Annotated in this window: 111 protein-coding genes, 2 tRNA genes, 6 pseudogenes and 1 other annotated feature (2 of these 120 only partly in view); of the genes and pseudogenes, 18 read left to right on the top strand and 101 right to left on the bottom strand. The window is 40.7% G+C overall.

What is annotated here, in order from left to right:
- A protein-coding gene (locus GOM48_RS04015) for a YitT family protein (RefSeq protein ID WP_038805389.1) crosses the window boundary here: on the top strand, positions 1 to 312 show its final stretch. It extends 537 nt beyond the left edge of the window; only the last 312 of its 849 coding nucleotides appear in the window; its start codon lies off the left edge, out of view; the stop codon is at positions 310 to 312.
- 22 nt (positions 313 to 334) lie between these two features.
- Here GOM48_RS04015 and GOM48_RS04010 read toward each other — a convergent pair whose 3' ends face one another.
- The 15 genes from GOM48_RS04010 to parC form a co-directional block, all read right to left on the bottom strand.
- A complete protein-coding gene (locus tag GOM48_RS04010) occupies positions 335 to 1,732 on the bottom strand; it encodes an APC family permease (protein ID WP_038805392.1) in 1,398 nt (465 codons plus the stop codon).
- 125 nt (positions 1,733 to 1,857) lie between these two features.
- Positions 1,858 to 3,270, bottom strand: coding sequence for a Fe-S cluster assembly protein SufB (sufB, locus tag GOM48_RS04005; RefSeq protein WP_000797062.1), 1,413 nt, complete (start codon positions 3,268 to 3,270; stop codon positions 1,858 to 1,860).
- 35 nt (positions 3,271 to 3,305) lie between these two features.
- A complete protein-coding gene (sufU, locus tag GOM48_RS04000; protein WP_143989688.1) occupies positions 3,306 to 3,746 on the bottom strand; it encodes a Fe-S cluster assembly sulfur transfer protein SufU in 441 nt (146 codons plus the stop codon).
- A complete protein-coding gene (locus GOM48_RS03995; RefSeq protein ID WP_235098504.1) occupies positions 3,733 to 4,959 on the bottom strand; it encodes a cysteine desulfurase in 1,227 nt (408 codons plus the stop codon). Before GOM48_RS03995 ends, sufU begins: the two co-directional genes overlap by 14 nt.
- Positions 4,960 to 4,969: 10 nt before the next feature.
- Positions 4,970 to 6,232, bottom strand: a complete 1,263-nt coding sequence (gene sufD / locus GOM48_RS03990) for a Fe-S cluster assembly protein SufD (RefSeq protein WP_125416834.1) — start codon at positions 6,230 to 6,232, stop codon at positions 4,970 to 4,972.
- A gap of 27 nt (positions 6,233 to 6,259) precedes the next feature.
- Positions 6,260 to 7,030 carry a Fe-S cluster assembly ATPase SufC gene (sufC, locus tag GOM48_RS03985; protein ID WP_000114489.1) on the bottom strand — a complete coding sequence of 257 codons (771 nt, stop codon included), beginning with the start codon at positions 7,028 to 7,030 and terminating at the stop codon, positions 6,260 to 6,262.
- Positions 7,031 to 7,180: 150 nt separating this feature from the next.
- Positions 7,181 to 7,375: a DUF3272 family protein gene (locus GOM48_RS03980; protein ID WP_049536602.1), complete on the bottom strand. Its 195-nt coding sequence runs from the start codon at positions 7,373 to 7,375 to the stop codon at positions 7,181 to 7,183.
- A gap of 27 nt (positions 7,376 to 7,402) precedes the next feature.
- The gene (gene dnaX / locus GOM48_RS03975) at positions 7,403 to 9,061 is read right to left on the bottom strand and encodes a DNA polymerase III subunit gamma/tau (RefSeq protein ID WP_235098502.1); all 1,659 of its coding nucleotides are present in this window, start codon (positions 9,059 to 9,061) and stop codon (positions 7,403 to 7,405) included.
- A complete protein-coding gene (locus GOM48_RS03970; protein WP_125416830.1) occupies positions 9,061 to 9,558 on the bottom strand; it encodes a GAF domain-containing protein in 498 nt (165 codons plus the stop codon). Before GOM48_RS03970 ends, dnaX begins: the two co-directional genes overlap by 1 nt.
- Positions 9,559 to 9,640: 82 nt before the next feature.
- On the bottom strand, positions 9,641 to 10,843 hold the full coding sequence (rpsA, locus tag GOM48_RS03965) for a 30S ribosomal protein S1 (RefSeq protein ID WP_001001617.1): 1,203 nt from the start codon (positions 10,841 to 10,843) through the stop codon (positions 9,641 to 9,643).
- Between the two features lie 163 nt (positions 10,844 to 11,006).
- A tRNA-Gln gene (locus GOM48_RS03960) sits at positions 11,007 to 11,078 on the bottom strand.
- A 9-nt stretch (positions 11,079 to 11,087) separates the two neighbouring features.
- A tRNA-Tyr gene (locus tag GOM48_RS03955) sits at positions 11,088 to 11,168 on the bottom strand.
- Positions 11,169 to 11,217: 49 nt separating this feature from the next.
- Positions 11,218 to 11,448 carry a DUF2969 domain-containing protein gene (locus tag GOM48_RS03950; RefSeq protein WP_000037107.1) on the bottom strand — a complete coding sequence of 77 codons (231 nt, stop codon included), beginning with the start codon at positions 11,446 to 11,448 and terminating at the stop codon, positions 11,218 to 11,220.
- Positions 11,449 to 11,559: 111 nt separating this feature from the next.
- Complete coding sequence (locus tag GOM48_RS03945; protein WP_195594303.1) at positions 11,560 to 12,582, bottom strand: branched-chain amino acid aminotransferase; 1,023 nt, start codon at positions 12,580 to 12,582, stop codon at positions 11,560 to 11,562.
- 129 nt (positions 12,583 to 12,711) lie between these two features.
- A complete protein-coding gene (gene parC, locus GOM48_RS03940; RefSeq protein ID WP_235098500.1) occupies positions 12,712 to 15,192 on the bottom strand; it encodes a DNA topoisomerase IV subunit A in 2,481 nt (826 codons plus the stop codon).
- 465 nt (positions 15,193 to 15,657) lie between these two features.
- Between parC and GOM48_RS03935 the strand changes: the two genes are divergently transcribed.
- Positions 15,658 to 15,903, top strand: a complete 246-nt coding sequence (locus GOM48_RS03935; protein ID WP_158085827.1) for a hypothetical protein — start codon at positions 15,658 to 15,660, stop codon at positions 15,901 to 15,903.
- A gap of 9 nt (positions 15,904 to 15,912) precedes the next feature.
- On the opposite strand, the gene GOM48_RS03930 is transcribed toward GOM48_RS03935, so the two are convergent.
- From GOM48_RS03930 to parE, 6 genes and pseudogenes are all read right to left on the bottom strand, one after another.
- On the bottom strand, positions 15,913 to 16,725 hold the full coding sequence (locus tag GOM48_RS03930; RefSeq protein WP_235098498.1) for an aminoglycoside 6-adenylyltransferase: 813 nt from the start codon (positions 16,723 to 16,725) through the stop codon (positions 15,913 to 15,915).
- A 16-nt stretch (positions 16,726 to 16,741) separates the two neighbouring features.
- Complete coding sequence (locus GOM48_RS03925) at positions 16,742 to 17,278, bottom strand: GNAT family N-acetyltransferase (protein WP_235098496.1); 537 nt, start codon at positions 17,276 to 17,278, stop codon at positions 16,742 to 16,744.
- Positions 17,279 to 17,367: 89 nt separating this feature from the next.
- Positions 17,368 to 17,880, bottom strand: coding sequence for a hypothetical protein (locus GOM48_RS03920; RefSeq protein WP_235098734.1), 513 nt, complete (start codon positions 17,878 to 17,880; stop codon positions 17,368 to 17,370).
- Positions 17,881 to 17,962: 82 nt separating this feature from the next.
- Positions 17,963 to 18,563, bottom strand: a pseudogene (fic, locus tag GOM48_RS03915) (protein adenylyltransferase Fic).
- Positions 18,564 to 18,782: 219 nt separating this feature from the next.
- Positions 18,783 to 20,000, bottom strand: a complete 1,218-nt coding sequence (locus tag GOM48_RS03910; RefSeq protein WP_235098494.1) for an AbiH family protein — start codon at positions 19,998 to 20,000, stop codon at positions 18,783 to 18,785.
- A gap of 18 nt (positions 20,001 to 20,018) precedes the next feature.
- Positions 20,019 to 21,968, bottom strand: coding sequence for a DNA topoisomerase IV subunit B (gene parE, locus GOM48_RS03905; RefSeq protein WP_235098493.1), 1,950 nt, complete (start codon positions 21,966 to 21,968; stop codon positions 20,019 to 20,021).
- A 135-nt stretch (positions 21,969 to 22,103) separates the two neighbouring features.
- On the opposite strand from parE, the gene plsY reads away from it, so the two are divergent.
- Positions 22,104 to 22,745: a glycerol-3-phosphate 1-O-acyltransferase PlsY gene (plsY, locus tag GOM48_RS03900; RefSeq protein WP_235098491.1), complete on the top strand. Its 642-nt coding sequence runs from the start codon at positions 22,104 to 22,106 to the stop codon at positions 22,743 to 22,745.
- Between the two features lie 34 nt (positions 22,746 to 22,779).
- Here the strand turns inward: plsY and GOM48_RS03895 are convergent, their stop codons facing one another.
- From GOM48_RS03895 to GOM48_RS03855, 9 genes are all read right to left on the bottom strand, one after another.
- Positions 22,780 to 23,736 (bottom strand): ABC transporter permease, encoded by a 957-nt coding sequence (locus GOM48_RS03895; protein WP_223328066.1) that lies wholly within the window; start codon positions 23,734 to 23,736, stop codon positions 22,780 to 22,782.
- A 2-nt stretch (positions 23,737 to 23,738) separates the two neighbouring features.
- A complete protein-coding gene (locus GOM48_RS03890) occupies positions 23,739 to 24,797 on the bottom strand; it encodes an ABC transporter permease (protein ID WP_000038684.1) in 1,059 nt (352 codons plus the stop codon).
- The gene (locus GOM48_RS03885; RefSeq protein ID WP_000929834.1) at positions 24,790 to 26,325 is read right to left on the bottom strand and encodes an ABC transporter ATP-binding protein; all 1,536 of its coding nucleotides are present in this window, start codon (positions 26,323 to 26,325) and stop codon (positions 24,790 to 24,792) included. Before GOM48_RS03885 ends, GOM48_RS03890 begins: the two co-directional genes overlap by 8 nt.
- 136 nt (positions 26,326 to 26,461) lie before the next feature.
- Complete coding sequence (locus GOM48_RS03880; RefSeq protein WP_001036150.1) at positions 26,462 to 27,517, bottom strand: BMP family lipoprotein; 1,056 nt, start codon at positions 27,515 to 27,517, stop codon at positions 26,462 to 26,464.
- A gap of 89 nt (positions 27,518 to 27,606) precedes the next feature.
- Positions 27,607 to 27,996, bottom strand: a complete 390-nt coding sequence (locus GOM48_RS03875) for a cytidine deaminase (protein WP_000246111.1) — start codon at positions 27,994 to 27,996, stop codon at positions 27,607 to 27,609.
- Entirely contained in the window at positions 27,983 to 28,645 is a 663-nt protein-coding gene (deoC, locus tag GOM48_RS03870) for a deoxyribose-phosphate aldolase (protein WP_125388939.1), read from the bottom strand. The genes GOM48_RS03875 and deoC overlap by 14 nt, the downstream gene beginning before the upstream one ends.
- A gap of 19 nt (positions 28,646 to 28,664) precedes the next feature.
- On the bottom strand, positions 28,665 to 29,942 hold the full coding sequence (locus GOM48_RS03865; RefSeq protein ID WP_125388940.1) for a pyrimidine-nucleoside phosphorylase: 1,278 nt from the start codon (positions 29,940 to 29,942) through the stop codon (positions 28,665 to 28,667).
- On the bottom strand, positions 29,939 to 30,529 hold the full coding sequence (locus GOM48_RS03860; protein ID WP_125388941.1) for a class I SAM-dependent methyltransferase: 591 nt from the start codon (positions 30,527 to 30,529) through the stop codon (positions 29,939 to 29,941). The genes GOM48_RS03865 and GOM48_RS03860 overlap by 4 nt, the downstream gene beginning before the upstream one ends.
- 202 nt (positions 30,530 to 30,731) lie before the next feature.
- Positions 30,732 to 31,136: a hypothetical protein gene (locus tag GOM48_RS03855; RefSeq protein ID WP_235098489.1), complete on the bottom strand. Its 405-nt coding sequence runs from the start codon at positions 31,134 to 31,136 to the stop codon at positions 30,732 to 30,734.
- Between the two features lie 201 nt (positions 31,137 to 31,337).
- On the opposite strand from GOM48_RS03855, the gene coaA reads away from it, so the two are divergent.
- From coaA to GOM48_RS03840, 3 genes are all read left to right on the top strand, one after another.
- Positions 31,338 to 32,258 (top strand): type I pantothenate kinase, encoded by a 921-nt coding sequence (gene coaA, locus GOM48_RS03850; protein WP_061427578.1) that lies wholly within the window; start codon positions 31,338 to 31,340, stop codon positions 32,256 to 32,258.
- A gap of 67 nt (positions 32,259 to 32,325) precedes the next feature.
- A complete protein-coding gene (rpsT, locus tag GOM48_RS03845) occupies positions 32,326 to 32,562 on the top strand; it encodes a 30S ribosomal protein S20 (RefSeq protein WP_001274000.1) in 237 nt (78 codons plus the stop codon).
- A 52-nt stretch (positions 32,563 to 32,614) separates the two neighbouring features.
- Positions 32,615 to 33,148 (top strand): DNA topology modulation protein, encoded by a 534-nt coding sequence (locus GOM48_RS03840; RefSeq protein WP_125388942.1) that lies wholly within the window; start codon positions 32,615 to 32,617, stop codon positions 33,146 to 33,148.
- Positions 33,149 to 33,164: 16 nt separating this feature from the next.
- Here GOM48_RS03840 and metG read toward each other — a convergent pair whose 3' ends face one another.
- From metG to GOM48_RS03820, 4 genes are all read right to left on the bottom strand, one after another.
- Complete coding sequence (metG, locus tag GOM48_RS03835) at positions 33,165 to 35,162, bottom strand: methionine--tRNA ligase (protein WP_235098487.1); 1,998 nt, start codon at positions 35,160 to 35,162, stop codon at positions 33,165 to 33,167.
- A 123-nt stretch (positions 35,163 to 35,285) separates the two neighbouring features.
- Complete coding sequence (locus GOM48_RS03830; RefSeq protein WP_235098485.1) at positions 35,286 to 36,542, bottom strand: ABC transporter permease; 1,257 nt, start codon at positions 36,540 to 36,542, stop codon at positions 35,286 to 35,288.
- Position 36,543: 1 nt separating this feature from the next.
- A complete protein-coding gene (locus GOM48_RS03825) occupies positions 36,544 to 37,245 on the bottom strand; it encodes an ABC transporter ATP-binding protein (protein ID WP_000811477.1) in 702 nt (233 codons plus the stop codon).
- Positions 37,229 to 38,383 carry an efflux RND transporter periplasmic adaptor subunit gene (locus GOM48_RS03820; RefSeq protein ID WP_235098483.1) on the bottom strand — a complete coding sequence of 385 codons (1,155 nt, stop codon included), beginning with the start codon at positions 38,381 to 38,383 and terminating at the stop codon, positions 37,229 to 37,231. Before GOM48_RS03820 ends, GOM48_RS03825 begins: the two co-directional genes overlap by 17 nt.
- 267 nt (positions 38,384 to 38,650) lie before the next feature.
- On the opposite strand from GOM48_RS03820, the gene gor reads away from it, so the two are divergent.
- Together gor and GOM48_RS03810 are read left to right on the top strand one after the other, a co-directional pair.
- Entirely contained in the window at positions 38,651 to 39,997 is a 1,347-nt protein-coding gene (gene gor, locus GOM48_RS03815; RefSeq protein ID WP_235098481.1) for a glutathione-disulfide reductase, read from the top strand.
- Between the two features lie 143 nt (positions 39,998 to 40,140).
- Positions 40,141 to 40,677, top strand: a complete 537-nt coding sequence (locus GOM48_RS03810) for a biotin transporter BioY (protein ID WP_235098479.1) — start codon at positions 40,141 to 40,143, stop codon at positions 40,675 to 40,677.
- Between the two features lie 86 nt (positions 40,678 to 40,763).
- On the opposite strand, the gene GOM48_RS03805 is transcribed toward GOM48_RS03810, so the two are convergent.
- Positions 40,764 to 45,167, bottom strand: coding sequence for a Cna B-type domain-containing protein (locus GOM48_RS03805; protein WP_235098477.1), 4,404 nt, complete (start codon positions 45,165 to 45,167; stop codon positions 40,764 to 40,766).
- A gap of 397 nt (positions 45,168 to 45,564) precedes the next feature.
- Positions 45,565 to 45,783 (bottom strand): YdbC family protein, encoded by a 219-nt coding sequence (locus GOM48_RS03800; protein ID WP_000807436.1) that lies wholly within the window; start codon positions 45,781 to 45,783, stop codon positions 45,565 to 45,567.
- A gap of 103 nt (positions 45,784 to 45,886) precedes the next feature.
- On the opposite strand from GOM48_RS03800, the gene GOM48_RS03795 reads away from it, so the two are divergent.
- Complete coding sequence (locus GOM48_RS03795) at positions 45,887 to 46,207, top strand: hypothetical protein (protein ID WP_235098476.1); 321 nt, start codon at positions 45,887 to 45,889, stop codon at positions 46,205 to 46,207.
- A gap of 25 nt (positions 46,208 to 46,232) precedes the next feature.
- On the opposite strand, the gene GOM48_RS03790 is transcribed toward GOM48_RS03795, so the two are convergent.
- The 8 genes and pseudogenes from GOM48_RS03790 to rpsP all read right to left on the bottom strand — a co-directional run bounded on the left by GOM48_RS03790 (position 46,233) and on the right by rpsP (position 49,586).
- The gene (locus GOM48_RS03790; RefSeq protein ID WP_001196053.1) at positions 46,233 to 46,571 is read right to left on the bottom strand and encodes an ATP cone domain-containing protein; all 339 of its coding nucleotides are present in this window, start codon (positions 46,569 to 46,571) and stop codon (positions 46,233 to 46,235) included.
- Positions 46,572 to 46,582: 11 nt separating this feature from the next.
- Positions 46,583 to 47,302 (bottom strand): tRNA (guanosine(37)-N1)-methyltransferase TrmD, encoded by a 720-nt coding sequence (gene trmD / locus GOM48_RS03785; RefSeq protein ID WP_235098732.1) that lies wholly within the window; start codon positions 47,300 to 47,302, stop codon positions 46,583 to 46,585.
- Positions 47,292 to 47,810, bottom strand: a complete 519-nt coding sequence (gene rimM, locus GOM48_RS03780; RefSeq protein WP_235098474.1) for a ribosome maturation factor RimM — start codon at positions 47,808 to 47,810, stop codon at positions 47,292 to 47,294. The genes trmD and rimM overlap by 11 nt, the downstream gene beginning before the upstream one ends.
- 75 nt (positions 47,811 to 47,885) lie before the next feature.
- Positions 47,886 to 48,065, bottom strand: a pseudogene (locus GOM48_RS09800) (alpha/beta fold hydrolase); the annotation flags it as partial.
- A complete protein-coding gene (locus tag GOM48_RS03775; RefSeq protein ID WP_235098472.1) occupies positions 48,062 to 48,601 on the bottom strand; it encodes a putative immunity protein in 540 nt (179 codons plus the stop codon). The gene GOM48_RS03775 and the pseudogene GOM48_RS09800, both read right to left, overlap by 4 nt.
- A gap of 74 nt (positions 48,602 to 48,675) precedes the next feature.
- Positions 48,676 to 49,011, bottom strand: coding sequence for a MazG nucleotide pyrophosphohydrolase domain-containing protein (locus tag GOM48_RS03770; protein WP_235098471.1), 336 nt, complete (start codon positions 49,009 to 49,011; stop codon positions 48,676 to 48,678).
- Positions 49,012 to 49,054: 43 nt separating this feature from the next.
- Positions 49,055 to 49,294: an RNA-binding protein KphA gene (gene kphA, locus GOM48_RS03765; RefSeq protein ID WP_000379617.1), complete on the bottom strand. Its 240-nt coding sequence runs from the start codon at positions 49,292 to 49,294 to the stop codon at positions 49,055 to 49,057.
- A gap of 19 nt (positions 49,295 to 49,313) precedes the next feature.
- Positions 49,314 to 49,586, bottom strand: a complete 273-nt coding sequence (rpsP, locus tag GOM48_RS03760; protein WP_000268760.1) for a 30S ribosomal protein S16 — start codon at positions 49,584 to 49,586, stop codon at positions 49,314 to 49,316.
- 176 nt (positions 49,587 to 49,762) lie between these two features.
- On the opposite strand from rpsP, the pseudogene GOM48_RS03755 reads away from it, so the two are divergent.
- A pseudogene (locus GOM48_RS03755) lies at positions 49,763 to 49,951 on the top strand (hypothetical protein).
- A gap of 406 nt (positions 49,952 to 50,357) precedes the next feature.
- Here the strand turns inward: GOM48_RS03755 and GOM48_RS03750 are convergent.
- The 3 genes from GOM48_RS03750 to GOM48_RS03740 form a co-directional block, all read right to left on the bottom strand.
- Positions 50,358 to 50,939 carry a TMEM175 family protein gene (locus GOM48_RS03750; RefSeq protein WP_000711074.1) on the bottom strand — a complete coding sequence of 194 codons (582 nt, stop codon included), beginning with the start codon at positions 50,937 to 50,939 and terminating at the stop codon, positions 50,358 to 50,360.
- Between the two features lie 396 nt (positions 50,940 to 51,335).
- Positions 51,336 to 51,674 carry a Cd(II)/Zn(II)-sensing metalloregulatory transcriptional regulator CadX gene (gene cadX / locus GOM48_RS03745; protein WP_000711085.1) on the bottom strand — a complete coding sequence of 113 codons (339 nt, stop codon included), beginning with the start codon at positions 51,672 to 51,674 and terminating at the stop codon, positions 51,336 to 51,338.
- A gap of 11 nt (positions 51,675 to 51,685) precedes the next feature.
- Positions 51,686 to 52,300, bottom strand: a complete 615-nt coding sequence (locus GOM48_RS03740; RefSeq protein WP_000615745.1) for a CadD family cadmium resistance transporter — start codon at positions 52,298 to 52,300, stop codon at positions 51,686 to 51,688.
- A gap of 459 nt (positions 52,301 to 52,759) precedes the next feature.
- Here GOM48_RS03740 and GOM48_RS03735 point away from each other — a divergent pair, with 459 nt between their 5' ends.
- From GOM48_RS03735 to GOM48_RS03725, 3 genes are all read left to right on the top strand, one after another.
- Entirely contained in the window at positions 52,760 to 52,921 is a 162-nt protein-coding gene (locus GOM48_RS03735; protein ID WP_235098469.1) for a hypothetical protein, read from the top strand.
- Between the two features lie 108 nt (positions 52,922 to 53,029).
- Entirely contained in the window at positions 53,030 to 53,836 is an 807-nt protein-coding gene (locus GOM48_RS03730) for a peptidylprolyl isomerase (RefSeq protein ID WP_235098467.1), read from the top strand.
- A gap of 27 nt (positions 53,837 to 53,863) precedes the next feature.
- Complete coding sequence (locus GOM48_RS03725; RefSeq protein ID WP_235098466.1) at positions 53,864 to 54,103, top strand: zinc-ribbon domain-containing protein; 240 nt, start codon at positions 53,864 to 53,866, stop codon at positions 54,101 to 54,103.
- Between the two features lie 41 nt (positions 54,104 to 54,144).
- Here GOM48_RS03725 and GOM48_RS03720 read toward each other — a convergent pair whose 3' ends face one another.
- From GOM48_RS03720 to GOM48_RS03690, 7 genes are all read right to left on the bottom strand, one after another.
- Complete coding sequence (locus GOM48_RS03720) at positions 54,145 to 55,686, bottom strand: ABC-F family ATP-binding cassette domain-containing protein (protein ID WP_235098464.1); 1,542 nt, start codon at positions 55,684 to 55,686, stop codon at positions 54,145 to 54,147.
- Entirely contained in the window at positions 55,683 to 56,171 is a 489-nt protein-coding gene (locus GOM48_RS03715; protein ID WP_235098461.1) for a VanZ family protein, read from the bottom strand. Before GOM48_RS03715 ends, GOM48_RS03720 begins: the two co-directional genes overlap by 4 nt.
- Before the next feature lies 1 nt (position 56,172).
- A complete protein-coding gene (gene rlmN / locus GOM48_RS03710; protein WP_235098459.1) occupies positions 56,173 to 57,258 on the bottom strand; it encodes a 23S rRNA (adenine(2503)-C(2))-methyltransferase RlmN in 1,086 nt (361 codons plus the stop codon).
- Between the two features lie 20 nt (positions 57,259 to 57,278).
- The gene (locus GOM48_RS03705; protein WP_061406909.1) at positions 57,279 to 57,809 is read right to left on the bottom strand and encodes a YutD family protein; all 531 of its coding nucleotides are present in this window, start codon (positions 57,807 to 57,809) and stop codon (positions 57,279 to 57,281) included.
- A 155-nt stretch (positions 57,810 to 57,964) separates the two neighbouring features.
- Positions 57,965 to 58,570 (bottom strand): superoxide dismutase SodA, encoded by a 606-nt coding sequence (gene sodA / locus GOM48_RS03700; RefSeq protein WP_000974728.1) that lies wholly within the window; start codon positions 58,568 to 58,570, stop codon positions 57,965 to 57,967.
- Positions 58,571 to 58,639: 69 nt separating this feature from the next.
- Entirely contained in the window at positions 58,640 to 59,677 is a 1,038-nt protein-coding gene (gene holA / locus GOM48_RS03695) for a DNA polymerase III subunit delta (protein ID WP_235098457.1), read from the bottom strand.
- A gap of 32 nt (positions 59,678 to 59,709) precedes the next feature.
- A complete protein-coding gene (locus GOM48_RS03690) occupies positions 59,710 to 60,645 on the bottom strand; it encodes a dihydroorotate oxidase (RefSeq protein ID WP_235098454.1) in 936 nt (311 codons plus the stop codon).
- 205 nt (positions 60,646 to 60,850) lie between these two features.
- On the opposite strand from GOM48_RS03690, the gene gdhA reads away from it, so the two are divergent.
- The gene (gene gdhA, locus GOM48_RS03685) at positions 60,851 to 62,197 is read left to right on the top strand and encodes an NADP-specific glutamate dehydrogenase (RefSeq protein WP_235098452.1); all 1,347 of its coding nucleotides are present in this window, start codon (positions 60,851 to 60,853) and stop codon (positions 62,195 to 62,197) included.
- A 96-nt stretch (positions 62,198 to 62,293) separates the two neighbouring features.
- Here the strand turns inward: gdhA and GOM48_RS03680 are convergent, their stop codons facing one another.
- The 4 genes and pseudogenes from GOM48_RS03680 to GOM48_RS03665 form a co-directional block, all read right to left on the bottom strand.
- Complete coding sequence (locus GOM48_RS03680) at positions 62,294 to 62,938, bottom strand: TetR/AcrR family transcriptional regulator (RefSeq protein ID WP_235098450.1); 645 nt, start codon at positions 62,936 to 62,938, stop codon at positions 62,294 to 62,296.
- A 16-nt stretch (positions 62,939 to 62,954) separates the two neighbouring features.
- Positions 62,955 to 63,959 carry an NADP-dependent oxidoreductase gene (locus GOM48_RS03675; RefSeq protein WP_235098448.1) on the bottom strand — a complete coding sequence of 335 codons (1,005 nt, stop codon included), beginning with the start codon at positions 63,957 to 63,959 and terminating at the stop codon, positions 62,955 to 62,957.
- 210 nt (positions 63,960 to 64,169) lie between these two features.
- On the bottom strand, positions 64,170 to 64,538 hold the full coding sequence (locus tag GOM48_RS03670) for an EXLDI protein (protein ID WP_235098445.1): 369 nt from the start codon (positions 64,536 to 64,538) through the stop codon (positions 64,170 to 64,172).
- A gap of 62 nt (positions 64,539 to 64,600) precedes the next feature.
- Positions 64,601 to 65,413: pseudogene (locus tag GOM48_RS03665) on the bottom strand (DUF2268 domain-containing protein); the annotation flags it as partial.
- Here GOM48_RS03665 and GOM48_RS03660 point away from each other — a divergent pair.
- A pseudogene (locus GOM48_RS03660) lies at positions 65,394 to 65,714 on the top strand (NADP-specific glutamate dehydrogenase); the annotation flags it as partial. The pseudogenes GOM48_RS03665 and GOM48_RS03660 sit on opposite strands and share 20 nt — an antisense overlap.
- Before the next feature lie 21 nt (positions 65,715 to 65,735).
- On the opposite strand, the gene GOM48_RS03655 reads toward GOM48_RS03660, so the two are convergent.
- From GOM48_RS03655 to mecA, 10 genes are all read right to left on the bottom strand, one after another.
- Entirely contained in the window at positions 65,736 to 66,302 is a 567-nt protein-coding gene (locus GOM48_RS03655; RefSeq protein ID WP_235098443.1) for a hypothetical protein, read from the bottom strand.
- Positions 66,303 to 66,673: 371 nt separating this feature from the next.
- On the bottom strand, positions 66,674 to 67,039 hold the full coding sequence (gene rplL, locus GOM48_RS03650) for a 50S ribosomal protein L7/L12 (protein ID WP_001196968.1): 366 nt from the start codon (positions 67,037 to 67,039) through the stop codon (positions 66,674 to 66,676).
- Positions 67,040 to 67,114: 75 nt separating this feature from the next.
- Positions 67,115 to 67,615, bottom strand: a complete 501-nt coding sequence (gene rplJ / locus GOM48_RS03645) for a 50S ribosomal protein L10 (protein ID WP_049530475.1) — start codon at positions 67,613 to 67,615, stop codon at positions 67,115 to 67,117.
- A 38-nt stretch (positions 67,616 to 67,653) separates the two neighbouring features.
- Positions 67,654 to 67,789, bottom strand: a sequence feature (ribosomal protein L10 leader region).
- A gap of 62 nt (positions 67,790 to 67,851) precedes the next feature.
- Positions 67,852 to 69,111, bottom strand: coding sequence for a TRZ/ATZ family protein (locus GOM48_RS03640; protein ID WP_235098441.1), 1,260 nt, complete (start codon positions 69,109 to 69,111; stop codon positions 67,852 to 67,854).
- A 99-nt stretch (positions 69,112 to 69,210) separates the two neighbouring features.
- Entirely contained in the window at positions 69,211 to 70,959 is a 1,749-nt protein-coding gene (locus GOM48_RS03635) for an ABC transporter ATP-binding protein (protein WP_235098440.1), read from the bottom strand.
- A gap of 1 nt (position 70,960) precedes the next feature.
- On the bottom strand, positions 70,961 to 72,685 hold the full coding sequence (locus GOM48_RS03630) for an ABC transporter ATP-binding protein (protein ID WP_235098438.1): 1,725 nt from the start codon (positions 72,683 to 72,685) through the stop codon (positions 70,961 to 70,963).
- Between the two features lie 57 nt (positions 72,686 to 72,742).
- On the bottom strand, positions 72,743 to 73,681 hold the full coding sequence (gene msrB, locus GOM48_RS03625) for a peptide-methionine (R)-S-oxide reductase MsrB (protein ID WP_235098436.1): 939 nt from the start codon (positions 73,679 to 73,681) through the stop codon (positions 72,743 to 72,745).
- A gap of 99 nt (positions 73,682 to 73,780) precedes the next feature.
- A complete protein-coding gene (thrB, locus tag GOM48_RS03620) occupies positions 73,781 to 74,650 on the bottom strand; it encodes a homoserine kinase (protein ID WP_235098434.1) in 870 nt (289 codons plus the stop codon).
- Between the two features lies 1 nt (position 74,651).
- Positions 74,652 to 75,938, bottom strand: a complete 1,287-nt coding sequence (locus GOM48_RS03615) for a homoserine dehydrogenase (RefSeq protein ID WP_235098432.1) — start codon at positions 75,936 to 75,938, stop codon at positions 74,652 to 74,654.
- Between the two features lie 147 nt (positions 75,939 to 76,085).
- Entirely contained in the window at positions 76,086 to 76,826 is a 741-nt protein-coding gene (gene mecA, locus GOM48_RS03610) for an adaptor protein MecA (RefSeq protein WP_235098430.1), read from the bottom strand.
- A 122-nt stretch (positions 76,827 to 76,948) separates the two neighbouring features.
- On the opposite strand from mecA, the gene GOM48_RS03605 reads away from it, so the two are divergent.
- A complete protein-coding gene (locus GOM48_RS03605; RefSeq protein ID WP_235098427.1) occupies positions 76,949 to 78,427 on the top strand; it encodes an oligosaccharide flippase family protein in 1,479 nt (492 codons plus the stop codon).
- 45 nt (positions 78,428 to 78,472) lie between these two features.
- Here the strand turns inward: GOM48_RS03605 and GOM48_RS03600 are convergent, their stop codons facing one another.
- The 16 genes from GOM48_RS03600 to GOM48_RS03525 form a co-directional block, all read right to left on the bottom strand.
- The gene (locus tag GOM48_RS03600) at positions 78,473 to 80,998 is read right to left on the bottom strand and encodes an MBL fold metallo-hydrolase (protein WP_235098426.1); all 2,526 of its coding nucleotides are present in this window, start codon (positions 80,996 to 80,998) and stop codon (positions 78,473 to 78,475) included.
- Between the two features lie 36 nt (positions 80,999 to 81,034).
- Entirely contained in the window at positions 81,035 to 81,847 is an 813-nt protein-coding gene (locus GOM48_RS03595) for a LicD family protein (protein WP_235098424.1), read from the bottom strand.
- A 57-nt stretch (positions 81,848 to 81,904) separates the two neighbouring features.
- Positions 81,905 to 84,064: a LicD family protein gene (locus GOM48_RS03590; protein WP_235098422.1), complete on the bottom strand. Its 2,160-nt coding sequence runs from the start codon at positions 84,062 to 84,064 to the stop codon at positions 81,905 to 81,907.
- Positions 84,065 to 84,085: 21 nt separating this feature from the next.
- On the bottom strand, positions 84,086 to 85,054 hold the full coding sequence (locus GOM48_RS03585) for a glycosyltransferase family 2 protein (RefSeq protein ID WP_235098420.1): 969 nt from the start codon (positions 85,052 to 85,054) through the stop codon (positions 84,086 to 84,088).
- Complete coding sequence (locus tag GOM48_RS03580) at positions 85,051 to 85,887, bottom strand: LicD family protein (protein ID WP_235098418.1); 837 nt, start codon at positions 85,885 to 85,887, stop codon at positions 85,051 to 85,053. The genes GOM48_RS03585 and GOM48_RS03580 overlap by 4 nt, the downstream gene beginning before the upstream one ends.
- Before the next feature lie 146 nt (positions 85,888 to 86,033).
- A complete protein-coding gene (locus GOM48_RS03575; RefSeq protein ID WP_235098416.1) occupies positions 86,034 to 87,314 on the bottom strand; it encodes an LCP family protein in 1,281 nt (426 codons plus the stop codon).
- Positions 87,311 to 88,159 (bottom strand): prephenate dehydratase, encoded by an 849-nt coding sequence (pheA, locus tag GOM48_RS03570; RefSeq protein WP_235098414.1) that lies wholly within the window; start codon positions 88,157 to 88,159, stop codon positions 87,311 to 87,313. Before pheA ends, GOM48_RS03575 begins: the two co-directional genes overlap by 4 nt.
- Positions 88,156 to 88,632, bottom strand: coding sequence for a shikimate kinase (locus GOM48_RS03565; protein WP_235098412.1), 477 nt, complete (start codon positions 88,630 to 88,632; stop codon positions 88,156 to 88,158). Before GOM48_RS03565 ends, pheA begins: the two co-directional genes overlap by 4 nt.
- The gene (aroA, locus tag GOM48_RS03560) at positions 88,625 to 89,908 is read right to left on the bottom strand and encodes a 3-phosphoshikimate 1-carboxyvinyltransferase (protein WP_235098410.1); all 1,284 of its coding nucleotides are present in this window, start codon (positions 89,906 to 89,908) and stop codon (positions 88,625 to 88,627) included. Before aroA ends, GOM48_RS03565 begins: the two co-directional genes overlap by 8 nt.
- A gap of 90 nt (positions 89,909 to 89,998) precedes the next feature.
- On the bottom strand, positions 89,999 to 90,337 hold the full coding sequence (locus tag GOM48_RS03555) for a YlbF/YmcA family competence regulator (RefSeq protein ID WP_000065972.1): 339 nt from the start codon (positions 90,335 to 90,337) through the stop codon (positions 89,999 to 90,001).
- A gap of 10 nt (positions 90,338 to 90,347) precedes the next feature.
- The gene (locus GOM48_RS03550; protein ID WP_235098409.1) at positions 90,348 to 91,451 is read right to left on the bottom strand and encodes a prephenate dehydrogenase; all 1,104 of its coding nucleotides are present in this window, start codon (positions 91,449 to 91,451) and stop codon (positions 90,348 to 90,350) included.
- A 9-nt stretch (positions 91,452 to 91,460) separates the two neighbouring features.
- Positions 91,461 to 92,627, bottom strand: a complete 1,167-nt coding sequence (gene aroC / locus GOM48_RS03545; RefSeq protein ID WP_235098407.1) for a chorismate synthase — start codon at positions 92,625 to 92,627, stop codon at positions 91,461 to 91,463.
- A 9-nt stretch (positions 92,628 to 92,636) separates the two neighbouring features.
- Positions 92,637 to 93,704 (bottom strand): 3-dehydroquinate synthase, encoded by a 1,068-nt coding sequence (aroB, locus tag GOM48_RS03540; protein WP_235098405.1) that lies wholly within the window; start codon positions 93,702 to 93,704, stop codon positions 92,637 to 92,639.
- Between the two features lie 18 nt (positions 93,705 to 93,722).
- Positions 93,723 to 94,577, bottom strand: coding sequence for a shikimate dehydrogenase (locus GOM48_RS03535; protein WP_235098403.1), 855 nt, complete (start codon positions 94,575 to 94,577; stop codon positions 93,723 to 93,725).
- On the bottom strand, positions 94,567 to 95,244 hold the full coding sequence (gene aroD, locus GOM48_RS03530; RefSeq protein ID WP_007518326.1) for a type I 3-dehydroquinate dehydratase: 678 nt from the start codon (positions 95,242 to 95,244) through the stop codon (positions 94,567 to 94,569). The genes GOM48_RS03535 and aroD overlap by 11 nt, the downstream gene beginning before the upstream one ends.
- On the bottom strand, positions 95,241 to 96,404 hold the full coding sequence (locus GOM48_RS03525) for a class I SAM-dependent rRNA methyltransferase (RefSeq protein ID WP_235098401.1): 1,164 nt from the start codon (positions 96,402 to 96,404) through the stop codon (positions 95,241 to 95,243). Before GOM48_RS03525 ends, aroD begins: the two co-directional genes overlap by 4 nt.
- Before the next feature lie 272 nt (positions 96,405 to 96,676).
- Between GOM48_RS03525 and GOM48_RS03520 the strand changes: the two genes are divergently transcribed.
- Positions 96,677 to 98,125: an alpha-amylase gene (locus tag GOM48_RS03520; RefSeq protein WP_235098399.1), complete on the top strand. Its 1,449-nt coding sequence runs from the start codon at positions 96,677 to 96,679 to the stop codon at positions 98,123 to 98,125.
- Between the two features lie 87 nt (positions 98,126 to 98,212).
- Here GOM48_RS03520 and alaS read toward each other — a convergent pair whose 3' ends face one another.
- From alaS to budA, 9 genes are all read right to left on the bottom strand, one after another.
- Positions 98,213 to 100,831: an alanine--tRNA ligase gene (gene alaS / locus GOM48_RS03515; protein ID WP_235098397.1), complete on the bottom strand. Its 2,619-nt coding sequence runs from the start codon at positions 100,829 to 100,831 to the stop codon at positions 98,213 to 98,215.
- Positions 100,832 to 100,851: 20 nt separating this feature from the next.
- The gene (locus tag GOM48_RS03510; RefSeq protein WP_235098394.1) at positions 100,852 to 101,337 is read right to left on the bottom strand and encodes an LURP-one-related/scramblase family protein; all 486 of its coding nucleotides are present in this window, start codon (positions 101,335 to 101,337) and stop codon (positions 100,852 to 100,854) included.
- Positions 101,338 to 101,594: 257 nt separating this feature from the next.
- Complete coding sequence (locus GOM48_RS03505; RefSeq protein ID WP_235098392.1) at positions 101,595 to 102,665, bottom strand: ABC transporter substrate-binding protein; 1,071 nt, start codon at positions 102,663 to 102,665, stop codon at positions 101,595 to 101,597.
- Entirely contained in the window at positions 102,662 to 103,435 is a 774-nt protein-coding gene (locus GOM48_RS03500; protein ID WP_235098390.1) for an ABC transporter permease, read from the bottom strand. The genes GOM48_RS03505 and GOM48_RS03500 overlap by 4 nt, the downstream gene beginning before the upstream one ends.
- The gene (locus GOM48_RS03495) at positions 103,432 to 104,238 is read right to left on the bottom strand and encodes an ABC transporter permease (protein ID WP_125424653.1); all 807 of its coding nucleotides are present in this window, start codon (positions 104,236 to 104,238) and stop codon (positions 103,432 to 103,434) included. The genes GOM48_RS03500 and GOM48_RS03495 overlap by 4 nt, the downstream gene beginning before the upstream one ends.
- Positions 104,219 to 105,376, bottom strand: a complete 1,158-nt coding sequence (locus GOM48_RS03490; protein WP_000742901.1) for an ABC transporter ATP-binding protein — start codon at positions 105,374 to 105,376, stop codon at positions 104,219 to 104,221. Before GOM48_RS03490 ends, GOM48_RS03495 begins: the two co-directional genes overlap by 20 nt.
- Positions 105,377 to 105,534: 158 nt before the next feature.
- Entirely contained in the window at positions 105,535 to 106,440 is a 906-nt protein-coding gene (gene murB / locus GOM48_RS03485; RefSeq protein ID WP_235098387.1) for a UDP-N-acetylmuramate dehydrogenase, read from the bottom strand.
- 111 nt (positions 106,441 to 106,551) lie between these two features.
- Positions 106,552 to 107,304, bottom strand: a complete 753-nt coding sequence (locus GOM48_RS03480) for a YhfC family glutamic-type intramembrane protease (protein WP_038806002.1) — start codon at positions 107,302 to 107,304, stop codon at positions 106,552 to 106,554.
- A gap of 9 nt (positions 107,305 to 107,313) precedes the next feature.
- Positions 107,314 to 108,045 carry an acetolactate decarboxylase gene (budA, locus tag GOM48_RS03475; protein WP_038806001.1) on the bottom strand — a complete coding sequence of 244 codons (732 nt, stop codon included), beginning with the start codon at positions 108,043 to 108,045 and terminating at the stop codon, positions 107,314 to 107,316.
- 145 nt (positions 108,046 to 108,190) lie between these two features.
- On the opposite strand from budA, the gene GOM48_RS03470 reads away from it, so the two are divergent.
- A complete protein-coding gene (locus GOM48_RS03470; RefSeq protein WP_235098385.1) occupies positions 108,191 to 109,462 on the top strand; it encodes a PLP-dependent aminotransferase family protein in 1,272 nt (423 codons plus the stop codon).
- 21 nt (positions 109,463 to 109,483) lie between these two features.
- Here the strand turns inward: GOM48_RS03470 and GOM48_RS03465 are convergent.
- From GOM48_RS03465 to pstB, 8 genes and pseudogenes are all read right to left on the bottom strand, one after another.
- Positions 109,484 to 110,249, bottom strand: a pseudogene (locus tag GOM48_RS03465) (ABC transporter substrate-binding protein).
- Positions 110,250 to 110,393: 144 nt separating this feature from the next.
- Complete coding sequence (locus tag GOM48_RS03460) at positions 110,394 to 110,798, bottom strand: NUDIX domain-containing protein (RefSeq protein WP_169446278.1); 405 nt, start codon at positions 110,796 to 110,798, stop codon at positions 110,394 to 110,396.
- Between the two features lie 85 nt (positions 110,799 to 110,883).
- Positions 110,884 to 111,282 carry a hypothetical protein gene (locus GOM48_RS03455; protein WP_169446279.1) on the bottom strand — a complete coding sequence of 133 codons (399 nt, stop codon included), beginning with the start codon at positions 111,280 to 111,282 and terminating at the stop codon, positions 110,884 to 110,886.
- On the bottom strand, positions 111,263 to 113,176 hold the full coding sequence (locus GOM48_RS03450; RefSeq protein WP_169446280.1) for an ATP-binding protein: 1,914 nt from the start codon (positions 113,174 to 113,176) through the stop codon (positions 111,263 to 111,265). The genes GOM48_RS03455 and GOM48_RS03450 overlap by 20 nt, the downstream gene beginning before the upstream one ends.
- Positions 113,176 to 114,225, bottom strand: coding sequence for a DNA cytosine methyltransferase (locus GOM48_RS03445; RefSeq protein ID WP_169446281.1), 1,050 nt, complete (start codon positions 114,223 to 114,225; stop codon positions 113,176 to 113,178). Before GOM48_RS03445 ends, GOM48_RS03450 begins: the two co-directional genes overlap by 1 nt.
- A gap of 108 nt (positions 114,226 to 114,333) precedes the next feature.
- Complete coding sequence (locus GOM48_RS03440; protein WP_169446282.1) at positions 114,334 to 114,486, bottom strand: DNA mismatch repair protein MutT; 153 nt, start codon at positions 114,484 to 114,486, stop codon at positions 114,334 to 114,336.
- 91 nt (positions 114,487 to 114,577) lie between these two features.
- Positions 114,578 to 115,231, bottom strand: a complete 654-nt coding sequence (gene phoU / locus GOM48_RS03435; RefSeq protein ID WP_000946469.1) for a phosphate signaling complex protein PhoU — start codon at positions 115,229 to 115,231, stop codon at positions 114,578 to 114,580.
- An 11-nt stretch (positions 115,232 to 115,242) separates the two neighbouring features.
- On the bottom strand, positions 115,243 to 115,343 hold the 3' end of the coding sequence (gene pstB / locus GOM48_RS03430; RefSeq protein WP_000138670.1) for a phosphate ABC transporter ATP-binding protein PstB. Its footprint extends 658 nt past the window's final position; 101 of the gene's 759 nt are visible here — the last part of the coding sequence; the start codon falls outside the window, past its right edge; its stop codon occupies positions 115,243 to 115,245.

The raw sequence follows: 115,343 nt of genomic DNA, 5'->3' as shown, positions 1-115,343 counted from the left end.
GACTTTATCATCGCTCGTGTTATCGACCTGATCGGTGAAGGAGGTTATGCTGGTAAAGGATTTATGATTATAACTCAATTTCCAGATCGGTTAGCCGAAAAAATTAACGATGAACTCGGACGCGGCGTAACCTTTATATCTGGTCAAGGTTACTACAGCAAAAAGGATTTAAAAATTATCTACTGTATCGTCGGTCGAAATGAAATCGTTAAAATGAAGGATTTGATTCACCAAGTCGATCCTCAAGCCTTTATCACCATCACAGAGGCTCATGAAATTCTGGGGGAAGGATTTACTTATGTAAAAGATTAAAAAAGCTGGGAATTCCCAGCTTTTATTCTTCTTCAGAAAGTGTAGAGTGACGATAGCCATAAGTAAAGTAAATCACTAGTCCAACCAACAAAGCAAGTCCAAAGGCAATCCATGTTTCCTTGGTATACTGAAGCATAAAGGAAAGACAGATAAGAATGGAAAGGACTGGCAAAAGCGGCACTAAAGGAGTTTTGAATTCTCCTTCTTTTGGCATGCCCTTATCCTTTCTGAGCTTGATAATACCGTAGGCAAGCAAAATGAGATAAGCTAGCGTACAGATATTTAAAAAGGCAGCGATACTGGCTAGCGGAAAGACTCCTGCTGCAATGGCTGAAGCAACTCCTGTTAAGATGGTCGCATTCTTTGGAACTCGGCTAGTTTTACTTAGCTGTTTAAAACTTCGAGGTAAAAGACCATCACGTGCTAAGCTGTAAATCATTCGAGACAGAGCGTAGGTCATGGAAATACATACGGTTATCAGGGTTAGAATGGCCACCAATGAAACGTAGTTGGCTGCCCAGCCAATTCCGATACTACGCAATGAAAAGGCCACTGCATCATCCACATTGAGTTGGCTATAGTGAACAATCCCAGTCAATACTATTGTTACCAAGGCATAGAGAATAGTGACAATTGTCAGAGAAAGCACAATTCCGCGAGGAATATTTTTTTGCGGACTTTGAATTTCATCAACTGCCATGGAAATTGACTCAAAACCGAGAAAACCGAAGAACATCAAAGAGGCTCCTGCCATAATCCCAGTACTTCCTCCATAAAACTGACCAAAACCAAAAGGAGCAAAATTCGACCAATTTTCAGGTTTGATATACCAAATACCAACTAGGATAAATAAGGCGAGAGCTGAGAATTTCAAGACCACTAAAAGCGAATTAAAGCGTAAGGCTGCCTTGGAATTTAATAAAACCAATCCTGTTACCAAAGCAAGCACCAAAATAGGTAAAAGGTCGATATAGGTGCCTTGTTCAGGGTTAAAAGTACCATTTAAGGCTTGGGGCATGGAAATACCATAATTACTGAGTAAGCCCTTAAAGTAAGCTGCCCAGCCAGACGCCACACCTGAAACAGCTGTCATAAATTCCATGATGGTCAACCAGCCAGCAATCCAGGCTGGCAATTCTCCTAAAATCGCATAGAGATAACTATAAGCGCCACCAGTAGCAGGCACACGAGAAGCAAATTCTGCAAAAAAGAGGGCTGATAGAGAAACACATAGGGCAGAAATCACGATGGAAACCACTAGTGATGGACCAGCTAGTGTAGCTGCCGCTGTTCCTGTAATGGTGAAAATCCCCGTCCCTACCATAGCACCGATTCCTAATAGAATCAAATCCCACAATTTCAAATGGCGATGCATCTCTGTCTGTCTCAGACTAACATCCTTGGTTCTAAAAATATTCATACTTCATCTCCACTAAATGTAATTGTTTTATTTTACCATATAAAAGCACTTTTGTGAATATTTATTAGGTTCTTTTTTGAAAAAAATCTGAACAGGAAGGATTCCTGTTCAGATTTTGCATATTCTTACCCAACAGACCCTTCCATTTCATAGCTAATCAAGCGGTTCAGCTCAACTGCGTATTCCATTGGAAGTTCTTTTGTGAAGGGTTCGACAAATCCCATGACAATCATCTCGGTTGCTTCAGATTCTGACAAACCACGACTCATGAGGTAGTAGAGTTGTTCCTCTGAAATCTTAGATACCTTGGCTTCGTGTTCCAAAGCAACTTGCGAGTTGTGAATTTCATTAAATGGAATAGTATCTGACGCTGATAAGTCATCCATGATAATGGTATCACACTCAATGTGAGAAACAGATTTCTTAGAGTTCTTGTTGAAGGTTACTTGTCCACGGTAGTCCACCTTTCCTCCGCCTTTAGCGATGGATTTAGACACGATAGACGAGCTTGTATGTGGAGCGTTGTGGATCATCTTAGCACCCGTATCTTGGTGTTGTCCTGCATTGGCAAAGGCGATAGAGAGCATGGTTCCACGCGCTCCTTCTCCATCTAGATAAACAGATGGGTATTTCATGGTTGTTTTGGCACCCAAGTTTCCATCAATCCACTCAACAGTAGCATCTTTCAAGGCTTTGGCACGTTTCGTTACCAAGTTATAGACATTATCAGACCAGTTCTGAATAGTCGTATAGCGCATATAAGCTCCGTCCAAGGCAAAGATTTCTACAATAGCAGCATGCAAGCTGTTGCTTGAATATGTTGGCGCAGTACATCCTTCTACGTAGTGGACACTTGCTCCCTCGTCAACAATAATCAAGGTACGTTCAAACTGACCAGTATTTTCGTTGTTGATACGGAAGTAAGTTTGAAGTGGAATATCTACTTTTACACCTTTTGGTACGTAGATAAAGGTTCCACCAGACCATACTGCCGAGTTGAGGGCTGCCAACTTGTTATCAGTCGGTGGTACCAACTTCGCAAAGTATTGTTTAAACAAATCTGGGTATTCCTTGAGGGCAGAATCTGTATCTGTAAAGATAATGCCTAACTTCTCAAATTCTTCTTTCATGTTATGATAAACCACTTCTGACTCGTACTGGGCAGAAGCTCCAGCTAGATAAGCACGTTCAGCTTCTGGAATCCCGATACGTTCAAAGGTTTCTTTGATCTTTTCAGGTACATCATCCCAAGAACGGGCTGGTTTATCAGATGGTTTTTGGTAATAGATCAAGTCATCAAAGTCAATCTCTGACAAGTCCGCTCCCCAAGTTTGCATAGGCATTTTCTTGAAGGTTTCATAAGATTTCAAACGGAATTCCAACATCCACTCTGGCTCACCCTTGGCAGCAGATAATTCACGAATAACACCTTCGTTGAGTCCTTTTCCTGTCGATAGGACAGGCTCTACATCATCATGGAAACCAAATTTATATTCACCAAGATCAATTGGTTTTGGTTCTACTCTTTCTTCAGCCATAATATCCTTTCTTTCATTATATATTTCTATGTTTCTTATTTATCTTCTTGATTTTCAATTGTCTTCTTAAGAGCGTTCCAAGCTAGGGTTGCACACTTTATCCGTTGCGGGAATTTGGCAACACCTGACAAGAAGGCACCATCCCCGAGTTGGTCTTGGCGGTCATCCTTTTGCCCCTGAACCATTTCAGAAAAGATGGTTGCAAGTTCTAGAATTTCTTGCTTGGTCTTCCCTAAAACTGCATCTGTCATCATGCTAGCAGAGGCAGTTGAGATGGTACAACCCGAGTTTAGAAAAGCAATATCCTCTAAACGATCCTCTGCATCAAACTTGACAGAGAGGTTGATGACATCCCCACAGGTTGGATTATTGAGGCTGATTTGCTCAGCATCTTCCAGCTTCCCTTGGTGATGTGGATTTTTCGAATGGTCTGCCACCACTGCCATATAAAGGCTATCTAGTTTAGAAAGTGCCATTGAAAAACTCCTTTGTCTTTTGTAAGGCATCGACTAGTTTGTCACAATCCGCCTTAGTATTGTAGATATAAAAACTTGCACGAGCTGTTGCAGGGACTTCCAAATACTGAAGCAAGGGTTGCGCACAGTGGTGACCTGCACGAACTGCTACTCCTTCATAATCCAGAGCCGTCGCAAGATCGTGAGGATGAAGATCTCCTAAGTTAAAGGCAATAACACCTGAACGTTGAGCCAAGTCCTGAGAACCATAAATAGTCAATCCTTCAATGGCCTGCAGTTTTGGAAATACGTATGAGATTAATTCCTGTTCATGAGCTTCAATCGCATCCATCCCAAGATTTTCAAGATAATCCACTGCGGCAGCAAGTCCAATAGCGCCTGCCATATTAGGCGTTCCAGCCTCAAATTTCCAAGGCAATTCCTTCCAACTAGCAGATTGCTCATAGACGAAATCAATCATCTCACCACCAAATTCAACTGGTGGCATTTGCTCCAGATACTCCTCTTTGCCGTAAAGCACACCGATGCCTGTAGGACCAGCCATCTTGTGACCTGAAAAGGCAAAGAAGTCCACATCCAAGTCCTGAACATCAATCTTCATATGAGGCGTAGATTGAGCACCATCCACTACCATGATAGCTCCAACTTGGTGGGCTAATTGAGTGATTTCCTTGATCGGATTGACCACACCAAGAACATTGGAGGCGTGAGCTAGGGAGACAAATTTGACTTTATCAGTCAATTTAGCGCGCAAGTCATCCATATCCAGAGCTCCGTCCTTGAGATAGACATAGACAAGCTCTGCCCCAGTCTTTCGACAAGCCTCCTGCCATGGAATGATATTGGAATGATGTTCCATTACTGAAATCAAGACCTGATCTCCTTCAGTGAGAATTTCCTCAGCAAAGCGTGCCACCCAGTTAAGACTGGTTGTCGTTCCTCTGGTAAAGAGAACTTCCTTTGTAGAGCCTGCATTGATAAACTTACGAATGGTTTCACGAGCAGCTTCATAAGAAGCTGTTGCTCGCTCCGCCAAGGTATGAACACCACGGTGAACATTGGCATTGTCCTGCTCATAGTAGCGGTTAATCGTTTCAAGAACTGCTAGTGGTTTTTGTGTCGTCGCAGCATTGTCCAGATAGACCAGAGGTTCATCGTTGACAATCTGGTCCAAAATTGGAAAATCCTTGCGAATCGCTTCTACATCTAACATAGGCTTCCCCTTAGCGTTTTGACAATTTTTCTTCGATAGTTGCAATCATTTCATCTCGAACTTCCTTGACCGGAATCTCAACGATAACGGATCCAAGGAAACCACGAACAACCAAGCGTTCTGCAGTTGCCTTATCCAAGCCACGGCTCATAAGGTAGTACATGTCTTCTGGATCTACCTGACCGATAGAGGCCGCGTGACCTGCAGTTACGTCATTTTCATCAATCAAAAGAATTGGGTTGGCATCTGAACGTGCTTGGTCTGAAAGCATGAGAACACGGCTCTCTTGTTGCGCATCTGCTCCCTTAGCACCCTTGATAATGTGGCCAATACCGTTGAAAGTCAAAGTTGCTTTTTCAAGAATAACCCCATGTTGGAGGATATTTCCGATAGAGTTGCAACCATAGTTGGTTACACGGGTATCAATCCCTTGCACCTGACGACCACTTGAAAGAGCTACGACTTTAAGGTCAGCATGGCTACCGTTACCAATCAAATCGCTATCAAAGTCCGCAACGACGTTTCCTTCATTCATAACACCGATTGCCCAGTCAATGCTTGCATCGTTGCCTAGTTTACCACGACGGCTAATGTAGGCAGTGACATTTTCACCTAGACGGTCAATAGCCGCAAACTTCACTTGCGCACCAGAACGAGCAATCACTTCAACTGTGATATTGGCAGTTGCTTTTGCACTACCTCCACCTCTTGACTCTAGACGTTCAAGATAACTAATCTTGCTGTTTTTACCAGCAATGATAAGGATATGCTTGTTAAATGGCACATCGCTATCGCTGTCTTGGTAGAAAATACCTTCAATTGGTTCTGTAATCTCAACATTATCAGGAATGTAGAGAACAGCACCACTGTTAAAGTAAGCTGTATGGTAGGCTGCTAACTTGTCATCATCATACTTAACAGATGACATAAAGAATTCCTCGATAAGCTCTGGAATTTCTTCTAAAGCTGAGTGGAAGTCTGTAAAGACAACCCCCTGTTCAGCTAACTCAACTGGAGTTTGCTCAAAAACAGTTTGCGTTCCTACTTGCACCAACTTCAAGTGGTTATCTAAAGCCGTGAAGTCAGGAACATTTGCTGAAGGTTCACTTTCCGTAATCGTTCCATCACCTAGATTCCAACGGTGAAATTTCACACGCTCAATAACTGGCAATTCCAAACTCTCAATCTTATCAAAAGCTTTTTGACGGAGGTCAGCCAACCAGCTTGGTTCAGCATGCATTTCTGAAAAAAGTTTAATAGTTTCTTTAGTCATTTACTTCTCCTAAAAGATACGAGGGAATTACAATTCTTCCTTGTAGTCGTAGCCAAGTTCTTCAGCTAGTTTTGCGTATCCTTCACGTTCCAAACGAGCAGCCAATTCTGGACCACCAGAAAGGACAACACGACCTTCCATCATCACGTGTACCACGTCTGGTGTGATGTAGTTCAAAAGACGTTGGTAGTGAGTGATAATCATAGCACCAAAACCTTCGCCACGCATAGCATTCACACCTTTCGATACGACTTTAAGAGCATCAATATCAAGACCTGAGTCAATCTCGTCCAAAAGGGCAAAAGTTGGTTCCAACATCAAGAGTTGAAGAATTTCATTCCGTTTTTTCTCACCACCAGAGAAACCTTCGTTGAGGTAGCGCTCAGCCATTTCTTCTTTCATGTTGAGCAATTCCATCTTCTCGTCTAGTTTAGTGATGAATTCACGAACTGAAATCTTTTCATCATCTTCTTTACCAGCATTCATGGCTGCACGAAGAAACTCAGCGTTGGTAATTCCAGGAATTTCAGATGGGTATTGCATAGCAAGGAAAAGTCCCATACGCGCACGCTCGTCCACTTCCAATTCAAGAATATTTACACCATCAAACAATACTTCACCTTTGGTAACTTCATAGTTAGGGTTCCCCATAATAGCTGCAGAAAGAGTCGATTTCCCAGTACCATTTGGTCCCATGATAGCTGCAATCTCTCCTGTTTTTAGAGTCAGATTGACTCCTTTCAAAATTTCTTTTCCTTCAATCTCAACGTGAAGATCTTTGATCTCTAATACTGACATGATAGTTCCTTTCTTTTTCAAACATTTTGCTCAATACTTTAGGAAATTGCTTACAATCCCTAAAAAATAGGACAAAAGGTCAATAAATATACTCTACTAGTATAACAAAAAAAAGCCCAAAAGGCTTTGATTTTGTCTAGAAGCTGGGGGCTAATCCTTGCGGTTTAGGTGCTGATCAATGGCGTCTACTATTTTTCCCATTACATAACTTAACCTAAAATTTCGAAAGAGTAAAATCGCCCAAAAAGCTGCCATAACGTAGCGACCAGTCATCAAAGATTCATTGAAAAAATAAGTCTCAGCAGCCGTGAATAATGCTATTATGATAAATTGTTGTCTAGTCATAGGGTTATTGTACCATGAAATCCACTTTTAGTCTTCTTCGACCATAACTTTATCAGCCAGAAATTCGAATCCTTCTGGAATCAAGCTCTCTTCTTCTACCTCTTGCTCAGCTTGAGAAGACTTGTTTTTAGCTGAAAATGCTGCTCGAACCTCTTTCCATTCCTCTAGGGAAATAGCCAGAATTTCAGGTGAAAATCCAGCTGCTTGGCTGAGAATATTGCCAAACATGGTATTTAGGTTATCCCGTTTCATGGTTTGCCCAGCATTGAAATTAGATTCAAAGGCTAAAATAGCATGGTGTTCGTTGGCCGCAACTGGCTGAGAACCAACGAGCAGAGCCTTATCCGGACCAGCTAAGCTTTCAATCACTTCTCCCCATGCATTCTGAAGGCGAATCAAGTTTTGCCGTGCCAAATCAGGATTTTCGACAGCTTCTTGCAGGATAGACTGAACTTTATTACGATCTACTCGATAGACTGTCTTGGAAGGGGCTGGACGACTAGGAACTGGCGCAACTTGTTTAGGAGCTGTGCCCACATTGGCAAGTTCTTGTTTGAGACTGGCGACTTCCTGTCTCAGTGCAGAAATTTCACTTTCAACAGCTCCTGAAAGCGCTGGCTCACGCTTAATCTCAGCTAAACGAATGGTCATCATCTCAGCATAAATCTTAGGTTGCAGGCTAGCTTTCATATCTTCCAAGCTTACTGTCGCTAGACGAATCATTTCAAAGAGACTTTCCTGAGATAAAGCTAGATTGTCCATAAAAACTGGACTATGATGAGTATTTTCACCACCTGTCTGAACAACCAGTAGATCACGCAAATACTGCAAGAGATCCGTCACAAAACGAGTCATGCTCTTGCCATTTTCAAACAAAAGATTCAAAGAATAAAGAGCTTTTGGAACATCCTGTTGAGACAAGGCAGCTACATAGTCATCAAGTGCTGATAGACTAATGGTACCTGTAATCTCCTCAGAGATGGCTGTGGTCAAAGCATTCCCTTGTGTCAAACTCAAGGCTTGATCCAGAATGGACAAGGCATCCCGCATCCCACCTTCAGCCCGTCTAGCGATAATTTCCACAGCCTCTGGTTCAGAACTGATATTCTCTTTTTGCAAAATTGTTTGGATATGCTCTTTAATATCTTGCGTTCTGATCGATTTAAACTCAAAACGTTGGACACGCGATAAAATAGTTGCAGGAATCTTGTGCAATTCAGTGGTCGCCAAGATAAAGACAACATTTTGAGTTGGTTCTTCTAAAGTCTTCAAAAGCGCATTAAAAGCTCCTGTAGACAACATATGAACCTCGTCAATAATGTAGACCTTATAGCGAGCCAAGCTAGGAGCATAGGTAGATTTATCGCGAATTTCTCGGATTTCATCAACTCCGTTATTCGAAGCGGCATCCATTTCGATAACATCTTCTAGGCTACCTTCTGTCACTGCCTGACAGATATAACAGTTATTGCATGGTTCACCGTCCACTTGATTGGGACAGTTCATGGCCTTGGCAAAAATCTTAGCTACACTGGTTTTCCCAGTTCCACGAGGACCTGAGAAAAGATAAGCATGACTAATCTTTTCCTGCTCGACTGCTTGTTTTAGGGTTTTAGCCACAACCTCTTGACCTACCAGTTGTGAAAAAGTTTGGCTTCTATATTTTCGATAAAGTGCTTGATACATTAGGCTTTCTCCTCAAACATCGTAAAGTCCCATTCTGTCTTCTCAAGCAAAATAGCGACAAATTGTTCCAAGTAATCGCGGTCAATGGCATTATAATCCTCAATAAGAGAAGAGTCCAAGTCTAAGACACCTAGCAATCGACCATTCTTGAGCATGGGAACTACGATTTCACTCTTGGCCTTACTATCGCAAGAAATGTAGTTTGGATAGGTGCTCACGTCCCCTACTAAAACAGTCTCTTGAAACTCAGCAGCTTCTCCACACACACCTTTTCCAAGTGGGATGCGAATGCAAGAAACACCACCCTGAAAAGGCCCTAAAACCAACTCGCTACCATCAAACAGATAAAAACCTGCAAATACAGTATTCGGAAAGCGAGATTTTAGGAGGGCACTAGCATTCGAAAGATTGGCAAGAACGTTGCTCTCACCCTCTAGTAAATAAGAGAGTTCCTCGTTTAACAATTGATATTGTGATTGTTTTTCTGAATCTAACATAGAACTATTATATCAAAAATGAGAAAGAGACAAAAGAAAAATCCCTTGTTTTAAACAAAGGATTTTGTGATTATCAATTTGATTAAAGTTCGATATCACCGAACAAGTCAGCCATTGAGAATCCTGTTTGTGTTTCTGGAAGTTCGAAATCACGTTTTTCTTGACGTTTTGGACGACGTGGACGAGCAGCGCGTTTTTCTTCTTTTTGTCCTTCTTCTTGAGCTGGACGTTCTTCAAGAGCTTTGATAGAAAGTGATACGCGTTCTGCGTCAGCGTTAACATCAAGGACTTTAACAGTAACTTCTTGACCAACAGTAAGAGCTTCTTTTGGATTTTCGATACGTTTGTGTGAAATTTGTGATACGTGAACAAGTCCATCGATACCTGGCAACACTTCAACAAATGCACCGAAGTCAGTCAAACGTTTAACTGTTCCTTCTACTACATCACCTTTAGCCAATTTTTGCTCAACGCCATCCCATGGTCCAGGTGTTGTTGCTTTAAGTGAAAGTGACACACGTCCTTCTTCTTCGTTAAGATCAAGGATCTTCACTTCGATTTCTTCACCAACAGTTACAACTGATTTAGGTGATACGTTACGTTCATGTGACAATTCAGTCAAGTGAACCAATCCATCAACACCACCAAGGTCGATGAAAGCACCAAAGCTAGTGATACGAGCAACTTTACCAGTTACGACATCACCAACAGCCAATTTACCGAATACTTCAGCACGAGCTGCTGCAGTTGCTGCTTCAACAACTTCACGACGTGAAAGGATGAAGCGGTTTTCTTTAGGATCAACTTCTTTGATTTTAGCATCAAATTCTTGACCTACGAAACGCTCAGTGTTACGTACGAAACGAGTATCCAACATTGAAGCTGGGATGAATCCACGAACACCTTCAAATTCTACTGAAAGTCCACCTTTAACGGCACGAGTTCCTTTAACAGTAACAACTTCTTCTTCGCGTCCTACAAGTTTGTCCCATGCTTTGCGAGCTTCAAGGCGTTTTTTAGATACAAGGTATGTAACTGTATCAGTATCTTTACCAACTACTTGACGAAGTACAAGAACATCCAATACTTCTCCTACTTTCACAAAGTCATTGATATCTGCATCGCGATCGTTTGTCAATTCGCGAAGAGTCAAGACACCTTCAACACCAGTTCCAGAGATTGCAACGTTAGCTTGAGTCGCATCAACTGTCAATACTTCAGCACTAACAACATCACCAGGCTCAACTTGGCTAACGCTATTTAGCAAATCTTCAAATTCATTCATCTAAAAAATCCTCCAACAATCAAGTCTTTTCCAAAACTTGACATACTTATAATTTTTTTCCTAAGCACCCGCAAGAACATGTTCGTATTGTTCACGTCTTTCAATATAAAAATAAAATACCCTAAGATATTTTTCTTTTTATCTTGAATTTATTACCTAAGAACTGGGGTAGCTGGATTCGAACCAACGCATGAGGGAGTCAAAGTCCCTTGCCTTACCGCTTGGCTATACCCCAATGATGAGATGGAGAGAGAGGGATTCGAACCCCCGAACCCGAAGGAGCGGATTTACAGTCCGCCGCGTTTAGCCTCTTCGCTATCTCTCCAATGCTTAACGAAAACTATTATATCATGAAATTTTCAAAAAAACAAGCATTATTTTGTTAAATTATAGTTTTCAATCAAAATTTCCACAGCTTTTTCAAGTTTTTTATAAAAACTATCGACATTTCCATTCTTTATGATGGCAAATTGACTATCTAATTCGGCAATTTCACCAATGACCTTTTTCCCGATTGTCAAAACGTAACCTTCATAACTGTCTTTTCCAACAGTCACTTTTGCATCAGTTAATTGGATTTCAATTTTCTTATCTTTTTTACTCATACTTTACCTCTCTTCACTTTTTCTATTGTACAAGAAAATGCTCAAACTAGCAAGAAAAAACTCCATTTCAGCGTTACAACTGCTATGGAGTTCTTCTTTACTTCATGTCTTTTAGTCCACTTTGACAATCCATCCCTCTGGTGCTTCTACATCACCAAATTGGATACCCGTCAATTCATCATAGAGTTTACGTGTAACAGGACCTACTTCTGTTTCACTATAGAAAACATGGAAATCATCGCCATGTTGGATACCTCCAATTGGCGAAATAACCGCTGCCGTACCACAAGCACCTGCCTCTACAAAACGATCTAAATTATCAATTGGGACATCGCCTTCGATCGGTGTCAAGCCCAAGCGATGCTCTGCCAGGTAAAGCAAAGAGTACTTGGTAATGGATGGCAAGATGGACGGACTCAATGGCGTAACAAATTCATTGTCTGCCGTGATTCCAAAGAAGTTGGCTGATCCGACTTCTTCAATCTTTGTATGTGTAGATGGGTCTAGGTAGATAACGTCTGAAAAGTTGCGAGACTTGGCCATTTTACCTGGAAGGAGACTAGCAGCATAGTTCCCACCTACCTTGGCCGCACCCGTACCATTTGGAGCTGCACGATCGTATTCATCCTGAATCAAGAAATTCGTTGGAACCAATCCACCTTTAAAGTAGTTACCAACTGGCATAGCAAAGATAGTAAAAATATACTCTTCTGCTGGTTTAACCCCGATGATATCTCCAACACCAATCAAAAGTGGACGAAGATAAAGGGTTCCACCTGTTCCGTATGGTGGTACGTACTCTTCATTTGCACGCACAACTGCTTTACAAGCTTCCACAAACATTTCTGTAGGTACTTGAGGCATCAAAAGACGGTCGCAGGTACGTTGCAAACGCTTGGCGTTTTCATCAGGACGGAAAAGTTGAATACTGCCATCCTTCGTACGATAGGCTTTCAATCCTTCAAATGCTTGCTGTCCATAGTGGAGACTTGGAGAAGACTCTGAAATATGCAAGGTTGCATCCTCTGTCAATTCTCCTTGATCCCATTGACCATTTTTATAATGAGCGATATAACGATAAGGTAATTTCATATAAGAAAATCCAAGATTTTCCCAATCAATTGCAACTGTCATGTGTTTCTCCTTTATACTATTCAAACTATGTGTTCTATTCTACACTTTTCTAGTAAAATTTCAAGTATTATTTGTAATTTTCTGAAAATTTTTTCAACATAAAGAAATCAGTCACTTGGACTGATTTCTTTATGAACTCGCTTTATCCTCTTTAAAGACTTCTTTGAGGTAAGCATCAAAAACTTCTTCATCTGAAATAGTGTCTGAGATAAAGCTTCCGTTGCTAGTACGTTCTGACAAGTTCAAATCTTGCAATCGGCTTTCATAGATTGTTCCCTTATTAGATAAGACAAGCAGCGTTTGGTCGTTTTCTTCCATTTCTGTACTAAAGAGATCACCAACGAAACCTTGCTCTGCAACTGCTCCTGCTAAGAAGACACGGTGCGGTTTGTTTTTCAACTCACGCAAGACTTGTAGACCTCGTTTGGCACGGCTGGTTGCTGGAATTTCCTCACAAGAAACACGTTTCAAGCTTCCACGTTGGGTCAAGAGGTAGAAGGATGAGGTGTTACAGATAAAGGCAGCCTGAAGTACATCATCTGCTTTCAGGTTCATAGCCTTGACACCCGCAGCCTTGGCACCAACAACCGGAACCTCTTCGATATTGAAACGAAGGGCGTAACCGTTTTGGCTAATCAAGAGTACATCATCTAGTTTAATCGGAGCCACTGCTACAATCTGGTCTGTCTCGTCTTTGAGCTTAGCATACTTGACAGACTTCGACTTGTAGGTCCGCCATGGAGTGAATTCTTTTCGTTCTACGCGCTTGATTTGACCAAGACGAGTTGCAGCAAAGTAGGTTGTAGCATCATCAAACTGATCCACGACTTCGACATAGAGAACTTCTTCATTGGTTTCAAAGTTTGTAATGGTCTGGCTCAAGTGCTCTCCGATGTCCTTCCAGCGAATATCTGCTAACTCATGGATTGGTCGATAAATGACATTTCCAAGAGTTGTAAACATCAAGAGGTGTTGGGTTGTCTTGGCAGATTGAACAAAGATTAAACGGTCATCATCACGCTTGCCAATTTCTTCCAGAGTGGATGCTGCAAAGGAACGTGGGCTGGTACGCTTGATATAACCTGCCTTAGTCACGCTGACATAGGTATCTTCCTCGGCAATCAAACTAGCTGTGTCAATCTCGATTACTTTTGCAGTATCTTCCAAAGTACTCAAACGTGGTGTCGCGAATTTCTTCTTGACCTCACGGAGTTCTTTCTTCATGAGATTGTACATAGTTCGTTCATCACCGATGATAGCAGCAAGCATGGCAATCTTTTCACGAAGTTCTGCTTCTTCTTCCTGCAAGACAACCACGTCTGTATTGGTCAAACGGTAAAGTTGCAAGGTAACGATGGCCTCAGCCTGTTCCTCAGTAAACTCATAGCTGACCTTGAGATTTTCTTTAGCGTCAGCCTTGTTCTCAGAAGCACGAATAAGAGCAATGACTTCGTCCAAAATCGAAATCACGCGAATCAAACCTTCAACGATATGGAGGCGTTTTTCAGCCTTTTCCTTGTCAAAGCGGGAACGAGCCAAAATCACTTCACGACGGTGGGCTATATAGCTAGATAAGATTGGGACGATCCCAACCTGACGAGGCGTAAAATTGTCAATCGCCACCATGTTAAAGTTGTAATTGATTTGTAGGTCAGTATATTTGAAGAGATAGTTAAGAACGAGATCGGTATTAGCATCTTTCTTGAGTTCGATAGCGATACGAAGACCTTCACGGTCAGACTCATCACGAACCTCAGCAATACCAGCCACCTTGTTATTGACACGAACATCATCGATTTTCTTGACCAGATTGGCCTTATTGATTTCATAAGGAATCTCAGTGATAACGATTTGCTCCTTACCGCCTTTTAGCTTTTCAATCTCCGTCTTAGAACGAACAACCACGCGCCCTTTCCCAGTTTCATAAGCCTTCTTGATTTCATCACGCCCTTGGATGATAGCTCCTGTAGGGAAGTCTGGTCCAGGCAAGAATTCCATGAGTTTATCAACCTTGGCAGTCGGATGGTCAATCATGTAAACTGTCGCATCGATAACCTCAGCCAAATTATGCGGTGGAATATCCGTAGCATATCCAGCCGAAATCCCAGTCGAACCATTGACTAAGAGGTTGGGAAAGGCTGCTGGCAAAACCGTCGGCTCTTTCTCGGTATCGTCAAAGTTCCAAGCAAAAGGAACTGTCTTTTTCTCGATATCCTGAAGAAGATAACCAGCAATCTCAGACAAGCGCGCCTCAGTATAACGCATCGCCGCAGGCGGATCACCATCCATGGAACCGTTATTACCATGCATTTCAACTAGAATCTCACGATTTTTCCAGTCCTGAGACATACGAACCATGGCATCATAGATAGAACTGTCGCCGTGGGGGTGGAAATTCCCCATGATGTTACCGACAGACTTAGCTGACTTACGGTAGCTCTTATCAAAGGTATTGCCATCTTTATTCATCGAATAAAGAATACGACGCTGAACCGGCTTCAAGCCATCACGAATGTCTGGCAAAGCCCGGTCTTGAATGATGTACTTGGAGTAGCGACCAAAGCGCTCTCCCATGATGTCCTCAAGGGACATGTTTTGAATGTTACTCATATAGGATACAAAGCCCGTAAAATGCAAAGTGAAAATAGGAAACTATTGCAGTGAGCGATGCTCACAAGAGAATTTATCTTTTTCACACAGCATTTAGGGCGTGTTCAACTCCTTTCAAAGAATGTAGAGTGGTTTTTATATTAAAATTGGTATTAAGAAAAATATTTTTAGATACTATTTAAGTCATTCACAAACACTTATTTAGATTAAGCAAAAGCATCTATTTCCTATGGATTATTCTTTCTTCTTTGAAGTGTGTACAAATATTGACAAGATAAATAAGAAACTATAGCAGTTGATATCAGCAAGATATTAAACATAAACTTTTGCCCTCGAAATAGCTCCTCCCAATGCATTGTATTAAGATAATGAAAAATTAAACCGAATAAATAACAGAAACTTACAGGGAAGACTCTCCACTTGATTGATTTGTATAAATAATATAAGCGTATGGAGTGATAGAGCATGGAAGAAATAAGCATAGGTAAACAAAAAGAAATTAGAAAGAAAGAAAATCTTAAAGCATCATCAAAAAGCTCTGTTCGATCTATTGAAATAAGCCAAATATTACACATCGTTATAATAATCGGGAAAAATAATCCATACACCCTTTTATGTAACTTATTTCTTTTGATAGCTAGAAATATAGAGGACACCAATACTAAAATTTGTACTCCTGGGAATCCCATAAAAAATGTAGCAAATACATAATCTAACATACTAGTTCAACCTCTCCCCAGCATACTTAATCATCTTCTCAGATACTTTCATATCATAGTCAAATCCCATCTTGTGAGCAAGGAATTGAGCCTCTTGATGGAAAAGTTCCATGGTAGCAAACAATGACTGAGTAAGTTTCTCTACACTTGAAAAATCAAGTAGAGCTGAGAATTCCTTCTCTTTCTCTGTAGGTAAATACTGGAAAAGATATTTGTAGTTCTTGCCGATATCGACCTTTCCCATCTCACTTGCGACCTGCCAAGCTAAGACCTTCAAGAGTTCTTGTTGACAAACACCGTAAAGATGGTCAGTTGCATAGAGAAGTTGCTTGCGACAGATTCCCTTCACTACATATGCGGAAACCCACCAAAATTCATTGCAGGCTGTTTCAAAAGCTATCTGACTAGCTGGACTTGTCCAGTAACGTTGAGGATTTGTAGTATAGTACTCAAACAATCCCTTAGGGTCTTCTAGCACCGTGAAATCCGCTTCGCTTTCTACCCACTCCTTGATATACTCTTTAGGACATAAAGTCAAATCTATACGGTTACCATCTTCAAAGAGCATGAGGAAGAGACGACGGTTTCCTAAGATATTATGCTGCTCAATGATACGTTTGCCAAACTGGTCCAGCCAAGAAAGGTCACTCGTCAGATTATCTAAGTCGTCCACGACAAAAACAACATCATAATCTTGAAACTCGTCTTTTGGAGCCTTTGGATTTGTCCGTGAACCGGACATGGCGACAGCCTCGACTTGGAGCACTTTTGCGATTTGTAAAATTAAATCAAGCATTTGGGGTTGAGTTCTCATGGGAATACCTGCCTTTTTAGTGGAGATTCTTGATTCTGTAGAGGACATGTCTATAAAGGGGACTGGCTGCTGGAACTTTTTCATTATCGAATTCTTTGACAAATTCCATGCCTAGCTTTTGCATGATTTTTTGCGAAGGGAGATTGAGTAAGGATGTAAAAGAGTAAACTTCTGATAAGCCAGCTTGCTGGAAAGCGAAGTCTAGACAGGCTTGGGCAGCCTCCGTCGCATAACCACGATTCCAAAACTCTTTTCGCAGACGCCAGCCGATTTCTACAACTTCTTTTCCAGCAAAAATCCGTAAATCCGAATGGTGCAGACCTACCAAGCCGACAAACTCCTGACTATCCTTTTCTTCAACAGCCCAAAGACTGTATCCATAAGCCTTAACTTCATCTTGAATGCCCTGATAAAGCCGCAAGGACTCCGCTTGACTATACGGCTTTGGGAAATACTGCATGACCTCCGGATCCTGATTCATAGCGATCAAAGTCGGCAAATCAGATTCTTGCAAGTCCCGTATAATGAGACGGTCTGTTTCAAGAATAGTCATCTAAACACTCCTCTGCAAACTTTCTTACCTCACAACTCCTCTGCATTTGCGCTTCACTTCTATGTTGTCTACACATATCTTTTATAGAGTTATTTTTCATAACTATCTAGCTCCTCTTGTTTTTGGATGTCTCGTATTCTTTTCTTCTCAAGTTCGCCTACTATCAATTGGATAGTTGAACAAATCCCCAAAACGATTAAAATAAAATATAACAAATTCATATCGTTTCTATGATATATTTTAAAGCTTCTCCATAATACAAAAGTATTTACTAATGAAAGAAGGAAAAGCAAAATAGCATTGAATAAAAGTGTTATAGCAAACTTACTCTTAAAATACCTATAATGTTTTCCAATTCTATAGAGGGTATATAGTGAGAAAACAATCATCAAAGGAGTGAAAGCAAGTGCATAAAATAAGATAAACCCTATTCCTGAGTATGGTTTACTTTCCATTGGTAGATCTAATAGACAGATAGCAATAGTGAGGATGTTCAATATAAACAAGGATACTGTGCGAGCACACTCTTTTCTACCTTTATTAGTAATTAAATCATATATAATTCCAAAAATGGCTAGGAGAACAAGGAAAAAAGGCAACATTAATAACGTAATCAATACCGCACCTCCAATAGTTTTAGCGATTGTTTACATACAAAAGATGATCGTCACCTTTACTTGAACTTCATAACTCCCTTGTCTGGTAAAGTCTGTGTCCTTCGTAATAATATGAAGCATCCACACCCTTAAAGAAACAGGCCTGAGTGAGGTCTTCAGTTTGATTATTCAAGAGGAGATACTTGAGTTCTCCAGTCGACACTGCACTACGCTTCATGGCATTCAGGTATTCATCCTTATCAATGGCGTTCCAATCTACCACTTTACCCAGCTTCTCACGAAGCATACAATCTAGCCAAATCCGCATGGCGCGCCCATTCCCCTTACGGAAAGGATGGGCAATATTCATATCCGCACACTTATCAACCACTTGATCAAAATTGTCATGAGGAAGTTTATCAATATACTGTAAGGATTGTTCTAAAAAAATACGGGGGCAAATTGAAAGTTATCCTTTGCACTATTGACATCACGGATCTTTCCAGCGAAATCATAGATGCTGGAAAAGAGATAACGGTGAATAGCAGACAGCCCTGCAAAAGTACCAACTTCCATCTTAAACAAAGCTCCTGTCTGAAAAAGAAGGGCGGCTTATTTTTTGTCAGTTTTTCTTCTGCATCTGCCAACTGGGCTGAGTTTGTAATGCCTAGTTTATTTTCCAATACCATGTTTGTTCCCATCTCTATTCTTTTTAGAACTTCAAAACTTCGCCTTATGTTGCAAAAACTCGTCTATCTGTGAGAGACTTCTTCAGAAGAAAGCTACTTTTCCTCACCTACTGCTTCTTGCTTGCTTTTCTTTGGTGTTAATTTTTTACAGCGACTACGGATAGCGTTGAGATGATCACGGAGATCAGCATACTGCTTCTTATCTGGAAAAGCATAGATTCAATCCAAATAATCCAATTTGAACGCATTTAGCTTTGTTTCAGAATTATACTGAACTATAGCAATTTTCTTATAAAGCTTATCTAGTTTCTCATCATCCAGTTTCTCGTTGGTTGCCACATTAATAAATCTATTAATTGTGTCACTATCAGATTCATTATTGCTATTGTAATTATAAATAATCAATTCAGAATCTGTCTCCAAAAGTGAGTTAAGAATATTATTCCACCACCAAAAGTCACTATCACCGAGTGATAAACCGTATAGTATAAACAAATCAGTATTATTGAAATATGATTTATATTTTCTATCATTCTGAGCCCAATAGGGCTTTAAAAAATTCTTTGCTAAAGATCTTTTATTTTCATTTGTTATTTGTTCCTTATTGTCAAATCCAAATAACATTGATTTCGGAACATTCTGATAACCATGAGGATGGGTGATATTGATCATTAAATAACTGGAGTATTTAGTGTCTTTATTTAGATGTGGATTAGGAACATAACCTTCTATCAATTCTCCATTTTTACAATCAATAAACTCTTCTAACTTATTTGCTCTATCTTTAGGATTTGGATAAAATAGAATCTGCCTATCTGCAAACTTATGGGGATGCGGATCAAATTGTCCTTTATCTAGCAATAAGATATTATCCAACATCGAAGTATAGTTGAAATTTAAAATTTCCCAGTTAAATAAAGAATAAAGTTTGCTTTTACGAGGAAAAGACAATTTATTGAAATTTATAAAATCTAAATCACCTAAAAAACGGGTAAAAGAATTAAGAGCAATTCCTTTTTCTGTGCTATCATTCCCTAACCTAGCAAGCATATTAGGAGTAATTATTTCATTTAAAAAATTTGAGAACTCGATTTGAAATTGAGTGAAATCTTTAGTCAATTTCTCTATTTTCAGCCAGCCAGGTTGATTAAAAATCTCAATTAAGCTATTCTCAAAGTCACTCCAATTTTGCTTGATATTGGGATCTCTTTCATTATCTTTCTTATCCTCAGTCATTTTTTGAAAGATCATATTATCTTTGTCAAAATTCTTATAGCAAAGATAATTATAGAAATTTTGATAAGAAGTCCGATATGGAGATTCAAGATATTCCATTAACTGAATATCTACACCATTTCCAAAGAAAGCCATGATATTAATTTGTCCATCATTAGCCAATTTTTTAAATTCTTGATTTGTATAAATATTATAGCCCATATTTTCTTTATCATCCTTTCAAAACACCATCTCCCCACTCTCTTCCAGCGTAAATTTAACATTATCCTCAATCCATTTACGGCGTGGTTCGACCTTGTCTCCCATGAGGACATTGACACGACGTTCTGCGCGTGCTAAGTCTTCGATGGTGACACGAATGAGGGTTCGAGTTTCTGGATTCATGGTTGTTTCCCAGAGTTGGTCCGCGTTCATCTCACCAAGACCTTTATATCGTTGGAGTGTTGCGCCTTTACCAAACTGCTTGCGGAGTTCTTCTAGCTCTCCGTCCGTCCAAGCATAGGCCACTTCTTCTTTCTTGCCTTTGCCTTTGGACATCTTGTAAAGAGGCGGAAGGGCAATATAGACATGGCCTGCCTCAACTAGCGGACGCATGTAGCGGTAGAAAAATGTCAAGAGCAAGGTTTGAATATGAGCACCATCGGTATCCGCATCGGTCATGATAATAATCTTGTCATAGTTAGCATCTTCAATAGAGAAGTCTGCTCCCACGCCCGCACCAATGGTATAAATCATAGTATTGATTTCTTCATTTTTGAGAATATCCGCCATCTTGGCCTTGGCTGTATTAATCACCTTACCACGAAGGGGCAAGATAGCCTGGAACTTACGGTCACGACCTTGCTTGGCAGAACCACCGGCAGAATCCCCCTCGACCAGATAGAGTTCATTCTTAGCAGGATTCTTAGACTGGGCTGGAGTCAATTTCCCAGAAAGCAAGCCCTTGTCTTTCTTATTTTTCTTACCATTTCGGCTCTCATCACGCGCCTTGCGAGCTGCCTCTCGCGCATCACGTGCCTTAATAGCCTTGCGAATAAGGTTAGAAGCCAGTTCACCATTTTCCATGAGGAAGAAAGTTAATTTTTCTGCGACAATGCTATCAACAATAGGGCGAGCTAGTGGGCTTCCTAGCTTGTCCTTTGTCTGTCCTTCAAACTGCAAGTGTTCTTCAGGAACCAGAATAGAAAGGACGGCTGCTAGTCCCTCGCGGTAGTCTGACCCTTCAAGGTTTTTATCTTTTTCCTTGAGAAGTCCTGTCTTACGCGCGTAGTCATTCATGACCTTAGTAATGGCTGACTTGAGTCCTGTCTCATGTGTTCCACCATCTTTAGTACGAACGTTATTGACAAAGGATAGAATGTTATCTGAAAATCCATCATTGTACTGGAGGGCAACCTCCACTTGGAAACCATTGTCTTCGCCTTCAAAGTATAGGACTGGCGTCAAGATTTCCTTGTCTTCATTGAGGTAAGAAACAAAGTCTTGTACCCCGTTCTCATAATGGAATTCGATTGCTTCATCTGTTCGCTTATCTGTCAGAGACAAGGTGACATTTTTTAAGAGAAAGGCTGACTCATTGAGTCGTTCTGAAATGGTATTGTACTTGAAGTCAGTCGTAGAAAAGATAGTCGCGTCAGGCATGAAAGTGACTTTGGTACCTGTCTTAGACTTGGGTGCCGTACCAATTTTCTTCAGGGTTGTGACGGGTTTCCCGCCATTTTCAAAACGTTGCTTGTAGACTGTACCGTCACGAGTAATTTCAACTTCTAACCAGCTTGATAGGGCATTAACGACTGAAGATCCCACCCCGTGGAGACCACCAGATGTCTTATAGCCACCTTGACCGAATTTTCCTCCAGCGTGGAGAATGGTAAAGATAACCTCAACAGTTGGAATTCCCATAGCATGCATCCCAGTCGGCATCCCTCGACCATGGTCTTGAACCGTTAGACTGCCGTCTTTATTGATGGTCACATCAATGCGGTCACCAAATCCAGACAAGGCTTCATCGACCGCATTATCCACGATTTCCCAGACTAGGTGATGGAGACCAGCACCGTCAGTCGATCCAATATACATCCCCGGACGTTTACGGACCGCATCCAACCCTTCCAGCACCTGAATGGCGTCATCATTGTAGTTATTAATATTGATTTCCTTTTTTGACACAAGGAACCTCCTATTTGTTCATCTTTTCTATTTTACAGGTTTTCTAGGGATTTTGCAAAGTTTTTCCCTTTCAGCTGTCACAATTTCACAGGATATTCTCTGACTTTCTATAGCATTTCATGGTATAATAGTTCTATGATGACATTTGTATTATTAATTTTAGCTTATCTGCTAGGTTCGATTCCGTCTGGTCTCTGGATTGGACAAATTTTCTTTCAAACAAATCTGCGTGAACATGGTTCTGGAAACACCGGAACAACTAATACTTTCCGAATTTTAGGTAAGAAAGCGGGTATGGCAACCTTTGTAATTGATTTCTTTAAAGGGACCTTAGCCACTCTCCTTCCTATTCTATTCCACCAACAAGGTGTATCACCTCTCGTCTTTGGTCTTTTGGCCGTAATTGGACATACCTTTCCTATCTTTGCAAGATTTAAGGGGGGCAAGGCTGTCGCAACCAGTGCTGGAGTGATTTTCGGATTTGCGCCTGTTTTCTGTCTCTACCTGGCAATCGTATTCTTTGGAACCCTCTATCTAGGTAGTATGATTTCACTGTCTAGCGTTACTGCTTCTATCGCAGCCGTAATTGGAGTTCTGATTTTCCCACTATTTGGGTTTATCTTAAGTAGCTATGACCTTCTTTTTATCGTAATTATCTTAGCTCTTGCTAGCTTAATTATCATTCGTCACAAGGATAATATCACACGTATCAAAAATAAAACTGAAAATCTTGTCCCTTGGGGGTTGAACCTAACCCATCAAAATCCAAAAGAATAAAACGCCAGTTTGAAACTGACGTTTTTTTGTATGCTTATTTTGACTTGATGTAGTTGATACCGTCTGCCTTAGGTGCAACTGCTTTTCCAAAGAAGGCTGCTAAGACAAGAATGGTCAAGACATAAGGCGCGATTTGAAGGTAAACCGCTGGCACTCCTTGTAGGAAAGGTAATTGAGAACCAATAACTGCCAAACTTTGTGAAAGTCCAAAGAAAAGACTAGAAAGCATAGCACCAATTGGGTTCCATTTACCAAAGATCATCGCAGCAAGAGCGATAAATCCAGGACCGACAATAGTTGTCACTGAGAAGTTGACTGAGATTGATTGGGCGTAGATAGCTCCACCAATTCCGCCAAGGAAACCAGAAATGATAACCCCTAAATATCTCATCTTGTAAACATTGATCCCCAAGGTATCCGCTGCTTGAGGATGTTCACCAACAGAGCGAAGGCGAAGACCAAAACGTGTCTTAAAGAGAATAAACCATGCAAAGAATGAGAAGGCAATCGCGATATAACCTAGCAAACTTGTTGACTTAAAGAAGATATCTCCAATCACAGGGATATCAGCCAAAACTGGGAAATCAAAACGTCCAAAAGTCTGGCTTAAGTTATCCGTTTGTCCTTTGTTATAAAGAACTTTAACCAAGAAAACTGCTAATGCAGGAGCCATCAAGTTCAATACTGTACCACTGACAACATGGTCCGCACGGAAATGAACTGTAGCGACTGCATGGATGAGGGAGAACATAGCTCCCACGATACCGGCAACTAACAAGGAAATCCAAGGAGTCGCTGCTCCAAGTTGTTCTGCAAACTCAAGGTTAAAGACAACCCCAGAAAAGGCTCCCATAACCATAATTCCTTCAAGACCGACGTTAACGACACCACCACGTTCAGAGAAAACTCCCCCGATACTCGTAAAAATAAGTGGTGCTGAGTAAATCAGCATAGAAGAGACCAAGAGGGTGAGTAATGTTGTAATAGACATCCTTACTTACCTCCTTTAACTTGTTTTTTCGGTTTGACAAAGCGTTCAATAATATAGTGAACACTGACAAAGAAGATAATAGACGCTGTTACAATGCTAACAAGCTCAGACGGAACTTGCGCTGCGTTCATACCTGGCGCACCAACTTGCAGAACACCAAATAAGAAGGCAGCAAAGAGAATTCCAATTGGTGAATTCCCAGCAAGCAAACTAACCGCCATCCCGTTAAATCCGATAGCTAATGATGATCCCTGAACGTAAACGTTTTGGAAAGTTCCAAGACCTTCGACAGCTCCACCAAGACCAGCCAGAGCACCAGAGATAATCATTGATAGAATGATTGTACGTTTTGCTGAAATACCAGCGTACTCTGAGGCATGGGGGTTAAGACCAACTGCACGAATTTCAAAACCGAGAGTCGTTTTCTTGAGCAAGAACCAAATCACGCCAACAGCAATGATTGCAAAGAAGATTCCGATATTCATACGGGAATTTCCAGTCAACTCTGATAACCATGGTGTCTGGTATGTAGCGTTGGCACTAACACGAATCGTTGAATCTGTACTTTGCATAATATCTTTAGGAAAGGCATGAATAAAGGCATTTCCCACATACAATACAATGTAGTTCATCATGATGGTCACGATAACCTCTGATGTACCGAGATAGGCTCTGAGGATACCTGGAATCGCACCAACAATTCCACCTGCGATCAAAGCAATAATCACTGTTAATGGAATCAACACGAGACGAGGCATATCTGGATTTGACAAGGCAAACCAACCACTGAGAATCCAGCCTGCAAGTGCTTGACCAGGAAGTCCAACGTTAAAGAAACCTGCTCGACTGGCAACTGCGAAACCAAGACCTATCAAGACAAGAGGACCCATGGCACGGAAAATTTCTCCAATCCCACGGAGGCTACCGAAAGCTGTATAGAATAACTCCTCATAACCCCAGATAGCATCATAGCCGAAGATCCACATGACAATGGCTCCGAGCAAGATTCCTAAGAATACGGAAATCAAGGGAACCGAAATTTGTTGTAATTTTTTAGACATCACTCTTCTCCTTTCCCAAGTTTCCACCTGCCATCAAGACACCAAGTTCTTGTTTGTTAGTTGTTTCTGGCGATACAATACCTTGAATCTTACCATCGTGAATAACAGCAATTCGGTCTGAGACATTTAAAATCTCATCCAATTCAAAGCTGACAACAAGGACAGCCTTCCCGTTATCACGTTCTTCAATCAAACGTTTGTGGATATATTCAATGGCACCGACATCCAAACCACGAGTTGGCTGGCTGACGATAAGGAGATCAGGATCACGATCAATCTCACGAGCGATAATTGCTTTTTGTTGATTTCCTCCTGAAAGAGCTGCTGCTGGAACAAATTCACTGGCAGCACGGACGTCAAACTCTTCCATCAATTTCTTAGCATGTGAAGTGATATTGGCATAGTTTAAAATACCATTCTTGCTGAGTGGTTCTTTGTAGTAGGTTTGAAGAGCGATATTTTCTGAAATCATCATCTCCAAAATCAAGCCATCACGGTGACGGTCCTCAGGAACGTGCCCCACGCTTAGTTCTGTAATTTGTCGAGGATGCATCCCCACGATTGATTTGCCTTTTAATTCAACGCTACCTGACTCAACCTTACGAAGGCCTGTAATGGCTTGAATGAGTTCAGATTGACCATTGCCATCAATACCTGCAATACCAACAATTTCACCAGCACGAACATCCAAGGATAGATTTTTCACTGCTGGTACACCGCGGTTTTCATTGACAACTAAGTCTTTGATAGACAAGACCACTTCTTTGGGTTGTGGTGCCTGTTTTTCCGTTTTAAAGGAGACTGAGCGTCCAACCATCATTTCTGCCAAGTCCGCATTTGTTGCCCCTGCGATTTCAACCGTCTGGATTGATTTCCCGCGACGGATAACCGTCACTCGATTCGATACCGCACGAATCTCATCTAACTTGTGGGTAATCAAAATAATGGACTTCCCTTCTTTGACAAGGTTTTTCATGATTGCCATCAACTCATCAATCTCTGAAGGAGTCAATACGGCTGTAGGTTCGTCAAAGATAAGGATATCAGCACCACGATAGAGTGTTTTCAAGATTTCTACACGTTGTTGGGCTCCAACGGAAATATCCGCCACCTTAGCAGCAGGATCCACTGCCAAACCATAACGTTCAGAAAGAGCCTTGATTTCTTTAGTAGCACCAGCTATATCTAGAACACCATTTTTAGTGATTTCACTCCCTAAAATGATATTCTCAGCTACTGTAAAAGCTTCAACCAACATAAAATGTTGGTGAACCATCCCAATTCCAAGACCAGCGGCTTTAGATGGTGAGTCTAGTTTTACAACCTGACCATTCACCACAATTTCACCACTTGTTGGTTCAAGAAGTCCTGCCAGCATATTCATCAGAGTGGATTTACCCGCTCCATTTTCTCCTAAAAGTGCATGAATTTCACCTTTTCGCAGTTGCAAGTTGATTTTGTCGTTTGCTACAAATTCACCAAACACCTTGGTAATATCCCGCATCTCAATGACATTTTCGTGTGCCATATGCTCTTCCTTTCAGAGGTTTATTTTATTTCAATAAAACCTGCTAATCACATTAACAAGCTCTATTGAGACAAAAATTGCCTCAATTCTTAAAGAAGCGACCGATGGCCGCTTCCTAAGAAATGACTTTTATCCATTATTTTTCTGGAACTTTTACGCTTCCGTCAAGGATCTTAGCTTTTGCATCTTCAACAGCTTTTTTACCTTCTTCTGAAAGGTTTGTTACTGCTAGCTCAACCCCTTTATCTTTCAATGAGTAAACAATCACTTGTCCACCAGGGAATTCACCTTTTTCTGTTTTGTTGGCAATATCTTTTACAGTTGTACCAACTTGTTTCAATGTAGATACAAGAACGAAGTTAGATTCTTTACCATCTTTAGAAGTGTATTTACCTTCTGCTGCTTGGTCACGGTCTACACCGATAACCCAAACTTTTTCGTTTTCATTTTTGTTTTCGTTCAATGATTTTGCTTCAGCAAAGACACCAGCACCTGTACCACCAGCTGCTTGGTAGACAACGTCTGCACCGGCAGCATATTGAGCTGCTGCAATTGTTTTACCTTTGGCAGCATCACCAAATGAACCAGCATAGTCAACTTGAACTTTGATAGATGGGTCTACTGATTCAACACCAGCTTTGAATCCAGCTGCAAAACGTGAAATAACTTCAGATTCAATACCACCTACAAAACCAACTTGTTTTGTTTTCGTAGTTTTCGCTGCTGCAACACCAGCAAGGTAAGCTGCTTCGTTATCCGCAAATCTTACGCTCGCAACATTCTTTTGACCTTCAATCACATCATCAATCAAGACATAGTTTAGGTCAGAGTGGTCTTTTGCTGCTTCCTCAACTGCATTGTGAAGGGCAAAACCAACACCGAAGATCAGGTTGTAACTTCCAGCCGCTTGTTGCAAGTTGTTAGCATAGTCTGCTTCGCTTGTTGATTGGAAGTAAGTGTAACCTTTATCTTTAGAAAGATTGTGTTCTTTACCCCAGTCTTGCAAACCTTCCCAAGCTGATTGGTTAAATGATTTATCATCAACACCACCAGTATCTGTTACGATTGCTGCTTTGGTCTTCATTTCTGATGAAGATGAAGCTGCGTTACGAGAAGAGCGGTTACCACATGCAGCAAGTCCAACTGCTGCTACTGCAACTAGACCAAGGCCTAGCCATTGTTTCTTGTTCATTACTGAACCTCCTAAATAAGATGTGCAACGATGTTGCAAGTATGGATTGGTTGGCCACAAGGACCGCGTCACTCAGAGAGTGACTCAGACTAATTTAAGTCTGTAAATGAGTATGGAAGTAACTCCCCGACCGTCATCTCGACCGTCGATTTATCTTTAGCGACTAAGGTCACTTTTAGATCTTGTTCAAAAAATTCAACCATGACCTGGCGGCAAGCACCACATGGCGAGATGGGTTTTTCAGTTTGTCCGTAGACAATTAACTCAGAAAACTCCCGTTGTCCCTCCGAAACTGCTTTGAAAATAGCAGTACGTTCTCCACAATTAGTCAAGGGATAGCTAGCATTCTCGATGTTCACACCCGTATAAATACTACCATCCTTGGCTACTAAAACAGCTCCGATAGGAAAGTGAGAATAGGGGACATAGGCTTGTTTGCTGGTTTCAATTGCTAGTTCAATTAACTCAGTAGTCGCCATCTGCCAATTCTCCTTTTAAGATTGCTACACCAGCAGATGTTCCGATACGGGTAGCGCCTGCTTCCACAAAAGCGACAGCATCCGCATATGAACGCGCTCCACCAGCTGCCTTAACTCCCATATCTGGCCCGACTGTTTCACGCATCAACTGAACATCCTCTATAGTGGCACCACCAGTTGAAAATCCAGTTGATGTTTTGACAAAGTCAGCGCCTGCTTTCTGGGATAATTGGCAAGCCATAACTTTTTCATCGTCTGTCAACAAGCAAGCTTCGATAATGACTTTCACCAACTTGTCACCACTTGCTTCTACGACAGCACGGATGTCCGATTCAACTAAATCCAGATTGCCTGATTTGAGAGCGCCGACATTGATAACCATATCAATCTCATCTGCACCGTTTTGGACAGCTTCTTTTGTTTCAAAAGCTTTCACAGCTGAAGTTGTTGCTCCCAAAGGAAAACCTACTACTGTACAAACCTTTACATCTGAGCCTTCAAGCCCTGTTTTCGCATGTTTAACCCATGTGGGATTAACACAAACGCTGGCAAAGTCATACTCACGCGCTTCAGATAGCAAACGATCAATTTGTTCTTGGCTTGCATCTTGCTTTAAAAGCGTATGATCAATATATTTATTTAACTTCATATTCGGATTCTCCCTGGTTTTATGAGATAATTTCTATAATTTCTCGTAAACTTTGCACTCCATCATTTATTTTAACATATTTTTGAAATTCTGTAACTAGTTCAGAAGAAATTTTTCCATTTGTATAAACTTTTGCAACAATTTCTCCTTTTTGAACGGAGTCTCCAACTTTCTTTTCGAAAACAATCCCTGTTTCATAGTCCAAGTCATCAGTCTTGACAGCACGACCGGCTCCTAGTCTCATGGCATAGAGCCCAAATTCCATTGCAGGAAGAGCTGAAATAACACCTGTATCTTGAGCTGGAATTTCCACCACATGGGCAACTTTGACTGGACGATAAAGATCTTCTAAATCACCGCCTTGTGCTGCTACCATTTCTTCAAACTTAGCCAGTGCTTGGCCATTTTCCAGGTGTTGACGGATTTCCTTGATCGTTTTCTCAACATCAGCCAAGCCAAGCATAATCTGAGCTAGCTCGCAGATAAAGTGACTAATATCTTCTCGGCCTTTTCCTTGGAGAATCTCGATTGCCTCAAGGATTTCAAGACGATTGCCAATGGCTCTTCCCAAAGGCTGACTCATATCGGTAATGACTGCTACTGTTTTTCGACCAACAGCCTTACCAAGATCCACCATGGTTTGAGCCAATTCGCGCGCCTCATCAACAGTCTTCATGAAGGCACCCTCACCGACCGTTACGTCTAGCAAAATGGCATCCGCTCCTGCAGCAATTTTCTTGCTCATCACCGAACTCGCAATCAAAGGAATCGTGTCGACAGTTGCTGTCACATCACGGAGGGCATAGAGAAGTTTGTCTGCTTTAACCAGCTGATCTGACTGCCCAATGACAGATACACCAATGTCCTGTACCTGACGAATGAAATCCTCTTGACTTCGTTCGACTTGATAGCCCTTAATGGACTCCAATTTATCAATTGTTCCACCAGTATGGCCGAGACCACGACCACTCATTTTAGCAACGGGCACACCGAAACTCGCAACAAGGGGAGCCAGAATCAAGGTCACCTTATCACCTACTCCACCAGTCGAATGCTTGTCAACTTTAATCCCATCAATAGCTGACAAATCAAACTCCTGACCTGTCTTGACCATATTCATCGTCAGTTCAGAAATCTCACGTGTGGTCATTCCTTTGAAATAAACAGCCATAGCAAAAGCAGACATCTGATAGTCTGGAACAGTTCCAGCCACATAGCCTTCTACCAACCATTTGATTTCAGCTGCAGTCAGTTCTTGACCATCTCGTTTCTTTTGGATTAAATCAACTGCTCTCATTCTTTCACACTTCTAAGGATATAGTATCCCTTATCTTTCTTTACGGTTTCACAATTGCCAAAAACATCTTCCATCTTATTTTTAGCACTTGGAGCTCCTTGCTTTTTCTGAATGACAATGGTTAAATCTCCTCCGTCTTTCAAGAAATCCCTGCTCTTTTCGATAATCTCATGAACAACCTGTTTGCCCGCTCGAATCGGCGGATTGGAAATAACATGGTCAAACTTCCCTTCAACTTGCTCATAGATATTGGATTGGAAAATCTCCGCTTCTACTCTATTTCGTTCGGCATTTTGTCGTGCTAAGTCCAAGGCACGATTATTGATATCGACCATGGTTGCCTGAACTCCATAAGCCTTGACCAATGACAAGCCCAATGGTCCATAACCACAACCCACATCAAGGACCGTCTCTCCTTTGTTAACCTCTAGACACTTTAATAAAAGCTGACTCCCAAAGTCAACCATTTTCTTGCTAAAAACACCCGCATCCGTCAAAAAGGTCATGTTTTCTCCCAACAACTCCACTCTCAACTCATGAATGTCGTGAGCAGCATCAGGATTTTCTGCATAATACATTTTACTCATAAAACTATTTTACCATAATTTGGCTTGAATTGTAAATCGTTTACAAAGTGATGATCAAATGAAAAAGACTGAAGAATCCTAGTCAAAAAACCTTTTCTTCAATCTCTTGCAATTATTAGAAATACATTACAATCTATCGGGAACTACAAATTATCATAGTCAGGGAAAAACAGTTCGTCTGCAATCGGGCGCATTTTTATTACTATTTCTTAACCTTAAAATACTTTATTATCAACAAGATTCCCAATATGATGTTTAGATAAAAACCCAACTGATAAGTTTGTGTCAAGATTTCCAAACTTGTCCAAAGTCGTATCAAATCTTCTAGTGACATACGGAATAGATATCCTTCTGTAGCAATCCACAAAGTCAAAAATAGATAACTACCAGCAGCAAGCCATTTCGTCCACTGCTTTTTTACTAGCCAAGCAATCAAGAGCGAACAGATAAAGACAACTGTTACAATGGCATGTTCCATCAAAAAAGTAAAACCGTAATAGATTTCCACAAAGCGTCTCCCATTATCCGCATTCGCTCCCCTTATAAAAGGTAAGGCAAAACTTAAAATAAAACAGAGTTCCAATATATAACGTTTTAAGATTTTCATGACACACCTCCAATAAGTTGTAAACCAAAAAGCCCACTTTCAATAACTGATAAGTCTTTAGAAACCATTCCCTATCTCATCATTAAATTATTCAACCTCCATCTACCTCTATTATACGATATTGACTTACTACCATCAAGTAACCGCTTTATCTTTTTAGCTTTTTATGGTATGATAAACAAAATATCTAGGGGAAAACAAATGACCAACGAATTTTTACATTTTGAAAAAATCAGTCGCCAGACTTGGCAATCATTGCATCGCAAAACAACCCCTCCCTTGACAGAGGAAGAGTTAGAATCCATCAAGAGTTTCAATGACCAGATTAGTCTACAGGACGTAACAGATGTCTATCTTCCCCTAGTTCATCTTATCCATATTTACAAGCGCACCAAGGATGATTTGGCATTTTCAAAAGGAATTTTTCTTCAACGCGAAAGCAAATCCCAACCTTTTATCATTGGGGTTTCTGGTAGTGTTGCTGTGGGCAAATCGACTACTAGTCGCTTACTTCAGATTCTTCTATCACGTACTCTACCGGATGCTACTGTAGAGCTAGTGACAACTGACGGTTTTCTCTATCCCAATCAAACCTTGATTGACCAAGATATCTTAAATCGCAAAGGTTTTCCTGAAAGTTATGATATGGAAACCTTGCTGAATTTTCTTGACCGCCTAAAAAATGGACAGGATGTCGATATTCCAGTCTATTCTCATGAAGTGTATGACATCGTCCCTGGGGAGAAACAACGCGTTAAGGCTGCGGATTTTGTCATCGTTGAAGGAATCAATGTCTTCCAAAACCCTCAAAATGAGCGCCTTTACATTACTGATTTCTTTGATTTCTCCATCTATGTGGATGCTGCTGTCGAGGACATTGAAAGCTGGTATCTGGATCGTTTCTTAAAGCTGCTCAGCTTTGCCCAAAATGATTCCAACAGCTACTACCACCGTTTTACTCAAATGCCAATTGGAGAAGTTGAAGCATTTGCTCACCAGGTTTGGACCAGCATTAATCTCACAAATCTACAAAACTATATCGAACCAACAAGGAATCGCGCCGAGGTCATTCTCCACAAGACTAAAAACCATGAAATCGATGAAATTTACCTAAAAAAATAATTTCCCCTTGTCAAAACCTAAGTTTTCATATATAATGGTATAGTTAGTAAATATGGAGGTAAGAACATTGGCAAACATTAAATCAGCTATCAAACGCGCTGAATTGAACGTTAAACAAAACGAAAAAAACTCAGCTCAAAAATCAGCTATGCGTACTGCTATCAAAGCTTTCGAAGCAAACCCTTCTGAAGAACTTTTCCGTGCTGCTAGCTCAGCTATCGACAAAGCAGAAACTAAAGGTTTGATTCATAAAAACAAAGCAAGCCGCGATAAAGCTCGTCTTTCAGCTAAACTTGCTAAATAAGAAACAGTCCATAGAGGCTGTTTTTTTGTCCTCTAATCAGAAAAGGTAGAAAATGAAAATCGCAATTATCGGTTATTCTGGAGCTGGTAAGTCAACTCTAGCAGAAACGTTATCTAACTACTACTCCATCCCCAAACTGCATATGGATACGCTCCAATTTCAACCTGGTTGGCAAGACAGTGACCGCGAATGGATGTTGGGCAAGATGAAAAACTTTCTCACAAAGCATGAAGCTTGGGTTATCGATGGCAACTACTCTTGGTGTTGCTATGAAGAAAGAATGCAAGAAGCCAACCAAATCATCTTTCTCAATTTTTCACCATGGACTTGTCTCTTTCGAGCCTTTAAACGGTATCTCACATACCGAGGCAAGGTCAGAGAAAGTATGGCTGCAGGTTGCCCTGAACGCTTTGACTGGGACTTTGTCAGATGGATTCTCTGGGATGGGCGGACAAAGAATGCTAAAGAACGCTATCAACGGGTTCAAGAAACCTACCCTGAGAAAGTAATTGTCCTCAAGTCGCAAAAGGAGATGGACTACTTCTTAGAAAATCTCGCACATAACAAGAAAAACCAACGTGTATAACGTTGGTTTTTTGCTATTAGCCAATCACACTTCCGTTTGGTACAGCTGGATCAACTGTGAGAAGGGTTAACTTGCCTTCATGTTCAGCTGAGAGAATCATGCCTTGGCTGACATATTTTTTCATCATCTTACGCGGTTTAAGGTTGGAAACGATTTGGACTTTCTTGCCGACCAATTCTTGCTCATTTGGATAGTATTTCGCAATTCCTGAGAGGATTTGACGGTCTTCGCCATCACCAGCATCGAGGCGGAATTGAAGCAACTTATCAGAACCTTCTACTTTGGAAACTTCTTTGACTTCTGCGACACGGATTTCAACCTTATCGAAGTCTTCAAATTTGATTTCATCCTTGTTTAGTTTGAGTTCGACTTCGTCTGGATTCCATTCTTTTTCAACCGCAGGTTTGTTGCCTTCCATTTGTTCCTTGATATAGGCGATTTCTTCTTCCATATCCAAACGTGGGAAGATTGGTGTTCCTTTGGCTACTACTGTTACACCCTCAGGAAAATCCCCCAAGCTCAAGTTCTCAAGACTAGTAACTTCTGCGAGACCAAGCTGAGTCAAGACTGCGCGACTGGTTTCCATCATAAATGGCTCAATCAAGTGTGCTACGACACGGAGGCTAGCTGCCAAGTGGCTCATAACACTTGCCAATTGGTCGCGAAGGGCTTCATCCTTAGCCAAGACCCATGGGGCTGTCTCATCAATGTATTTGTTAGTACGAGAGATAAGCATCCAGACTGCTTCTAAAGCACGTGGGTAGTCAACTGCATCCATGTGTGTATGGTAATCAGCGATTGATTGTTCTGCAACGTCAGCAAGAGCATGGTCATATTCTATCACACCTTCTACATAGGCAGGGATTTGCCCATCAAAGTACTTGTTAATCATAGAAACCGTACGGTTTAGGAGATTTCCAAGGTCATTGGCCAATTCATAATTGATACGGCCTACATAGTCCTCAGGAGTGAAGGTTCCGTCTGAACCAACTGGAAGGCTACGCATGAGGTAGTAACGAAGTGGATCCAGTCCATAGCGCTCTACTAACATTTCAGGATAAACAACATTCCCCTTAGATTTAGACATCTTGCCGTCTTTCATGACGAACCAACCATGGGCAATCAAACGTTCAGGCAACTTCATATCCAACATCATGAGAAGAATTGGCCAGTAGATTGAGTGGAAACGAAGAATGTCTTTTCCGACCATGTGGAAGACTGTTCCATTCCAGAATTTATCATAGTTAGCATGATCGTCTTGACCGTAACCAAGAGCAGTCGCATAGTTAAGAAGGGCATCAATCCAAACATAGACAACGTGTTTTGGATTGGATGGGACCGGAACTCCCCATGTAAAGGTTGTACGAGAAACCGCTAAGTCTTCCAAACCTGGCTCGATAAAGTTACGCAACATTTCATTGAGGCGACCATCAGGAGTGATAAAGTCTGGATGCGATTTGAAAAATTCTACCAAACGATCTTGGTATTTGCTGAGGCGAAGGAAATAAGATTCTTCTGAAACCCACTCCACTTCATGTCCTGATGGAGCGATACCGCCTGTTACATTTCCAGCTTCGTCACGGAAAACTTCTGCAAGCTGGCTTTCTGTAAAGAATTCCTCATCTGAAACTGAATACCAACCAGAGTATTCGCCCAAGTAAATATCATCTTGAGCAAGTAAGCGTTCAAAGACCTGAGCCACTACTTTTTCATGGTAATCATCAGTTGTACGGATGAATTTATCATATGAGATATCGAGTAATTTCCAGAGTTCTTTGACTCCAACCGCCATCCCATCAACATAGGCTTGTGGTGTGATGCCAGCTTCTTCCGCTTTTTGCTGGATTTTCTGACCATGCTCATCAAGACCTGTCAGATAAAAGACATCGTAGCCCATAAGGCGTTTGTAGCGAGCTAGGACATCACAAGCGATGGTTGTGTAGGCAGAACCGATATGAAGTTTACCAGATGGATAGTAAATCGGTGTTGTAATATAAAAATTCTTTTCAGACATATTTTTTCCTTTCCAGGCAAATGAAACCTGTTTTTCTAACACTTCATTATATCATATTTTTAGTGATTTTCGATAGGAAAATCCATACAAAAACAAGATAGACAAGTGTCCATCTTGTTTATCTTATTCATAGCGAAGGGCTTCAATTGGATCAAGCTTAGACGCTTTATTGGCTGGTAAGACCCCAAAGATCATACCAACGCTGGCCGAAACAGCCAAGCTAAAGAGAGCAATCGGTAGCGAGACACCAATTTCTATTCCTTCCATCATATTTTTTAGCAAGGCCCCTGCTAGTGCGGTCAAGCCTGCTGCACTAACAAGTCCGATAAGACCACCTAATAAGGTCAAAATCATGGACTCAATCAAAAACTGTACCAAGATATTAGCCCGTGTAGCTCCCAATGCTTTACGAAGACCAATCTCACGAGTACGCTCCGTTACAGAAACCAGCATAATATTCATAACTCCAGTCCCTCCCACAAAGAGAGAGATTCCTGCGATAGCACTAATAATAGCGGTCATAAAACCAAAGATTTGCTGAACCTCTGCAAAAGCGGCGGTTTCGTCTACAACCTGATATTCTCCCTGCTGTACTCCTGCAATTTCTGTCATCTTGCGTGCGAGTTCTGGCCCCAAAGTCGGAGTTAGACTCGTATCATTCACACGAAAGACAATATTAGAAATTTCCTCCACATTAAAATTAGCTGCTACAGAAGCATTGGTTGTAATCGGTAAGCCACCTACACCAAACATCTTAGCACTTTTAACAGCAGGACTAGAGTAAACACCAACCACGCGATAGCTATATCCATTGGCTGAAATGATTTGATTGAGTGCTGCCTGAGGCGAGTCAAAAAGACTTTTAGCGAGTTCTTCATCTAGCAAAATCACACTTGCAAAATCTCGGTAATCTTGTTCTCTCAGATCCCTACCTGCAATAATTTTATTTTCTACAGCAGACATATAAGTCATATTTCCACCTGTCAGACTTGCTCTCTCTACCTTTTTATCCTTATAGGTCAAAGTAACATTTGTACTATTAGTCACATAATAGCCATCTACACCTTTTAGTTTGGCAGCTTCCTTAACCCACGATTCCTGTGTTTTAGGTGGTTCTACGTGAACATCTTCTTTACCAGATAGTGTCAGTGCAGATTGCTTTTGTGTAAAGGAACCGTCCTTACTTTTAATTGGTGAGAAAAACACCTGAATATTTTTCTGAGATTTTGTCATATTTTTATTGACCTGACGAGACATAGAGTCCCCTAAAGCCATGATGACAACTACTGAAGAGACTCCGATGATAATGCCAATCATGGTCAAAAAGGAGCGCATCTTGTGTGCCATAATAGTTGAAAAGGCAAATTTCAGATTTTGCATCTTAGTTCTCCTTTCCTTCCAAACGAGCGCTATCAGACGAAATAACTCCATCACGGATTACAATTTGACGTTTTGCATAGGCTGCAATTTCGGGCTCGTGCGTTACCATAATAATAGTCTTGCCTTCTTCATTTAACTCAACCAAGAGTTCCATGATTTGACTTCCTGTTTTCGTATCCAAGGCACCTGTCGGTTCATCAGCTAGGATGATTGAGGGATCGTTAACAAGAGCACGCGCAATAGCCACCCGTTGTTTTTGACCGCCAGACAACTCCGAAGGAAGGTGATGAATACGATCAGTCAACTCTACTTTACTTAGATATTCCTCTGCCAACTTGCGACGTTGGGCAGCTGGAACTCCGGCATAAATCAAGGGTAACTCAACATTTTGAACAGCATCCATCTTTGACAAAAGAAAGAACTGTTGAAAGACAAAACCAATTTGTTGGTTACGTACCTGTGCCAACTGCTTTTCACCTAGACGGGCCACTTCTTGACCTTCTAGATAATATTCGCCGCTAGTTGGGGTGTCCAGCATTCCAATGGTATTCATCAGAGTAGATTTACCCGAGCCAGATGGTCCCATAATGGCAACAAATTCCCCTTCGCCGATCTCCAAATTAATATTTTTCAAGACCTGCAGTTCCTGTTCACCATTTCGATAACTCCGGCAGATGTTTTTTAGACTAATTAGTTGTTTCATCAGCCTTCACCTCTTTTCCTTCTTCCAAGGAAGTCGTTGGATTACTGATGACTTTGGTTCCGTCTGTCAAACCAGACATGATCTCTTGGTTTTCTGCGTCAGCATTTCCTAGGCTAACTTCAACCTTCTTAGCCTTATTCTCTTCGTCAACAACCCAAACGTAGTTTTTTCCGTCTTCAGTAATGACACTGGTTAAGGGTACGAGGATTGATTTCTTGTCACTTTTAACCTCAACACTAACGGTAAAACCTGGTCTCAAATCACCAATCTCACTCGTTACTTCAATCGTATAAGGATATTTAGAACCAGTATTCCCCCCAGTTATAGCATTCGTTCCTTCTCCACTATTTTTAGGGTAAGCTGAAATAAAGCTGATCTTCCCTGTCCAAGTTTTATCTTGGTAAACCTTGGAAGAAAAGGTCACTTCTTGGCCAACAGAAAGGTTGGCAAGATTGTACTCGGAAAGTTCTCCCTTGACTTGTAGATTGTCGTTACTTACTACATGAACCATCACTTGATTTGCAGCAGTTGTGGACTTGGATACATTGCGATTAACTTCTACAACTGTACCTTCTAGTGTACTCAAAACCTTTGTTGCGTCCAATTGGGCCTGCGCCTTTTTAAGTTGCGCCTCTGCATCAGCACGACTATCACGAGCATCACTAATCTGAGAATCTATGGAAGAGACAGAAGAACCCTGCGTTCCATCATCATATTCTTCCGAATCAGCTAGAGTGTTGTTTCGTGATTCCTTCAAGTCATTGATACGACGATCAGCCTTGGCTATGGCACGGTTAGCTGCATCATAAGCAGACTGCGCTTCTGTGCTGTTGTATTTTACGAGTGCTTGTCCTTTGTCAACCTTATCTCCAACAGAAACCAAGATTTCATCCACCTCACCCTTACTTGCATCCAAATAAACATATTGTTCATTTTTTGCGGTGACGGTACCAGATAAAAGAACAGAGGAGGCAACTGTTCCTTCCTTTGCGACTACGAGATGCGATGTGTCATCCTTACCGGCAGCCTGAGAGGGCTGTCTAAATAGCAAAATACCCACTGCACTGGTTATAATAATACTTGCAGCACCAATAGCTGTGTATAGTTGCCATTTTTTAGTTTTCTTATTCCCCTTCATCACAAAACTCCTATTTTATTTTCAATACAAAGACTATTATAGCAAATTTACCTACTCTAAACAATGATTGTTCAGAGAGAAAAGAGAACAATTCAGGAAACATGCCTTGTTTCCATTTGATTTATGCAGAATTGTACTAGTAACATCATACACCTTATTTCTATATTTAGCAAGTGATTTCTGCTATTTCTTTAGGGCGTAGCAGATTTTTGCATTCAAAAAATAAAAACGATAGAATATGACTATCAAATCTATAAGGAGTTTTCTATGAGAGAATATGATATCATAGCCATCGGTGGAGGGAGTGGCGGTATCGCCACTATGAACCGAGCTGGTGAACACGGCGCTAAAGCAGCTGTTATCGAAGAGAAAAAATTAGGTGGAACTTGTGTCAACGTTGGCTGTGTTCCTAAGAAAATCATGTGGTATGGAGCGCAAATCGCTGAAAGCTTCCACCACTACGGCCCTGACTATGGTTTTACAAGTTCAGATGTTCAATTTGATTTCGCAAAACTTCGTCAAAATCGTGAAGCCTACATCGACCGTGCTCGCTCATCTTATGATGGAAGTTTCAAGCGCAATGGGGTTGATTTGATTGAAGGTCGTGCTCATTTTGTTGATGCTCATACGGTTAGCGTTAATGGTGAATTGATTCGTGCCAAACATATCGTGATTGCGACTGGCGCTCGTCCAAGCATCCCAACTATTCCCGGAGCTGAACTCGGTGGTAGTTCAGACGATGTCTTTGCTTGGGAGCAACTTCCTGAATCCGTTGCGATTCTTGGAGCTGGTTATATCGCTGTTGAATTAGCAGGTGTTCTCCACGCACTAGGAGTAAAAACCGATTTGTTTGTCCGTCGCGATCGTCCCTTGCGTGGTTTTGACAGCTACATCGTTGAAGGTCTTGTCAATGAAATGGAAAAAACAGGTCTACCTTTGCACACGCATAAGGTACCCGTCAAGCTCGAAGAAACGGAGCAAGGTATTACCATTCATTTCGAAGACGGTTCTAGTCACACTGCCAGCCAAGTTATCTGGGCTACCGGTCGCCGTCCAAATGTAGACGGTCTGGAGTTAGAAAAGGCTGGCGTCACACTCAACCAACGTGGATTTATCCAAGTGGATGAGTATCAAAATACAGTTGTAGATGGCATCTACGCTCTTGGAGACGTTACTGGTGAGAAGGAACTAACCCCAGTAGCCATCAAGGCAGGACGTACCCTATCTGAACGCCTCTTCAACGGGAAAACAAATGCTAAGATGGACTACACGACTATCCCTACTGTTGTCTTCTCCCACCCAGCAATCGGAACCGTTGGTTTAACTGAGGATCAAGCTATCAAAGAATACGGCCAAGATAACATCAAAGTCTACAAGTCAAGCTTTGCATCTATGTACTCTGCCGTTACAAGCAATCGTCAAGAATCTCGCTTTAAACTCATCACCGCCGGTGCTGACGAAAAAGTTGTTGGACTTCACGGACTTGGTTACGGAGTGGATGAGATGATTCAAGGATTCGCTGTTGCCATCAAGATGGGAGCTACCAAGGCAGACTTTGATGCTACAGTAGCTATCCACCCAACCGCTTCAGAAGAATTTGTGACCATGCGCTAATTATCGCAAGAGACCACATGTGGTCTCTTTTTACTTGCAAAATCGGCTGTTACAAAATTGTTACCTTGATTTCAAAAATTGGTTGACTTTTCTTTCTGAATTAGTATAATAGTTATTATAATTTTGAAAAGAGGTTAACAGTTTTGAAAAAAGCTCATATCTATGCTATCCCTGCTATCGGTGCTGCTCTCATCGCCGTATTGGCACAAATCAGTCTCCCTATCGGTCCTGTACCCTTCACTTTGCAAAACTTTGCAATCGGTCTGATTGCTACTGTTTTTAGACCCAGAGAAGCTGTTCTATCTGTAGCTCTCTATCTCTTGCTGGGTGCCATTGGTTTACCTGTTTTTGCAGGGGGAGGAGCTGGATTTCACGTTTTAGTCGGCCCAAGTGCAGGCTATCTTTGGTTCGACCTTGCCTATGCGGGGCTTACATCTTATCTCATCCATCAAAATAGTGGCTATATTCGCATTTTCCTAGCCAACATCTTGGGTGATTCCCTCGTCTTTGTCGGAGGTATTCTCAGCCTCCACTTCCTAGCTGGAATGCCATTTGACAAAGCACTCGCTGTCGGTGTCCTTCCCTTTATCCTTCCTGATCTTGGTAAGATTATTGCCATTAGTTTCATTAGTCGTCCCCTACTCAAACGATTGAAAAGCGTCACTTATTTCTCAAGATAAAAAAATAGTCCAGAACAATCGTTCTGGACTATTTCCTTTCCAATTACTTCCTAAGAACTAACTGAAAATCAAGTCTCATCTAGAGATTATTTATTTTTACGGCTTACAAAGTACAATCCACCGGTCGCTGCCATCAAAGCAAGTCCTACAACTACTGCTGCGCTAGATGCTTTTTCACCAGTGTTAGGAAGTTGAGGTTTTGGACCTGGTTTTCCTGGATCATTTGGTTTACCTGGTGTTGAGGTTTCTGGAATGTATGTATTTGTGATATTGAGGCCTTCTACTTCAGATGAATAACCTGTAACCGGCACTTCTTCTACAGAGTACTTGATTTCTGTATCTTTAGTATCTTTATAACGCTCAAGACCAGTAAATTCATAAGTCCAACCACTTGCTTCTGAAGCTATTGCAGTTTTACCAGTGTCTTGACCATCGGCAAGAAGTTTCACTGTGATAGAAGATGGACGAGCGTCTTTATGCTTTTCATCACCTTTCCAGATCTTCTTACCTTTTACAGATGTTTTTACTGGTGTATATTCATTGGTAACTGTGTACTTACCATCTTTGTCCGTAGTAACTGTTGAAGTATATTCTTTCACAGCCACTTCTTTGACTTTGTACTCGATTAGTTTACCATTTTCATACTTAGGAAGTGCTTTTGATTCGAACTTCCAACCAGTTTTTTCTGATACTTCAATTTCTTGAACGACTTTATCGCCATTAAGAATTTGAACTGTCACTTTATCTGCACGTTTGCCGCTTTGGTTGTTGTTATCATTCCAAACCTTAGTTCCTGAAAGGATAACTGTATCTGGTGTATGAGTGTTTGTCACTACTTGACCAGTTACAGAGGCTTCATAGCCAGCAGGTACATCCACTTCTTCAATAGAGTAAGTGATTTCTTTACCAGCTTTGTATTGTGGAAGATTTGTGAAGGATGCTACCCAAGTGTTATCGTCGGTCTTATCCTTAGCTGTCAAGGTCAATTTCTTACTTTCAACGGCTGCTGGTTTAGATCCATCTACAGATTTGTAAAGTTGAACGGTTACTGACTCAGGACGTTTGCCGTCTTGGTTGTTAGCATCGTTCCATACTTTTGTTACCTTGTAGTCAATTGCTTTAGGAGCATATTTGTTTGTGATGGTAAAGTCTGTAATAGTTGATTCGTATTCGGCTACGGCTTCTTCTGTTACAGTGTATTTGATTTCTTTACCATCTTTATATTTTGCTAATTTCGTGAATTCGACAGTCCAAGTTCCATCTGCGGCTGCTTGAACTTCTTTCGAATCATGTTTCTGACCGTCTGCTAAAAGATTGATTGTAATCTTGGTTGGACGTTTACCGTCTTGGTTGTTTGCGTCATCCCAGTTCTTAGTTGCTTTTACATCAACTGTTTCTGGAGAATAGCTATTTGTGATGGTGAATCCTGATGCAGCGTCACCAGTAACGTCAGAAGTATAACCAGTAACAGTTACTTCTACTACAGTATACTTGATAGGTGTTCCGCCTTTATCAGCATCAAGGTTTGTGAAGCTTCCAGCCCAACCGTTTGCTTCATTCAATGTAAGTGTTTCACCAGTGTCTTGACCGTCTGCAAGCAATTTAACTGTGATAGAAGATGGACGTTTACCATCTTGGTTGTTAGCATCGTTCCATACTTTCTTCACAGGAACTGCAGTTTTGGCTGGAGTGTATTTGTTTATAAATACAAGATCTTTTGCTTCTTTTGAAGCAGTTGCTTTCAATTCAGTTGCGCTTACTTTTTCAACAGTTACTTCAACTTCTTGAACTGTCTTATCGTAAGTGATTCCTGTTTCAGTTCCAGCAACTTCAGAGATGGTGTACTTGTGAGTTCCCACCTGGCTCTCATCATATGAGATTGGTGAGAAGGCCACTGTACTGTCTGCGGCGTTTGTCACTGTTTCAACAACAGTTCCATCTTCCTTCTTCAATTCAAAGCTGTATTTACCTGCTTCAAGGTCTTTACCTTCAAGAACTTTCTTAGCTCCAAGAGTTACACTTGTAGCTCCTGCTGGAGTGTAAGTATTCTTGAATGCTTTTTCATCGTCGTAAGAAACAGTTGCTTCAAGGGCACCTTTGCTGTTATCCGCTACAGTTACTGTAGCTGTGATTGTTTTCGTATCGTAGGTGATACCTGTAGCAGTGCCAGCTTTTTCAGCAATCTTGTAAGTGAAAGTTCCAGCTTTATCGAATTCCAAGACTGAGAACTTAACGTTTCCATCTTTGTCATTCTTGACTGTTTCTTTCACATTACCGTCTTGGTCTGTCAAAGTAAACTCAAACTCATCAGCTTTCAACTCACGACCAGTAAGTGTTTTCTTAACTGCAAGAGTAGCTGGAGTTTTTGAAGCTCCGTAGCTGTTGTTGAATTCTTTGTCCGCTGGGTAAGTTACGTTAGCAGTAAGTTTTCCTTCACCATCGTCTGTAACTTCTACTGTGACTTTAACTTCAAGACTATCGTATGTTACACCGTCAATAGTTTGTCCAGCGTTAGTTTCAACGATAGTGTATTTGTAAGTACCAGCTGCAGTGTATTCGATTGGAGTGAATGCCACTTTGCCATCGGCAGTGTTCTTCACTTTTTGAACTTCTGAGCCATCTGCGTCGTTCTTCAATACAAACTCAAACTCATCAGCTTTCAAGGTACGACCTGAAAGAGCTTTTGTTACTTCAATAGGAGCTGAAGTTTTCTCAACAGCGTATGTATTTTCAAAAGTCTTATCATCGTTTTCGTAAGCGACAGCTGCAGACAATTTGCCCTCAGCATCTGCTGTTACAGTAACTGTAACGCCAACAGGATTGGCATCGTAAGTAACACCTTTTTCAATTGTGTTCGCTTTTTTCTCAACGATGTGGTAGTTGTATGTACCAGCTTTGTCAAATGTCAATTCAGCAAAGCTGATATTTCCTTCCGCATCATTTGTTACTGTTTCAACAACTTTGTTTGTCTTATCATCGAACAAGTCGAATTCAAACTCTCCAGCTTTCATAGCTCGACCAATCAATTTTTTAATTGCTTGAATTTGAGCTTTTGTGCTGTTCCGTTTGTTTGAGATTGTTTTGATAACACCTTCTTTACCGACTGTTACCTTAATTGGAGTAGAATCCAATTGGTAGCCTTTAGGAGCTTCAACCTCAGTAATGGTGAATTCACCTTTCTTAACATCCTCTTCTGAAAATACTGGCGATTGTGCAATACCATTATCGTCTGTTTCAGTGATTTTTTCGCTAACAGTAGCGCCGTCCGGAGGGGTAATTTTAAATTTTGCTCCTTTTAGACGATCTTGTGTTTTTTCATCTACCTTGTATAGAGTGATTCGATAACCTGTTTCCAGTTGGATAGTACCACCTGATGCAACTGTAGAATTTCCCACTTGCTTCGCAATCGTATCTTGTTGATCATCTCTGGTTGTTAGAACCTTGTCATTTCCCTTAACTTCAACGTTGTTTTGAACTTTGGTTCCATCCCCAGGAGCGGTCGAATCATAGTGGATTAGATAAGCCGCAGGTTTCCCATTTTTTGTAATAGACTTTGCGTTCAAAATCGTGATTGTGAAATCTGTATACGATTCGTTCCACTTGATTTGGTAATCTGTTCCAGCTTGTAGTACAGTTTTATCTTGTAAGGTGTAAGTTTTATCAAACCATCCAGCAGTAACCGTCAAGGTTTCTGGAATAAACTGCATCGGTGAAAAGTCTGAGTCTGCCCAGTCGTGGATTTCAAGTTTATCATAGGCAGCTTGTTTAGGATTCACACGGACATCCCAATTATGAAGATAATCACCTTTTTTACCAAGTAAAGGAGAATCCCATTTTTCTTTACTGATGGTTCCACTGAATTTGTTAAAGTTTGTTTTACCAATTCCGTCAGAATAATCTATGGCAGCAGCATTTTTAAAGCGAACTTTTTGGCTGATTTCATTTTTAGTTTCAGACTTGTTAAAATTGATAGTCTGTTCTTCTAGTTCTTTCTTTGAACTAAAAGCGACATAGAAGGTACCTTTAACACCTTGAACTTGAGCTCCTCCTTTTTTAGCAAGGTAGTCTTGCAAGTTCTTTAAAGTGATTGTTACCTTTCCACCCTTATTTTCTCCATCAGAAACGACCTTAACATCTCCTACAGCTGTATTCGTTTCCTTGTCTTTAAGCTCAAATGATTCGGCTTTGACTGTTAGTGGAGCTGGCACAGTTAGTGTAAATGTGTCTCCATCATTCAGATTGCCATCATATTGGCTCAAATCGAAATCAGTAGCAAACTTATAGTTTGCATAACTGTATTTTTGAGGTGATAAATTGTAAACTCCTTTTGAATCAGATTGTAAGAACTTACTATTATCAACCTCCCAGATGCTCACGTTAGTAATAACCTTCGTTAGCTCTTTTGCTTGGACTGCATTTGTCAAAGTAGCAGAACCAAACAGAACTAAAAGTGGCGTTAAAATATAGAGCCACAATTTTTTTAATTTCATAACTTTCCCTTCTAAATCATTAAAATGAACTGATCCATACACCATTTCCTGTCAATAAGTAACACCCCTTTCAGCGATATTATCTCTTACATGCTTACTACATGTAACAATTCTTTAGGTAAATGGCTAGATCATTTGCAATGTCAAAACAATGTATTCAATTCAATATTTAGCTGAAGTATTACTACTCTTAGTCAGAATGGAAATATAGCAAAATATGACCATTATCTATTATACTATGTATCCTCTCAGGGTCAAGTATTTTGCCTGTTTATTTTTATTTATCAAACAATTTATTTAATGCATAATTTTTTGGTTTCTTGATCTTAAAATAGCAAATTTTATTTATCTCTGGTGAACAATAAAAAGGATAGTGAGTCAAAAACTCAATATCCTTTTATTGATTTCCTTTAAAGGCATCCACCATTACTTGAAATTCCTCGTTTGTAAGAGTGATTCCTTTTCCCATCTTGGTATGATCAGGGCTCCAAGTTCGAATATCAAACTTTGCTGGAGCGCCATTAAAGCTGACTCGATTTAGTTCTTTTGTCCATCCTTTTTCATTTTCAGACAAGGTCAGTAAGTGTTCTTCGATTTCAAATGTAAATTCTGCCATTTTTAACTCCTTTATGTGATATGCTTTCTATAGTCTATTCGTAAAATCTTGTAGATTTTAGGAAAATTTTATATAATATGGTTATATAAGAGGGGAGAAGCCTATGAGATATACATTCAAGCATGTCTTAGATAAGATACAAGACTTTCTCAGTGGACAGGATGGACGAGATTATTCTGAAAACGACTCCCTCACTGCTATGATTGAACAGGCCATCCAGAAAAAAACAGCTGTTCATGTCATACTAGCTGAAACAAGCTTCACTGGTGATATTCTCAAACACGATGCTAATCGCCAACAAATTATCGTCAAAAATTTTACAAAAAATGTAACACGTATCATCCGAACCGCTGACATCAAAAGGCTACGCTTTGTCCCATCTACTGTCCAGAGAGCTCAGAAAAATAGATTTAAGAAAGAGTGAGATGCTTTTCATCCCACTCTTTTTCTTAACGAATTTGTTCAAAATGCAGGTGGACTGCGATATGGTCTCCGTAACCACTTCTCTCCAAATCGCGTTGCAAGCGGTAAGAAATGTAGTGTTCTGCGATGGTGATATATCCTGCCCCCAACAAACGATTTTCAACCATTGATTGGATCATGCTAATGGTCGCACGTTCTACTTTTGCTTCTTCCAAGTCCAAGACTACTTTTTTAGTAACTTGAGCGAGGTTTTGACGTAGATCATCGGTCAAAACATAAACTGTCTGAGCCGCTTTTAGGACAGCTTGGTAAATTTTATCTGGATCAAAGTCTGCAACTTCTCCATTACGTTTGATTACTTGCATAAGGTTCTCCTTTATTCTTTGTTTTCTCTGATTTCAGCCAGCATTTTTTCTTCTTCTGCTGTCAGTTGGTAGTGTTCTAGCAAATCTGGTCTGCGCTCGTAGGTTTTCTTCAGACTCTCATAAATCCGCCACTGGCGAATCTTCTCATGATGCCCACTCATCAGCACATCTGGGACCACCATGCCACGATAGTCGTAAGGACGTGTGTACTGAGGATATTCGAGAAGTCCTGATGAAAAGCTATCATCTTGGTGACTGGATTCCTTGCCAATCACTTCTGGAATCAAGCGAACTGTCGCATCGATCATAGTCATAGCCGCCAATTCACCACCAGTCAGGACATAATCTCCTAGGGAAATTTCATCGGTTACCAAGGTCTTGATGCGCTCGTCACACCCTTCATAGTGACCACAGATAAAGATCAGTTCCTCTTCCTGAGCCAAATCCTCAGCGTAAGTCTGATCGAACTGTTTCCCAGCAGGATCGAGAAGAATGACGCGGGGATTTTTCTTTTCAATGGCATCAAAGGCATCGAAAATGGGTTGAGCTCGGAGCAACATCCCCTGACCGCCTCCGTAGGGCTCATCGTCAACATGACGGGCCTTTTCAGCATATTCTCTGAAATTATGGTAGTGGATGTCCAAGAGCCCCTTTTCTCGAGCCTTTCCAACAATCGAGTGCTCCAGCGGAGAAAACATCTCAGGAAAGAGGGTTAAAATATCAATCTTCATCATCTAGTCCTTCTAAGATTTCCACTTGAACCCGCTTGTTTGGAATATCAACATGGAGAACTACTGGCGGAATGTAAGGTAAAAGCAAATCTCGCTTACCTTTTCGCTTGACCACCCAGACATCATTGGCACCTGGTTGTAGAATCTCCTTGATAGTTCCAATCAACTTGTCTCCCTCGTAAACTTCCAAACCAATAATCTCGTGATAGTAGAATTCTCCATCGTCTAAGTCATTTAGGTCTTCTTCAGCAACCTTGAGACTGTACCCTTTGTATTTTTCAATCGCATTGATATGATACATGTCTTTGAATTTGATAATGTCAAAGTTCTTCTGTTTACGGTGGCTGGCGATGGTCACTGTTTGGACAAATTGGTCTTTTTCATCAAATAAAGCCAGCTCTGCGCCTTTTTTAAACCGTTCTTCAGCAAAATCTGTCACAGACAAGACTCGCATCTCACCCTGTAGACCCTGCGTATTAACGATTTTCCCAACATTAAAGTAGTTCATCTTGTCTCCTGTATCTATTTCTATCCTTTATTTTATCACGTTCCAAGGATTTTCACAAGTTGGATAGATACTATCTTACGGGCCTACTACTTCTTCAAAAAATTCACCAACAAGCTGATTAAACTCTTCAGGATGGTCATTCATAGGTTGGTGTTTGCTATCTGAAACCGTTACTTGACGCGCATTGGGATTTAGAGCAATGATACCATCATAGATTTTCTTTAGGTATTTGGGAAATTTCTTTTCTCTCGTTACTCATTAGCTAAAAAGGATTCAGCCAGTCTGATCTGCTTTTCTCGTTCTTGTCTCACAAGTTCTAACTTGTCTGCCTCTTGGAGATTCCTTACTTTGATAGCATAATCTGCTGAAACGATGGCGTGTCCTCTCATATGGGCTGTTGAAATAGCTTGTACAAAGACTCTGGCAGCGTACTTAGCGATTTGATTTTGGGCATTTTTAGAGAGGAGATTTGCTGTGAAACCTGCTTTTCTCAACTCATGAGGTGAGATCTCATTTCTCAATCGTGCATCAAAAGCCTCATAAGCTTGCCGAATCATTTTATTTTTCTCACCTTCATCACCGATATCAATTAAAGATAAGAAATCTCGCGAGTTCTCTAATGCCCATCGAGCTAGTTCTTTCTGAGGAAGTCTTTCAAGTATTTGTTCTAGTTCCAATCTTTTCTCAGAATCATCCCAAATGGCAACTTTGTAAGGACTAGGTAGGCGATTTATTTTAGTCTTATAGGAAGTTCGTTCAAACTCATTCCATGCATAATCCTCTGGTTTCATTGCTTTCTCTTTCTCTCTTACTAGCTAGCCTAAACAAGGTGAAAAGCTCCTTTATTACTGAAAAGAGATCATTCCTAGTTTTCTTGGAGGCTTTCCAAAAATCCTTCTAAATCTCTTTCATGCTGATATTTGATAGCAGCCTTCTTATCTTTGTCAAAGATGGTTTTGGTTAGGTCAATATCGTTGATAGCCGCGATTGCGACGGTGTAATGAATGATATCAGCCAGTTCTTTGGCTAGTTCCTCATTTGAGTCCTGGACACCTTCTTTTCGACCAGAGCGCCCATTCAAGACCTCAGCTACTTCTCCGACTTCCTCCACTAGCTTGATAAAGAGGCCTTCCTCAGTTCGAGATTGCTGGTAATGTTCGAGTAAATAGGCTTGTAATTGTCTAAATGTTAAATCCTTCATCTTCTACTCCTTACAAAAAAGCGAGACATCTGTCCCGCTTTTTTTATTTTTCATCAATAACGATTCTTACTTTTTTGTCTTCAGTTGGGACAGAGTAGACAATCGTTCTTATCGCTGAGATAGTGCGACCCTTACGACCGATAACACGACCGACATCGCTTTGGTCAAGATCCAAGTGATACTCCAAAAACTCTGGTGTGTCTTCAATCTTGATAGTTAAGGCATCAGGTTGTGAAATCAAAGGTTTCACAATCGCAATAATGAGATTTTCAATCGTATCCATCTGTCAACCTACTTTAAACTTATTTTGAGAATTTAGAATCGTGGAATTTCTTCAATACGCCTTCTTTTGAAAGGATGTTACGAACTGTATCTGAAGGTTGAGCTCCATCAGCCAACCATGCAAGAACGCGGTCTTCTTTCAAAGTCACTTGGTTTTCAGCAACAAGTGGGTTGTAAGTTCCAACTGTTTCGATGAAACGTCCGTCACGTGGTGAACGTGAATCTGCTACGTTGATACGGTAGAAAGGTTTTTTCTTAGAACCCATACGAGTCAAACGAATTTTAACTGCCATTTTTAAAGTCTCTTTTCTTATTTTTTATTTCGGTGAAATAGCTGAGCTATTTAGCACATGTTCTATTATAGCAGATTTCTGACAGGTGTCAAGAAAAAAACTTGACAGAGTTAAAAATTTTTAAATTTTTTAGAAATTTATTAGACTAATAGAGATAAATTAGAAAGAAAAAATTTATGAATACTACTTTTGATAACTACCCTGTCAAGCCCTATATCTCTCTTAATCGTGATGTCGAAGCTTGGCTACTAAATCTCAAGCCCGTTCCCAAATGACACATGGACCTATTAGCAGATGATTTACTAGCAGGAGATATCATTCTCCTATGGAGAATCAACTTTGGCACTTTTACAACCGAAACATGATTTTAAAAACTCCCATTCGAATATGATTCAAAATTCGCTTAAAATCAATGTTTTCCCACTTTTTCAGAAAACAAATTTTCATCTAATTTAAATAACTTTCAATTAAATGGTGTGAATTTTGCTTAAAATCATCAAAAACACCCCATGGTGTGAACCATGAAGTGTTGTAAATGCTGTATTGTAGCTAGTTTTTAACGTTTAGAAAACTACCTAGCTTTACGAGCTTTCTTAAAATCTGGTTTGGAAAGTATGCGTTTCAGTTGGACTAAAAACAGCGAAATATCAAGGATTTTAAGAACGATATCTACTAATTAATTTATAAAATATGAATTAATAGATTCTAAATAGGGGAATAGTTTAGGTCTGTAATCATTAAAATAATACACCTAACTTTGGTCACCGTTTTTTAGTTATTCACTCTTTTTTCAGATAGTGTTTTTAAAGTTATGATGTAAAATGCCGCAATTAAAACACTATACATCATAATCGGAGGATAGAGAATTAAGGATAGAATCAATCCCACTCCTTTAATTATTAGGTCAGGTATCAATAACTTTCTATATTGTGCGGTAGCTTCAAGTAATTCTTTCTGATCTATATTGGGTTTATCAATTACTTTATGTAAAAACCAGTTTGCTACCGTTGAAACAATAACGATCAGTCCATAAAAGAGCTGTGCCGTATGGTTCATGAAATGACTACTAACGATTCCAGTAGCATAGGGCATAAATGAAACAAAAAATAAAAGAAACAAATTCCACCAAACAATTTGTGGGGAAATTTTCTCAACCTTTTCCCATAGTGTGTTTAGTGCCATCCATAACGATCCTAACCAGAAAAAGGAAAGAAAATAAGCAAAGAAATTTTGCCGTAAATCCCAAAAAGCTTGAAGACTTGGTGTCGTTGGTTTTTCTAATTCTAAGATTAGGATAGTCATTATAATTGCTAGAACCGCATCTGTCAATGCAATTAATCTATCTTTCTTCATCAGATTACATCACCTTTCATTTTGTAGCATTCTATCTCATCGTATAATATTTATTAATCTTAAATATTAGATATTCATTTCATACTTTGAGTACAAACAAGATACACTAAAAAACATGTATCTGTCATATTTTATTTAACTTTAGAAATATTCATCCATCTAATTAATAAATATATCATATTTCACAATAAATGACTACTATCAAAGATACATTTTCTTTCAAATTCCTCCCTTTTCAACTTGGCTAACTTGAGCTGCATTACCTAGGTCGATTTGCTTTAAATTATACTTTTTTCTTAAACATTTGATACGAGTAGGTATTTCTTATGGGAAATTTTCATCAAAAAATTTCATATATAATCCCCTATAATCATGGAAAAGTAGTAAAAATAGTTGTTATCCTAGTTGATTAAAAAAATCTCTGATTTCCTCATCTTTTATAAAATAATATATAATTTTCCCCTCTCTTCTAGTGTCCAAGATGTTTTGATTGGCTAGTTTACGAAGATGGTGGGAGGCAGATGCCATACTGAGATTTAGTAAACAGGCTATATCGCAGACACAGAGTTCTTCGACGGCAAGGAGATAAAAGATGATATTTATCTGTTTATTATCGGTAAATTTTGATAAAATGCGAAGTGATTTTTGGACTTTTTCCTTTTCAAGGTAGTTCGTTGCGGTTGTAACATTTTGTTGATTTATAATATTCACTTGGCAGATACTATCTTTTTTCATAATTTTTTCTCCTAGCCGAACACAGTCCTTAGCATGTCAAAGCTGTTGTTTTCAATCAGAATATACATCCCCAATCCTAAATAAACAACGGCAATAAACCATCTGCTATATTTTTCCAAAGTTTCTCCAACAGAAGGGACTTGTGCCAATTTTTGGGCAGAAAAAACCAAGAGATAAATCATGACTAGAAAGGTAAGTAAAGCCACTATCAAATTCGCTAAATTTAAGGTAATAAAATATGGGACAAAAACACCAATATTGTCAGCACCACAACTTGCAAAAGTAATCATAGCGACTAGAAAAATCAGGTTTTTATTATCTTTGCGCAAACCATCTTTTGCAATAGCTTCTCCATCAGAATCTCCTAAAAGCAAAACTTTGAGCCCTAGGAAAATTGGAATCAAACCGAGCAAACCTAAAATCTCTTTACTAGGAATATAATTTAAGACAAATGCAAAAAGTAAACTTAGCAATATTAGACTAACAGAGCCTAGAAATTGTCCTAAATAGATGTTAATGATGTCTTTTCTGCTTTTTCTTTTGGCAAAAAATAACATTAGGATAATAAGTAAGTCTACGGCTGTCCCAGAATACAGGATTATTGAAGTAACAACATTTTGAATCATAAAACACCTCATTCAAATATATTTTTGAATGAATTTTAACATTAAACTTTGTAGATGTCAACTTCAGCTCCATCAAAGTATAGATAAGAAGGTAGAGATTGGACTGAAATGTAGTGAAATGTATTAAAATTGAAAAAAGAAAAAACGCTTGAAATCAGAGTTTTTCTTATGTATTGATTCGTATTGAATGCTTACTTCACTTCTGTAAAAATTAACTTCTACACCTACAAAGCCTATTCTGACAGACTTTATAAAAGCCTAAGAAAAAAAGTAGAGATTCATACAGTGTCTAGATTTTCCAAAAATTCTTTATCATCAAATATTATTAACGAAACTATCAAACCAAATACGATGCATTGCTTCAAAGAATTCTTTAGTTGTTTGACTCGCTTGATCATCTAAATACCACTATGAAAGAGAATATCCTCAAAAGTATGGAGAGTTACAGTACTTTCTAAGATGAGGGCTCCAGATTTGGACCAATCCCTTCGTGACAACTTTTCAGAAGTAGAATTAGCAAGTTACTTTTCAATTCGTGGTTACAAATTGACTCCAAAGGGGGAGCAGATACTGGAACAGTACCAGGACATTATCGACCGTCATCCAAAGAAAAATCTCTAAGCAAGCGACTTTCTGGTCGGCTTCCTCTTAAACTACCTTGTCACAAATATTTGAAATCACCTCCCTTTTAGGGTACAATGGTAGCAATGAATTTTTGAGAGGAAAACAATGAAAAAACTAGCAACCCTTCTTTTACTATCATCTATTGCCCTTGCTGGATGTACTAGTATCCAACGTGGTCTCCGTGGTGATGACTATGTCGACTCTAGTCTCGCAGCAGAAGAAAGCTCAAAAGCAGCTGCTCAGGCTGCCAAAGATTTGAATGACGCTTTGACCAATGAAAATGCCAACTTCCCTCAACTTTCTAAGGAAGTTGCTGAAGATGAAGCCGAGGTTATTTTACACACAAACCAAGGCGATATCCGCATCAAACTCTTTCCAAAACTAGCACCTCTTGCGGTTGAAAATTTCCTTACTCACGCTAAGGAAGGCTATTATAACGGCATCACCTTCCACCGTGTCATCGATGGCTTTATGGTCCAAACTGGAGATCCTAAGGGAGATGGTACAGGGGGCCAATCTATCTGGCATGATAAGGATAAAACGAAGGACAAGGGAACTGGTTTCAAAAATGAAATCTCTCCTTACCTATACAATATCCGCGGAGCCCTTGCTATGGCTAACACAGGTCAACCAAACACCAACGGTAGCCAATTCTTCATCAACCAAAACTCAACAGATATTTCAGCTAAACTCCCTACCAGCAAGTATCCAAAGAAAATCATCGAAGCCTATAAAGAGGGCGGAAATCCTAGCCTAGATGGCAAACACCCAGTCTTTGGTCAAGTTATCGAGGGCATGGATATTGTCGACAAGATTGCCAAGGCTGAAAAAGATGAAAAAGATAAACCAACTACTGCTATCACCATTGATAGTATTGAAGTGGTGAAGGACTACGACTTCAGCAAAAAATAAGCCATCAACAGATAAGGAGACGATGATATGATTCTGTTTTGGGGTTCTAAAGGTTTTGTAAAAGAATTAGGACATACACAAAGTTCTATTGAGTGCGGACACTGCAACAATACAGACACTTGGGAAATTGTAGAAACTGGACGCAAGTTCACACTCTACTGGATTCCACTCTTCCCATATGGAAAATCTTACTATGTTTCTTGTCCTGTATGCAAATACGGACACGAAATTGAGAAATCTGAAATTGAAAGCTATTTAAATTACTAGTTAAAAAGACCAAGTCTAATGACTTGGCTTTTTTAGTGCTTTTAAGTTAGCTTATTAAAATCCCAGATTTGGTCCATCCAGCCTTCATAGAAGTCTGGCTCGTGGCAGACCATGAGGATACTTCCTCTGTACTCTTTGAGAGCCCGTTTGAGTTCATCCTTGGCATCCACATCCAAGTGGTTGGTCGGCTCGTCAAGTACTAAAACGTTGTTTTCACGATTCATCAAGAGACAGAAACGCACCTTGGCTTGTTCTCCACCTGATAAGACCTGAATCTGACTTTCGATGTGCTTAGTCGTCAAACCACAACGAGCAAGGGCTGCCCGAACTTCTGCTTGGTTTAGGGCTGGAAAGGCATTCCAAACTGCTTCTAGTGGGGTTTGACGATTGCCCCCTTCTACTTCTTGTTCAAAGTAACCAAGTTCAAGGTAGTCGCCACGTTCAACTTCTCCAGCAATTGGTGGAATAATCCCCAAGAGAGACTTCAAGAGGGTTGTTTTCCCAATACCATTTGCCCCGATAATGGCAACCTTTTGATTGCGTTCAAAGGTGAGGTTTAAGGGTTTGGTAAGTGGACGGTCATAACCAATCTGCAAATCCTTGGCTTGGAAGATAAAGCGCCCAGGTGTACGAGCTGGTTTGAAATCAAAGGATGGTTTTGGCTTCTCACTTTGAAGTTCGATGATGTCCATCTTATCCAATTTCTTCTGACGGGACATGGCCATGTTTCGTGTTGCAACACGCGCTTTATTTCGGGCAACAAAGTCCTTGAGGTCGGCAATCTCTTTCTGTTGGCGTTCGTAGGCTGCTTCCAGCTGAGATTTCTTCATAGCATAGACTTCTTGGAACTGGTAATAGTCTCCAGAGTAACGGGTCAGTTGTTGGTTTTCAACGTGATATACGATATTGATAACATCATTCAGGAAAGGAATATCATGCGAAATAAGGACAAAGGCATTCTCATAGTTTTGGAGATAGCGTTTGAGCCAGTCAATATGCTCAGCATCCAAGTAGTTAGTCGGCTCGTCCAGTAACAAGATATCTGGCTTTTCAAGGAGGAGTTTAGCTAAAAGCACCTTTGTTCTTTGTCCACCTGACAAGGCTGTTACGTCTGTATCCATACCATAGTCCATGACACCGAGGGCACGCGCTACTTCATCAATCTTGGCATCTAAAGTATAAAAATCACGACTCTCCAAACGATCTTGGAGCTCCCCGACTTCTTCCATCAGCGCGTCAATATCTGCGCCCTCTTCTGCCATCTCCATATAAAGACCATTGATACGGGCTTCTGCTTTAAAAAGCTCATCAAAGGCTGTACGCAAAACATCACGCACGGTTTGGCCTTCTTTTAGTACAGCGTGCTGGTCCAGATAGCCAGCAGTCACATACTTAGACCATTCCACCTTCCCTTCATCTGGTAGCATTTTACCAGTCACGATACTCATAAAGGTTGATTTTCCCTCGCCATTGGCACCGACAAGACCGATATGCTCTCCCTTGAGGAGACGGAAGGAGACATCTTCAAAAATTGCACGGTCACCAAAACCGTGACTCAGATTTTTAACTTCTAAAATACTCATTTTAATTCCTTTGTAAGTTTAGTTACATTTAATTTTCTGTATAGAACCCAAGCTAGGTAGCCACCCAAGGTATTGGTCCATAAATCATCAATCTCAAATACCCGATTAAAATCAAAGAAAAAGTCTAAGACTAGTTGTGTGCACTCGATTCCTAGGCTCAGTAGAAAGCTTAGAAGGATGATTTTTTTGGTTTGTCGCAAGTTTGGACAGAGATAGAGCAGTTGGAAAACCAGAGGGAAGAGCAAGAAGACATTTAAGATGTTCTGCCAAAAGATCCAAATGACTTGTCCCAAACTAGTCACTTCACCCAGATTCCAAAGGGAGTTTAAGGGAGTTAAAAGAAAAACCAGGCGTCCAAAAGTTTGAATACCTGGAGTTTCCACTCCTGTAGGAAGTTGAGGTTGGGGAGTAAAACAAAAACAAATAATGCAAAGGCTGTAAATAGCCACTCCCAACCTTAAGATTAATTCTCTTTTTCTAGTCATTTTATGGATTTACCGCTGCGACTGCCTTCTGGCGGTCACGTTTCATTGTATTGGAACGCAATTGTCCACAGGCCGCATCAATATCTGTACCATGTTCCTGACGGACGACACAGTTAATCCCTTTTTTCTTGAGGGTATCGTAGAAGGCCATCACGCGCTCTTTAGGACTACGGCTATATTGGTCATGTTCACTAACTGGGTTATAGGGAATCAAGTTGACATATGACAATTTCTTGATGTTTTTGAGCAATTCAGCCAATTCCAAGGCTTGTTCAACGCCATCGTTGACTTCATTGAGCATGATATATTCAAAGGTCACACGGCGATTGGTTGTTTCGATATAATACTCAATAGCTGCGAAAAGCTTTTCAATCGGAAAGGCACGGTTAATCTTCATGATGCTTGAACGCAATTCATTATTGGGTGCGTGAAGGGAAACAGCCAGATTGACCTGTACGCCTTCATTAGCAAAGTCACGAATTTTATGGGCCAAACCTGAGGTAGAAACAGTGATGTGACGAGCACCGATTGCCATCCCCTTGTCATCATTGATAGTACGGACGAAATTCAACACATTGTTGTAGTTATCAAATGGTTCACCAATTCCCATGACAACAATATGACTGACACGCTCATCCTGACCACGTTCATCAAAGTATTTCTGAACCAACATAATCTGCGCTACAATTTCCCCGTTATTGAGATCACGTTGCTTCTTGATCAAGCCTGATGCACAGAAGGTACAACCGATATTACAACCGACCTGAGTGGTCACACAGACTGACAGCCCGTAGTGTTGACGCATCAGTACGGTCTCAATCAACATACCATCTGGCAACTCAAAAAGATACTTAACAGTACCGTCGGCTGACTCTTGTACGATGCGTTGTTTCAATGGATTTACGACAAACTGCTCATTGAGCTTAGCAATCAAATCCTTGGAAAGGTTGGTCATTTCTTCAAAGGACTGGACACGTTTACGGTAGAGCCATTCCCAGATTTGATCTGCTCGGAATTTCTTTTCTCCTTGTTCTAATACCCATTCTTGCATGGCTTGACGTGTTAAACTATAAATAGACGGTTTCATCTCTTCTCCTTATTCTCTATCTATTTCTGACGAATGACAAAATGGCGCTGTCCCTTGTCCTCTTTCTGAGACTTTTGGTCCTTATGACGACGTCTATTTCTCTTATCCGCATTTGGCTTTCTCTTATTTTGCGAAGGTTTCTTTCCTCTTCTAGGAAGGTTTTCCTCTTCCTTTTTACGCATTTTCTTGTCAAACGACGCACGTTTAGGTGCTTGGTTTTCTAAGACAAAATAAGCACAACCATAACTACAGTACTCCAAAAGATAATCTTGTAAGCGACTGATTTTTTCAATTTTTTCCTCTGTTCGATCGTCTTTGTAAAAACCGCGAAGGCGAAGCTGTTCATTGCTCCAGTCCCCCACGACATAATCAAACTTGGTCAACACTTCTGAAAAGCGCTGATTAAAGACGGTCACATCGAAAGCCTCCTTGATATTTTCAACCAAGGTAAAAGCAATCCCTTCAGTCTCAACCTTATCCCCATTTACCTGAAATTCTGGGCCAGGAAACTTGTTATAGTTGTATAATTCAGGTGCAATTTCTTTACGCATAGTCTTCCTTTTCCACGATTACTTAACACTCTATTTTACCATATTTTCTACAAGTTGGCACGAATATCCTGAAAATGAAAAAAGTCTGACGATTCTGTCAGACTTCTGCTTTATAACCTTAAAAAGAGAAGAACAATTCTTCCCTCCATATTTTATTATTTAGCTGCTGCGTAAAGCTCGTCTACTTTGTTCCAGTTAATGACTGAGAAGAAAGCTTTGATGTAGTCAGGACGCACGTTGCGGTATTTCACGTAGTAAGCATGTTCCCAAACGTCCAAGCCCAAGATTGGTTTTTTACCTTCTGAGATTGGGGTGTCTTGGTTTGCTGTTGAAGTCACTTCAAGCTTCCCTTCTTTGTTGACAACCAACCATGCCCATCCAGAACCAAAGCGAGTTGTAGCTGCTGCTGTAAAGGCTGCTTGGAACTCTTCAAATGAACCAAATGTTGCGTCGATTGCTGCTGCAAGTTCTGCTGATGGAGCTGTTTTTTCAGGAGTCATCAATTCCCAGAAAAGAGCGTGGTTCAAGTGTCCACCACCATTGTTGATAAGTGCTTGACGGATATCAGCTGGGATAGAATCTACATCAGCAAGCAAAGCTTCAAGGTCTTCACCGATTTCAGGGTGTTTTTCAAGCGCTGCGTTTGCATTGTTGACATAAGTTTGGTGGTGTTTGTCATGGTGCAAGTGCATTGTTTCAGCATCGATGTATGGTTCCAAGGCGTCGTATGCGTATGGAAGGTCTGGTAAGATAATAGCCATCTGTAATACCTCTTTTTCTTTCTATATGAAAATGATAACGCAATCATTCTCTTTTTTCAAGTTTTTTGCTCAATTTGCTTCTGCCGCGATCTGCAAAAGTGCCTTTTCAAACAGGTACCCTTTTTCATAGACACCTGTCTTAATCTGGTAGTCTGTTTCAATCAAATAAGAAATCGCTCGCTTGAGAAAGGCCAAGGAAATTCCTCGCGAATCTCTCAATGCAAACTTGATTTGATAAGGATTTGGAGTGCGTCCTAGATAACTACCTAAACTACTTGCAATCTGTGCTTCCGTCTGACCGCTCTCTGATAAAATCTTCACTTGGGTAAAGGTTCGAAACTGTCCTAACATGACAGCTATGAGCTTGATTTCGTCTTCCCCTTGCAAGGTCAAATCTCTAACCAAGTCACGCGCCTGGTCGATCTTTTTGTCCAAGATAAACTGAGTCAAATCAAAAATATTGTCCTGCAGAGTCTTTGGAATAGCCTCGACAATATCCTTCTCCTCAATCACGCCGTCTGACTTATAAGACTGCAAAAAAAGGAGATTTTTCTGGATTTCACTAAATTGAAAACCAGACTTGATTAGTAGATTTTCAAAAGACTTTTCTGCAAACTGCAGACCTTGTGTCTGACTCCACTTTTGGAAATACTGGCGCAGTTCTTGTTCCTTGGGTTCAATAGCATCAAAAAGTTTGGCATCGCGCTTAAGCAATTTGACCAGCCGTCTTTTGCTATCCAACTTTCCTTCTGCAAAAATCAAGAGTTTAGTCGTCGGCGAAGGGTTATCAAGGTATTCTTCAAATGACTTGAGCTCATCATCTGTTAAAAAGCGTTTCTTGGCTGTTGTGATATCGACAAAATGGTCTAATATCACGATTTTTTCATCCGCAAAGAAAGGGAGACTGACCAACTCCAACTCCAAGTCTTTATAAGCTACTTCTTTCATATCAAAGTAAGCAAAATTGAGATCAGCTGGGTCATAGCCAATCTGCTTTAACACTTGACTCTTCATAACTTCAAACTGACCTTGGTCTGTCCCTGTGAATAGGTTTAAGCTAGATAGATTTGATAAAGTCAACTTCTGACTGTCTTCAATGGCAAGCATCTTCTCTCCTTTCTTCTGATTTTTTAGTAACTTTAACCAATATAGCGCAATTTCCCACGGAAATCTTCTAGGCTCTCATACCCTTTTTCCACCATAATAGCTTTCAATTCATTGGTAATGCGCTCAAAAGCTCCAACGCCTTCCTTGTGGAGCGTCGTTCCTACTTGCACCATACTCGCACCACAGAGGATGTGTTCAAAGGCATCACGACCCGTTAGAACACCACCCGTTCCGATGATTTGGATTTCTGGATTTAAGCGTTGGTAGAAGGCGTGCACATTAGCAAGAGCAGTCGGCTTGATATACTCTCCACCAATCCCACCAAAACCATTTTTAGGACGAATAACGACAGACTCGTCTTCTATGTAAAGGCCGTTTCCGATAGAGTTAACACAGTTAACAAACTTGAGCGGGTATTTGTTGAAAATAGCAGCCGCTTGATCAAAGTGAACAATATCAAAATATGGTGGCAATTTGATCCCGAGAGGTTTGGTAAAGTAGGCAAATACCTCTGACAAGATACGGTCTGTTGTCTCAAAATCATAGGCAATCTGAGGTTTTCCTGGAACGTTTGGACAAGAGAGATTGAGCTCTGTCAGTACTTTAAATTCACTCTCTTGAACTTTTTTCAAGATGGTATGTGTTTCTTCTGGAGACATGCCAACTAAAGATAGAAAGAAAGTTCGGTTTGGCTCTTTTTCCTGCAAGTCCAAAAGATAGTCCAGATAATAGTCTAAGCCATTATTTGGCAAGCCCATGGAGTTGATAGAACCAAGTGGAATATCCTGGTAACGTGGTTCAGGATTGCCCTGACGGAAGTCCAAGGTCGCTGTCTTCGTGACAAAGGTTCCTGCTGCTGAGTTTTTGACACCCTCCAACTCAGCTATCGTCATACAAGCCACACCTGCTGCATTCATTAAGCAATTATCAAACTCAAAGCCAGCTATTTGTGTTTTCGTTGATACCATGATTCTGATCCTCCAGATTCCTTTTATTTCTAATATTATACCATACTTTAAGATTTTCTCTTTGAGAAACTAATTTCTATATAAAATGTTCGGTTTTGTGAATTGAAAGAATTTTTAGAAAATTTCTGTTTTTTTCTTTACACTCAAAAAAAATTCTGCTATAATGGCTCATGTAATAAAATATAACAACAAAAAGGAGAACGATATGACATCTGCTAAAGAATATATCCAAAGCGTGTTTGAAACTGTAAAAGCTCGTAACGGGCATGAGGCTGAATTTCTCCAGGCGGTTGAAGAATTCTTCAGTACCTTGGAGCCTGTCTTTGAAAAACACCCTGAGTATATCGAAGAAAATATCTTGGCACGTATCACTGAGCCTGAGCGCGTGATTTCTTTCCGTGTTCCTTGGGTTGACCGTGATGGAAAAGTCCAAGTGAATCGTGGTTACCGTGTTCAATTCAACTCAGCTGTTGGACCATATAAAGGCGGACTTCGTTTCCACCCAACTGTAAACCAAGGGATCTTGAAATTTCTCGGATTTGAACAAATCTTTAAAAACGTTTTGACTGGACTTCCAATCGGTGGAGGTAAAGGGGGATCAGACTTCGATCCTAAAGGAAAGACTGATGCTGAAGTTATGCGCTTCTGCCAAAGCTTTATGACAGAATTGCAAAAATACATCGGACCATCTCTTGACGTACCTGCTGGTGATATCGGTGTTGGTGGACGTGAAATTGGTTACCTTTATGGACAATACAAACGTCTTAATCAATTTGATGCGGGTGTCTTGACTGGTAAACCTCTTGGATTCGGTGGTAGCTTGATTCGCCCAGAAGCAACTGGTTACGGTTTGGTTTACTATACTGAAGAAATGCTCAAAGCCAACGGTAACAACTTTGCTGGTAAAAAAGTAGTTATTTCAGGTTCTGGTAACGTAGCTCAATACGCTCTTCAAAAAGCAACTGAACTTGGTGCGACTGTTATCTCTGTATCTGACTCAAATGGCTATGTCATTGACGATAATGGTATCGACTTTGACCTTCTAGCAGATGTGAAAAATAATCGTCGTGCTCGTTTGACTGAGTATGCAGCTGAGAAGCCGACTGCTACTTACTACGAAGGTTCTGTATGGACTTACTCTGGAAACTATGACATTGCTCTTCCATGTGCGACTCAAAACGAAATCAATGGTGAAGCAGCTAAACGTTTGGTTGCTCAAGGTGTTATCTGTGTATCTGAAGGCGCCAACATGCCTAGTGACCTTGATGCGATTAAAGTCTACAAAGAAAACGGAATCCTTTACGGACCTGCCAAAGCTGCCAACGCTGGTGGTGTTGCTGTATCTGCTCTTGAAATGAGCCAAAACAGCCTTCGCCTCTCATGGACCCGTGAAGAAGTTGACGGCCGCCTCAAAGACATCATGACCAACATCTTCAACACAGCTAAAACAACTGCTGAAACATACGGTCTTGGTACTGACTACCTTGCAGGAGCAAATATCGCTGCCTTTGAAAATGTAGCAAACGCTATGATTGCACAAGGTATTGTTTAAGATTCATTTGCTTAATCCTCAATCGCTCTGATTGGGGATTTTTATGTCGACTTCAAAAAAGCTCACTATTTAAAATAGTAAGCTTAAAATCAAGATTTATTTTACTTCTACTAAGGAAAAAGACAGGCATTCAACAATTTCATTTACTGCTTCATCTATGTCTAGGACCTCATTATTATTCAACATCATTGGAAGAGCATAAGAAAGACTCAAAGCTAAAATATAACGAACGATTCTTTCATTTGACCAATCTCGGATAACACCATTTTCTTTAAACTGATTCAGAACTGGACTAATTGGCTTAATGATAGAGTGAACAATAACATTCCCTAACTGATCAGAAATATTTTTATCAATAAAAGAACGGCTCAAGAGAATTTTAACTTGCATTTGATTCTCCTGAATAAAGACTAGTCTATCTCGAACAATGATTCTTAAAAATAGCGGAAAAGACTCTTGGTTTGCTGTAAATTTCTTCTCAGAAAAATCAGCAATCACATCTGGAATAACTTGCTTAAGAAAAGTCGATAAAATTGCTTCTAAGATGCCTTCCTTAGTTTTAAAGTAACTAAAAACGGTCCCTTCTGAAACTCTAGCCTCCTTAGCAATAAGGCTGGCTGTTGTATTTTCAAAGCCAATTTCTGAAAATAACTTTAGACTTGATAATAATACTTGACGTTGTTTTAAACTCAAGTTGCTATTTTCTAATGTCTGAGCATACTTTTGTTCTAAACTTTCCATTGCTGGCACCTCTCTGCTACTCTCTTACTTTTACAACTTTCTTACCTCGAGTGTGTCCCGACTTCAGACTACGATATGCCTCTCTAACAGACTTTAGAGAAAAATCATAAACCTGATCAATATTCAGCCGAACTTTCCCATCTGAGACCATTTCAGCTAAAGTTCTAAAATCATCGTATGTGGAATGTCTCGGACCAGTAAACTGAGCACCTTTTATCATAACATAGGGTGAAGGTACTAATGTCCCAATAGCTGTCCCTTTCAAGCCTAAACTAAAAGCCAATCTAACATAATCAGATCCATAACAATCCAAAAATTTTGTAATAGGCGTTGTACTAGCTGATAGAAGAGCCTTCTTGATATTCTCTTCGTAACTTACTGGTATGGCACCTAAAGACTTCAGATAATCTGCATTTTTCTTACTTGCTATTCCGATCACTGTCGCCCCCTTAGCAACTGCATACTGTACTGCAATACTTCCAATACCTCCTGCTGCAGCTGAAATAACAACAGTATCTCTTGAATTTAAACCGATTCTTCTAAAAGCCCCACCCACAGTTAGAGAAGCTACTCCCATAGTAGCTGCGTGAGTCATGTCGATCGTCTCTGGTTTCAATACAATTTCCGATTCATTGACACAAATTTCTGTTGCTAAAGCTCCCCTCTTGGTTCCCAATCCAGGGTCACTGATCATTGTTCCAAAAACCTTATCACCTACTGCAAACCGACTTACTCCTTCACCAACTTCTGTGATAACTCCAGCAAAATCCCGACCAACACCTCTTGGAAAAAGAGGTGATTTTGACTCAAACCAACGACTTGGCTTCCTTAGTTTTGTCATAAAAGATAGAAATCGGAGTGGCTTTGCACCTTCAAAAGTCTTATAATCAATAGGATTTAAACCAACAGCATGAACTTCTACCCTAACTTGATTCTCTTTCAAAACATCAGATTTAATGTTCACTAAATCTAACACTTCTTCATCACCGAAACGACTATATTGTATTGCTTGAACAAGCATTGTATGAACTCCTTTACACATCTACAAAATTGAGTGAGCACTCAATCACTTTTCTTAATTATATGCTTATTTCCCATAGATGTCAACTATACTGTTTCAACAGCTTCTAACAAAAGCTGTTCATGATAAAAATAGATTTATTTTCCCTTTTGAAAGATTATCAAACTATAACTCAAAGAAATCCGACTGCTTATCAAAGCAACCGGATTTTTATATATCTAATTTTTCAAAAAATTTGCCTGCAGACTGCTTTTCTTTTAGATTCTCAAGCAGCTCATTCTCCAGAAAAGAACTTAGTTCGTCAAAATCTTGACAAACCTTAAAGATAGTTTCTCTGTCCAACTGGTCATAAGCTAGTTCGAAATAGTCCTTATGATGATGCCAGTTCTGGTCATAATTGATATCTTTCCGTTGATAGTAAACAATATTTTGCTTCGGTGTCAGGTAAAGCTTCTGCGTCAGAATGCTTTTCTGATCTTTGGACAGCTTGCTCCGACTGAAAATTTTAACTCCTTGAAAAATCTTGCGCTCATGGATACCCTGATTTGTGACTTTTAATTCAACTCTTTTATAGTGCATATAGTCACCTCCAAAAATTACTTTCATTATATCAGACTCTGGCAGATTTGCAAGCAAAAGTATCATTTCCAAAAATCTTTAGTAGCCTCTAAAATTTCTTCTGTCGGTGTTACTGTGGCCTCAATAATGCTCTTGCCAGTCTTTTTCAGATAGGCTTGTATCAGATGATAGCCATAAGCATAGCCTGCAGCATAGGGCATTCCAACCGGTATTTGACCTTGAATCTCAGCTATTTCATCACCGTAAAGATAAGGAGCCATTTCCGCCATCCCTGTTAGCTGAAGCTGACTTGAGATGATGTGCTTAATCTCTTCTAACTGCTCGGAACTAGTTGAAGTGACCCAGGATCCGATGAGCTCTTTACCATAGAGCTCAGCAGCAAAAGACTCTGCTAATCCTTCACTGACTACCCAGTCTGCTAGTGTTGTCTGCTGGTTCCATTTGATAAATTGGAAGCGAACATTGTGGTTGCACTCGTGAGCCAACGCGGCTCGCACACGTGGTAAAGTATAGTCATTCGGCAACAGACTAAGCATGAGGTATCCTGGAATTCCTCCATCTCCACTGTATCCCTTATTAAGCTGTAGCATAGGTTTTTCTGGATTGCCCAGTAAAATAGTAAAATGGTAATCCTCAACCTCTAAGTCATAGCCAGCTTGCTTAAAAAGACCGATACTCCTCTTGATAGTATCCTGACAATCTTGCCAGAGTTGATCAGAGCTCAGAGCGTCGATAGCTGGTCTATCCTTCTCTGACAGAGTTCCGGGTAGCTGATTCATAAAACCAAGTAAGAACAAAGCATCAAATCCTCCGGGATACTTGGCTTTCAGAGGAATATGTTGAGTTTGGTATTTCGTATCAGAAGGTGCCAACATGCCTAGCGACCTTGATGCGATTAAAGTCTACAAAGAAAACGGAATCCTTTACGGACCAGCCAAAGCTGCCAACGCTGGTGGTGTAGCTGTATCAGCGCTTGAAATGAGCCAAAACAGCCTTCGCCTCTCATGGACCCGTGAAGAAGTTGATGGACGTCTCAAAGACATCATGACCAACATCTTCAACACAGCTAAAACAACTGCTGAAACATATGGTCTTGGTACTGACTACCATGCAGGAGCAAACATTGCTGCCTTTGAAAATGTAGCCAATGCTATGATTGCGCAAGGTATTGTTTAAGAAATATGCTAAAAACCTCAATCAAAACGATCGAGGTTTTTTTGAAGCTTCATCTTCTATCAAAACTTCTTCTTCCATAACATTTTTTATTTTTTTGCCCAAAGATAATAACGTTTCTACATCAGAGGGTTTGCTTGTCCTGAGAGGATTCCAAGTAGAAGATGATAAATTTTCATATTCCTTAGACCGAACTCGAAATTTAATGTTATCCCCCTTGGTGTCTATGTCTACATTTAAGGCTCTCGCCCCCAGTTTAGGCTCCTTATTTTTTATCCTACAGAAAATAACTTCTCCTGATACAATCTCCTTTCCATCACACCAAATCCTAATATTTCTTCCAGATAATTCTACGACAAAATTCTTCACTAGACTACCTTGTATTTTTCTAATTAAAAGAAAACTAATACCAAAAAATACTAATACTATCGTATAAAGAAAAAGAGGTTGTGATCTAAAAAAATCATTCAGTTTTAAATAGAATATAGCCAACTGTATTCCCAATACAGGAAGCATGAGGAACATGGGAAAAAGGATACCAATTATTATATCTGATTTTGCTGTTGTCCCTGTAAATTCATATCTTTCCATCAATATCACCTTTATAACATTTCCTTTTTATAGGACATTAATCCCATACTAAGACGGATGCATCAGGGAGTTCAATCTCCCTTTCCCCTAGCAAAGATAAATTTTGAACTATTCTAAGGATATTGTACCACTATTTCTGCAAAAAATACCTTAGCAAACATAATCTCCTTCCACAGATACATCATCGCTTTATCGAGCGTTGGAGTTTGATTGACATGGTTCTCTAATCAAACTCCAGAACTTTATGACGAAAATCTTATGGAACAACTGGAGACACTTTATAAATTTTCTCTTTTCAATTATAAAGAAAACCGCTAATCCTAAGAATAGCGGTTTAATCATGTTTTTAAGCTACTAATGTAGTTTCTCTATTATTTAAGAGTAACTGAAGCTCCAGCTTCTTCCAATTTAGCTTTGATTTCTTCAGCTTCTGCTGCTGCAACGCCTTCTTTGATGACACCTGGTGCACCATCAACAAGTTCTTTAGCTTCTTTAAGACCAAGACCTGTGATTTCACGTACAACTTTGATAACGCCGACTTTCTTGTCGCCTGCAGCTGTCAATTCAACGTCAAATGAATCTTTAGCAGCTTCTTCAGCGCCACCAGCAGCAGCTACAGCTACAGGAGCAGCCGCAGTTACACCAAATTCTTCTTCGATAGCTTTTACAAGGTCGTTCAATTCAAGGATTGAAGCTTCTTTAATTTCAGCAATAATGTTTTCAATGTTCAATGCCATTGTTATTTCCTCCAAATAAGTTTTAAATTTTATAATAGTTTTTTTCGTAGCTAGGCTACGCTGCGTAGCTTAAGATTAAGCTGCGTCTTCTTTGTTGTCTGCAACCGCTTTGACTGCAAGAGCAACGTTGCGCACTGGCGCTTGAAGTACAGAAAGGAGCATAGAAAGAAGTCCTTCGCGGTTTGGAAGAGTTGCAAGAGCAACGATTTCTTCTTTAGATGCGACAGCGCCTTCGATTGCACCACCTTTGATTTCAAGTGCGTCAGCGTTTTTAGCAAAATCGTTCAAGATTTTCGCTGGTGCGATAACATCTTCGTTAGAAAATGCTACTGCAGATGGTCCAACAAATACTGATGCAAGATCTTCAAGACCAGCTTTTTCAGCTGCACGACGCAAGATTGAGTTTTTAATGACTTTATACTCAACTTCGCTTCCACGAAGCTCACGACGAAGAACTGTATCTTGCTCAACTGTCAAACCACGAGCGTCAACAACGACGATAGATGCAGCAGCTTTCATTTTTTCAGCTACTACGTCAACTAGTTCCGCTTTTTTAGCAATAATTGCTTCACTCATTAGTGTGTTCACCTCCGTAATTATTTTGCTTGGGGAATTTTCCCAAAAGAAAAACGCGCCCAAACCTAGACACGAAAGTACAATACGCTTCTTTTTACATGATACGTTTTGTCCTCGGTAGGATCTTTATGAGTCAAGCTCCCCTACTGTCTTAGGCAGTTTTTTCAAACCGTATATAAGTATAGCATAGACAAAAAAAGAATGCAAGATTTTTGCAAACTTTTTTTGAAATTTTTTTAAATCTCTACCGTCAAAATTTTGCCTTGCTTAACAACCTGCTGTCCTGCAATATAGACATCGTCAACATCACTGGATTTAACTGCATAAACGAGGTGAGAGAGCATATTTTCCTCTGGTTGAAGATGGATTTTTCCTTTAGGTTGAACAACGAGAAAATCTGCTTGCTTGCCAACTTCCAGACTTCCTATCTGATCTTCCATTCCAAGAACCTTAGCACCTTCAATGGTCAAAGCCTTAAGGGCTATCTCGATAGGGAATTGACTGGCATCTTCACCCTTCATCTTCTGAAGGAGGGCTGCAGTCCGTCCTTCCTCAAACATATCTAGGTTGTTATTAGAAGCAACCGAGTCTGTCGCAATTCCCACTGCTACTCCTGATTTTTGCAGTTGGATGATGGGAGCAATCCCTGAGGCCAATTTGAGATTACTAATGGGATTATGGGCGATAGCCACTTGAGAGGTTGCCAAGCGTTCAATTTCTCGCTCGTTTAGTTCGACCCCATGAGCAAAAATAGACGGATGATCTAAGTAACCCAGTTCTTCTAGAAAGGCGAGGGGGCGTTTGCCGTATCGTTTCAGGATAATTCCTGACTCTTCCTTGGTCTCCGCCACATGGATATGGATAGGAATATTTAGCTCTTTCGCCATTTCTAAACTCGCTTGCAACAAGTCTTTACTACAACTATAAGGAGAGTGAGGGGCTACCATAACCTTGAAATTTGGATTATCATATCCTAAGATTTCCTCTATGATGGCTCGTGTTCTAGCAATTGTCTCATCAGCTGTTTCTGCCTCTGAAGAAAAGAGGGTCGGTGAGAAATAACAACGCATCTTGGAAGCTTTCACTGCCTGATAAATTCTCTCAATATCCACACCATTGGGATTATACATATCGTTGAAGGTTGTTGTCCCTGACTGGAGCATCTCCGTCAGAGCCTCTTTGACTGCATTGGTAGTCATGTCGGGAGTAAACTCAGCTTCTGCTGGCCAGATATAGTCATTGAGCCATTCGTGGAGATTGCTGTCATCCCGAATCCCTCGCAAGCCTGTCATGGCAGAATGGGTGTGGCAATTGACCAAACCAGGCATTATCCAGGCTCCCTGATAGTCTATAATCTGCTCAGCTTGCTCTAAAATTTCTTGCTTCTCTTGACCAACATAGACGATTTGGGAATCCTTAACAGCTAAGATATCATCCAAATAAACATGGAAATCTTGGTCACAAGTCACGATATTTACATGCTGATAGACTTTCATTGTTTTCTCCTTCTAAGACCCTGATTTTTCTAGCTATTGTAACAAAAAAGTCACCCGAAGGCAACTTTTTTTGTCCATAATACTGCAAAATAGAAAGGATTATTCGGAACTAAAAGCTGCTGCTTTTTGCATTTGGTAATACTTACCCTTTCTTGCCATGAGGTTCTGATGATTGCCATGCTCCACAATATCACCATCTACCAAGACAAGAATCAAATCCGCATCCTGAATGGTTGACAAACGGTGAGCAATGATAAAGCTTGTGCGCCCCTTCATCAGTTTGGCAAAGGCATCCTGAACTAGTACCTCTGTCCGTGTATCGATGGAGGAAGTCGCCTCATCTAAGATAAGAATCTTGGGAATAGCTAGAAAGACTCGGGCGATGGTCAAGAGCTGGGCTTGACCAACAGAGAGAGATTCTCCTGCATTTTCCAACTTGGTATCGTATCCCTGTGGCAACTGTTGGATGAAAAAGTCTGCGTTAGCTGCTTTTGCAGCAGCAATCACTTGTTCCCGACTGGCATCAGGATTTCCAAAGGCAATATTATCATGAATAGTTCCTTGCTTGAGCCAGGTTTCTTGGAGCACCATTCCAAACTGCTGTCTCAATGATGCTCGGGTATAATCATAAATGGATTGCCCATCTAACAAGATATCTCCCGAGTTAATAGGATAAAAACGCATGAGGAGATTGATGAGAGTTGACTTACCAGCACCTGTCGGACCAACGATGGCTACCTTGCTACCAGCTGGGATATCGATAGACAAATCCTTAATCAAGATCCTTTCAGGATTGTAGCCAAAAGAAACATGCTTAAAGGAAATGGCTCCCTGTACTTGGTCACTGGTCAAGATTTCCTTACCTGTTTCAACAACCTCAGGACTTTCTAAGACAGCATAGACACGCTCTGCGCAGGCGAGAGCACTTTGCAACTCGGCTAGAACTGAAGAAATATCATTAAAGGGCTTGGTGTACTGTTGGACATAGTTCAAAAAAGTCACTAAACGTCCGATGGTCAAGGTGGATCCCATCATGATACGATAAGCTCCTACTCCAGCAAGAAGAGCATAGATGAGTGCATTCACAAAGCGAGTCGAAGGATTAACCGTTGAAGAATAAAAGATGGCTGACTGAGAATAACTTGCGTAGTTGGTATTCGCCTCATGCAGTCTTTGGATAAACTCTGTTTGAGCATTGAAGGACTGGATAATAGTCTGCTGGCTAAGCGATTCTTCAATCAACTGAGTCTGAATCCCCCTTGTCTCTGTTTGCTTCTGGAAGAGATGATAGGATTTCTTGGCAATAAAGCGTGAAATCACCATGGATAGGGGCGTCAACAGCAAGACCAAGAGGGTCATGAGGAGATGAATTTGGAGCATGGCTAAAATACTAACCAAAATCATCAAGACGCCAATGAAAAATTGGTTAAAAATCATAGTCAAGCCAGCTGCCAACTGTTCGATGTCCGTGGTTACACGACTGACCATCTCCCCACTGCCTTGCCGATCCACAAAAGCAATCGGTAAACGATGGAGCTTATGGATGATTCGCTCTCGCAAGTCTCTGGTATAAGAGAAGATTAGGCGATTATAGAGAAGAGGATTTACCCATTGTACCAGAGTATTTCCTATGACCACCAAAATCATCTGAATGAAAATCTGCCAAAAAACTGGTGAAGAGCCAGCCACTAGGACCTGGTCAATGACCTGCCCAATCAGAATAGGTAGGTAGATCGATAAGGCAACCTGAGCAATGGTTCCTAGAAAGGCTAGGAAAAGGAGGAAAGGATGGTTTACAAGGTCTTTAGCCAAACGCGTGAGCGTCTGGTTTGCAGTTTGTCTTCTCATGCTAGTCCTCCTTTCCATGTTGGGAGGCATTGATTTCACGATAGACTTGACTGGACTTCATCAAGTCCTCGTGATTGCCGATAGCTAGGAGCTCACCTTTTTCCAAGAGGAGAATCTGGTCCGCCATCTGTAAAGTCGAGGTTCTTTGAGAAACCAAGATTAAGCTCGTGTTTGGTAAGTTTTCGCGGATAGCTTTCAAGAGCTTAGACTCGGTAATGGTGTCAAGGGCCGAGGTTGCATCATCTAAGATGAGAAACGGAGCTCGGCGCAAGACTGCTCGAGCGATAGACAGCCTTTGTTTTTGTCCGCCTGAGAAATTTCGTCCTCCTGCCTCAACTAGGGCATCCAAAAGTCCTTCCTTTTCATTGACAAAATCCTTTGCTTGGGCAATTTCCAAGGCCTGCCAGAGTTCTTGGTCAGATAGTTCTTGATCTAAACCAAGAGTCAAGTTGGCACGAATGCTCCCCTTAAAGAGTTCTACTTTTTGAGGCACATAGGCAATCCAAGACCGCCATTCCTCCAAATTACGAGGACTAGATCCATCTCGATAAAGGGAAATGCTTCCCCTATCTGCTGGATAAAGTCCAAGTAAGACTTGTACCAAGCTTGATTTACCAGAACCCGTTCCCCCAATGATACCAAGGATTTGCCCTTGAGTCATATCAAAGGAAATGTCTCTCAAAGAAGGCTGGGCTGCATCAGGATAGGTAAAGGTCAGTTCTTGAACTTGTAAAACCTGATTACTGGAAGCTTGCTTTTCTTCTAACTCTGAATGGATGTTTTCTGGAGCTTGAGCAAAGACTTCCTCGATTCGCTTAGCTGAGATATAGGACTGATTGAGAGAATTTATCAGCATAGCTAGCTTGACCAATTCCACCAAGATCTGCAAGAGGTAGTTGATAAGGGCAATAAGAGCACCTTGGCTGAGTAAACCTCCTTGAATCGAAATATAGCCCTGCCAGATGATAACGAGGAGGGTTCCATTAACAATCAGATAGGTCAGGGGTGTTAATAAACTAGACCAGAAACCTGTTTTCTCTTGCAAACTGGCATAGACCTGGTTAAGGGTTTGAAAAATCTGTAATTCTCGTTTTTCTTGTCCAAAGGCACGAATAACCCGCATTCCTTGTAATTGCTGGCGTGTTTCTTGAACTAGTTGGTCTGTTTTCTTTCTGAGACCACTGTAGAGAGGATTGACCAGTCGTGAGAGCCCTACAATGACAATGGTCAAAATGACAACCATGACCAAGAACCAGAAAGTCAGCTCAGCTGAGATGCGATAGGCCATAAAGATGGCACCAAAAACGATAATAGGAGCTCGCAAAAAGAGACGCAGGAATTGATTGATACCAATCTGAATCTGGTAGGTATCCGAAGTCAAGCGAGTAACCAAGCTAGAAGTTGTCAAACGATCCCTGCTCTCTTTGGGCAAAGATAAAACGTGCCGATATAAGTCATCTGTTAACTCTCTGGCAAATCCTACCGCAGCCTTAGCTGAGTAAAACTGGGCTACCAGGGCCACTAAAACACCAATCACTGCAAAGATAAGGAGCAGGCCAATCTGCATCCATAGATACCCTTGATCTCTCTGAGGCAAGGAGTGGTCAACAATTCCAGCAATCACCATGGGAACCAAGAGCTCAAAAACAGCTTCTAGTAGCTTAAACAAGGGTGCCAAAATGGATTCTTTGATATAGGGTTTGAAGTAAGATAGTAAGTGTTTCATAAGTCCCTTCTATTCTTATTCTGGAAATGAAGAAAGTGGGAAGCCCCACCCTCAGTTTTATTTGTTTAAGTAAGGCAATAGATATCCATATCCTGCTTTTTCCATCTCATCCTTTGCTACAAAGCGCAAGGATGCAGAATTGATACAGTAACGGAGTCCACCTAACTCCCGAGGTCCATCTGTGAAGACATGACCCAAGTGAGCATTTCCTGACCGAGAACGAACCTCGATTCGCTCCATTCCATGACTCAGGTCCTTGTAGTAGTGAATCAATTCCTTAGAAATCGGACGGCTAAAACTTGGCCAACCACAACCTGAGGCAAACTTATCCTTGGCGAAAAAGAGTGGCTCACCCGTCGTGATGTCTACATAAATCCCTTCTTCAAAGGTTTGGTCATAGGCATTGCTAAATGGAGCCTCTGTAGCAGCTTCTTGTGTAACACGGTAAGACTCTTCAGATAAACTTTTCCTTAACACCTCTTGACTAGGCTTTTCATAGTTAGATGCGTCAATCAATGGCTTCTCAGCATCGGTCACATCGATATGACAATAACCGGAAGGATTTTTCTTGAGATAGTCTTGATGGTAGTCTTCAGCTAAAATGTAGTGGCGAAGTTTCTCCACTTCTACTGCAATCTTTCGACCCAGCATACGCTCCTGCTCCTGCACCACTGTGTAGATAGCAGGCAAGTCTGCTTCATCCTGATAATAGATCCCCGTTCGATATTGGCGACCACGGTCATTTCCTTGTTGATTGATTGATAAGGGATCAATGACACGGAAATAATAAAGTAAAATCTCTCTTAGTGATACTGTATTCTCTTCATAAATCACTTGAACAGTCTCTGCATGGTCTGTTTCCTTGAGTAGCTGGTAATTGGTCGTTTCGACTTGCCCATTAGCGTAGCCAACACTGGTCGCTAGCACTCCAGAAATTCGTGAAAAATACTCCTCTAGGCCCCAAAAACAACCACCTGCTAGATAAATTTCTGCCATCTTCGTTTCTCCTTTATCAAGTTCTTTAACTAGACTTCTTTTCAAAAAAAGGATAGGAAGCCCTCTGGTCAAGAGTTTCCCCATCCTATCTTCTGTTCTTTACTTTATTTCGACACGGACACCTTGCGTATCAACTTTCAAATCATGCAGTTTGCCTTTGAAAGGTTGGTTTTGCAATTCAGCTTTAATCTTTGGCATCTTGTCATGAGAAGCCAAGACCATAACTGTTGGTCCGGCACCAGAGAGATAGGTTGCATAGGCATCATTCTCTTTGGCTACTTGCTTAATCGTCGCAAATTCACGGACCAGACTTTGACGATAGCGCTCGTGGAAGAGATCTCCCTCAATCGCTTGACCAGCAGTCACCATGTCTCCTGCCAACAAGGCTGCAACCGCCACATTGGCAATGGAACTAGCTGCAACAGCTTCCTTGTAGGACAATTTTTTAGGTAGGACACCACGACTGTCTCGAGTGCGTAATTCATAGTTGGGAATATAAGCTAGAAAATCACACTCTGGGAAGTCAGCCACAATCGCTGAAACATTTCCTTCAACAGAACTTGCAATAACGAGATTACCGTAAATTGCTGGAGCCACATTGTCAGGATGTCCTTCAATCTTGGACGCCAGCTGCAATTTGTCGTGGTTAGATAAGTTGAGATTGCCCAGTTGGTTAGCCAGTTCAATTCCAGCAACGATAACCGAGCTAGAAGAACCCAAACCACGCGCCAAGGGAACATCACTGGTCATTTTCAAGCGTCTCGGTTGCAAGTCAGGCGCAATTTGCAAGGCAATCTTAAGCAAAAGATTACGCTCGTCATGGGGAATCCATTTGCCAATCTGGTGTTCAATCAGCCACTCATCCCGTTCTTCACAGACCTCAATTTGAAGATACTTGGTTACAGCTACACCGACCGAATCAAAACCTGGCCCGATATTGGCACTGGTTGCAGGTACAATAATCTTCATCTTATTCTCCTAACACCTTGAAGGTATTCAAGAGGTCAAATTCTGAAGCTTTGGCCAACTCTTCTGAAACATTCTCAAGTTGTGCTTTATTAATCTTATGAGTGATAATCACTACACGCGCCTTGTCACCCTCTTTACCATCTTGGAGGATTTGCTTGAAGGAAATATCTTGAGCGTTGAAAATCTCAGCTAATTTCAAGACCTGACCTTTTGAGTCTGGAGCCAAGATTGAGAAGTAGTAATTAGCTTTGACATCTTCTGGATTAGCCAAGACCAAGTCACGGCTGTATTCGTTGAAGTCTTTACCAATGGTACCATCATTCAAGCGACGAACGATACGGACAATGTCTGCTACAACACTTGTTGCAGTTGGTTTTTGACCCGCACCTGGTCCGTAATACATAGACTCACCAATACCGATAGACTCCACAAAGACTGCGTTCATTACCCCATTCACACTGGCAAGTGGGTGCGCTTTAGGTAGGAAGGTTGGAGTCACTTCTGCAGCAATACCTGAAGGAGTTTCCTCGATAGAACCAACCAATTTCACTACATAGCCAAGGTCTTGGGCTACAGCTACGTCTTCTGGTGTGATGTTACGGATTCCCTTGTGGGCTACATCGTCAAAAGCAACCTTCATCCCAAAAGCAAACTGGCTCAAAATCACCATCTTGTAGGCTGCATCAATCCCATCAACGTCATTTGTAGGGTCGCTTTCTGCAAATCCTAGTCTTTGAGCTTCAGCCAGAGCATCGTCATAAGACCAGCCTTCTTCGACCATCTTGGTCATCATGAAGTTAGAAGTTCCGTTAACGACACCAAGAACGCGCGTGATTTTATCAGAAGCCAATGAATTTGCCAAAGTACGAAGAATTGGAATCCCGCCAGCTACTGCTGCTTCGTAGTAAAGTGCTACCTTATGCTCTTTAGCGATTTCTAGCAATTCTGCACCATGGACAGCCAAAAGGTCCTTGTTAGCAGTAACAACGTGTTTCCCAGCTTCTAAGGCACGAGTGATAAAGGTTTTAGCTGGTTCGATACGCCCCATCAATTCCACTACAATAGTAATGTCCTTGTCTGATAAAATATCATCTACATTGGTTACAAAGTTAAAGTCATTTCCTGCTGCAAGCAAGCGGTTCTTTTCATCTTCATCCTTGACCAATACCTTGGCTACTTCAATCTCTGAATGAGCTGACTGAACGATTTTTTCTTCATTTTCCTTTAGGAGGAATGGCACGCCACTTGCAACGGTACCAAATCCAAGTAAAGCAATTTTAACTGTCATGTTTGTCTCCTAGAAATTTTCTGATATAGCCATTATAACAGAATTTTGTGAAAATTCCTATCCAATAGAACCACTATTTATAGATAGAAAAGAAAAAACGAATCATGTGATTCGCCTTTCTTGATAAATGAAAATTAATTTTAAAAATTATGAATGAATCTTTTGCAGACCGAGAACTGCATCGTGATTGATCAAGATTTGCCCATACTCTTGCAAGACTGAACGACTGATGTCACTGTCGTCTGCAAATTCACGCATACGAGCCAAGAGCCAAGCCGGATATGGACTTGGATGATTTTCTACATCGACTAAGATTGTTAAATAATAGTGTCCATTCATCTTATAGAGTTCAGATGTTTCCATCTCAAAAGTCACTGTTTTAGCAAAAGCCACTAGGTCTGCAAGATTCACGAAACGCAGGATATAGTAGATATAAGGTTCTTTCTTATTCTCCGACTCCTTTTCTGTCTGCTCTTGCTCTTCTTCCTTAGCTTCTACCTGTTCTAGGGATTGAATAGCCTCAATATCATCCTTGGTTTTCTCTGCGATACTCTTTTCTAGCGTTTTGAGAAATTCATCCGGAGACATTTTGGCCAATTCTTCCATGTCTGGTAAATCCGCCAAATCTTCAAAATCCAGATTCTGGTCAATCTTGGACTTGGTCACAAAGACATCAACCTTATCTGGTTTTGGCGTCACACGAAAACTCAGCATGCCACTATCCAAGAAATTGTCTGGCATTTCCAGTTCATCTAAAATAGCATAGAAAAACTCTTCGGTTTTTTCCTGAGGAACGAGAAAGTCTGCAATCTCCATTCCTCGATCCATCAAATCATCTAAAGTCATCGTGATTTTCAGTGTTGTATCACTAATTTGTTTCATCTTCATATCTAGTAACCTCTTACTTTCAGTCTATCTATTATACTAGATTTTTACGATTTTATCAAAAGAATGAAGCTGGAATGTGATATAATACTAGATATGATTTTAGATTTAAGAAAGAAAGTTCAATGAAAAATATAAAAGTTAATGCATTGGCTAGCTTGCTGGTCAATATTCTCAATATCGTTTTTCCTCTGATAACCAACCCTTATCTGACGCGAATCCTCAGCAAATCCAACTACGGTTATTTCAATACCGCCAATACCTGGGCTAGCTTTGTTATTCCACTAGCTGCCTTTGGTATTTACAACTACGGGATTCGAGCTATCAGTAAGGTCAAGGATGACAAGAATAAAATCAACTACGTTTTTTCTAAGTTGTTTTATATCTCGGTTTTCACCTCTCTCCTGACGACTGGTATCTACTTCCTCTTCATCTTCTTTGACACCAGCATTGAGAACATGAAAGTCCTCTACTACATCCTAGGGGCCCAGGCTCTCTTCCAATTCCTCAATATCGAATGGATGAACGAAGCTTATGAAAACTATGCCTTTATCCTTTACAAGACATTGATTATTCGGATTACCATGCTGGTCGCCATCTTTGCCTTTGTCAAAACTGCTGATGATATCGTTCCTTATGCTATCGTCATGACTGCGACCACTATCCTCAACTACCTCCTTAGTTTTCTTTGGATTAAGAGAGAAGTTTCTTTTGTTAAAATTGGATTCGTCGAATTAGCTAAAGCTTCTAAACCACTCTTTACTATGCTTCTCTTGGCAAATGCTAATATGCTCTACACCTTACTCGATAGAATGTTTATCACCAAGGGACCGGATGAAAACTACATTTCTTATTATACAATTGCCTATAGCATCGTTATGCTGATTGCAGGTGTCTTAAGTGGAGCTATCAGTGTCAGCATTCCACGTCTCGGCTACTACCTTGGGAAAAAGGATTACAATTCTTATAATTATCTTGTAAATCAAGCGGCATCATTATTCTATTTTCTCATGATTCCAACTAGTTTCGGAATTATGATTTTGGGAAAGTACGCAACGGTTATCTACTCTTCTGAAAAGTATCTTGAGGCAGGTATCGTGACCAGCGTCTTCGCCTTTCGAACCATTATCTGGGCTATTGAATTGATTCTTGGTAAGCAAATTATCTTTATCAATGACCACGAGAACCGCTTGACTGCTTTCTACTTTGCTGGTGGTGGAGCAAATCTCCTCTTCAACTGTATCTTGTATATCAATAATATTTTTGCCCCTGAGTATTATATTGCTACTACCATTATTGCAGAAGCCATCGTCGTTTTACTTGAAATTCATTTTATCAAGAAACATCAACTGATTAGTTTAAAAGAAATTTTTATGACCTTAACACGTTATGGTCTCATATCCCTTGGATTTATCCCGATCTTCTATATTTTCAAGATGATTTTCCAAATCAGTTCCTATACAGTGAACCTCAACATGATCCTCATGGTTCTTTCTACCATAGCTACTTGTGGAATCTACTATCTCTTGACGCTTTTTATCGCCAAAGACAAAACATTACACTATGCACTGAACCTTGTACTTGCTAAATTAAAACGAAATTAAAAAATCCCCTACTGATAAATTAATTGCCAGTAGGGGATTTCTTCTTTATTCTTTTTCTTTCTTGTCAGAAGCGTTGGCTTCTAGATTTGAATCTTGTTTAGGTTGTTCAACAATAGAGGAATTAGCTTCTTGTTTCTTTTCTGACTGATCTGCTTCGTCATTGACAGCAGCAACAGCCTGTCTCCAAATGCCTTCCTCGTTTACCTTATAACCATCCGGTGTGGTGGCATTTTTCAACAAGGAACCATCTGTTTGGAAATAGTACCAATTACCGTCAATTCGTTTCCAACCGGTCTGCATAGCTCCTGATTCATCAAAGTAATAATGATCACCATTTACTTTATGAAGGCCAACCAACATGATGCCATCTTCAGGATTGAGATAATACCAGATTCCTTTATCCTTTATCCAACCTGTTTTCATAGCTCCATTTGCTTCAAAGTAACGATAATGATTATCAAACCATTTCCAGCCTGTTTGCATAGCTCCTGATGCACTAAAGTAATACTGCTTACCATCTACTTGTTGGAAACCGACCAGCATGATACCTTCCTGATCTTCAAGATAATACCATGTTCCTTGATCCTTGACCCAACCAGTTTTCATAGCTCCTGAGTCAGCGTAGTAATGCCAGTGTTTATCAAGCCACTGCCAGCCTGTTTGCATGGCACCGCTGGTATTCAAATAGTAACGCGTACCGTTGATTTCTTGTTTCCCAGTCTGCATAATACCATCTTGATTTAGATAATACCATTTCTCATTATCCTTAATCCAGCCTGTTTTCATAGCTCCTGAGTTCGCATAGTAATACCAATTGTTCTCTAGCCATTTCCAGCCTGTTTGCATGGCACCACTAGCATTCAAGTAGTAACGAGTACCATTTATATCTTGTTTTCCAGTGAGCATGATACCATCTTTGTCCAGATAATACCAAGTATCCTGATCCTTGACCCAACCAGTTTTCATAGCTCCAGAACTTGCAAAATAGTTCCAGTGACCATCAACAAAGGCCCAGCCAGTTTGCATGACACCTTCTTGATTAAAGTAGTATGTGCTTCCATTGATATTCTTTTTACCAACGGTCTTTAGCCCATCCTCATCATAGAAATACCAATCTGAATCAATCTTTTGCCAAGTTGAAGGCTTACCTGCTGTTTGGAGTGCACCACTTTCGCTAAAGAACATCTTCTTACCATTATAGACTTGATGTCCTGTTAGCATCTTTCCATCTGCTGCAAAGAGATATTTCTTCCCTCCAATTTCAGAAAGTTCACTAAATCGTCTAGCGCCATTTGATTGGATATAATACCAAGAGCCATCCAGCTTGAACCAACCGCCTGTTTGCATTTTGCCATTTGAGTTGAGATAGTAATCATTCCCCTTAGCATTTTCTCCCCAATCATCATTAAGGTGAAGCCAGCGTCCTGCTTGCATTTGCCCTTTTCCATTAAAGAAGTAAGTGGCTCCGCCAATCTCTTTCCAACCGATAGCCATTTCTCCATCTGCTAAACGATATTTCCAGTAGCCACCTTCTTGATACCATTTTTCGTCAACTACAGGGATGTCAGGGAAGAGATTAGAAACATTAGCAAATCCGCTATCACTAATATCAAAAACAGTTGCATCCTGAGTTTGACTAGAAGCTCTGAGAACTTGAATATTTTTCTTTTGGAGATATTCTCTGGTTGAAGCAACATTAATATCACCACCAGTTGTTTGAATAATCATCTTTGGAGATAGGTTTTCAAGAAAATTAATCGTATTTGAAATTGTCGCATCATAATGATGGTTCCATTTCATCATATCAACCTTGCCGATAACAGGACCTAACTTATCTTCCGCTCCTTCGGCATTATCCAAATCTCCACCAAGATAGATTCTCTTTCCTGCCACAGTCACCACTGAAACGATAGAGTTGGAGTTATCATCTAGAACTTTTTTCAGATTCCCCTCAGCATCATATTCATTTTTATAATTATAGAGTTTGATATCCATATCACCTAATTTAAAGTGACTATCCTCGTCTGTAATATTCTGAATAAGAGTAACCCCTCGTTTTTGTGCGGCTCTCAAAGCATTATCATAATTGAAAAGATTATCCCAGAGTCCCCAGTGTGAGGTAATCCGGTCATCTGAATATTTTTTTAAATAAAACTTACCAACTTGATAACGGTTAAGTATCTCATCTGCTCCACCGATATGGTCACTATGTACATGGGTTCCAATAATAAAATCCAGTTTTTTAACACCAATCTGATCAAGATGGCGAATCAAACGGTCTTCCAAGACTTGATAATTTCTCATGGAAATTCCCCAACGACTTGGATAGCGTGGATCACTCCCATCAGGAAAGTCATAATCTTCCCCCATATCAATCAAGGCATAATGACCATTGCTTTCCAGAAGGATAGCATCACTCCCAGATTTTGCTTTAGTATTTATGAAATGGATACGATTGCCTGAACCAGCAGTAATGGTGTCTGCATTAACTTGTTGTGATAAACCAATCAACACAAAAAGGAAAGCAAATAAACTATAACTGACTGATTTAACTAATTTTTTATTCTTCATCTTGAATACTCCTTTCTCGATGAAAACAATCTCTTACTAATCAATCCAATAATTCTTATCAGTTCCTGGAATCTGTTGTTCAACAGGCGGTGGAGTCATATAATCTGCTCCAAATTCGTAGACAAGAATTTCATGGTATTTTCTCGGAGCTTTCACTACGATGTTTTCGTATGGCATATCAATCAGATCATAGAGCCATTCTTTTTTGATTCCCTCTGGAAAACTTGGATCAAATATCGTACAGGTAAGATCTGTAGCTTGATTTACACTATATTTCAAAGCAAGATTCTCTAATTTTTGATTCCAAGTTTGTGGAGAACTTAGGCGAAAAATAGCCGATCCAATATAGCGAGGCAGATTTTTTATCCCTCCATTTTCTGATTTAATTCCTTTGAAATTCAGAGAAGAAAGGCGGATGAAATGTTTGTAGAGCTTCATTTTCTTACAATCACTTTCCTCCGTCACGACACCATCGTATGGAAAAATGTCAACGCAAGTTCCCAATACGACTGTCGGGTCCAGAAGATTGGCATCTCTACGTGTTCTAATGTCATGAACACGTAGATAACTGTAAGGATAGCCTTTTGTCTCCCTAAATGAAATCAATTTGTAGTAGGGATGATTCTCATTTTTTAAAACCTTATAAAGCTTTTCAAATTCATCTCGCGCCAAAGAAATATCCGTATCATCATCCCAAGGGATAAATCCTTTATGGCGGACAGCTCCTAGTAAGGTTCCAAAATCAATAAAATATTTAATCTGATGCTTTTCACATAGTTCATGTAGATACTTTAAAATATCCAACTCCACTTGTTTTATTTCTTCAAGACTTAAAACTCTCTCAGACATACGTTTTATTCTCCTAATTTCGACTAATTCTTTAAACGATTTCTAACTGCGATTTGCTTAATTAGAACTTTTAGTGATTTTCCACAGTTTAAAATCATGGTGAGATACTCTCTGTTCAAGAGGGGGCAATTGCATGTAATGCCCATAGTCAGAGGTCAAAATTTCATGGTAGTGTTTTGGAATCATAAATTCCTTACCTTCAAATGTTCCCACAATCACTTGTTCTAACCACTCACGTTTCCAAACTGGCTTATTCATATCCTTGTAAATCAAATAGTCAACTTGCTCGTAGTCAGCAACTGCTCTAGTTTTAGCAAGCTCATCAATTTGCTCAACATACTTATTCGTACTTGTGAAATAGAAAATGACAACAGAGATATAACGGATCAAAGAATTCAGTAGACTTTTTGTATTAGTAATTCCTTTAAAAGTGTAACAACTCAATTGACGTTTCTTTATGAGTTTTGTCATTTTGTTTTTAAAATCTGCATCATCTTCATAACCATCTACAGGGAAAATATCCACATAAATTCCCATATTGGAATCAATTCGTACATCTTCTTCGAGCAAGTAGGTATGGTTATCCTGCACTTTCATAAAAGGATAGACATAGTTGAGATTATTTTTATAAGACATAACCTCGTAACGTTCATCAGGGTTAGCGATAAGGTAATCTTGCAACTTCTCATAATCTTCTCTTAGCATGCAGATATCCATATCATCATCCCAAGGGATAAAACCTTGATGGCGAACAGCACCAATTAGACTTCCATATGCTAAGAAATACTTGACCCCAATTTTCTGACAAACTTCATGAATATATTCCATGATTCCAAGTTCCATCTGTTGAATTTCACTGATATCTGTTACTTCTTGGTACCGAACTCCTTCATCCCGTTTGCAGACTACGAGTCCATAGCCAATTGCTAACCAGAAGATGATATTAATAAAGTTGGTTGAATACATAATCTGACTCTCAAATAATTGACCAAACAAGATACCAAAGAAAAGGATCATAATCAATTTATCAGTATTTTTCTTGGACACAATCAAATACGTTAAAAAGCGCTTGATGACATAACCCAATATAAGAAGGAAGGATACCAAGCCTAGAACTCCCGAACTGACAAATATGGTCACAAAAATATTATGGAAATTCCCACCAATAAGGGAGTTTTGAATCTCAAATTTACTGAAATATTCTGTATAGTAATCTGGAACATTCCGTACACCATAACCAAAAATTGGTTTGGCACTTCCCATCTTGATAGCATTTTTCCAGATATAGGTTCTACCACTTGGTGTTGTTTCAATCAGATGGAGTTCACCATTCTTCTTGGTAACAGACGAATCTGTCTCAGCGTAGGACTGTCCTTTGTTTAAGTCAAAAACAGTCGCAGTTTCAGATGCGATATAGATTGAGGTTACATAGCTCAATCCAATATTAGTTGCAGTAATAAGCAAACCAGCAACTATAAAAGTGAGGAATCGTTTAAGGATACTTCCTCTAGTAGCAAAGAAACTATAGAGTCCAATCATGAGAAGTAAAGAAAGTAAGGCTCCCCGACTTTGCATTGTAGCGAAGTAAACTAACTGAATCACATTGTTCAGTTTAAGATAAACAGAATATTTACTTCCTTTATGGATCAAATACATGGCCAAAATAATGCTAATGTATGAAAATATCGCACTAGCATTAGGATTAACAATTCCCCATAGACGTCCATTCATGACACCATAATAATAAGATTGCTCGCCAATTTTAAATAGGATAAGGACTCTACTTACTAATAAACCAAACGCAAAAATTGCGGAAGAAAAAGATACAATTTGAACCGTATAAGCAATCCAGTCAAATAATTTTTTAAGTTGCCCTGATTGTAACATGGTAAATAATAAAACATAGGTTACCATGAAGAGGATTTCAATCACATTCCCAATCAAATGTCCGGAGCGATTGAATACTGCCGATAGTAGGTGGCTCCCAGATAACAAGCCAAATAAGGCCAAAAATTTTCGATCTACTGTAATCTGTTTCCACTTAAACAACAATGTGTAGCAAATATAAAGCACTACAATCGCTGACAATCCCTTATAGAGGGGATTTGCTATCTTATAAACCAGTGAACTCATACTTAAAATCGAAATGAAAACAAACAGATATGCAATCCATAGTTTTGATTTTTCAAAGTATTCATCCATTTTTGAAAAATTCATTTTCAACTCCTTCTCATGATATTAGTTTTTTAATCCAACAATTTTCTTATATAGCCATGGAGAAATGACAAGTGAAAGGATCGCTACCTTGCGAAAAGTAGTGAAATAAGCATCCTTCCATATTTCGCGTCGGTGCTGAACAATCCAAGTCCTCAGCTCGGCTTTCTCCTTTTGATACTCTTCACGTGAAGTAAAGATAATTTTATCGTAAACTGTGATGTACGACCAACATTCTCTATTTTTTAATTCAGGTTTTAAATCAGGAAAAGCTTGTGAAACTTGAGCAATTATTTGCTGATAAACTTCTATCGTGTCAAATACATGCTGGTTAACAGATGTTGTTGCACTTCCCTCACGATGATCATAATAATAAACAGGTTTATCAATAAATACGCTACTGCATCTTGTCTTTAGTAGCAATTCAGTTAAAAATAAGGCATCTTCAGCTAGGTGATAATTTGTATTAAACTTTTCATCCGCAAGCAGGTCTCTCTTAAACAGTTTTGCAACTGGAAAAAATGATGTTCTGGTAGTCATCAGTAGTTCCTTCATGGTTTCTTCTGTTGACCAGAGTTCTGTTTTTCCAGAATGTGGAGGTAGGTCTGTTACAATGCCATTTTTAATATGGTGCAGAGGAGCAATTACAAAGCCTATATTTTCCCCCTCAACTGCACTAGCTAAAGTAGCTAGGTAATCCTGGGTAACGAAATCATCGCTATCAATAAAGGTAATCCAAGCACCAGTCGCCAGCTGAATTCCCATATTTCTAGCATTTGAAACTCCAGCATTTTCGATATGATAAACCTTGATATTCTCATACTGAGATGCTAAGTGATCACAGATCAGTCCACTGGAATCAGTAGAACCATCATTGATCAGAATTAGTTCAAAATTGGCATAAGTTTGTTGAAGAATCGACTCTACACATCGCTCCAGATAGGCTTCTACATTGTAGACTGGAACAATAACGCTAATTTTTTCTCCCATCATGCCCCATATTCTCCCTTATACTCTGTGTAACTCTTGTCCATGTCTGCTATAATGGCATCATGATGCGGTACCTGCTTGTCTGCTGGTGGTGGCGTCATATAATCCCCAAAAGCAGTGCTGAGATAGGCATCATAGCCAACTGGAATAGGCATCTCTGTTCCTTCAAATGGCAAGAAGAGATTGTCTTCAAAGGAAGCGATTGGGTACTTGTTTCGCATGTAGCCGGGACCTGAGCATAATTCCGTGATTCCATCGCTCTCAGTCAGACTATACTTAGTCATTTCTTTTTCAGCTTTTTTCCAAATGCGATAGCGTAGAGACTTAGGAGTTAAACCGAGTAAAATACGACTTCCCCATTTCATAACTGCACCATGCTTTTCTGGGACAGTTTGGGCGCAAAAGAGTGAATAGATTAAGGCCCAACGAACTTGTTTCTTGCGCTCAGATGAATTTTTAGGATAATAATCTAAAGGCAAAACATCCAAAGCCAATCCATGAGGCAAGTCCAAATCCTGTTGATAAGGCTTGATACAGGTCGTTTCCTTATCACGAATGGTAATAAAAAGGTTACGGTCTACAAAATCCTTGTGACTCTTTGACAAGAAATAACGCTCATCTGCATAACGAGGCCATAGTTCTGCTAATTTTTCATAGTCCTTGCGAGGCATGAAAAAATCTAGGTCATCATCCCAAGGAATGAAGCCCTTATTACGAAGGGCACCAATCGCTCCTCCACCACAGAGATAGCACAACAAATTATGTTCTTTACAAAATGCGACGAAATATTCAGCCATTTCCAGACTACGAGCCTGAATCGCTTTCAAATCACTCATGTCTCTCCTCTTCTGTCCAATAACGAGTTATATCGTTTTATTATACCATAAAAAAGCCTTAAAAATCCATCAGATACCGTAAAAAATCAAAGCCCAATCCACCATTTTACTGGTGAATGAAGCTTTGATTTTCATTTATTTACATCTTATCTCAAGCCCATCTGGGCGAGTTTAGTCCGGTATTTGTTCTGGTCGACAAGTAGACCTTGTCCTCCGTAGACATCATAAGCATCCACCCAATCGCCAAGTTCTGGCACTGTGAGTCTTTCGATACCATTCTGTGCGCCTTCGATAACTGACAAACCATTAGTCAGTAGGAAAGTATAAGGTAGATTGGTTGAAGTCATTCCAAAAACTTTTCCAAGTGCTTCTGATCCTGTAAAGAGTTTGGTTGGATCTTTGATTTGCTCAAGAACAGCTGACATGACTTGCTGCTGACGTTTGGTACGACCATAGTCTCCTTCATCATCGTCACGGAAACGGGCATAGTTAAGCAAGGTTGAGCCATTCATTTGTTGCTTGCCAGCACGAATCGTTTGAGTTGGTGATTCCGTTTCTGTTGCATGAAGGTCATCTCCAACTGTAGCTTCTGTTAGAGGCTGGCCATTTAACGTTGAAAACTTAGCGTCTATAGTCACTCCATCAGGAAATAGCGTATCAATAGCAGTTGCAAAGGCTTGGAAATCTACTAGGGCATAGTACTTAATGTCCAAATCAAAATTATCTTTTAGAACCTTGCGGACCATTTCTGCCCCTTTTTGCCCTTCTTGTTCCCCAAGTTCATAGGCAACATTTAGTTTATTATCCGTTTGTTTCTTGCCATTCACAATCTGGCTGTAGCCATCAATATAGACTAGGTTGTCACGCATGAAGCTGACTAGCTTGATTTTCTTATCCGAACCACTAACATTCAACACCATAATCGTGTCTGTGCGAGTTTCTGCACTATTTTGACCAATCCGACCATCTGTCCCCATGACTAGGATATTCACCCCATCTTTAGTATCCTGACCATTAAAGACCTCTACTTGAGCTGCTTTTGCATCAGCTGACTTATTGGTAGAAGTTGCTGACTGGAAACCGCGAAGGAACATAATAATCATGCCCGCAGCCACACAGGTTATCAACAGTAAAAGCCAAATTAGAAGTCGTTTGAAAAATTTTCTTGGTTTCTTCTTTTTCACTTTTGGAAGAGAGGGAAATTTCTGATGTCTATTCGAGCGACTTTGATTGGAATACTGTGGAATCCCAATATCCTTCCCTAAATTTTTTTCCCTTTCACCTTCATTAGAGGGAAATCCACCGTCCATTTTTCTTTTCAGATAGTCAAACTCCCTCCGTTCACGGTCATTTAGATAATGAATATTCTTGAAGAGATAGTCATAACGTAACTGCTCGTGATGACTTAAAGGATTTTCTTTGCTCATTGACTCTCCTTTTCTAAATCAGTTATGGTAAAAATCGGGTAAGTTCCCAGTATCTTATGTTGGATTCCAATAGCTTCTAGTTCTTGTCTGGCAAAATGAAACAGTTCTTTGTCACTATAGTCTACATCGATAATGAAAAAGTATTCACCCAAGGCTGTTTTAAGAGGGCGACTTTCAATCTTTGTTAAATCAATCCCTCTCCAAGCAAAGGTCGAAAGTGCCTTGTAAAGAGCACCAGGTAAGTTGTCTGGTAAGGTCAAGGCCAAACTCATTTTTTCAGCTTGTGAGTTCAAAGGAATCTTCGGTATCTCTGCCCCTAACACCCAAAAACGCGTGAAATTGGCTTCCATTTCTTGGATATCTTCTGCTATCAGCTCCAATCCATATTCTTCAGCTGAAGTTCTAGGAGCAATAGCTGCATAAGGCTGGTCTGGATGTTCCGAGATAAAGCGGGCCGCATAGGCGGTACTGGCTGTTACCTCAATTTTGGCTTCTGGATAGTGTTTGTCGATGAATTTCTTTCCTTGAGCCAGAGCCTGAGGATGAGAAAAAATTTTCTCAATTTTTGACTGACCTGGAACCACCATCAACTGCTGGTGAATGGGCTGAACGATTTCTGCAACTGCTTGGATGCGAGCCTGATGAAAAAGATAATCCAAACTTTCATGAACGCTACCCTCAATAGAATTTTCAACTGGCACCACAGAATAGTCCACCAAGCCCTGTTCATAGGCCTTGATGACATCTGTGATATTGGCAAAAGCCTGCAATTGCTCTTTGGGAAAAGCTGTCTGCACAACATGATGCGAAAAAGATCCCTTGGGACCTAGATAGGCAATTTTCATCTCAGTTCCTCTATAATTTCCTCTGGACTTAACTTGGTCACATCCAGAACTTGACTGGCTACTTCCTCATACCAAGCTTGTCTTTCATGGAAAATAGCTGCTAGTTCTTCCTTGCTTTTGTTAAGAAAAAGCGGGCGCTGATTGTCCTTATCAGCTGCGATACGTTGGTAGAGAGTTTCAAAATCGGCTTTTAGATAGATGTTATCAGGATTGGTTTTGAGCAAGTCGCGATTTTTCTGAGAAATGACAACTCCTCCGCCAGTTGACACAACGTGATCTGTTTTTAATAAGTCAGCTAGGACTTCTGACTCTACTTGACGAAAGGCCTCTTCTCCCTTTTCAGCGAAAAAATTCGCAATGGACATGCCCAAACGTTCCTCGATTAAAGTATCCATATCGATGTAGTCTGGGTCCAATCCTCTAGCGATTGTCGACTTGCCTGCCCCCATAAATCCGAGTAATACCTTAGCCATGAATCAAGGTCTCCAAATCATCAAAGAAGCTAGGATAGCTGGTATTGATGGCTTCTGCACGGTCAAGTTCCACTTCTCCATCTGTTACTAAGAGGGCTGCAATGGAAGTCATCATTCCGATTCGATGGTCACCAAACGTATTAACTCTAGCGCCATGAAGTCTTGATTTCCCTTTGATAATCATCCCATCTGCTGTGGGGGTGATATCCGCTCCCATGCTATTTAGGGCATCTGCCACCACCTGAATGCGATCGGTTTCCTTAACCTTGAGTTCCTCAGCATCCTTAATGACCGTTACACCTTGCGCTTGTGTCGCTAGAAGGGCAATAATAGGCAATTCATCAATCAAGCGGGGAATCAAGGCTCCACCAATCTCTGTTCCTTTCAGGTCTGAAGATTCGACAGTCAGGGTTGCTGATTTAGCGATTGGATCAATTTCAGTTATTTCTAGTTTTCCTCCCATGGCACGAATGACATCAATAATACCAGTACGCGTTTCATTGATGCCCACATTCTGCAGCACCACACGAGAATCTGGCACAATCAAACCTGCGACCAACCAAAAGGCTGCACTGGAAATATCTCCTGGCACAACTACCTTTTGTCCGGTAAGTTTTTGTGGTCCTTGGACTGTAATTTTCTTGCCATCCACACTTAAATGACCACCAAATTGCTGAAGCATATCTTCGGTGTGGTTACGAGTACATTCTTTCTCGATAATAACGGACTCCCCCTGAGCCTGTAAGGCTGCAAACATCAAGGCGGACTTGACTTGGGCAGAGGCGATTGGCAACTCATAATGAATCGGTCTTAAATTTTTCGTCCCTTTTAAGCGAAGAGGGGGCAGGTCTCGCTCTGTTTGCCCTGAAATGCTGACACCCATTTTTTTCAGTGGAATTGTCACGCGATCCATAGGGCGTTTAGAAAGACTATCATCTCCAAACATCTCTACTTCGAAGTCTGCACCAGCAAGGACACCCGAGATCAGGCGAATCGAGGTGCCAGAATTCCCCATGTTCAAGGCGTTCTGCGGAGCTTTTAAGCCATCCATTCCAACACCTTGAATAGTAATGACACCGTCTTTATCCTCAATCTCTACACCAAGGTCACGAAAAACCTGCATGGTTGAGAGCACATCCTCTCCACGCAGAATATCATAAACCTTAGTCTCGCCCTCAGCCAAACTTCCAAAAATAATCGAACGGTGGCTAATAGACTTGTCACCTGGAACCCGGATACTGCCATGTAAGTGGCGAATGTTTGTTTTTAGTTTCATAGTTGACCTCATACTTGCAATACTTTTTCTTATTTTATCACAAAAAAGCCAGAAATTCCTGAAATTTCTGGCTTTTATACAGATAAAATACTATTTCAATAATTCTGAAACAGGTTCAAAGATAATTTTTTCAATGTCTGAAAGGTAAATGGACAATTGTTGCTGTTTGGCAAAGAAATCTGACAAAAGAGCGTTCTCTTGGATTTGCTTGCTGAAAGACTGCATCTTTTCTTGGAAAGAGGCATCTGGCATTTGTCCAGTTTGCGCCATGACCTGGATTTCTTGCTGGAAGGCGAGGTAGTCTGCAAAAATCTTGCTAGCTTGTTCATCAGCTTGGATGGCATCTTTTGCTGCCTTAACCGCCTTGTATTCTGGTAATTCGCGTAACCCGCGACTGAGTTCATTTGCACTATCGTAAATATTTGACATGATTTTCTCCTTATTTGACGACGACTGTGTAGTCCGTATTTTCTGTAATTAAGCGCTCAGCTCGTTCCAAATCTTGAGCATTTTTAAAGGAAATTTGTAGAATCCCGTGAATATCCTCACGGTTTTCTTCGTTGATGTGGATGTTGACCAAGGAAGTCCCACGTAGCAGTTCCAAAATCCGCAAGATGACATCTTCTTCATCAGGAACGTCGACATAGAGGTCGTAAGAGCTATCCACACCGCCACGCTTATGAATTTCCATGGCCTGACGTTGCTCACGCGCCTGATTGAAAAAGTTCCAAATCTGCTCTTCATCTCCCTCACTGATGGCCTGACCAATCGCTTCCAAGCGCTCCTTGAAATCCGCAATTCGCTCTAGAATGGTCTCACGATTGGACAAGAGAATAGAAGTCCACATACCTGGCTCACTCTCCGCAATCCGAGTCATATCTCGAAAACCACCCGCCGCAAAGCGCCTTGCCATCTCATGTTCTTGAGCATAAACTGCCGTCTGCTCCATGAGACTGGAAGCCAGAATATGTGGAAAATGGCTAATCTGAGAAGTCACCCGATCATGCTCCTTGGCATCAATCTCGATAAAGCGAGCATGAAGTCCTGAAAGCAGATCCTTCATTTCCTCAAGTGTGTCAGGACTTGTCAGGCTCGAAGGTGTGAAGATATAATAGGCATTCTCAAAGAGATTAACATCCGCAGAAGCAGCCCCTGTCTTGTGGCTACCAGCCATGGGATGGGCCCCGACAAAGCGAACAGGCTTGCCAGCCAAATACTGCTCCGCCGCATCTACAATGGCTGATTTGGTTGAGCCCGCATCCGAGATAATGACGTCTTCTTTCAAGTCTAACATTGCCAACTCCTGAATAAAAGCAATGGTCTGCTGGATTGGTAAGGTCAGAATGATGACATCTGCCAGAGGAGCAAAACTGGCAAAATCATCCGTCGCACGGTCTATCATTTCTCGCTCCAAGGCAATATCTCTCGAAGCCTGGCTACGATTGTAACCTAGAATTTCGTAATCGGGATGATCACGCTTGATACCAAGCGCCATCGAGGCACCAATCAAACCGAGACCTGCGATATAGATGGTTTTTGCCATAGAGACTCCTTAATAGTTCTTTGTATACTCACGGTATTTGGCTACTGCTTCTTTTAATTCCTCTAGGTTGTCCGATGAAAATTTTTCAAGAATTTCCTGCGCTAGAACTGTTGCCACAACAGCTTCCATAACCACACCTGCTGCTGGAAGAGCAGTTGGATCACTTCTTTCCACAGTTGCCTTGTAAGGTTCGTGAGTCTCGATATCCACACTCATCAATGGTTTATAGAGAGTGGGAATGGGTTTCATGACACCACGGACAACGATGGGTTGCCCATTGGTCATACCACCTTCGAAACCACCTAGATTATTGGTACGGCGAGTATAGCCGTCTTCTTTAGACCAGAGAATTTCATCCATGACTTGGCTGCCTTTGCGGTAACCAGCTTCAAATCCAAGACCAAATTCCACCCCTTTAAAGGCATTGATAGAAACAACTGCTTGGGCCAATCGCGCATCCAATTTTCTGTCCCATTGAACATAGGAACCGAGACCAACTGGAACACCTCCGACGACTGTCTCAACAACTCCACCGATAGTATCACCGTCACGTTTGATTTGGTCAATATAGTCCTTGATTTCCTGTTCCCGTTCTTGGTTGACAATAGAAACTTCAGACTGGGCAGCTCTTTGCTTAAGCTCAGCCACTGTCAGATTTTCAGGTACATCTATTTCCTTGCCACCAAAGACCACGACATGGTTGGCAATCTCCATATCTAGCTCAGCTAAGAGACGTTTGGCTACTGCTCCAACTGCTACTCGCATGGTTGTTTCACGAGCTGATGAACGTTCCAAAGAATTTCGCAAGTCATCAAAACGGTACTTGATGCCCCCAACTAAATCGGCATGACCTGGACGAGGATGGGTGATTTTTCGCTTGCTTTTAAGGCGGTCTTCAATGTCCTCTGCAGACATGATATCCAGCCATTTTTGGTGGTCCTTATTGATGACATCCATTGTAATGGGAGCCCCTGTCGTCTTCCCGTGGCGAACGCCTGATGTAAAGACAATCTGATCACTCTCAATCTTCATACGGCCACCACGACCGTAGCCACCCTGACGGCGTTTCAGATCCTCATTGATGTCCTCTACTGTTAAAGGAAGGCCCGCTGGAATTCCTTCAATAATAGTCGTCAGACGAGGGCCGTGTGATTCTCCTGCAGTTAAATATCTCATACGTTCTCCTTATTTTACCAAGTAGTCTTTCATCTCTTCCAGAGAAACTGGGTGAATGGTCGCTGAACCAAGCTCTGGTACCAAGACCAATTTCAAGGTGTTGCCACGCGCTTTCTTGTCATGAGTCAAAGCTTGATAAAGCTTGTCAACATCCCAGTTTTCATAGTCAACAGGCAAACCAAACTTCTGACACATTTCTGTGATAGACTGGGTTATGCCATCAGGCATGAGGCCTTTTTCCTCAGCAACTTTGGAAATCTGTACCATACCCATGGCCACGGCCTCACCATGCATGACCTTGCCATAACCGGCAGTCGCTTCAATGGCATGTCCAATAGTGTGACCAAAATTGAGGTAAAGGCGAACACCGTTATCCAACTCATCCTCAACCACCATCTTGCGCTTGACTTGGCAAGAATGTTCAATCAAAGTCTCTGCATGTTCCAGTATACTCTCTACAGAACCATCTAGCTCCATCAAGAGAGCCCACAGTTCTGGGTCCTCAATCAAGCCGTACTTGATAACCTCACCCATCCCTTCAATCAACTCTCTTTTCCCGAGTGTTTCAAGGACAAGTGGGTCAATCAGAACCCCATCTGGTTGGGCAAAGGTACCCACCATATTTTTAGCAAAAGGAGTATTGACACCCGTCTTTCCACCGATAGAAGAATCAACCTGAGCAGTCAAACTAGTCGGAATCTGAACAAAGTGAATGCCCCGCATATAGGTAGAGGCTACGAAACCAGCCAGGTCCCCAACGACACCACCACCTAGAGCCACGATTCCATCGCTACGAGTCAAACCTTGCTTAACTAGAAACTCATAGACCTTCTGAACAGTGGTTAAATTTTTTCGTTCTTCACCTTCTAAAAAGTCAAAAACAGCTACCTGAAAACCAGCATCTTCTAGGCTGAGTTTAACCTTCTCTGCATAGAGAGAAGCTACATGGTTATCTGTCACAATGACTACCTTTTGTGGTTGCCAGAGTTCTCGCAACCATTGACCAGCCTGGGCCAGACAACCTTTTTCAATCTGAATATCATAAGGATGATACGGAATATCGATTCTGATTTTCATAGTAGGGTCTCCTTTTCACTATTTATATTTTTCTGTTAAAGACTGCCAGATCTCTTCTGTCGGCATTTCTTTACCTGTCCACAGTTGAAAAGCTTCAGCAGCTTGATAGAGCAACATCCCCAGGCCATTGACGGCTGGATTGCCCTGACTTCTAGCCCATTTCAAAAATGGCGTCTCAAAGGGTTGGTAAATGATATCTGCCACCAAGAGAGCCTCTGGCAAATTGATACTTTCTGGAACTGGCGACGACTGGCCATCCATCCCTACACTGGTCGCATTGACGAGCAGGTCCGACTCGGCAATCCTTGATTGCAGTTCAGAAAGATCTTCTAAAGCATACAAGTCCACTTTAAAACCTGTTTGCTCCTGCAACTTATCTAGGTAAGGTCTTGTTTTTTCCATGGAAACTGAACGAACAAAGACTGAAATTTGACTGACGCCATCCAAAATAGCTTGTGCCAAGATTGATTTGGCCGCACCACCTGCTCCCAGAATGGTCATTTTCTTATCCGAGATTGTAAAAGAAGGCAAGCTCTTAAAGAATCCCTTGCCATCTGTATTATATCCAATTAACGTTCCGTCTTGATTAACAACTGTATTGACTGCTCCAATCAAACGAGCTTCATCACTCAACTCATCCAGATGAGGAATCACTTGCTCCTTGTAAGGCATAGACAGGTTGATCCCAAACATCTGGTAACGGCGAATATTGGCTACTGTTTCTGCCAAGTCACCCGCTTCAATCTCCCAAGCCACATAGACACCATTGGTAGCTGTCGCCTCAAAGGCCCTATTATGGATAAAGGGTGAAATAGAGTGTTTGATGGGATTTGCAACAACTGCAGCTAAACGTGTATAGCCATCAAGCTTCATCCAAAATCTCCCTGATTTTCTTCATGTTTGATAGAGAAATTTGACCCGGGGCACTCGCTTCATCTAGACTAGCAAATGACCAACTTGAACCCGTCACATCTGAAGTGATACGTGATACCTTGCCCATTTTCCCCATGGAAATGGTTACGTACTCTTGCTCAGGGTTGAGTGTTTTAAATCCTCGTGTGTAGTTCATCAGGTCTAAAACATCCTGCTCCGTGTGGGCCATGACAGATACCTTGACCACTTTGGGAGAGAGACTGGTCAACTCAGACAGGATTTCCATCATGTTTTCAGGTGTCTCTTGGAAATTATGGTAACTCAAAACCAAATTTGGAAAATCCAACATCTCCTCAAAAACGTCCTTGTAACTGAAATACTCGAAATCTACATAATCCGGCTGATAGAGCTGTGTGACTTCCTTAATAATTTGAACATACTCTTCTGAGGAAAGTTCGATTTCTCCTCCCTCAGCGCGAGTCCGAAGGGTAAAGACAAGTTCGCGTCCTGCAAATTTCTCAAAGATAGCGGGTGCTACCTGTAAAATAGCGTCCTTTGCAAGAAAGTCCGCACGCCACTCAATGATATCGGCATCTTCATACCTTGTGGCATCCAGTTCTTGCGCTTCTTCTAAACTTCTTGGCATTACTGAAACGACTAATTTCATTTACTAACCTTCATACTAATCACCTTGAGGTAATTACTACTTTCATCTTTTTTATTATAGGCAAAGTCTGCTGGAAGTCCGTATTTATTCAAGACTTGGTACCTTCTTCCTGCAAAACCTTTATCAATTTGTTCTGTAAATTTCTGGCGGGAAACATTGGCAGCATTGGTACTGGCAATGATAATCCCTCCCGGATTTAAAATCTCTAGACTCTGGGAAATCAACTTGTGATAGTCCTTAGCTACAGAGAATGTTTGTTTTTTATTGCGGGCAAAGCTCGGCGGATCAAGAACAATCACATCATAGGTCAAGCCTTTTCGCTTAGCATACTTGAAATATTCAAAGACATCCATAACGATAAAACGATGATTGTCCGTGCTAAATCCATTTGCCTGAAAATGGGCTTCTGATAGCTCTCTGGATCGTTTGGCTAAGTCGACAGAAGTCGTCTCACTCGCGCCTCCCATAGCTGCAGCAACTGAAAAGGCAGCCGTATAGGAAAACATATTGAGCAAGGATTTGCCCATGGCTAGACCGTCAACCAGACTCCCACGAACCTCATGCTGGTCTAGGAAAATCCCTGTCATCAAGCCATCATTCATAAAGACTTGATAGAGTACGCCATTCTCAAGAACAGTAAAATAATCTGACGCTTCCTCACCATAAACATGGGCAGACTCGTAGTCTAGACCTTTAAAACGAATCTTTTCATAAGCCCCCAAGACCTCAGGGAAAACTTCCTTAAAAGCCCTTACGATCAGCTCACGAATCTGGTAAACAAAGGAGTTGTACCAAGAAAAAACAGCATAATTTCCATAGAGATCAATAGTCAGACCACCAAAACCATCCCCCTCTTGGTTAAAAAGGCGAAAGGCAGTGGTCAAGTCATCCTGATAATAAGGCTTTCTAGCTTCCTTAGCCTTACGAAACAGCGATTCAAAAAAGGCTTGATTGAAACTAACCTTTTCCTTGCTGATGAACCAGCCAATGCCCTTGTTCTGCTGAGAAAGATAGGCACTCCCTAAAAACTTCCTGTCTTGACTTAGAACTTCTACTGCCTGATCCGTCAGATCAATATCTGTTAAATCGCTTGCTTCCAAAAGAACTAGACCCTTAGCTAGCTTTTTTTCAACACGTCTGCTGACCCTAATTCTATTCATAGCTACTATTATAGCAAATTTTGTGACAATTCTCAAAAAAGAAACCGTTTAACCATTTGTACTTTAGTTTACTGAGTGTCATTTTTGTTCAAATAAGTTTATTCCATTTACTTTTTCACCAAAACATCCTTTCCCTTATAATGGAAAGAGAGATTCTATTCGCTAAAAATAGACAATTTCAGAAATGAGTATAGAATCTTGCGCAAACGTTTGCCTAGTTCTAAACTTTATGGTAGAATAAAACACAACATTGATAAGCAAGAGGAAAAACAATGCAAAATCAGACACTTATGCAATACTTTGAGTGGTATCTGCCCCACGACGGCCAACACTGGACGAGATTGGCAGATGACGCAGAACACCTAGCAAATCTTGGTATCAGTCATGTCTGGATGCCACCTGCCTTCAAGGCAACCAATGAAAAAGATGTTGGCTATGGCGTTTATGATCTTTTTGACCTAGGTGAATTTAACCAAAAAGGGACTGTCCGTACCAAGTATGGGTTTAAAGAAGACTATCTTCAAACGATTCAGACTCTCAAGGAGCATGGAATCCAACCTATGGCTGATGTGGTGCTCAATCACAAGGCCGCTGCTGATCATATGGAAGCCTTTCAGGTTATTGAAGTGGACCCTGAGGATCGTACCGTTCAACTAAGCGAGCCCTTTACTATCAATGGCTGGACTCACTTTACTTTCGATGGTCGCCAAGATACCTACAATGACTTCCACTGGCACTGGTACCATTTTACAGGGACAGACTACGATGCCAAACGCCGTAAATCTGGCATTTACCTGATTCAAGGGGACAATAAAGGTTGGGCAAACGAAGAATTGGTCGATAATGAAAACGGAAACTACGACTATCTTATGTATGCCGACCTAGACTTTAAGCACCCTGAAGTCATCCAAAACATCTATGACTGGGCTGACTGGTTCATGGAAACGACTGGTGTGGCGGGATTCCGCTTGGATGCTGTTAAGCACATTGACTCCTTCTTTATGGGCAATTTCATCCGTGATATGAAGGAAAAATACGGTGACGATTTCTATGTTTTTGGGGAATTTTGGAATCCAGACAAGGAAGCCAATCTAGACTATCTCGAGAAAACAGAGGAACGTTTTGACCTTGTCGATGTTCGCCTCCACCAAAACCTTTTTGAGGCCAGTCATGCTGGAGCAAGCTACGACCTTCGTACTATCTTTACTGATAGCTTGGTTGAACTCAAGCCTGATAAGGCTGTCACTTTCGTTGACAACCACGATACCCAAAGAGGTCAAGCCCTTGAGTCTACTGTTGAAGAATGGTTCAAACCAGCAGCCTATGCCCTTATTCTTTTACGTCAAGATGGACTTCCATGTGTTTTTTACGGAGACTACTACGGTATCTCAGGAAAATACGCCCAACAAGATTTCAAAGAAGTTCTTGATCGTCTCCTAGCCATCCGAAAAGACAGGGCCTATGGAGAGCAAACAGACTACTTTGACGATGCCAACTGTGTCGGTTGGGTTCGTTCAGGTGCTGAACATCAATCTCCAATCGCTGTCCTTATCTCAAATGACCAAGAAAACAGCAAATCTATGTTTGTTGGTCAAGAATGGGCTGACCAAACCTTTGTTGACCTCCTTGAAAATCATCCAGCACAAGTTACGATCGATGCTGACGGTTATGGAGAATTTCCGGTCTCAGCTAGATCCGTAAGTGTCTGGGCAACAAAATAAACCTATCAGTTACAAGCCAGATCCAAGCAGATTTGGCTTTTTTGTATGCACAAAAAGACCTACCCTAATGGATAGATCTTTATTGTCTTAAAATTTACCTGCTACTGAATCCAAGAGTTCTTGGATTTTCGCTTGGTTGCTTCCTCCTGCCATGGCCATGTCTGGTTTACCACCACCACGTCCATCGACGATTGGAGCCAATTCTTTGACAAGGTTTCCTGCATGCACATCTTTTGTCTTGCTAGCTACAAGAACATTGACTTTGTCACCGATAGCTGCAACTAGGACAAGCACATCAGAGTAGTCTTTTTGTTTCCAGTTATCCGCAAAGGTGCGAAGGGCACCTGCATCTGATACAGAAACTTGGCTTGCAATGTAACGGTGTCCGTTGACTTCCTTCACATCCTTGAAGACATCGCCTGCGGCTGCTGCTGCTGCTTTTTCCTTCAATTCTGCATTTTCTTTTTGAAGCTGACGGAGTTGTTCTTGAAGCCCTTCCACCTTGTGGGGTACTTCTTTGAGTTGAGGTGCTTTCAAGGTTGCTGCGACTGCTTTCAGAGCGTCTTCTTGTTCACGGTAGGCTTCAAAGGCTTCCTTACCAGTCACTGCCAAGATACGGCGAGTTCCTGATCCGATTCCTTCTTCTTTGACAATCTTGAAGAGACCAATCTCAGAAGTGTTGCCAACGTGGGTACCACCACAAAGTTCCACTGAGTAGTCACCAATCGTAACAACACGAACTTCCTTACCGTATTTCTCACCAAAGAGGGCCATAGCACCCATTTCTTTAGCAGTGTCAATATCTGTCTCAACAGTTTCTACTGCAATTGCTTCCCAGATTTTCTCATTGACCTGTTGTTCAATGGCGCGCAATTCTTCAGAAGTTACTGCTTGGAAGTGTGTGAAGTCAAAGCGAAGGAATTCGACTTCGTTAAGGGATCCTGCTTGTGTCGCATGGTTTCCAAGGATATTGTGAAGGGCTGCATGGAGCAAGTGAGTTGCTGTATGGTTTTTCATGACACGGTGACGACGATTGGTATCGATGGCCAAGGTGTATTCTTGGTTCAAAGCAAGCGGTGCAAGAACTTCAACCGTGTGAAGAGCTTGTCCGTTTGGCGCTTTTTGAACATCTGTCACTGTAGCTACAAGGTTTCCTGTAGCATCCAAGATTTGACCGTGGTCAGCTACCTGTCCACCCATTTCAGCGTAGAATGGAGTCTCTGCAAAGATGAGAGAGGCAGTTCCTTCTGAAACAGCTTCAACTTCAGCATTGTCAGCTACAATAGCCACCAACTTAGAAGGCAATTGACTAGCATTGTAGTTAAAGCGACTTTCCACTGTAATGTTTTGAAGGGTTTCATTTTGCATACCCATTGAGCCACCCTTAACAGCTGATGCACGCGCACGTTCTTGTTGCTCTTTCATAGCTGCTTCAAAACCTTCACGGTCCACCGTCATACCAGCTTCTTCAGCGATTTCTTCTGTCAACTCCACTGGGAACCCGTATGTATCATAGAGTTTGAAGACATCTGAACCAGCGATGACAGATTGACCTTTTTCTTTCAAGTCTGCTACAATGGTTTCTGCAAAATGTTGACCTGAGTGAAGGGTACGAGCAAATGACTCTTCTTCGCTCTTGACTATTTTCTCGATAAAGTCGCGTTTCTCAAGTACTTCTGGGTAGTAGCTTTCCATGATTTTCCCAACAGTTGGAACGAGTTTGTAAAGGAAAGGCTCGTTGATGCCCAATTTTTGACCGTGCATAGACGCGCGACGGAGGAGACGGCGAAGGACATAACCACGACCTTCATTTCCTGGAAGGGCACCATCCCCGATGGCAAATGAAAGGGAACGAATGTGGTCAGCGATAACCTTGAAGCTCATGTTGTCGCCGTCTTGGTCATAAACCTTACCAGACAATTTCTCCACTTCACGAATGATCGGCATGAAGAGGTCTGTTTCAAAGTTTGTTTTAGCCCCTTGGATAACTGCCACCAAACGCTCCAAACCAGCGCCCGTATCAATGTTCTTGTGTGGCAATTCCTTGTATTCGCTACGAGGAACAGCAGGATCCGCGTTAAATTGTGACAAAACGATGTTCCAGATTTCGATATAACGGTCGTTTTCGATATCTTCTGCAAGCAGACGAAGACCAATATTTTCTGGGTCAAAGGCTTCTCCACGGTCAAAGAAAATCTCTGTATCTGGTCCAGAAGGTCCCGCACCAATTTCCCAGAAGTTATCTTCGATCGGAATCAAGTGGCTTGGATCCACTCCTACTTCAATCCAGCGGTTGTAAGAATCTTTGTCATCAGGGTAATAGGTCATGTAGAGTTTTTCAGCTGGAAAATCAAACCATTCTGGGCTTGTCAAGAGCTCATAAGCCCAAGTGATGGCTTCATCACGGAAGTAATCTCCGATAGAGAAGTTCCCCAACATTTCAAACATGGTATGGTGGCGAGCCGTTTTTCCGACATTTTCGATGTCGTTGGTACGGATAGCTTTTTGCGCATTGGTGATACGTGGATTTTCAGGTTTGATAGTCCCGTCAAAGTATTTCTTAAGGGTAGCAACCCCTGAGTTAATCCACAAAAGTGTAGGGTCATTTACAGGAACCAAACTGACTGATGGTTCTACAGAGTGGCCTTTGCTTGCCCAGAAATCAAGCCACATTTGGCGAACTTGAGCACTAGATAGTTGTTTCATAATATCTCCTTATTACTTATTTAATTTGATTGGCTTTCCAGCATCTCCACATAGTCAATCGCGACACAGAGGGAAATGACCAGGTCTGCATAAGAGTCTTCATAGACGGTTACGGTGTAAGTTGAGGTCAAATGGAAAATCTCTTTCCGAATCTCGGCGACAAGCTGATCACGATCATCCAGCAATTTGAAATTCAAATCCCAGATATTGCCCTCGATACGAAGCCCTAAATCATCAAACTCATACTTATCTCGAAAGAAGGTCAACTTCTTACGAATGACGAAATTGGAACCGTTTCGTAACTGGATATTAAAGCGAGGAAGCAAGGTGAAAAATTCTTTACTGATTTCACTGACCTGCTCACCATAGGCGTCATAGATGGTAAAGGTCTTAGGAATTTGGAAAAATGATCCCTCCACCTGATAGTTCACTACTCCTCTATCATCCTTGATATCGAAGCGTTCGCCTCCAAGACGAAACTTTTGTTTCACGAGAAATGTCTTCATAAACACCTCCAAAAATCAAAAGACAAGTCCATATCACGAAGGGCGAAAAACCGCGGTACCACCTTCATTCAATGAACTTGTCATCCTCAAAATCTTATGCAATTGTATGATTGAGTAGCATAACTTCCTACCTTAGATGGCTCGCAGCACCGCCATTTCTCTGGACTAAGATGACAGAAAATCAATTCTCAACTTTCTTATTATATCGTTTTTTGGGTTCTGCGTCAACTGGAAAAACCGATAATAAACCATCACTCCTACTTCCGATACATTTTAAATTGTAGGAAGAGGTCGCTGTATTTGCCTGTCCATTTATGGTCAAACTTCTCATAAACTTCTAGGTTTTTCATGGTATCAGCGTCTGGATAGAAGGCCTTGTCTTCCTTGGTCTCCTCTGGGAGCAGTTCCTTGGCTGTGTTATTTGGTGTTGCATAGCCTACATACTCAGCATTTTTCAGAGCATTGTCGGGTTTCAACATAAAGTTGATAAAGGCGTAGGCTGCATCTTGGTTTTTCACAGTTTTTGGAATGACCATGTTATCAAACCAGAGATTGCTGGCCTCAGTCGGAACGACATACTTGAGGTTAGGATTTTTCTCCAACATCTGACTGGCTTCCCCAGAGAAAGTCACACCGATAGCAGCGTTGTTCTGAATCATGTAACCCTTCATCTCGTCTGCCACAATGGCCTTGATATTTGGAGTCAATTTGTAGAGCTTATCCACTGTCTCTTCCAACTGCTGAGGATCCTTGGAGTTGAGACTGTAACCAAGTGAGTTAAGCCCGAGTCCCAGCACCTCACGCGCCCCATCAAAGAGCATGATGGAATCCTTGTATTCTGGTTTCCAGAGGTCATCCCAATGCTCAGGCGCCTCATCTACCATGGTTTCATTGTAGACAATTCCCAAAGTTCCCCAGAAGTATGGGATGGAGAATTTATTGCCCGGGTCAAAGGACTGGTTGAGGAACTCAGGTCCGATATTTTCGATTCCTTCAATTTTTGAATAATCAAGTGGAACCAAGAGGTCCTCATCCTTCATCTTGTTGATCATGTATTCACTCGGAATGGCGATATCGTAGGTCGTTCCGCCTTGCTTGATCTTGGTATACATGGCTTCGTTGGAGTCAAAGGTCTCGTACTGGACTTGAATTCCTGTTTCTTCTGTGAATTGCTCCAAGAGTTCTGGATCGATATAGTCTCCCCAGTTGTAGATAACCAGTTTTTGACTATCTCGGCTATTGATTTTATTGTCTAGATGAGTCGCAATTCCCCACAAGACGAGGATAATTGCTACAATTCCAGCTAAAAATGAATAGAGTTTTTTCATGCTTGCTCCTCCTTCTCACGTGAGATAAAGTAATATCCAACAACTAGGATAATACTAAAGAGAAAGACAAGGGCAGACAGGGCATTGATTTCTAGTGAAATCCCCTTACGAGCACGAGAGTAAATCTCAACTGACAGGGTTGAAAAGCCATTTCCTGTTACAAAGAAGGTCACGGCAAAGTCATCCAGCGAATAGGTAAAGGCCATGAAATAACCTGCAATGATAGACGGAGTCAGATAAGGGAGCATGATTTCCTTAAACATCTGAAATTGACTGGCCCCCAAATCATAAGCCGCATGAATCATGTCATCATTCATCTCCTTGAGACGAGGCAAGACCATCAAGACCACGATAGGGATGGAAAAGGCCACATGACTAGATAGAACGGTCAAAAAGCCAAGTGAAAACTTAAGCTGGGTAAAGAGAATCAAGAAGCTGGCACCAATCATAACGTCAGGTGCAACCATGAGGATATTATTGAGTGATAAAAAGGCTTCTTGGTATTTCTTACGAGACTGATAGATGTAAATAGCACCGAAAGTCCCGATAATGGTCGCTATCAAGGCTGATAAAAAGGCCAATAAGAAGGTCTGGGTGAGGATCAACATGAGACGACCATCACCAAACATGGTTTTAAAATGGCCCAAACTAAAGCCGGTAAAACTGTTCATATCATCGCCAGCATTAAATGCATAGCCAATCAAGTAAAAAATTGGCAAATAAAGGATGATAAAGACAAAGGCTAGGTAGAGATTGGCAAATTTTTTCATCGTTCTCTCCTTTCCTTGGTCACCCACATGGTGATGAACATGGTCAGGATAAGGATCACACCGATGGTAGAACCCATTCCATAGTTGTCATTGGTTAGAAAGTTCTGCTCAATAGCCGTTCCCAAGGTAATAACGCGGTTCCCACCGATCAAACGTGTCAGCATGAAGAGGCTCAAGCTAGGGATAAAGACGGACTGGACCCCACTTCTCACTCCATTCATAGATAGAGGGAAAATGACATGGCGGAAGGTCTCCCACTTGGTCGCACCGAGGTCATAGCTGGCATTGATCAGATTATTATCCATATCATCCAAAACATTGAAGATCGGCAAGATCATAAATGGAAGCTCGATGTAGCTTGCGACAAAGATAAAGGAGAAATCCGTAAAGAGCAACTGTTGCGAACCGATTCCGATGAACTCTAAAAATTGGTTAATGGAGCCATCTTGACCAAAAATCCCGATAAAGGCATAAGCCTTTAGGAGGAGATTGATCCAAGTCGGCAGGATAATCAGCATGAGCCAGAGTTGACGGTGCTTGAGACGGGTCAAAAAGAGGGCTGTCGGATAGCTGATGAGTAGCGTCACCATAGTCACAATCCCCGCATAGAGCACAGAGTTGAAGCTCATTTTGAGATAGGTCAAGTTTTGTGATGCAAAGTAGGATTTGTAGTTTTCTAAACTAAACTGCCCTTCGATGTTGAAAAAGGATTGTCCAAAAATCAAGACTAAGGGTGCGAGGACAAAGAGTGCAATCCAAAGCATATAGGGCACTACAAAGAGTTTAGAGGTTGTTTTCTTCATCTCTTTCCTCCTCGATTGCGTTAATCAGACCTGCTTCTTGCTCTTCGATTTCTACGTATTCTTCAATACGAGCATCGAACTCTTCTTCAGTTTCATTGAGACGCATGATGTGGATGTCTTCTGGTTCAAAGTCCAGACCAATCTCCTCACCTACGATGGCCTTACGAGTTGAGTGGATCATCCATTCATTTCCAAGTTCATCATAGGCGATAATCTCATAGTGAACCCCACGGAAAAGTTGAGTATCGACCTTAACTTGGAGCTTGCCTTCTTCAGGAAGGGTAATGCGCAAGTCCTCTGGACGAATGACAACCTCGACAGGCTCATTTGGCTTCATCCCACCATCGACCGCTTCAAAGCGTTTGCCGTTAAACTCAACCAAGTAGTCCTCAATCATGGTTCCTGGCAAGATGTTGGACTCACCGATAAAGGTAGCAACAAAATGGTTGATCGGCTCATCGTAGATATCCACAGGTGTTCCAGATTGGACAATCTCGCCATCGTTCATAACGAAAATCCAGTCACTCATAGCAAGGGCTTCTTCTTGATCGTGAGTGACAAAGACAAAGGTAATCCCCAATCGTTGTTGCAGTTCACGCAGTTCGTACTGCATGTCTGTTCGCAATTTCAAGTCCAGCGCTGACAAAGGTTCATCCAACAATACCACACGAGGTTGGTTGATGATAGCGCGGGCAATGGCTACACGCTGTCGTTGTCCTCCAGAAAGTTTACGGATGGAACGCTTCTCATAACCTTCCAACTGAACCATCTTGAGAACTTCCGCTACACGCTGCTCAATTTCTTTCTTGTCAATTTTACGCAAGCGTAGCGGAAAGGCAACATTTTCAAACACATTCATATGTGGAAACAAGGCATAGGATTGGAAGACCGTATGGACGTCTCGCTTGTTGGTCGGGATGTCATTGATCCGCACCCCGTCCAGCAAAATATCTCCTGTCGTCGCATCCAGTAAACCTGCAATGATGTTTAGGATAGTTGATTTTCCTGAACCAGATGCGCCTAGTAGGGTATAGAACTTCCCTTCTTCCAACTCAAAGTTAATGTCTTTGAGAACCTTGGTGTTGCTGTCTTCAAAAACTTTAGAGACGTTTTTGAATTCAATAATTGGTTTTTTCAATTGGCATAAATTCCTTCTTTTTCATAAATTAACAGATCAGGGCTCTGTCAGGCCGCTACTACCTCTTGCAGGGAGTAAAACCACCTGCATACATCTTCGCTACCGATAGGCTTTCACCCCCTTTCCATTGACATAGCAGCAGCAATTCTGGCGAAACCTTATTCCTTCTCACCCAAGATTCGAACTTCTCTCTCAAGGGTGACACCTGAGTGTTCCTTGACTTTTTCAATAACAGATTGGATCAAGTCCTCGTAGTCTTTCGCCGTTCCGTCAGCAACATTGATCATGAAACCAGCATGCTTTTCAGATACTTCAACACCACCGATACGATAGCCTTTCAAGCCAGCCTCTGAAATCAACTGACCTGCAAAATGCCCTACTGGCCGCTTAAAGACTGAGCCACAAGATGGGTACTCTAGAGGTTGTTTAAGTTCGCGAAGGTGAGTCAAGCGATCCATTTCCTGCTTGATAACCTGATGGTTTCCTGGAGCTAGGGCAAATTTAGCTGACAAGACAATCGCCCCAGAATCCTGAATAGCTGAATGGCGGTAACCAAAAGCCAAGTCCTTGGCTGATAAGGTTTCAATTTCCCCTTCCTTGGTCAGTATCTTACAAGACTGCAAGATGTGAGCAATCTCTCCTCCGTAGGCACCCGCATTCATAAAGACGGCTCCCCCGATGCTTCCTGGAATGCCACAAGCAAACTCAAAACCAGTCAAACTATGACGGAGTGCAATGCGTGTTGTCTCAATCAAATTAGCACCCGCTTCTGCTTCAATAGTGTAACCATCAACTGAAACATTATTGAGCTTATCACACAAGATGACAAAACCACGGATTCCACCTTCACGAACGATGATATTGCTGGCATTTCCTAGCACCATCCAAGGTATATTCTCTTGATTGGCAAATTGGACGACACGTGCCATCTCATAGCGATTGCGTGGTAAAACTAGGTAATCCGCTCGACCTCCAACCTTGGTATAGGTATAGGTCTTCAAGGGTTCCTTGAAACGAATATCAATTCCTTCTAATTGTTCTTGTATTTTAGTTACTAATGTCATATCTCTTATCCTTTTGTAAAGTCATTTCATTATACCATTTTTAAAGGCTTTTGACGAACTGAAAAATGGAAGTATCAAAACATCGCATAAAAAAAGAGGTCACCCCTCTTTTTATGATTTTTTCCAAAATGTAGATTTTGTAAGCCAGATAAAAGCTAGTACTTCTAAAAGAAGAATGACCTCCACTAGAAGTGGATTTGCAATCCATCCCACTTGAGATAAGGCTGGAGCCAAGTCAAACAAGGCATGCAAACCATAGGCAGCAACGAGGTAGATCCATTTCTTTTGACGAACACTTTGATAGATCCAGATGGAAAGACCAATTTGGAGAACTAGGGCAAGCACACGCTCAACTCCTAGTAAATAAACCTGCCATACAGAAAGAGACTGAACCGTTTCAAGGGTAGACTTTGGAAGGAGATTGGCTACATCAGTATTTGAAGACTGGATGAGTGAAAAGAGGATCAACAAGCTGATTAAGCTTCCCATCCCAAGATAGAGCAACTCCAAACCTCCATGTCCCAAGCCGTAAGCCAAAGCGTCTTTCTCTTCTAGACTTCTCTTTTTCTCCAACCATTTAAAAAAGACAAGGCGGGCAGTTTCCTCAAAAAGGGCAGCCATGGCAATCGCGTAAAGAACATATAGGAAAGGTTGCTCATTCATGAGCGGAATGGTCCCATCTTTTTGCGGATGAAGTATCAGAAGGTGAACCATCTTCTCTAACACTTGAGAAGAAACAAAAAATGCGATTGCCCCCAAGCCCATCACTGCAAGAGAGATTTTAAACCGTTTTTTGGCGTACCAAGTCCCACCTACTAGGACTAAAACCAAAGCTATCATGGTAAGGATAATATGTACTGTCATCTTCTTCTCCTATTCTGACTTATCAATGTCTTTCTTCATCTCGTCAACGTTAAATTTGGCAAATAAATACTGGCGATCTTGGACTGGAAAACGTTGGTCCAACTGATCGACTGCTCCAACCTCGATCATTCCTTCTTTGATAACAAAGTCCATCACATGCCCACCAAAAGTCAAATCATCTGAGATAAAATGCAGATGGTAGCCCGCCACGCTGACCCCATGGAAAATCTCTGGTGTCCAAAATCCAACAATGGTTCCTGAAATATTTTCACGGCTATATTCAGGTTGATGAGTCGCCACATCAGCAAACTTGGTATCAGGTGTGGATTTGGGAATCATCCGCACATGCATTTGTGAAAATTCGCCATGAATCTTGATGGAACGAAAAAGATTTTCCCCATCATAGTAGGACTCAATTCGTTTTTCCAATTCCTTATCTGTCATCTCAAAGCGCTGACGAAAAATCACTTCTGCCTGATGGGGAACCACTGCCGCATAAGGAATAAGAGCATCTGCTGCTACCTCAACGATTTCAGGTGTTTGACCAGACCCCTTGGCTTGATAAGCCTTGCCATCAAGGACAATCAACTCCCCATCAATCGAATCAAGGGTTCCCAAACCAAGGTCGCCATGCTCCAGCAATTCTCCCACTGTCATGGTTCCACCATAGAGACCAGCCATAAGGGCACCTAGAGTATTGTATTGAAATAATTTTACCGGTTCCTGCACTTTTCTATCCATTCTCTTTCTTATCTTCTTTTCAATGAATCATCATACTTTCTAAGTATACCACATTTGCTCCTAGTTGTGAAAGGGAGAAATGCTTTTCCCATTGCAAAGGAGGCAAAAAAAAGGTACAATGTAACAAAATCAAGGGAGGTCTGGAATGAAGAAAGAAAGTAAATACCAAGCAGTCGTTTCCTTTCTAAAAAAGGGGATCGAATCAGGAAAATTTCCAACAGGCAGCCGGCTTCCCTCCATACGTCAATTGAGCCAAGACTTCCACTGTAGCAAGGACACTATCCAACGAGCCCTACTGGAATTACGCCATGAACAATACCTCTATGCCAAACCCCAAAGTGGCTACTATGTTCTGGAGCAAGGACAGCACCAAGACTTGGAAATTGAAGTCACTGACGAACACGCTAGTGCCTATGACGACTTCCGACTCTGCGTCAATGAAACACTGATTGGAAGAGAAAACTACCTCTTCAACTACTATGACAACCAAGAAGGTCTTGAGGAACTCAGACAATCTGTCCATCAACTTCTTTTCAACCAAGCCCTCTACTGCAAACCAGATCAACTGGTTCTAACATCTGGCACCCAGCAAGCTCTCTTTATCCTTTCTCAGATTAACTTTCCGAGCGAGGGAGCTGAGATTTTGGTCGAACAGCCGACCTACCACCGGATGAATCGCCTCTTGGTCGCTCAGGGATTGGCCTACAGGACCATTGAACGCCGAATCGATGGGATTGACCTTGACGAACTAAAAGAACAGTTCAAATCTGGAAAAATCAAGTTCTTCTATACCATTCCTCGCTTCCACTATCCTCTTGGCCATTCCTATTCTGATCAGGAAAAAAGGGCCATATTGGATCTAGCAAACCAGTATGGTGTTTATATCGTCGAGGATGACTATCTAGGAGACCTAGACCCTAAAAAAGGTCAGACCTTCCACTATCTGGATACAGAGGATCGGGTCATTTATATCAAATCCTTCTCAACCAGTCTCTTTCCAGCCCTACGTATCACGGCTCTCATTCTCCCAAATGCCCTAAAAGAGGCCTTTGTTTCCTACAAAAATATCCTGGACTATGATAGCAATCTCATCATGCAAAAGGCTCTCTCTCTTTACATCGATAGTCAGTTATTTGAAAAAAATCGACTGGCTCGACTGACCCTTCAAGAGAACTATCAGACTCGGATAAAGGAAGTACTTGAAAAAAATACCTGTCCCTTGCCCAACTATCCTCTACATGATGGGCTTCTCCTTGATTTGAGACACTATCCTAAAATTGCCAGTTTAAAGCATAGTTCACTCAAACTAGACTTCTTTGAAGAGGCTTATTTGGAAGCCTGTCCTTATCAGTTTGCCAAAGTCTCTCTCGAAAATTTAGAAGCACTATTACAATACATAAAAGCAGAATTGGATTAAACTCCAACTCTGCTTTCTTTTTTATTGTTCAACTTCTGTTAGTTTCGCTGCTTTTTCTAGATAGGTTTGATAAGTTCCTTCATCTTTCAGTTTTTGGATAACCTTATCTACTACTGCTTTCAAGTCTGATTGATTCTTCTTGATGGCAACGTCATTGGCTTCACCATCTTTCATCGTCAAAGTAGCTGTCGCAACGACAAGGTCTGAGATTTTACCTGCGTAACTAAGAGCAATTGGTTCATCCATATGAACAGCATCCACTTTCCCAGCCTGCAATTCATTGACTGCCTCTCCCATATTGGTCAAGGATGTCAATTGGGCATTTGGTAATTGTTTCCTTGACCATGGTTTCTGGCACAGTTCCCTTTTGTGCAGCGATATTTGCACTTGCAAGGCTTGAAAGATCCTTGTACTTGTCTAAATCGGCTTTTCTAACCAAGAAACTCATCTTGTTTTCATAGTATGGAATTGAAAAGTCAAAGACTTCCTTTCTCTCATCAGTAGCACTAATTCCTGCAATAGCCAAGTCAGCCTTTCCAGTTTGAAGACTGGTCAAGACATTGTCAAAATTCATACTAGAGATTTCAAGCTTAACGCCAAGTTCATCCGCAATCGCTTGAGCCATATCAATATCTGCACCAACCACTTGGTTTTTACCATCTACCAATGCTTGGAATTCAAATGGTGCATAGTCTGGACTAGTTGCCACAACTAGCTTCCCTTTTTGTTTGATAGCTTCCACAGCAGACTGGGAACTATCAGCACCTGACAGACAAGCTACAAACAAATAATATTCACTTTTAAAATTTTATAAATAAACGATATTTTTTGTTAATAATTATAACTAAATTGAAAATATTTGTGAACACTTCACACTTTTTTAATCAAAACAGAGAGGCTATTTACAAAAAATAGAAACACAATATTAAGCTTATCTACCAACTGGAAAATTATTTTCAAAAAAATCTTCAATCATATCTAGATGTTGTTGGTTCACAATTGTAATATTTTGTATGTCTCTATGATCAAAAAATCCTAATTCTAAAGTTTCATCACTTGTAAAAAAATTTGTAGAGATAGAAGTTTTAGATGAAACTAAATACAAAATTGTAAGAACTTGAGACTCATCAGCATTCGGATAACTATCTGAATATTTTGTATAAACATTTAAGAGTTTTTCCACTCTCACTTCGATTCCCGTTTCTTCATAAAACTCTCGCACTAAGGCTTCTAAAGCCGATTCACCTAATTCAATAGCACCACCTGGGAAAACCAAACCGGGCCAATCTTGTTTAAGCCTCTCCATGACAACAATTTTTTGTCCGTCGCGAATCATGTACAAATTGGTTAAAACCACTGTCTAAATACGAAGCATACTAACTCTTCATTCATTTTCTCATCCAAGCTTAAAATATTATCACCTAGTTTTTAGAGCACAAAATTAAAAATACAAACAACGCAACTGGTAAATAAGTTAAAATTTCTGTGATTGAAAATAACGCTGATAGATATTTTGTACTATTTTTAAATTCTTCTACTGATAATTTTAAATCAGAACTTTCCTTTAAATTACTAATCACACTTCCATAAAGTTTTCTATACAATCTTTCTTGCCATAGATAATAAGAATCTAGAAGCCAAAAGCCAATAATCGGAAAAAGATATATTAGAAAATTATTTTGTAGATTATCTTTTTGTAAAAATAAAAATAACCCTACAACAATCGTAATCATCCAGCCCTTGATCACAAAAGAATTTTGTGCCATCCTAGTAATTATTGATTGAACTAAATCAATATGTTTAGATTTTGTTTCTTTCATTTATTGTCTCCTTATTATTAAAAAAATTAACAAAATTAGATTCGGTTAAAATTTCACCACCTAATTTCTGATATTCTTCCTTGTTTTCTTCCAATGTTCTAAGTGTTTTATTAAACATACTACAAACTTCACTTAGAAGTGAATGAAGTGTTCCGAAGTGATTGTCAGTTGTTACCACACGTTCAGCATTATCATCAATATAAACATTAGGATGCACTGTTGTTGTCACTAGAGGTGCCGTAGGTTCTTCTTGACCAGCTTTAATAATCCCATGCTTCGTTTTAACAACCCAACCGGCACCTACTTCAAGTAAAACACCTCTTTTTTCTGCAGAGTTATTAGAATGTACATATAAAACATAGATTGGTTTATTTGAATAACTATTTATAAAAAATTCTCGAAAATAATCCCATATATTTTGTCCGTAAGGAACTACCGAGCGATTCTGCGGGTCACTAGTATAAATGATTTCTTCCTCACTGAAGCCATTGAATAATAATAAACCATATAAAACATTATTTAGCTTTTGGTCCTCCCGAGTATGGCTAAGCAAAATTTTTCTAGATTCATTATCAACCCTTATTTTTTTCATTCCTAATTGCTGGAACATATTATTTGCTATTTTAGGATCCAATGTGTTGTTTGGAACAGCTTTATTAAACGTTTCAAGTACTTCTTGTGCTTTTTCTGCAAATTCATCCTCGGCTTTTCGTTTTTGTTTCTTTTTACTTTCTAGTTTATCTTTATTCTTAGCTTTAATTGCTAAATCTTTTTTTCTGAGCACTTGGTTTAATATATCTGATGCAGCCTCCAAGAATATTTTATAACGAACATCGTCGCTCTTATATCCTTGTCTATTGCTCAATGCCATATCAGGTAAATTTGTTTCTTCAAATTCATCTACATATAATTGCCCCACAACATAAACTTCATTCAATCTATTTTGACCAATTTCGTTTAAAACATTAAATTGACCTAATTTCCCATGAGAATATATTGCTAGAAAGTTATCTGGAAAATCAGATGATTCTTTCTCTTTCAAACCCCTTGTCGTACTATATGTACCTATCCATCCTTTTACTTCCAAAGTTCTATCTTCAATTTTACCTAATCTGTTTTTTATTGAATAGTCTTTTTTGATAGGGTTCTTTACTGAATAATTAAGATTTGCGTATTTAGGGGATTTATTTTTAAATTTATCAAGAATTCCATACTCATCTTTCCCAAATATGATAAGAGAGTCCAAGGAGGTCGCCAAAGAATCCACAAACTTTCTTGAAGTTTCATTTTTTCCATCTATCCCCTTGATATGAATTGCAAAAGGGTTTTCTTCATTATCGCTCAGTTGCGGGAAAAACTTTGAAAGATTGTTTTTTATAGTTTTGGACAGCTTAGGAATTTCAAACTCTGAGTCCAGCATCTCAATCCTTGTCCCAGACTCAGTAATATGATCAAAATACATCTCATCTTCAGAAATCGCCTTTAATCTCCCATTATCTGGAACAGTTCTCGTTAACCAGAATCCCGATTTATCACTGCCCGATTTCGTCATCACTTTTACTCTGCTAGAAACAGCTAATGCTGCTAGTTTACCAATTCCCTTTCTCCCCATTTTAGGTCGTTTATATTTCTCACTTTTTGAGCTATTCTCATCAACTCGAGTTGGTTTAGCCACAGATAAATACTTTTCTCGTGTTTCATCATATGTCATTCCCTTTCCATCATCCTCAATGATAATTACAGAATCCGAAAAATTAATCCAAACATTTTCAGCATCAGCATCATAGCTATTAGCTACTAGTTCTGCTAGCACATAATAAATATTAGTGTACAAACTAGGTCCCAATAATTCTAATATTTCTGGACTAATTTGAATTGGATATTCTTTTTTCATTATACGTCCTCCAAATGATTTAATATACTTTGACCAATTACCTCTCCCAACTTAGGTGGAACAGCATTCCCAATTTGTAGTGCTACCTGTGAAATAGGATATTTTCCCTTAAGTTCAGGTTGTGTAAATAAGTAATCTCTCGGAAATGTTTGTAACATTGCACCTTCACGTAGACTTAAAGCTCTATCTTGATCAGGATGTCCAAATCGCCCATTTCCTATTCCTGGAAATTGTGTTGTAATTGTATTAGCAGGTTTATCCCATTCTAAACGACCATATACCGATCCAAAAGAAGCTCCGCTTTTTTTCTTATAAGCTTCCAGTAATAGCTCCTCGTCCCAATCCCTCCAAGTTCCACCAGGTTTTGACTGCTTTATTCTCTTCATATTCAATTCAGATAGATTTCTGCTTCTATGAAGAGGATCATTTAAATCAGTATCTCCTGCCTTCAATTTTGGTAAATTTCCAATTGTATCTCGAAGTGTAGGGTAATTATCTTTATTAAATTGTGCAGGAATTAATTTGATTTCTCCCAATTTTGAAGCTAAAAGCAATAATCTCTTTCTTTTTTGAGGAACACCGTAATCTGGCGCGAATATCACTTTGTAATCAATTAAGTAATTATTATCATTCAAAATCTGGATAAATTTATCAAATACCTTTTCATTGACCATTTGTGGAACATTTTCCATTGAAACAATATCGGGTTGAACATACTCTATTTGTTTCCCAAAATAGTCTAAAAGATCCATCTTCTGAAGTGTATTCTCATTATTCTTGTACTTATGACTATAAGTCGAAAAGGGTTGGCATGGGGCACAACCCATTAAAATTTTTATATCAGTATCATTCGGATAAAGAGCAGTAATTTCCTTGCTATCAATTTCTTTTACATCTTTTAAAATGAATCTCGCTTTATTATTAAATTCGTATGCAAATTGACTATGAGGATCTATATCATAACCTGCTATTACATTTATACCTGCTTGCTGAACACCACAGGTCAACCCTCCAACACCACAAAACAAATCTACAGCATTAATTTTCATGGCAATATCCTCCATTTTAAATTATAGCATTCTTTTTGAACTTTTTACAGTATATATAATTGGTAAAAACTCGACTTCTTATTTTATCAACGTTTTAAGCACCTGTTATTATGCACAATCACCACCTGGTAAGCCCCAAGTTCCTTTATCTGCACGTTTTTGTAATAATATTTTTCCTAATTGACTTAATATTCCAGAGGTAAAATTTAAAATTATTTTATCTTTTCCTACTTTTTTTCTTATATTCTGTATGTAGTCCATTACTCACTTCTGACAAAGTAAACCATCAATACAACGAAAGCTTACTATATTAAAAAGTAAGCTTTCACAATTATTCTATCATTTAAATACTTTATAATTCTACAATCTTACCTGTTTCAAAGTAAACAACCCATTCACAGATATTTTTTGCGTAGTCTCCGATTCGTTCCAAGAAGGAAATGACCTGGAAGTAATCACGGCCTGTAACGATGGCTTCAGGATTTTTCCTAATTTCTTCTGTAGCCAAATCTCGGATACTATCAAAGTAATGGTTGATTTTTTCATCCATCGCTGCTACTTCGTAGGCTTGATCCACAGAACCGTTGAGATAGAGATCTAGAGCTGCTTCGACGAAGTTTTTCACGTCGCGTCCCATCTTTTTGATTTCTTCTTCAACAGAAGGGATACGTTGCTCCCCTTTCATACGAATGGTCGCCTCAGCGATAGACACTGCATGATCTCCCATGCGTTCCACGTCTGACACTGCCTTGAGAACGGTCAAGACGGTACGAAGGTCTTGCGAAACAGGTTGTTGAAGGGCAATCATTTCAAATGATTTCTTTTCCAACTTCACTTCATATTCATTTACTTCTGCATCGTCTTCGATGACTTCTTTTGCCAAATCACGGTCATGAGTGACAAAGGCACGTACTGTACGATTGATCTGCGAGAGCACTTCTTGTCCCATAGCGTAGAACTGGTTGTGCAATTTCTCCAAATCTTCTTCAAATTGAGATCGTAACATCTTTCAACTCCTTATCCAAATTTTCCTGTAATATAATCTTCTGTTTCCTTGTTTTGAGGGGAAAGGAACATCTTCTTCGTATCATTAAACTCAATCAAATCTCCATCTAGGA

The sequence above is a fragment of the Streptococcus oralis genome (assembly GCF_021497885.1).
GTDB classification, from domain to species: domain Bacteria; phylum Bacillota; class Bacilli; order Lactobacillales; family Streptococcaceae; genus Streptococcus; species Streptococcus oralis_BQ.
Note: the sequence above shows the minus strand (reverse complement) of the source record. Positions and strands in the feature narration are given on the sequence as shown.

Excerpts from the sequence above, each read along its gene's own strand:
- GOM48_RS04010 (WP_038805392.1), bottom strand. The coding sequence starts at position 1,732 with ATGAATATTTTTAGAACCAAGGATGTTAGTCTGAGACAGACAGAGATG.
- sufB (WP_000797062.1), bottom strand. The coding sequence starts at position 3,270 with ATGGCTGAAGAAAGAGTAGAACCAAAACCAATTGATCTTGGTGAATAT.
- sufU (WP_143989688.1), bottom strand. The coding sequence starts at position 3,746 with ATGGCACTTTCTAAACTAGATAGCCTTTATATGGCAGTGGTGGCAGAC.
- GOM48_RS03995 (WP_235098504.1), bottom strand. The coding sequence starts at position 4,959 with ATGTTAGATGTAGAAGCGATTCGCAAGGATTTTCCAATTTTGGACCAG.
- sufD (WP_125416834.1), bottom strand. The coding sequence starts at position 6,232 with ATGACTAAAGAAACTATTAAACTTTTTTCAGAAATGCATGCTGAACCA.
- sufC (WP_000114489.1), bottom strand. The coding sequence starts at position 7,030 with ATGTCAGTATTAGAGATCAAAGATCTTCACGTTGAGATTGAAGGAAAA.
- GOM48_RS03980 (WP_049536602.1), bottom strand. The coding sequence starts at position 7,375 with ATGACTAGACAACAATTTATCATAATAGCATTATTCACGGCTGCTGAG.
- dnaX (WP_235098502.1), bottom strand. The coding sequence starts at position 9,061 with ATGTATCAAGCACTTTATCGAAAATATAGAAGCCAAACTTTTTCACAA.
- GOM48_RS03970 (WP_125416830.1), bottom strand. The coding sequence starts at position 9,558 with ATGTTAGATTCAGAAAAACAATCACAATATCAATTGTTAAACGAGGAA.
- rpsA (WP_001001617.1), bottom strand. The coding sequence starts at position 10,843 with ATGAATGAATTTGAAGATTTGCTAAATAGCGTTAGCCAAGTTGAGCCT.
- GOM48_RS03950 (WP_000037107.1), bottom strand. The coding sequence starts at position 11,448 with ATGAGTAAAAAAGATAAGAAAATTGAAATCCAATTAACTGATGCAAAA.
- GOM48_RS03945 (WP_195594303.1), bottom strand. The coding sequence starts at position 12,582 with ATGACAGTTGCAATTGATTGGGAAAATCTTGGATTTTCTTATATGAAA.
- parC (WP_235098500.1), bottom strand. The coding sequence starts at position 15,192 with ATGAGTAACATTCAAAACATGTCCCTTGAGGACATCATGGGAGAGCGC.
- GOM48_RS03935 (WP_158085827.1), top strand. The coding sequence starts at position 15,658 with ATGGAAGAAATAAGCATAGGTAAACAAAAAGAAATTAGAAAGAAAGAA.
- GOM48_RS03930 (WP_235098498.1), bottom strand. The coding sequence starts at position 16,725 with ATGAGAACTCAACCCCAAATGCTTGATTTAATTTTACAAATCGCAAAA.
- GOM48_RS03925 (WP_235098496.1), bottom strand. The coding sequence starts at position 17,278 with ATGACTATTCTTGAAACAGACCGTCTCATTATACGGGACTTGCAAGAA.
- GOM48_RS03920 (WP_235098734.1), bottom strand. The coding sequence starts at position 17,880 with ATGTTGCCTTTTTTCCTTGTTCTCCTAGCCATTTTTGGAATTATATAT.
- GOM48_RS03910 (WP_235098494.1), bottom strand. The coding sequence starts at position 20,000 with ATGGGCTATAATATTTATACAAATCAAGAATTTAAAAAATTGGCTAAT.
- plsY (WP_235098491.1), top strand. The coding sequence starts at position 22,104 with ATGATGACATTTGTATTATTAATTTTAGCTTATCTGCTAGGTTCGATT.
- GOM48_RS03895 (WP_223328066.1), bottom strand. The coding sequence starts at position 23,736 with ATGTCTATTACAACATTACTCACCCTCTTGGTCTCTTCTATGCTGATT.
- GOM48_RS03890 (WP_000038684.1), bottom strand. The coding sequence starts at position 24,797 with ATGTCTAAAAAATTACAACAAATTTCGGTTCCCTTGATTTCCGTATTC.
- GOM48_RS03885 (WP_000929834.1), bottom strand. The coding sequence starts at position 26,325 with ATGGCACACGAAAATGTCATTGAGATGCGGGATATTACCAAGGTGTTT.
- GOM48_RS03880 (WP_001036150.1), bottom strand. The coding sequence starts at position 27,517 with ATGAACAAGAAACAATGGCTAGGCCTTGGTCTAGTTGCAGTAGCAGCA.
- GOM48_RS03875 (WP_000246111.1), bottom strand. The coding sequence starts at position 27,996 with ATGGCGACTACTGAGTTAATTGAACTAGCAATTGAAACCAGCAAACAA.
- deoC (WP_125388939.1), bottom strand. The coding sequence starts at position 28,645 with ATGAAGTTAAATAAATATATTGATCATACGCTTTTAAAGCAAGATGCA.
- GOM48_RS03865 (WP_125388940.1), bottom strand. The coding sequence starts at position 29,942 with ATGAGAGCAGTTGATTTAATCCAAAAGAAACGAGATGGTCAAGAACTG.
- GOM48_RS03860 (WP_125388941.1), bottom strand. The coding sequence starts at position 30,529 with ATGAGTAAAATGTATTATGCAGAAAATCCTGATGCTGCTCACGACATT.
- GOM48_RS03855 (WP_235098489.1), bottom strand. The coding sequence starts at position 31,136 with ATGAAAATCTTAAAACGTTATATATTGGAACTCTGTTTTATTTTAAGT.
- coaA (WP_061427578.1), top strand. The coding sequence starts at position 31,338 with ATGACCAACGAATTTTTACATTTTGAAAAAATCAGTCGCCAGACTTGG.
- GOM48_RS03840 (WP_125388942.1), top strand. The coding sequence starts at position 32,615 with ATGAAAATCGCAATTATCGGTTATTCTGGAGCTGGTAAGTCAACTCTA.
- metG (WP_235098487.1), bottom strand. The coding sequence starts at position 35,162 with ATGTCTGAAAAGAATTTTTATATTACAACACCGATTTACTATCCATCT.
- GOM48_RS03830 (WP_235098485.1), bottom strand. The coding sequence starts at position 36,542 with ATGCAAAATCTGAAATTTGCCTTTTCAACTATTATGGCACACAAGATG.
- GOM48_RS03825 (WP_000811477.1), bottom strand. The coding sequence starts at position 37,245 with ATGAAACAACTAATTAGTCTAAAAAACATCTGCCGGAGTTATCGAAAT.
- GOM48_RS03820 (WP_235098483.1), bottom strand. The coding sequence starts at position 38,383 with ATGAAGGGGAATAAGAAAACTAAAAAATGGCAACTATACACAGCTATT.
- gor (WP_235098481.1), top strand. The coding sequence starts at position 38,651 with ATGAGAGAATATGATATCATAGCCATCGGTGGAGGGAGTGGCGGTATC.
- GOM48_RS03805 (WP_235098477.1), bottom strand. The coding sequence starts at position 45,167 with ATGAAATTAAAAAAATTGTGGCTCTATATTTTAACGCCACTTTTAGTT.
- GOM48_RS03800 (WP_000807436.1), bottom strand. The coding sequence starts at position 45,783 with ATGGCAGAATTTACATTTGAAATCGAAGAACACTTACTGACCTTGTCT.
- GOM48_RS03795 (WP_235098476.1), top strand. The coding sequence starts at position 45,887 with ATGAGATATACATTCAAGCATGTCTTAGATAAGATACAAGACTTTCTC.
- GOM48_RS03790 (WP_001196053.1), bottom strand. The coding sequence starts at position 46,571 with ATGCAAGTAATCAAACGTAATGGAGAAGTTGCAGACTTTGATCCAGAT.
- trmD (WP_235098732.1), bottom strand. The coding sequence starts at position 47,302 with ATGAAGATTGATATTTTAACCCTCTTTCCTGAGATGTTTTCTCCGCTG.
- rimM (WP_235098474.1), bottom strand. The coding sequence starts at position 47,810 with ATGAACTACTTTAATGTTGGGAAAATCGTTAATACGCAGGGTCTACAG.
- GOM48_RS03775 (WP_235098472.1), bottom strand. The coding sequence starts at position 48,601 with ATGAAACCAGAGGATTATGCATGGAATGAGTTTGAACGAACTTCCTAT.
- GOM48_RS03770 (WP_235098471.1), bottom strand. The coding sequence starts at position 49,011 with ATGAAGGATTTAACATTTAGACAATTACAAGCCTATTTACTCGAACAT.
- kphA (WP_000379617.1), bottom strand. The coding sequence starts at position 49,294 with ATGGATACGATTGAAAATCTCATTATTGCGATTGTGAAACCTTTGATT.
- rpsP (WP_000268760.1), bottom strand. The coding sequence starts at position 49,586 with ATGGCAGTTAAAATTCGTTTGACTCGTATGGGTTCTAAGAAAAAACCT.
- GOM48_RS03750 (WP_000711074.1), bottom strand. The coding sequence starts at position 50,939 with ATGAAGAAAGATAGATTAATTGCATTGACAGATGCGGTTCTAGCAATT.
- cadX (WP_000711085.1), bottom strand. The coding sequence starts at position 51,674 with ATGAAAAAAGATAGTATCTGCCAAGTGAATATTATAAATCAACAAAAT.
- GOM48_RS03740 (WP_000615745.1), bottom strand. The coding sequence starts at position 52,300 with ATGATTCAAAATGTTGTTACTTCAATAATCCTGTATTCTGGGACAGCC.
- GOM48_RS03735 (WP_235098469.1), top strand. The coding sequence starts at position 52,760 with ATGAGGGCTCCAGATTTGGACCAATCCCTTCGTGACAACTTTTCAGAA.
- GOM48_RS03730 (WP_235098467.1), top strand. The coding sequence starts at position 53,030 with ATGAAAAAACTAGCAACCCTTCTTTTACTATCATCTATTGCCCTTGCT.
- GOM48_RS03725 (WP_235098466.1), top strand. The coding sequence starts at position 53,864 with ATGATTCTGTTTTGGGGTTCTAAAGGTTTTGTAAAAGAATTAGGACAT.
- GOM48_RS03720 (WP_235098464.1), bottom strand. The coding sequence starts at position 55,686 with ATGAGTATTTTAGAAGTTAAAAATCTGAGTCACGGTTTTGGTGACCGT.
- GOM48_RS03715 (WP_235098461.1), bottom strand. The coding sequence starts at position 56,171 with ATGACTAGAAAAAGAGAATTAATCTTAAGGTTGGGAGTGGCTATTTAC.
- rlmN (WP_235098459.1), bottom strand. The coding sequence starts at position 57,258 with ATGAAACCGTCTATTTATAGTTTAACACGTCAAGCCATGCAAGAATGG.
- GOM48_RS03705 (WP_061406909.1), bottom strand. The coding sequence starts at position 57,809 with ATGCGTAAAGAAATTGCACCTGAATTATACAACTATAACAAGTTTCCT.
- sodA (WP_000974728.1), bottom strand. The coding sequence starts at position 58,570 with ATGGCTATTATCTTACCAGACCTTCCATACGCATACGACGCCTTGGAA.
- holA (WP_235098457.1), bottom strand. The coding sequence starts at position 59,677 with ATGCTTGCCATTGAAGACAGTCAGAAGTTGACTTTATCAAATCTATCT.
- GOM48_RS03690 (WP_235098454.1), bottom strand. The coding sequence starts at position 60,645 with ATGGTATCAACGAAAACACAAATAGCTGGCTTTGAGTTTGATAATTGC.
- gdhA (WP_235098452.1), top strand. The coding sequence starts at position 60,851 with ATGACATCTGCTAAAGAATATATCCAAAGCGTGTTTGAAACTGTAAAA.
- GOM48_RS03680 (WP_235098450.1), bottom strand. The coding sequence starts at position 62,938 with ATGGAAAGTTTAGAACAAAAGTATGCTCAGACATTAGAAAATAGCAAC.
- GOM48_RS03675 (WP_235098448.1), bottom strand. The coding sequence starts at position 63,959 with ATGCTTGTTCAAGCAATACAATATAGTCGTTTCGGTGATGAAGAAGTG.
- GOM48_RS03670 (WP_235098445.1), bottom strand. The coding sequence starts at position 64,538 with ATGCACTATAAAAGAGTTGAATTAAAAGTCACAAATCAGGGTATCCAT.
- GOM48_RS03655 (WP_235098443.1), bottom strand. The coding sequence starts at position 66,302 with ATGGAAAGATATGAATTTACAGGGACAACAGCAAAATCAGATATAATA.
- rplL (WP_001196968.1), bottom strand. The coding sequence starts at position 67,039 with ATGGCATTGAACATTGAAAACATTATTGCTGAAATTAAAGAAGCTTCA.
- rplJ (WP_049530475.1), bottom strand. The coding sequence starts at position 67,615 with ATGAGTGAAGCAATTATTGCTAAAAAAGCGGAACTAGTTGACGTAGTA.
- GOM48_RS03640 (WP_235098441.1), bottom strand. The coding sequence starts at position 69,111 with ATGAAAGTCTATCAGCATGTAAATATCGTGACTTGTGACCAAGATTTC.
- GOM48_RS03635 (WP_235098440.1), bottom strand. The coding sequence starts at position 70,959 with ATGAGAAGACAAACTGCAAACCAGACGCTCACGCGTTTGGCTAAAGAC.
- GOM48_RS03630 (WP_235098438.1), bottom strand. The coding sequence starts at position 72,685 with ATGAAACACTTACTATCTTACTTCAAACCCTATATCAAAGAATCCATT.
- msrB (WP_235098436.1), bottom strand. The coding sequence starts at position 73,681 with ATGGCAGAAATTTATCTAGCAGGTGGTTGTTTTTGGGGCCTAGAGGAG.
- thrB (WP_235098434.1), bottom strand. The coding sequence starts at position 74,650 with ATGAAGATTATTGTACCTGCAACCAGTGCCAATATCGGGCCAGGTTTT.
- GOM48_RS03615 (WP_235098432.1), bottom strand. The coding sequence starts at position 75,938 with ATGACAGTTAAAATTGCTTTACTTGGATTTGGTACCGTTGCAAGTGGC.
- mecA (WP_235098430.1), bottom strand. The coding sequence starts at position 76,826 with ATGAAGATGAAACAAATTAGTGATACAACACTGAAAATCACGATGACT.
- GOM48_RS03605 (WP_235098427.1), top strand. The coding sequence starts at position 76,949 with ATGAAAAATATAAAAGTTAATGCATTGGCTAGCTTGCTGGTCAATATT.
- GOM48_RS03600 (WP_235098426.1), bottom strand. The coding sequence starts at position 80,998 with ATGAAGAATAAAAAATTAGTTAAATCAGTCAGTTATAGTTTATTTGCT.
- GOM48_RS03595 (WP_235098424.1), bottom strand. The coding sequence starts at position 81,847 with ATGTCTGAGAGAGTTTTAAGTCTTGAAGAAATAAAACAAGTGGAGTTG.
- GOM48_RS03590 (WP_235098422.1), bottom strand. The coding sequence starts at position 84,064 with ATGAATTTTTCAAAAATGGATGAATACTTTGAAAAATCAAAACTATGG.
- GOM48_RS03585 (WP_235098420.1), bottom strand. The coding sequence starts at position 85,054 with ATGATGGGAGAAAAAATTAGCGTTATTGTTCCAGTCTACAATGTAGAA.
- GOM48_RS03580 (WP_235098418.1), bottom strand. The coding sequence starts at position 85,887 with ATGAGTGATTTGAAAGCGATTCAGGCTCGTAGTCTGGAAATGGCTGAA.
- GOM48_RS03575 (WP_235098416.1), bottom strand. The coding sequence starts at position 87,314 with ATGAGCAAAGAAAATCCTTTAAGTCATCACGAGCAGTTACGTTATGAC.
- pheA (WP_235098414.1), bottom strand. The coding sequence starts at position 88,159 with ATGAAAATTGCCTATCTAGGTCCCAAGGGATCTTTTTCGCATCATGTT.
- GOM48_RS03565 (WP_235098412.1), bottom strand. The coding sequence starts at position 88,632 with ATGGCTAAGGTATTACTCGGATTTATGGGGGCAGGCAAGTCGACAATC.
- aroA (WP_235098410.1), bottom strand. The coding sequence starts at position 89,908 with ATGAAACTAAAAACAAACATTCGCCACTTACATGGCAGTATCCGGGTT.
- GOM48_RS03555 (WP_000065972.1), bottom strand. The coding sequence starts at position 90,337 with ATGTCAAATATTTACGATAGTGCAAATGAACTCAGTCGCGGGTTACGC.
- GOM48_RS03550 (WP_235098409.1), bottom strand. The coding sequence starts at position 91,451 with ATGGCAAAAACCATCTATATCGCAGGTCTCGGTTTGATTGGTGCCTCG.
- aroC (WP_235098407.1), bottom strand. The coding sequence starts at position 92,627 with ATGAGATATTTAACTGCAGGAGAATCACACGGCCCTCGTCTGACGACT.
- aroB (WP_235098405.1), bottom strand. The coding sequence starts at position 93,704 with ATGAAAATCAGAATCGATATTCCGTATCATCCTTATGATATTCAGATT.
- GOM48_RS03535 (WP_235098403.1), bottom strand. The coding sequence starts at position 94,577 with ATGAAGCTTGATGGCTATACACGTTTAGCTGCAGTTGTTGCAAATCCC.
- aroD (WP_007518326.1), bottom strand. The coding sequence starts at position 95,244 with ATGAAATTAGTCGTTTCAGTAATGCCAAGAAGTTTAGAAGAAGCGCAA.
- GOM48_RS03525 (WP_235098401.1), bottom strand. The coding sequence starts at position 96,404 with ATGAATAGAATTAGGGTCAGCAGACGTGTTGAAAAAAAGCTAGCTAAG.
- GOM48_RS03520 (WP_235098399.1), top strand. The coding sequence starts at position 96,677 with ATGCAAAATCAGACACTTATGCAATACTTTGAGTGGTATCTGCCCCAC.
- alaS (WP_235098397.1), bottom strand. The coding sequence starts at position 100,831 with ATGAAACAACTATCTAGTGCTCAAGTTCGCCAAATGTGGCTTGATTTC.
- GOM48_RS03510 (WP_235098394.1), bottom strand. The coding sequence starts at position 101,337 with ATGAAGACATTTCTCGTGAAACAAAAGTTTCGTCTTGGAGGCGAACGC.
- GOM48_RS03505 (WP_235098392.1), bottom strand. The coding sequence starts at position 102,665 with ATGAAAAAACTCTATTCATTTTTAGCTGGAATTGTAGCAATTATCCTC.
- GOM48_RS03500 (WP_235098390.1), bottom strand. The coding sequence starts at position 103,435 with ATGAAAAAATTTGCCAATCTCTACCTAGCCTTTGTCTTTATCATCCTT.
- GOM48_RS03495 (WP_125424653.1), bottom strand. The coding sequence starts at position 104,238 with ATGAAGAAAACAACCTCTAAACTCTTTGTAGTGCCCTATATGCTTTGG.
- murB (WP_235098387.1), bottom strand. The coding sequence starts at position 106,440 with ATGACATTAGTAACTAAAATACAAGAACAATTAGAAGGAATTGATATT.
- GOM48_RS03480 (WP_038806002.1), bottom strand. The coding sequence starts at position 107,304 with ATGACAGTACATATTATCCTTACCATGATAGCTTTGGTTTTAGTCCTA.
- budA (WP_038806001.1), bottom strand. The coding sequence starts at position 108,045 with ATGGATAGAAAAGTGCAGGAACCGGTAAAATTATTTCAATACAATACT.
- GOM48_RS03470 (WP_235098385.1), top strand. The coding sequence starts at position 108,191 with ATGAAGAAAGAAAGTAAATACCAAGCAGTCGTTTCCTTTCTAAAAAAG.
- GOM48_RS03460 (WP_169446278.1), bottom strand. The coding sequence starts at position 110,798 with ATGATTCGCGACGGACAAAAAATTGTTGTCATGGAGAGGCTTAAACAA.
- GOM48_RS03455 (WP_169446279.1), bottom strand. The coding sequence starts at position 111,282 with ATGAAAGAAACAAAATCTAAACATATTGATTTAGTTCAATCAATAATT.
- GOM48_RS03450 (WP_169446280.1), bottom strand. The coding sequence starts at position 113,176 with ATGAAAAAAGAATATCCAATTCAAATTAGTCCAGAAATATTAGAATTA.
- GOM48_RS03445 (WP_169446281.1), bottom strand. The coding sequence starts at position 114,225 with ATGAAAATTAATGCTGTAGATTTGTTTTGTGGTGTTGGAGGGTTGACC.
- GOM48_RS03440 (WP_169446282.1), bottom strand. The coding sequence starts at position 114,486 with ATGGACTACATACAGAATATAAGAAAAAAAGTAGGAAAAGATAAAATA.
- phoU (WP_000946469.1), bottom strand. The coding sequence starts at position 115,231 with ATGTTACGATCTCAATTTGAAGAAGATTTGGAGAAATTGCACAACCAG.